The 115,343-nt window shown below is 33.9% G+C and carries 104 protein-coding genes and 1 tRNA gene (1 of these 105 running past the window's edge); 58 read left to right on the plus strand and 47 right to left on the minus strand.

Going from position 1 to position 115,343, the window contains the following annotated elements:
- From ACOOWA_RS16770 to pyk, 7 genes are all read left to right on the plus strand, one after another.
- Window positions 1-929, plus strand: a 929-nt coding sequence (locus tag ACOOWA_RS16770) for a TIGR02594 family protein (protein ID WP_421376955.1), incomplete at its 5' end; no start/stop codon positions are given.
- A 7-nt stretch (window positions 930-936) separates the two neighbouring features.
- Complete coding sequence (locus ACOOWA_RS16775; protein WP_421376956.1) at window positions 937-1,389, plus strand: hypothetical protein; 453 nt, start codon at window positions 937-939, stop codon at window positions 1,387-1,389.
- Between the two features lie 570 nt (window positions 1,390-1,959).
- Window positions 1,960-2,199, plus strand: a complete 240-nt coding sequence (locus tag ACOOWA_RS16780) for an acyl carrier protein (protein WP_002976354.1) — start codon at window positions 1,960-1,962, stop codon at window positions 2,197-2,199.
- A 31-nt stretch (window positions 2,200-2,230) separates the two neighbouring features.
- On the plus strand, window positions 2,231-3,475 hold the full coding sequence (fabF, locus tag ACOOWA_RS16785; RefSeq protein WP_421376957.1) for a beta-ketoacyl-ACP synthase II: 1,245 nt from the start codon (window positions 2,231-2,233) through the stop codon (window positions 3,473-3,475).
- Between the two features lie 10 nt (window positions 3,476-3,485).
- The gene (gene rnc / locus ACOOWA_RS16790) at window positions 3,486-4,250 is read left to right on the plus strand and encodes a ribonuclease III (RefSeq protein ID WP_421376959.1); all 765 of its coding nucleotides are present in this window, start codon (window positions 3,486-3,488) and stop codon (window positions 4,248-4,250) included.
- Window positions 4,228-4,701 carry an IPExxxVDY family protein gene (locus tag ACOOWA_RS16795; protein WP_421376960.1) on the plus strand — a complete coding sequence of 158 codons (474 nt, stop codon included), beginning with the start codon at window positions 4,228-4,230 and terminating at the stop codon, window positions 4,699-4,701. Before rnc ends, ACOOWA_RS16795 begins: the two co-directional genes overlap by 23 nt.
- Window positions 4,694-6,139 (plus strand): pyruvate kinase, encoded by a 1,446-nt coding sequence (pyk, locus tag ACOOWA_RS16800; protein ID WP_421376961.1) that lies wholly within the window; start codon window positions 4,694-4,696, stop codon window positions 6,137-6,139. The genes ACOOWA_RS16795 and pyk overlap by 8 nt, the downstream gene beginning before the upstream one ends.
- 60 nt (window positions 6,140-6,199) lie before the next feature.
- Here the strand turns inward: pyk and ACOOWA_RS16805 are convergent, their stop codons facing one another.
- The 3 genes from ACOOWA_RS16805 to hutI form a co-directional block, all read right to left on the minus strand.
- Window positions 6,200-7,492 carry an aldehyde dehydrogenase family protein gene (locus ACOOWA_RS16805; RefSeq protein WP_421376962.1) on the minus strand — a complete coding sequence of 431 codons (1,293 nt, stop codon included), beginning with the start codon at window positions 7,490-7,492 and terminating at the stop codon, window positions 6,200-6,202.
- A 269-nt stretch (window positions 7,493-7,761) separates the two neighbouring features.
- A complete protein-coding gene (hutG, locus tag ACOOWA_RS16810; protein WP_421376964.1) occupies window positions 7,762-8,682 on the minus strand; it encodes a formimidoylglutamase in 921 nt (306 codons plus the stop codon).
- Window positions 8,683-9,093: 411 nt separating this feature from the next.
- Window positions 9,094-10,323 carry an imidazolonepropionase gene (gene hutI / locus ACOOWA_RS16815; RefSeq protein ID WP_421376966.1) on the minus strand — a complete coding sequence of 410 codons (1,230 nt, stop codon included), beginning with the start codon at window positions 10,321-10,323 and terminating at the stop codon, window positions 9,094-9,096.
- Window positions 10,324-10,580: 257 nt separating this feature from the next.
- Here hutI and ruvB point away from each other — a divergent pair, with 257 nt between their 5' ends.
- Genes ruvB through coaE form a run of 3 tightly spaced genes read left to right on the plus strand, consistent with a single transcriptional unit; the run spans window position 10,581 to window position 13,150 of the window.
- Window positions 10,581-11,603: a Holliday junction branch migration DNA helicase RuvB gene (gene ruvB, locus ACOOWA_RS16820; RefSeq protein WP_421376967.1), complete on the plus strand. Its 1,023-nt coding sequence runs from the start codon at window positions 10,581-10,583 to the stop codon at window positions 11,601-11,603.
- A 36-nt stretch (window positions 11,604-11,639) separates the two neighbouring features.
- Window positions 11,640-12,506 (plus strand): MBL fold metallo-hydrolase, encoded by an 867-nt coding sequence (locus ACOOWA_RS16825; RefSeq protein ID WP_421376968.1) that lies wholly within the window; start codon window positions 11,640-11,642, stop codon window positions 12,504-12,506.
- Between the two features lie 8 nt (window positions 12,507-12,514).
- On the plus strand, window positions 12,515-13,150 hold the full coding sequence (gene coaE, locus ACOOWA_RS16830; protein WP_421377150.1) for a dephospho-CoA kinase: 636 nt from the start codon (window positions 12,515-12,517) through the stop codon (window positions 13,148-13,150).
- 116 nt (window positions 13,151-13,266) lie between these two features.
- Here the strand turns inward: coaE and ACOOWA_RS16835 are convergent, their stop codons facing one another.
- The 15 genes from ACOOWA_RS16835 to lpxB all read right to left on the minus strand — a co-directional run bounded on the left by ACOOWA_RS16835 (window position 13,267) and on the right by lpxB (window position 39,170).
- The gene (locus ACOOWA_RS16835; RefSeq protein WP_421376970.1) at window positions 13,267-17,229 is read right to left on the minus strand and encodes a fibronectin type III domain-containing protein; all 3,963 of its coding nucleotides are present in this window, start codon (window positions 17,227-17,229) and stop codon (window positions 13,267-13,269) included.
- A gap of 389 nt (window positions 17,230-17,618) precedes the next feature.
- The gene (locus ACOOWA_RS16840) at window positions 17,619-20,624 is read right to left on the minus strand and encodes a reprolysin-like metallopeptidase (protein WP_421376971.1); all 3,006 of its coding nucleotides are present in this window, start codon (window positions 20,622-20,624) and stop codon (window positions 17,619-17,621) included.
- Window positions 20,625-20,777: 153 nt separating this feature from the next.
- Window positions 20,778-23,702, minus strand: a complete 2,925-nt coding sequence (locus ACOOWA_RS16845) for a reprolysin-like metallopeptidase (protein WP_421376973.1) — start codon at window positions 23,700-23,702, stop codon at window positions 20,778-20,780.
- A 383-nt stretch (window positions 23,703-24,085) separates the two neighbouring features.
- The gene (locus ACOOWA_RS16850) at window positions 24,086-24,748 is read right to left on the minus strand and encodes a DUF6048 family protein (RefSeq protein ID WP_421376974.1); all 663 of its coding nucleotides are present in this window, start codon (window positions 24,746-24,748) and stop codon (window positions 24,086-24,088) included.
- Window positions 24,714-25,184, minus strand: coding sequence for a DUF6452 family protein (locus ACOOWA_RS16855; protein ID WP_421376975.1), 471 nt, complete (start codon window positions 25,182-25,184; stop codon window positions 24,714-24,716). Before ACOOWA_RS16855 ends, ACOOWA_RS16850 begins: the two co-directional genes overlap by 35 nt.
- A 5-nt stretch (window positions 25,185-25,189) precedes the next feature.
- Window positions 25,190-27,676, minus strand: coding sequence for a zinc-dependent metalloprotease (locus ACOOWA_RS16860; RefSeq protein WP_421376977.1), 2,487 nt, complete (start codon window positions 27,674-27,676; stop codon window positions 25,190-25,192).
- A 36-nt stretch (window positions 27,677-27,712) separates the two neighbouring features.
- Window positions 27,713-29,119: a 23S rRNA (uracil(1939)-C(5))-methyltransferase RlmD gene (gene rlmD / locus ACOOWA_RS16865; protein WP_421376979.1), complete on the minus strand. Its 1,407-nt coding sequence runs from the start codon at window positions 29,117-29,119 to the stop codon at window positions 27,713-27,715.
- A gap of 167 nt (window positions 29,120-29,286) precedes the next feature.
- A complete protein-coding gene (locus ACOOWA_RS16870; protein WP_421376980.1) occupies window positions 29,287-30,867 on the minus strand; it encodes a TlpA family protein disulfide reductase in 1,581 nt (526 codons plus the stop codon).
- A 136-nt stretch (window positions 30,868-31,003) separates the two neighbouring features.
- Entirely contained in the window at window positions 31,004-31,771 is a 768-nt protein-coding gene (locus ACOOWA_RS16875; RefSeq protein ID WP_267266974.1) for a succinate dehydrogenase/fumarate reductase iron-sulfur subunit, read from the minus strand.
- 3 nt (window positions 31,772-31,774) lie between these two features.
- The gene (locus ACOOWA_RS16880; protein WP_421376981.1) at window positions 31,775-32,215 is read right to left on the minus strand and encodes a hypothetical protein; all 441 of its coding nucleotides are present in this window, start codon (window positions 32,213-32,215) and stop codon (window positions 31,775-31,777) included.
- A complete protein-coding gene (locus ACOOWA_RS16885) occupies window positions 32,208-33,395 on the minus strand; it encodes an AAA family ATPase (RefSeq protein WP_421376982.1) in 1,188 nt (395 codons plus the stop codon). Before ACOOWA_RS16885 ends, ACOOWA_RS16880 begins: the two co-directional genes overlap by 8 nt.
- Complete coding sequence (locus tag ACOOWA_RS16890) at window positions 33,396-35,408, minus strand: fumarate reductase/succinate dehydrogenase flavoprotein subunit (RefSeq protein ID WP_421376983.1); 2,013 nt, start codon at window positions 35,406-35,408, stop codon at window positions 33,396-33,398.
- A 15-nt stretch (window positions 35,409-35,423) separates the two neighbouring features.
- The gene (locus tag ACOOWA_RS16895; protein WP_421376984.1) at window positions 35,424-36,086 is read right to left on the minus strand and encodes a succinate dehydrogenase cytochrome b subunit; all 663 of its coding nucleotides are present in this window, start codon (window positions 36,084-36,086) and stop codon (window positions 35,424-35,426) included.
- 144 nt (window positions 36,087-36,230) lie between these two features.
- A complete protein-coding gene (locus ACOOWA_RS16900; protein WP_421376985.1) occupies window positions 36,231-38,006 on the minus strand; it encodes a ComEC/Rec2 family competence protein in 1,776 nt (591 codons plus the stop codon).
- 54 nt (window positions 38,007-38,060) lie between these two features.
- Window positions 38,061-39,170, minus strand: a complete 1,110-nt coding sequence (gene lpxB, locus ACOOWA_RS16905; RefSeq protein ID WP_421377152.1) for a lipid-A-disaccharide synthase — start codon at window positions 39,168-39,170, stop codon at window positions 38,061-38,063.
- A 103-nt stretch (window positions 39,171-39,273) separates the two neighbouring features.
- On the opposite strand from lpxB, the gene ACOOWA_RS16910 reads away from it, so the two are divergent.
- The 10 genes from ACOOWA_RS16910 to ACOOWA_RS16955 all read left to right on the plus strand — a co-directional run bounded on the left by ACOOWA_RS16910 (window position 39,274) and on the right by ACOOWA_RS16955 (window position 49,440).
- The gene (locus tag ACOOWA_RS16910) at window positions 39,274-39,783 is read left to right on the plus strand and encodes a DUF2480 family protein (protein WP_421376987.1); all 510 of its coding nucleotides are present in this window, start codon (window positions 39,274-39,276) and stop codon (window positions 39,781-39,783) included.
- The gene (locus tag ACOOWA_RS16915) at window positions 39,783-41,036 is read left to right on the plus strand and encodes a protein O-mannosyl-transferase family (protein ID WP_421376989.1); all 1,254 of its coding nucleotides are present in this window, start codon (window positions 39,783-39,785) and stop codon (window positions 41,034-41,036) included. Before ACOOWA_RS16910 ends, ACOOWA_RS16915 begins: the two co-directional genes overlap by 1 nt.
- Window positions 41,037-41,102: 66 nt before the next feature.
- Window positions 41,103-41,759 (plus strand): DUF937 domain-containing protein, encoded by a 657-nt coding sequence (locus ACOOWA_RS16920; protein WP_421376990.1) that lies wholly within the window; start codon window positions 41,103-41,105, stop codon window positions 41,757-41,759.
- Between the two features lie 420 nt (window positions 41,760-42,179).
- The gene (locus ACOOWA_RS16925; protein WP_421377154.1) at window positions 42,180-42,491 is read left to right on the plus strand and encodes a DUF2975 domain-containing protein; all 312 of its coding nucleotides are present in this window, start codon (window positions 42,180-42,182) and stop codon (window positions 42,489-42,491) included.
- 3 nt (window positions 42,492-42,494) lie between these two features.
- A complete protein-coding gene (locus tag ACOOWA_RS16930) occupies window positions 42,495-42,707 on the plus strand; it encodes a helix-turn-helix domain-containing protein (protein WP_421376992.1) in 213 nt (70 codons plus the stop codon).
- 220 nt (window positions 42,708-42,927) lie between these two features.
- Window positions 42,928-43,362, plus strand: a complete 435-nt coding sequence (locus ACOOWA_RS16935) for an ankyrin repeat domain-containing protein (RefSeq protein ID WP_421376993.1) — start codon at window positions 42,928-42,930, stop codon at window positions 43,360-43,362.
- A 137-nt stretch (window positions 43,363-43,499) separates the two neighbouring features.
- The gene (gene aspS, locus ACOOWA_RS16940) at window positions 43,500-45,254 is read left to right on the plus strand and encodes an aspartate--tRNA ligase (protein ID WP_421376994.1); all 1,755 of its coding nucleotides are present in this window, start codon (window positions 43,500-43,502) and stop codon (window positions 45,252-45,254) included.
- Between the two features lie 207 nt (window positions 45,255-45,461).
- Entirely contained in the window at window positions 45,462-47,636 is a 2,175-nt protein-coding gene (gene recQ, locus ACOOWA_RS16945; RefSeq protein WP_421376995.1) for a DNA helicase RecQ, read from the plus strand.
- Between the two features lie 128 nt (window positions 47,637-47,764).
- Window positions 47,765-48,835, plus strand: coding sequence for a hypothetical protein (locus tag ACOOWA_RS16950; protein ID WP_421376997.1), 1,071 nt, complete (start codon window positions 47,765-47,767; stop codon window positions 48,833-48,835).
- Window positions 48,836-48,894: 59 nt separating this feature from the next.
- Entirely contained in the window at window positions 48,895-49,440 is a 546-nt protein-coding gene (locus ACOOWA_RS16955) for a hypothetical protein (protein ID WP_421376999.1), read from the plus strand.
- A gap of 79 nt (window positions 49,441-49,519) precedes the next feature.
- Here the strand turns inward: ACOOWA_RS16955 and ACOOWA_RS16960 are convergent, their stop codons facing one another.
- Window positions 49,520-50,293: a hypothetical protein gene (locus tag ACOOWA_RS16960; protein WP_421377000.1), complete on the minus strand. Its 774-nt coding sequence runs from the start codon at window positions 50,291-50,293 to the stop codon at window positions 49,520-49,522.
- An 81-nt stretch (window positions 50,294-50,374) separates the two neighbouring features.
- On the opposite strand from ACOOWA_RS16960, the gene ACOOWA_RS16965 reads away from it, so the two are divergent.
- Entirely contained in the window at window positions 50,375-51,160 is a 786-nt protein-coding gene (locus tag ACOOWA_RS16965) for a Ku protein (protein ID WP_421377001.1), read from the plus strand.
- Window positions 51,160-53,697: a DNA ligase D gene (gene ligD / locus ACOOWA_RS16970; protein ID WP_421377003.1), complete on the plus strand. Its 2,538-nt coding sequence runs from the start codon at window positions 51,160-51,162 to the stop codon at window positions 53,695-53,697. Before ACOOWA_RS16965 ends, ligD begins: the two co-directional genes overlap by 1 nt.
- A gap of 145 nt (window positions 53,698-53,842) precedes the next feature.
- On the opposite strand, the gene ACOOWA_RS16975 is transcribed toward ligD, so the two are convergent.
- From ACOOWA_RS16975 to nusB, 4 genes are all read right to left on the minus strand, one after another.
- Window positions 53,843-54,568 carry an SDR family NAD(P)-dependent oxidoreductase gene (locus ACOOWA_RS16975; RefSeq protein WP_421377004.1) on the minus strand — a complete coding sequence of 242 codons (726 nt, stop codon included), beginning with the start codon at window positions 54,566-54,568 and terminating at the stop codon, window positions 53,843-53,845.
- A gap of 264 nt (window positions 54,569-54,832) precedes the next feature.
- A complete protein-coding gene (gene yajC, locus ACOOWA_RS16980) occupies window positions 54,833-55,183 on the minus strand; it encodes a preprotein translocase subunit YajC (protein WP_421377006.1) in 351 nt (116 codons plus the stop codon).
- An 11-nt stretch (window positions 55,184-55,194) separates the two neighbouring features.
- Window positions 55,195-55,713: a DUF1573 domain-containing protein gene (locus tag ACOOWA_RS16985; protein ID WP_421377007.1), complete on the minus strand. Its 519-nt coding sequence runs from the start codon at window positions 55,711-55,713 to the stop codon at window positions 55,195-55,197.
- A 12-nt stretch (window positions 55,714-55,725) separates the two neighbouring features.
- Entirely contained in the window at window positions 55,726-56,631 is a 906-nt protein-coding gene (gene nusB, locus ACOOWA_RS16990) for a transcription antitermination factor NusB (protein WP_421377009.1), read from the minus strand.
- A gap of 90 nt (window positions 56,632-56,721) precedes the next feature.
- Here nusB and ACOOWA_RS16995 point away from each other — a divergent pair, with 90 nt between their 5' ends.
- Entirely contained in the window at window positions 56,722-58,383 is a 1,662-nt protein-coding gene (locus tag ACOOWA_RS16995) for an ABC transporter ATP-binding protein (protein ID WP_421377010.1), read from the plus strand.
- A gap of 99 nt (window positions 58,384-58,482) precedes the next feature.
- Complete coding sequence (locus ACOOWA_RS17000; protein WP_029295477.1) at window positions 58,483-58,818, plus strand: DUF3276 family protein; 336 nt, start codon at window positions 58,483-58,485, stop codon at window positions 58,816-58,818.
- A 141-nt stretch (window positions 58,819-58,959) separates the two neighbouring features.
- Here the strand turns inward: ACOOWA_RS17000 and ACOOWA_RS17005 are convergent.
- The 11 genes from ACOOWA_RS17005 to ACOOWA_RS17055 all read right to left on the minus strand — a co-directional run bounded on the left by ACOOWA_RS17005 (window position 58,960) and on the right by ACOOWA_RS17055 (window position 69,693).
- Window positions 58,960-59,035 (minus strand) — tRNA-His (locus ACOOWA_RS17005).
- Between the two features lie 35 nt (window positions 59,036-59,070).
- The gene (bshB1, locus tag ACOOWA_RS17010) at window positions 59,071-59,790 is read right to left on the minus strand and encodes a bacillithiol biosynthesis deacetylase BshB1 (protein ID WP_421377012.1); all 720 of its coding nucleotides are present in this window, start codon (window positions 59,788-59,790) and stop codon (window positions 59,071-59,073) included.
- Window positions 59,791-59,920: 130 nt separating this feature from the next.
- Entirely contained in the window at window positions 59,921-61,567 is a 1,647-nt protein-coding gene (locus ACOOWA_RS17015; protein WP_421377014.1) for a tetratricopeptide repeat protein, read from the minus strand.
- A 102-nt stretch (window positions 61,568-61,669) separates the two neighbouring features.
- The gene (locus ACOOWA_RS17020; protein ID WP_421377016.1) at window positions 61,670-62,542 is read right to left on the minus strand and encodes a PstS family phosphate ABC transporter substrate-binding protein; all 873 of its coding nucleotides are present in this window, start codon (window positions 62,540-62,542) and stop codon (window positions 61,670-61,672) included.
- Window positions 62,532-62,720 carry a C4-dicarboxylate ABC transporter gene (locus tag ACOOWA_RS17025; RefSeq protein WP_421377017.1) on the minus strand — a complete coding sequence of 63 codons (189 nt, stop codon included), beginning with the start codon at window positions 62,718-62,720 and terminating at the stop codon, window positions 62,532-62,534. The genes ACOOWA_RS17020 and ACOOWA_RS17025 overlap by 11 nt, the downstream gene beginning before the upstream one ends.
- A 73-nt stretch (window positions 62,721-62,793) precedes the next feature.
- On the minus strand, window positions 62,794-63,636 hold the full coding sequence (locus ACOOWA_RS17030; protein ID WP_421377019.1) for an energy transducer TonB: 843 nt from the start codon (window positions 63,634-63,636) through the stop codon (window positions 62,794-62,796).
- Between the two features lie 42 nt (window positions 63,637-63,678).
- Window positions 63,679-64,221 carry an ExbD/TolR family protein gene (locus ACOOWA_RS17035; protein ID WP_421377020.1) on the minus strand — a complete coding sequence of 181 codons (543 nt, stop codon included), beginning with the start codon at window positions 64,219-64,221 and terminating at the stop codon, window positions 63,679-63,681.
- 12 nt (window positions 64,222-64,233) lie between these two features.
- The gene (locus ACOOWA_RS17040; RefSeq protein ID WP_421377022.1) at window positions 64,234-64,842 is read right to left on the minus strand and encodes an ExbD/TolR family protein; all 609 of its coding nucleotides are present in this window, start codon (window positions 64,840-64,842) and stop codon (window positions 64,234-64,236) included.
- A gap of 59 nt (window positions 64,843-64,901) precedes the next feature.
- On the minus strand, window positions 64,902-65,765 hold the full coding sequence (locus ACOOWA_RS17045) for a MotA/TolQ/ExbB proton channel family protein (protein WP_074232066.1): 864 nt from the start codon (window positions 65,763-65,765) through the stop codon (window positions 64,902-64,904).
- A gap of 238 nt (window positions 65,766-66,003) precedes the next feature.
- On the minus strand, window positions 66,004-69,042 hold the full coding sequence (locus ACOOWA_RS17050; protein ID WP_421377023.1) for a leucine--tRNA ligase: 3,039 nt from the start codon (window positions 69,040-69,042) through the stop codon (window positions 66,004-66,006).
- A 183-nt stretch (window positions 69,043-69,225) separates the two neighbouring features.
- Window positions 69,226-69,693 (minus strand): lipocalin family protein, encoded by a 468-nt coding sequence (locus ACOOWA_RS17055; RefSeq protein ID WP_421377024.1) that lies wholly within the window; start codon window positions 69,691-69,693, stop codon window positions 69,226-69,228.
- A 144-nt stretch (window positions 69,694-69,837) separates the two neighbouring features.
- On the opposite strand from ACOOWA_RS17055, the gene ACOOWA_RS17060 reads away from it, so the two are divergent.
- Window positions 69,838-70,590, plus strand: a complete 753-nt coding sequence (locus ACOOWA_RS17060) for a glycosyltransferase family 2 protein (RefSeq protein WP_421377156.1) — start codon at window positions 69,838-69,840, stop codon at window positions 70,588-70,590.
- Entirely contained in the window at window positions 70,590-71,216 is a 627-nt protein-coding gene (locus tag ACOOWA_RS17065; RefSeq protein ID WP_421377025.1) for a deoxyuridine 5'-triphosphate nucleotidohydrolase, read from the plus strand. The genes ACOOWA_RS17060 and ACOOWA_RS17065 overlap by 1 nt, the downstream gene beginning before the upstream one ends.
- Here the strand turns inward: ACOOWA_RS17065 and ACOOWA_RS17070 are convergent.
- The 6 genes from ACOOWA_RS17070 to ACOOWA_RS17095 form a co-directional block, all read right to left on the minus strand.
- On the minus strand, window positions 71,208-72,443 hold the full coding sequence (locus ACOOWA_RS17070; RefSeq protein WP_421377026.1) for a 3-deoxy-D-manno-octulosonic acid transferase: 1,236 nt from the start codon (window positions 72,441-72,443) through the stop codon (window positions 71,208-71,210). The two genes, ACOOWA_RS17065 and ACOOWA_RS17070, sit on opposite strands and share 9 nt — an antisense overlap.
- Window positions 72,443-72,958 carry a hypothetical protein gene (locus ACOOWA_RS17075; RefSeq protein WP_421377027.1) on the minus strand — a complete coding sequence of 172 codons (516 nt, stop codon included), beginning with the start codon at window positions 72,956-72,958 and terminating at the stop codon, window positions 72,443-72,445. The genes ACOOWA_RS17070 and ACOOWA_RS17075 overlap by 1 nt, the downstream gene beginning before the upstream one ends.
- A gap of 27 nt (window positions 72,959-72,985) precedes the next feature.
- Window positions 72,986-73,453 carry a DUF1648 domain-containing protein gene (locus ACOOWA_RS17080; RefSeq protein WP_421377029.1) on the minus strand — a complete coding sequence of 156 codons (468 nt, stop codon included), beginning with the start codon at window positions 73,451-73,453 and terminating at the stop codon, window positions 72,986-72,988.
- A 6-nt stretch (window positions 73,454-73,459) separates the two neighbouring features.
- The gene (locus tag ACOOWA_RS17085; protein WP_421377031.1) at window positions 73,460-74,176 is read right to left on the minus strand and encodes an NlpC/P60 family protein; all 717 of its coding nucleotides are present in this window, start codon (window positions 74,174-74,176) and stop codon (window positions 73,460-73,462) included.
- Between the two features lie 71 nt (window positions 74,177-74,247).
- Entirely contained in the window at window positions 74,248-74,895 is a 648-nt protein-coding gene (locus ACOOWA_RS17090; protein WP_421377033.1) for an O-methyltransferase, read from the minus strand.
- A gap of 378 nt (window positions 74,896-75,273) precedes the next feature.
- Window positions 75,274-76,107 carry an OmpA family protein gene (locus ACOOWA_RS17095; protein ID WP_421377034.1) on the minus strand — a complete coding sequence of 278 codons (834 nt, stop codon included), beginning with the start codon at window positions 76,105-76,107 and terminating at the stop codon, window positions 75,274-75,276.
- Window positions 76,108-76,157: 50 nt separating this feature from the next.
- Here ACOOWA_RS17095 and tilS point away from each other — a divergent pair, with 50 nt between their 5' ends.
- From tilS to ACOOWA_RS17170, 15 genes are all read left to right on the plus strand, one after another.
- Window positions 76,158-77,510: a tRNA lysidine(34) synthetase TilS gene (tilS, locus tag ACOOWA_RS17100; RefSeq protein ID WP_421377035.1), complete on the plus strand. Its 1,353-nt coding sequence runs from the start codon at window positions 76,158-76,160 to the stop codon at window positions 77,508-77,510.
- Entirely contained in the window at window positions 77,507-78,061 is a 555-nt protein-coding gene (locus ACOOWA_RS17105; protein WP_421377037.1) for an RNA polymerase sigma factor, read from the plus strand. The genes tilS and ACOOWA_RS17105 overlap by 4 nt, the downstream gene beginning before the upstream one ends.
- Window positions 78,062-78,159: 98 nt before the next feature.
- Window positions 78,160-79,122, plus strand: coding sequence for a redoxin domain-containing protein (locus ACOOWA_RS17110; RefSeq protein WP_421377038.1), 963 nt, complete (start codon window positions 78,160-78,162; stop codon window positions 79,120-79,122).
- Between the two features lie 10 nt (window positions 79,123-79,132).
- On the plus strand, window positions 79,133-79,582 hold the full coding sequence (locus ACOOWA_RS17115; RefSeq protein WP_421377039.1) for a YHS domain-containing (seleno)protein: 450 nt from the start codon (window positions 79,133-79,135) through the stop codon (window positions 79,580-79,582).
- 23 nt (window positions 79,583-79,605) lie between these two features.
- On the plus strand, window positions 79,606-80,520 hold the full coding sequence (locus tag ACOOWA_RS17120) for a hypothetical protein (protein ID WP_421377040.1): 915 nt from the start codon (window positions 79,606-79,608) through the stop codon (window positions 80,518-80,520).
- Between the two features lie 45 nt (window positions 80,521-80,565).
- Window positions 80,566-80,994, plus strand: a complete 429-nt coding sequence (locus ACOOWA_RS17125) for a DM13 domain-containing protein (RefSeq protein ID WP_421377041.1) — start codon at window positions 80,566-80,568, stop codon at window positions 80,992-80,994.
- Between the two features lie 6 nt (window positions 80,995-81,000).
- A complete protein-coding gene (locus ACOOWA_RS17130) occupies window positions 81,001-81,366 on the plus strand; it encodes a DoxX family protein (RefSeq protein ID WP_421377042.1) in 366 nt (121 codons plus the stop codon).
- Window positions 81,363-81,872 carry a DinB family protein gene (locus ACOOWA_RS17135; protein WP_421377043.1) on the plus strand — a complete coding sequence of 170 codons (510 nt, stop codon included), beginning with the start codon at window positions 81,363-81,365 and terminating at the stop codon, window positions 81,870-81,872. Before ACOOWA_RS17130 ends, ACOOWA_RS17135 begins: the two co-directional genes overlap by 4 nt.
- Window positions 81,873-82,583, plus strand: coding sequence for an NRDE family protein (locus ACOOWA_RS17140; protein ID WP_421377044.1), 711 nt, complete (start codon window positions 81,873-81,875; stop codon window positions 82,581-82,583). It abuts the gene before it with no gap.
- Window positions 82,558-83,610, plus strand: a complete 1,053-nt coding sequence (locus ACOOWA_RS17145) for a D-alanine--D-alanine ligase (RefSeq protein WP_421377046.1) — start codon at window positions 82,558-82,560, stop codon at window positions 83,608-83,610. Before ACOOWA_RS17140 ends, ACOOWA_RS17145 begins: the two co-directional genes overlap by 26 nt.
- Window positions 83,611-83,661: 51 nt before the next feature.
- Entirely contained in the window at window positions 83,662-85,740 is a 2,079-nt protein-coding gene (locus ACOOWA_RS17150) for a cytochrome c biogenesis protein CcdA (protein WP_421377047.1), read from the plus strand.
- Window positions 85,741-85,948: 208 nt separating this feature from the next.
- Window positions 85,949-86,464 (plus strand): ExbD/TolR family protein, encoded by a 516-nt coding sequence (locus tag ACOOWA_RS17155; protein WP_421377048.1) that lies wholly within the window; start codon window positions 85,949-85,951, stop codon window positions 86,462-86,464.
- 61 nt (window positions 86,465-86,525) lie between these two features.
- On the plus strand, window positions 86,526-87,047 hold the full coding sequence (locus ACOOWA_RS17160; protein ID WP_421377050.1) for a hypothetical protein: 522 nt from the start codon (window positions 86,526-86,528) through the stop codon (window positions 87,045-87,047).
- Window positions 87,048-87,058: 11 nt separating this feature from the next.
- Window positions 87,059-87,841, plus strand: a complete 783-nt coding sequence (locus ACOOWA_RS17165; RefSeq protein WP_421377051.1) for an alpha/beta fold hydrolase — start codon at window positions 87,059-87,061, stop codon at window positions 87,839-87,841.
- 76 nt (window positions 87,842-87,917) lie between these two features.
- Window positions 87,918-88,709: a patatin-like phospholipase family protein gene (locus tag ACOOWA_RS17170; RefSeq protein ID WP_421377053.1), complete on the plus strand. Its 792-nt coding sequence runs from the start codon at window positions 87,918-87,920 to the stop codon at window positions 88,707-88,709.
- 33 nt (window positions 88,710-88,742) lie between these two features.
- Here the strand turns inward: ACOOWA_RS17170 and ACOOWA_RS17175 are convergent, their stop codons facing one another.
- Complete coding sequence (locus ACOOWA_RS17175) at window positions 88,743-89,747, minus strand: DHH family phosphoesterase (RefSeq protein ID WP_421377054.1); 1,005 nt, start codon at window positions 89,745-89,747, stop codon at window positions 88,743-88,745.
- A 207-nt stretch (window positions 89,748-89,954) separates the two neighbouring features.
- Between ACOOWA_RS17175 and rpmH the strand changes: the two genes are divergently transcribed.
- Window positions 89,955-90,113, plus strand: a complete 159-nt coding sequence (gene rpmH / locus ACOOWA_RS17180) for a 50S ribosomal protein L34 (RefSeq protein WP_034679005.1) — start codon at window positions 89,955-89,957, stop codon at window positions 90,111-90,113.
- Window positions 90,114-90,267: 154 nt separating this feature from the next.
- Entirely contained in the window at window positions 90,268-90,978 is a 711-nt protein-coding gene (locus ACOOWA_RS17185) for a cell division ATP-binding protein FtsE (RefSeq protein ID WP_421377056.1), read from the plus strand.
- A gap of 27 nt (window positions 90,979-91,005) precedes the next feature.
- Here ACOOWA_RS17185 and ACOOWA_RS17190 read toward each other — a convergent pair whose 3' ends face one another.
- The 3 genes from ACOOWA_RS17190 to ACOOWA_RS17200 are packed head-to-tail and all read right to left on the minus strand — an operon-like array spanning window position 91,006 to window position 93,750.
- Complete coding sequence (locus ACOOWA_RS17190; protein WP_421377058.1) at window positions 91,006-91,710, minus strand: tRNA1(Val) (adenine(37)-N6)-methyltransferase; 705 nt, start codon at window positions 91,708-91,710, stop codon at window positions 91,006-91,008.
- Complete coding sequence (locus ACOOWA_RS17195) at window positions 91,710-93,164, minus strand: sensor histidine kinase (protein WP_421377060.1); 1,455 nt, start codon at window positions 93,162-93,164, stop codon at window positions 91,710-91,712. Before ACOOWA_RS17195 ends, ACOOWA_RS17190 begins: the two co-directional genes overlap by 1 nt.
- Window positions 93,154-93,750 (minus strand): riboflavin synthase, encoded by a 597-nt coding sequence (locus ACOOWA_RS17200; protein ID WP_421377062.1) that lies wholly within the window; start codon window positions 93,748-93,750, stop codon window positions 93,154-93,156. The genes ACOOWA_RS17195 and ACOOWA_RS17200 overlap by 11 nt, the downstream gene beginning before the upstream one ends.
- A gap of 49 nt (window positions 93,751-93,799) precedes the next feature.
- Between ACOOWA_RS17200 and pdxA the strand changes: the two genes are divergently transcribed.
- From pdxA to ACOOWA_RS17240, 8 genes are all read left to right on the plus strand, one after another.
- Window positions 93,800-94,891, plus strand: a complete 1,092-nt coding sequence (gene pdxA, locus ACOOWA_RS17205) for a 4-hydroxythreonine-4-phosphate dehydrogenase PdxA (RefSeq protein ID WP_421377064.1) — start codon at window positions 93,800-93,802, stop codon at window positions 94,889-94,891.
- An 84-nt stretch (window positions 94,892-94,975) separates the two neighbouring features.
- Window positions 94,976-95,500 carry a YceD family protein gene (locus tag ACOOWA_RS17210; RefSeq protein ID WP_421377065.1) on the plus strand — a complete coding sequence of 175 codons (525 nt, stop codon included), beginning with the start codon at window positions 94,976-94,978 and terminating at the stop codon, window positions 95,498-95,500.
- 59 nt (window positions 95,501-95,559) lie between these two features.
- Entirely contained in the window at window positions 95,560-95,763 is a 204-nt protein-coding gene (gene rpmF, locus ACOOWA_RS17215; RefSeq protein ID WP_034678990.1) for a 50S ribosomal protein L32, read from the plus strand.
- A gap of 127 nt (window positions 95,764-95,890) precedes the next feature.
- Window positions 95,891-96,373, plus strand: coding sequence for an acetyl-CoA carboxylase biotin carboxyl carrier protein (gene accB / locus ACOOWA_RS17220; RefSeq protein ID WP_421377067.1), 483 nt, complete (start codon window positions 95,891-95,893; stop codon window positions 96,371-96,373).
- 83 nt (window positions 96,374-96,456) lie between these two features.
- Window positions 96,457-97,812 (plus strand): acetyl-CoA carboxylase biotin carboxylase subunit, encoded by a 1,356-nt coding sequence (gene accC, locus ACOOWA_RS17225; RefSeq protein ID WP_421377068.1) that lies wholly within the window; start codon window positions 96,457-96,459, stop codon window positions 97,810-97,812.
- 245 nt (window positions 97,813-98,057) lie between these two features.
- Window positions 98,058-99,305: an ornithine--oxo-acid transaminase gene (gene rocD / locus ACOOWA_RS17230; protein WP_421377069.1), complete on the plus strand. Its 1,248-nt coding sequence runs from the start codon at window positions 98,058-98,060 to the stop codon at window positions 99,303-99,305.
- A 136-nt stretch (window positions 99,306-99,441) separates the two neighbouring features.
- Window positions 99,442-100,197 (plus strand): glycosyltransferase family 2 protein, encoded by a 756-nt coding sequence (locus tag ACOOWA_RS17235; protein ID WP_421377071.1) that lies wholly within the window; start codon window positions 99,442-99,444, stop codon window positions 100,195-100,197.
- A 3-nt stretch (window positions 100,198-100,200) separates the two neighbouring features.
- Complete coding sequence (locus ACOOWA_RS17240; RefSeq protein ID WP_421377073.1) at window positions 100,201-100,941, plus strand: polysaccharide deacetylase family protein; 741 nt, start codon at window positions 100,201-100,203, stop codon at window positions 100,939-100,941.
- Here the strand turns inward: ACOOWA_RS17240 and ACOOWA_RS17245 are convergent.
- Window positions 100,938-102,017, minus strand: coding sequence for a glycosyltransferase family 4 protein (locus ACOOWA_RS17245; protein ID WP_421377075.1), 1,080 nt, complete (start codon window positions 102,015-102,017; stop codon window positions 100,938-100,940). The genes ACOOWA_RS17240 and ACOOWA_RS17245 overlap by 4 nt on opposite strands.
- A 62-nt stretch (window positions 102,018-102,079) precedes the next feature.
- Here ACOOWA_RS17245 and ACOOWA_RS17250 point away from each other — a divergent pair, with 62 nt between their 5' ends.
- The gene (locus ACOOWA_RS17250; protein WP_421377076.1) at window positions 102,080-103,054 is read left to right on the plus strand and encodes a glycosyltransferase family protein; all 975 of its coding nucleotides are present in this window, start codon (window positions 102,080-102,082) and stop codon (window positions 103,052-103,054) included.
- Window positions 103,054-104,031, plus strand: a complete 978-nt coding sequence (locus ACOOWA_RS17255) for a glycosyltransferase family 2 protein (protein ID WP_421377078.1) — start codon at window positions 103,054-103,056, stop codon at window positions 104,029-104,031. The genes ACOOWA_RS17250 and ACOOWA_RS17255 overlap by 1 nt, the downstream gene beginning before the upstream one ends.
- 417 nt (window positions 104,032-104,448) lie before the next feature.
- Here ACOOWA_RS17255 and ACOOWA_RS17260 read toward each other — a convergent pair whose 3' ends face one another.
- Complete coding sequence (locus tag ACOOWA_RS17260) at window positions 104,449-104,793, minus strand: phosphomannose isomerase type II C-terminal cupin domain (protein WP_421377158.1); 345 nt, start codon at window positions 104,791-104,793, stop codon at window positions 104,449-104,451.
- Window positions 104,794-104,913: 120 nt separating this feature from the next.
- On the opposite strand from ACOOWA_RS17260, the gene gltX reads away from it, so the two are divergent.
- On the plus strand, window positions 104,914-106,422 hold the full coding sequence (gene gltX, locus ACOOWA_RS17265) for a glutamate--tRNA ligase (RefSeq protein ID WP_421377079.1): 1,509 nt from the start codon (window positions 104,914-104,916) through the stop codon (window positions 106,420-106,422).
- Between the two features lie 47 nt (window positions 106,423-106,469).
- The gene (locus tag ACOOWA_RS17270) at window positions 106,470-107,426 is read left to right on the plus strand and encodes an acetyl-CoA carboxylase carboxyltransferase subunit alpha (RefSeq protein ID WP_421377080.1); all 957 of its coding nucleotides are present in this window, start codon (window positions 106,470-106,472) and stop codon (window positions 107,424-107,426) included.
- Window positions 107,427-107,484: 58 nt separating this feature from the next.
- Here the strand turns inward: ACOOWA_RS17270 and ACOOWA_RS17275 are convergent, their stop codons facing one another.
- Complete coding sequence (locus ACOOWA_RS17275) at window positions 107,485-108,183, minus strand: DUF6759 domain-containing protein (RefSeq protein ID WP_421377081.1); 699 nt, start codon at window positions 108,181-108,183, stop codon at window positions 107,485-107,487.
- Between the two features lie 147 nt (window positions 108,184-108,330).
- Here ACOOWA_RS17275 and tsf point away from each other — a divergent pair, with 147 nt between their 5' ends.
- The 3 genes from tsf to ACOOWA_RS17290 form a co-directional block, all read left to right on the plus strand.
- On the plus strand, window positions 108,331-109,155 hold the full coding sequence (gene tsf, locus ACOOWA_RS17280; RefSeq protein WP_421377083.1) for a translation elongation factor Ts: 825 nt from the start codon (window positions 108,331-108,333) through the stop codon (window positions 109,153-109,155).
- Window positions 109,156-109,354: 199 nt separating this feature from the next.
- On the plus strand, window positions 109,355-113,257 hold the full coding sequence (locus tag ACOOWA_RS17285) for a gliding motility-associated C-terminal domain-containing protein (RefSeq protein ID WP_421377084.1): 3,903 nt from the start codon (window positions 109,355-109,357) through the stop codon (window positions 113,255-113,257).
- A 79-nt stretch (window positions 113,258-113,336) separates the two neighbouring features.
- A protein-coding gene (locus tag ACOOWA_RS17290) for a gliding motility-associated C-terminal domain-containing protein (protein ID WP_421377085.1) crosses the window boundary here: on the plus strand, window positions 113,337-115,343 show its 5' portion. 810 nt of this gene lie beyond the right edge of the window; the window shows 2,007 of its 2,817 coding nt (coding positions 1-2,007); it begins with the start codon at window positions 113,337-113,339; its stop codon lies off the right edge, out of view.

Genomic DNA, 115,343 nt, shown 5'->3' on the forward strand with positions numbered 1-115,343 from the left:
CAACTGCCTACGTCAATCCATATAAGTTTAATGCCAAAGAATTAGACAGCGAAACAGGTCTTTATTATTATGGAGCAAGATATTACAACCCAAGGATAAGTGTGTGGTATGGAGTAGATCCGTTGGCGGAACAAATGTCAAACTGGAGTCCATATGTTTATGCATTTCAAAATCCAGTCAATTTTACAGATCCAACAGGTATGAAGCCAAATGATTGGGTTGAACAAAAAAATGGAAATATTTATTGGGATAAAAAAGCTACTTCTCAAGCTACTACAAAAAAAGATGAGATTTATAGAGGAAAAACATACCAACGAGAAAGAATATGGAGTAATATTAATGTTAGAGGAGATATTGAAAATGGCTTAATGACCGAAAATTATAATTCTAATGGGAAAATGACATATACAAACCAAACTCCTTGGATAGATAAAGCATTTGAAGAAATGAGTAAAAATATTTCTGAGACAGGCAGCAATCCGGAAATAACAAAATACTGGGCGTACACACAAATGCCTGAAGCAGCGGCAAAAGGAGATGAATGGGCTAAAAGTGTTCTAAGTGAAGATCAAACCCCTTGGTGTGCAGCGTTTATAAACTATAATTTAGGAACATCCGGCGTTGAAGGTACAAAATCAGCATTAGCCTACTCATTTAAAAAATATGGTCAGGATTTAGCTAATGGTACACCAGCTTATGGCTCTATAGCAGTAATGAATTACTCACATGTAGGATTTGTTGTTGGCGATAACAAAGATGGAAGAATAATACTATTAGGAGGAAATCAAGGAGACGCAGTTAATTTAAGCCCCAATTATAAGTCTTCTGTGATAAAGTATGTCTATCCTAGTGGAAAAACACCTTCATCTCTGCGCTTACCTCAATATAACCTAAAAGGACGTTCTCTTACAAGTGCAACATCAAGATAATTATAATATGAAAAGTTTAATTATATTTTTAACAATGGGTTTACTTAATTGTATGGGCAATTCAACTACTATGAATAACACGACAAATAAAATAACGCCTTCTAAAAAAGACAGTGCAATATATCTGAATAATAACTTTAAAATTATTATTTACTCTCAAAATAACATGGTAGAAAAATTTAAATTATACAAAATAGAAAAAAAATTCATAGTTGAAGGAAAGCCAGAACTTGTTATTATCGATGGAGAAATTCCCGAAGGTACAAATAGGATTGATTATAATAATCCGGATGATTACAAAGGTTTTACCTGTGACAGTACCTATCAATTTATTTCTAAAAATCTAAAAATATCCTTTGCTATTGAAAAGAAAACAAAAAAAAGGATGGATTTAAATATTTATGACTCTCATGAAAAAGCATTAAAAGACGGCAGTTATACTTTGATAAATCAAAAGTAAATATTAAGAGTAACACTTCACTACCACACGAAAGCCATTCGTGTGGTAGTTTTTGTATACATGAAAATCAATAGAAACCGCATCATTTGTTACGAATTGTTAGAATATTGTAAAAATATCTTTCTACAGCTATTATCTTAATTCCAGTGAAAAAAGACTTGTATCAATTTCAGATGATTAAACTAAACATCTTCAATTTTTGTATAATTCCTCACAAATAGTAATAAATGGATGAAAATGACTGGTTTGTCGTTCCACAATAATCAATAAAGCAGTTTAGATTTCTACAAAATGACAAAGTGAATGCTAATTTTAACTTTATAATTATAAAACGGATTTAATATTTTTATTATTAAAATGTAAAAAGGCTCTAAAGTATTTAGCAAATATTCTACAACATTACAATTTATATATCCAAAAATTAAGCTCAATATAAAGCACTGATTACGAAAAGACTACCTGTAAATAGAAGAAATTATCATTATTGAGACCACAAAAAAGATTAAAAAAATGTTTTATCGTAAAGAATTTTATATATTTGCACCATCTAACAATAAAAAAAAATTTACTATGTCAGACATTGCATCAAGAGTAAAAGCTATCATCGCTGATAAGCTTGACGTTGAAGAAACAGAAGTAACTCCTGAGGCTAGCTTCACAAATGATTTAGGAGCAGACTCATTAGATACAGTTGAGTTAATCATGGAATTTGAAAAAGAATTTAACATTCAAATCCCTGATGACCAAGCTGAAAAAATTACTACTGTAGGGCACGCTATTGCTTATATAGAAGAAGTAGTAAATAAATAATATTCTTCAACAAAGAAAATTTTAAAAGTTTATGGAATTAAAAAGAGTAGTTGTAACTGGTTTTGGCGCAATAACACCGGTAGGTAATAATGCGAATGAATACTGGGAAAGCCTTGTAAAAGGCAAGAGCGGAGCCGCTCCTATTACTCTTTTTGATGCCACAAACTTCAAAACAAGATTCGCTTGCGAGGTGAAAAATTTCAATCCATTAGACCATTTCGACAAGAAAGAGGCAAAAAAAATGGATAGAAACACCCAGCTTGGGCTGGTTGCTGCACGAGAAGCAGTAAGTCATTCAAAAATCATGGAAGATAATGTTGATAAAAACAGAGTCGGAGTGATTTGGGGATCAGGAATTGGCGGTTTAGAAACTTTCGAAACCGAAGTTCTGGGTTGGGCAAATACAGATATCCCAAGATTTAACCCATTCTTTATTCCAAAGATGATTGCGGATATTACACCGGGGCATATTTCTATCGAATATGGCTTTCATGGTCCCAATTATACTACAGTTTCTGCTTGTGCTTCATCAGCAAATGCATTAATCGATTCTAAAATGCTCATTCAGTTAGGTAAAGCAGACGTTATTGTTTGCGGAGGCTCTGAAGCAGCCGTTACGGCAAGTGGTGTTGGCGGATTTAATGCAATGATGGCACTTTCTACAAGAAACGAAGATCCTACAACCGCATCAAGACCTTTCGACAAAGACAGAGACGGATTTGTTTTAGGTGAAGGAGCTGGCTGTATTATCCTTGAAGAATACGAACACGCTGTGAAGCGTGGTGCAACAATTTATGCAGAGTTATTAGGTGGCGGTATGAGTGCAGATGCACATCACATGACAGCACCACATCCTGAAGGTTTAGGAGCTTATTTAGTAATGAAAAACTGTCTGGAAGATGCAGGATTAACTACTAATGATGTAGACCATATCAATATGCATGGTACGTCTACTCCATTAGGAGATATTGCAGAATCTAGCGCAATTTCAAAATTATTGGGTGAGCACGCTTACGATATTCAGATTAATTCTACCAAATCAATGACAGGTCACCTTCTGGGCGCAGCCGGAGTTATTGAAGCAATTGCTGCTATAGGAACTATTATTCATGGTATTGTTCCTCCTACAATCAATCATTTTACTGATGATGAAAACATCGACAGCAGACTAAATTTCACATTTAATACCGCTGCAAAAAAAGATGTAAAAGTTGCCATGAGTAATACTTTTGGGTTTGGTGGGCACAATGCTTGTGTTCTGTTTAAGAAAATCTAATTATTACTGAATGGAGTTACAGAAATACTTTTCTAAATTCCTTCTCAAAAAAAGAAAAAGACAACTTACGGAAAGAGACTATTTCCTGAGTACAGAACTAAATAGAATTTTAGGTACTGAGGTTCAGAATGTCAACTTTTACCGTGAAGCTTTTTCAATTAAAACCTCTTCTAAAAATCAGGAAAGCAATTACGAAAGGCTTGAATTTTTAGGAGACTCTGTTTTGGGTACAATTGTTTCGTGCCATTTGTTTCAAACTTATCCTAAAGCTAATGAAGGATATATGACGCAGATGAAATCAAAAATTGTAAATAGGAAAAATCTGAATAAATTAGGAGAAGATTTAAAGCTTACCGGTCTTTTACAAAAAAATAATCATGCTGTCGCTTTAGGAGAAAACATTTCCGGAAATCTCTTTGAAGCTCTTGTTGGTGCAGTTTATTTAGACTTCCAGTATGATACCTGCAAAAGAATAGTTTTGGAGAGGCTGCTTACGCCAACAGAAATCAATAAGCTTGAAAATAAAATTGTAAGCTACAAAGGTCTTTTGCTGGAATGGAGCCAGAAAAAGAAACTGAATATAAAATACGAAACCTGTGAAGAAATTCAGGTGAATAAATCGATCGTGTTCCGATGTCATGTCTGGCTGGGAACGGAGAAAATTGCAAACGCCACAGAAACTTCGAAGAAAAAAGCAGAAGAGAAAGCTGCACAAAGAGCATTTTATATTTTAAACAAAAAAGAAAATATACTTGGAAATCCAAAAACTTTATGATCTTGATGATATAGAATTTGAAGATATTGCCATTGCTTTGGTAAGATTAGTCAAACATATACCGGATCATGAGTTTTTTTTTAAAATCAATCAAAAAAACGATTTAACATTTTCAAGAATAAAAGATCTCGTTTACCACGGGATTTATTATGATTTTTTTTTCCCAAGGTTTGAAGCTTATCATAAGCATACTAAAACCTGTTTTACCTTTATCTCCAACAAATGTTCGGAAAGTAATCAAAAAAAATTACAAACTGAACTCTTCACAGAAGAAGAAAATATTAAGTTTTTATTAAATAATCATCCAGATGTAGAATATATTCTTCATAGTTCGGAACAATTTCCTGATTTTTCCGTAATTTTGCTGGCTGAAAATCTTGCGTTTCCGATTCAAGATTACAATCTAAGTTCTGAAGAAGAACTTTATCAAATAATACAGTATTATGAATAAGTATTTAAAGAAGACAAAAATTATCGCAACACTTGGGCCTGCTTCATCTTCGAAGGAGGTAATGTTAGGATTAATGAGAGCGGGTGTTGACGTTTTTAGAATCAATTTTTCACACGCAGACTACGATTTAGTTCGTTCCAATATAGAAATCATCAGAGATCTTAATAAAGAATATGGTTACTCAGTAAGTATTTTAGGAGATTTACAAGGTCCGAAATTGAGAGTTGGAGTTGTAAAAGAAGGCTCTTACCTTAATCCCGGAGACATTCTTACGTTTACCAACGAAAAAATTGAAGGAGATTCTACAAAAGTTTACATGACGTATCAGCAGTTTCCTCAAGATGTGAAAGTAGGTGAAAGAATCCTTATTGATGACGGTAAACTAATGCTGGAAGTTCTTGAAACCAATCAGATAGATACCGTAAAAGCAAAAACTATTCAGGGTGGACCGTTGAGTTCTAAAAAAGGAGTAAATCTTCCTAATACGAATGTTTCGCTTCCTGCTTTAACAGAAAAAGATATTCAGGATGCCAACTTCATGTTGGATATGGAAGTGGATTGGATTGCACTTTCATTCGTTCGTCATGCACAGGATATTATTGATTTGAAAGAATTAATTGCCAAACATCCAAACGGTAAGTTTAAAACACCAATCATCGCTAAAATTGAAAAGCCTGAAGGTGTAAAAAATATCGATCAAATCTTATTAGAATGTGATGGTTTGATGGTTGCACGTGGCGACCTTGGTGTTGAGGTTCCAATGGAAGAAGTTCCGGCAATTCAGAAAAACCTGGTTGAAAGAGCAAGATTCTTCTCAAAGCCTGTAATTATTGCTACTCAGATGATGGAAACAATGATTACCAGTCTAACGCCAACGAGAGCTGAAGTAAATGACGTTGCCAACTCTGTATTGGATGGAGCTGATGCAGTAATGCTTTCAGGAGAAACTTCTGTCGGCAGATATCCTGTTCAGGTAGTTGAGAATATGGCGAAGATTGTAAAAAATATCGAAATGACAAGTTTTTACCAAAATAAAAACGAACCCATCGAAAAAGATTACAACTGTATCGACGAAAGATTCATTACCAATAGAGTATGTCTTGCTGCAGTAAGAATTGCAAAAAGTACCAACGTTTCAGCAATTATTACTTTGACGAGTTCAGGTTACACTGCTTTCCAGTTATCGGCTCACAGACCAAATTCTCACATTATTGTTTACAGTGGAAACAAGAGAGTTATCACAATGCTGAATCTTCTTTGGGGAGTTCGTGCTTATTATTATGATATGAACAAACCGACTGATGAAACGATTATTCAGGTAAATATGTTAACGCACAATCACGGTTATATTGAAAGTGGAGATTTCGTCATCAACATCAACGCAACACCATCTTACGAAGGTGGAAAAACAAATACTTTGAGATTAACGACGATTTAATCATTGTCTTTGATATAAATAAAAACTCCCGATTCAAAATTAAATCGGGAGTTTTTATTTTTATTTTCCTAAAATTGTTTTCGCTGTGACAAACTCTTTTAAAGCCAATAAAGAAAGCTCTGTTCCATATCCTGAAGACTTTGTTCCTCCGAATGGAAAACGTGGATCAGAACTCGTCATTCGGTTGATATTGACTGTTCCTGACTCTAAGTTTTCAATAAAAAACTGTTGACGCTTTTTATCTTTCGTCCAAACTGAATTAGACAAGCCAAAAGGAATATCATTTGCAATTTTTAAAGCATCATCATCATTTTGAGCAATTAAAATCATTCCTAAAGGACCAAACAACTCTTCCTGTAAAATAGGATTTTCCTCTTCTACTCTGATTAGTCCCGGATTAAATTCATTATCGGAAATTCTTTCTAACGGAATAATTGCTTCTGCTCCATGATCTAAAGCTTTCTGATATTGTTTTTCCAGATCATCTGCCAAATCAGGTCTTGCCATTCCTCCCAATTTTGTTTCTTTCAAATTAGGATTTCCAGGAACATATTTTTTATATTCTTCAATAAATTTTGGTAGAAAATCAAACTCAATATCTCTTTGAATAATAAATCTTTTTGCAGCAACACAGGTTTGTCCGCAATTCTGAAGTCTTGCCAAAGCTCCCACTTTTGCAGCTTCATCCAGATCAGCATCATCCAGAACGATGAAAGCATCACTTCCACCCAATTCAAGCAAAGATTTTTTGATATTTTTTCCGGCAGTTGCAGCCACTTCTGCTCCTGCTTTTTCGCTTCCGGTCAGACTTACCCCTTTTATGATTTTATGTTCTAAAACTTCTGTTACTTCTTGATGACCAATTTCAAGATTTTGAAAGACTCCTTCCGGAAAACCTGCGTCGACAAAAACTTTTTCAATCGCATTCCCGCTTCCGAAACAAATCGATGCATGTTTCAAGACTACCGTATTTCCTGATAAAATTGCAGGAGTCGCAAATCTTAAAACCTGCCAGAAAGGAAAATTCCACGGCATTACTCCTAGAATTACACCTTTTGGAACATAGTGAATTTCTGAAATGCTAAATTCAGATTCTATCTTTTCGGGACTTAAAACATTTTTGGCTTCTGCATAATAATTCATCATTAAAGCACATTTCTCAACTTCAGAAACAGCCTGAGAAATGGGTTTATTCATTTCATTGGTAATGATTTCGCCAAAAAATTCAGACTGAGATTTAAAAATTTCCGCAGCTTTTGCAATGAGTTTCTGCTTTTCTTCGAAAGGAACTTTTTTCCATTCCTGAAAAGCCTGATCAGCTTTTAACAGCTTGTTTTCTATTAAATTTTCCATGTTAGATTTTCCATTTTTAAAGATTCAGAACAAATCTTCTGCTTTTGGATAAAGCATTTGTAAGGCAACAAATTCTGTTCCTTATACTCTATAATATTACTGATAAATTCTATGATTTTTATTTATTTAGGCTAAAAGTTGTCATTTCTTAATTGGAAAATTAATCCTTGATTCAAGTTAAAATTCTCATGCGGGTTTATGTGATCTAGCAGATTTTCTGATATGTTAAACCTGCATAATCTGCTCAATCAGCGAGAGACAAATTCTTACTAGATCATAAACCATTCATTGGCAAGACTTGCCGCTAATCTTGCAGTTCTTTGCTGAATATCAAACTGAGGATTAACTTCTGCAATATCCAATGCAACAAGTTTTTCATTTCTCAGAATATGTCTGTACAAATGCATGAAAGCAGCGTCAGCAAAAATTCCGTTATAGGCTGAAGCTGAAACTCCCGGAGCAATCGAAGCATTGAAAACATCCATACAAATCGTCATATAAAGCACATCAACAGATTCTGCAAGTTCATTTACTCTTTCATAAACTGACGGAAGATTTTCGAAGAACAGTTCATCCGCCAAAATATATTTCATCCCAAACTGATGTGCAGTATCAAAAAGTTTCAACGTATTAGAATTTCTCTGGATACCAATATGCAATGAATTGATTTCACCTTCCTGAGCAATTTGCCAAAATCCGGTACCAGAACTTGCTCCTACTCCATTTTCAGGCTGTCTGTTATCAAAATGGGCGTCAAAATTAATGATACCTATTTTCTGTTCAGGAAAAGCAGTTCGCACTCCACGGTAATGACCAAATGTGACTTCATGACCGCCGCCAAGAACAATAGATTTCCCACCTTTCAACAAAACTTTTGAAACATTTTTTGCCAATTCATTCTGTGAATTTTCAAGATTTCCGTCTTCACAATTTAAATTTCCGAAATCGAGAAGAGAAAATTCTGGGCGAACTACCGGAAAATTGGATATATTTTTCCGAATAATATCCGGCGCATCTTTTGCACCCTGCCTTCCTTTATTTCTGCGAACCCCCTCATCAACGGCAAAACCGTGTAAAACGAAATCGTTAGTTGAAATTAAATCATAGTTTGATTCTTCTTTTACTCTTTGAAATATTCTGTGATAAAGCAATTCTTCACCATCTAATCTTCCCTGCCAAATATTATTCATTTATTGATAATTTTACATCTGTTTTGCTGAAAACATATAAACTTACTATTGAAAAAAGTAGTTATAAAATTCCACTTCATATATTAACATTTCTATTAACATGCTTTCAACTTAATAATTTGAAAATATTACTTAATTAAAGTTTGTAATGTTTAAAAACACCTTATGTGCATCTATAAATTTGTTTTACTACAGTAAGTGAAATATCTTTGTTTACTTTTAAAAAAGCTTTTTTGATTTAAATTCTTTGTTTTACTTTGCTATAAAATAAACGCAAGGTTAAACAAAAGAAACTCAAAAACCATGCTGAAATAAATTAAAACAAGGGCGCTTCGCTTATCAAAGAAATGCAAGTTTTTGATTTTCAGCTTATTTAATATTTTCCCATAAATGCGCAACAGGTAAAAACATCTATTTTAATATTTTTTCACCATTAATATAAACACTTTCTGCATTCAACCTTCCCTGATTATACAGAATATTTTGGAAATTGTTTGTTTTATACGTTACAAAATCGGCTTTCAAGCCTTCTCTTAAACTTCCTCTGTCATTCAAATTTAATGCAAAAGCTGCACGAAATGTCATTCCTGCTAAAACTTCTGCGGTTGTTAGTTTTTCAAAAGTTGCCAAAATTGAAGCTTGGGTAATTAAATTTCCCATCGGAGCTGAACCTGGATTCCAGTCACTTGCGATGGCTAAAATCGCTCCTGCATCCAATAATTTTCTTGCCGGAGTAAATTTTTCACCTAAACCTAAACTTGCGCCCGGTAAAGCGGTTGCAACAGTATCTGATTTTGCTAAAAACTCAATATCTTCATCAATTGTTGCTTCAAGATGATCTGCTGATTTCGCACCTACTTCCACTGCGATTCTAGAACTTCCTGCCGTAAATTGATCTGCATGAACGGTAATTTCAAAACCTAACTCTTTAGTTTTAAGTAAAAACTCTTTACTTTCATCAGGTTGAAAAGCCGATTTTTCAATAAAAATATCGACACGCTCTGCTAAGTTCTCTTCTTTTACTATTGGTAAAATTTCGGTTAAGATATAGTGTAGATATTCTTCGTTTGTTCCTTCAAAATCCCGTGGTTTTAAATGTGCGGAAAGACAGGTCGCAACCAGGGTTGCTTTTGTCTGTGCCTGAGCTTTTTTAATGATTCTAAGCATTTTCAGTTCATTTTCTAGATCTAAACCGTAGCCGCTTTTTACTTCGATGGTTGTAATTCCGAGAGCTATTAAAAAATCTATTCTTTCCAATAATGTTTCCAATAATTCTTCTTCCGAAGCATGTCTTGTATGTAGAACAGAACTCCAGATTCCTCCACCACTTTCAGCAATTTCCAGATAAGTTTTCCCTGCATTTCGCATGGCAAAATCATTAGCACGGTTTCCGCCGAAACAAATATGGGTGTGAGAATCTACGAAAGCAGGAAGAACTATTTGTTCGCCATCAATAGTTTCAATTTCAATATTTTTATTTTCTGCTTTTAAATTTTCAAACTGACCAACTTTTTGAATTTTATCATTTTGAATTAAAATTCCGCCATCAACAATAATTTCGAGTTGCTCATCAGAAAGTTTTCCTCTTAACGGAAGATTGGCAAGGGTTACGACTTGCTTGAAAGGACCAATTAATTTCATTTATTTAGTTTAAAGCTAAAGTTTCGATCAATGATTGATTTACTTTGCTTAGATACTTTCAGCATGACAAAAAATCTGCATAAATTTTGTCATCCCGTACGAATCTCAGCTTAGAATTATTAAAAAAATTTTATTTTGTTTTTTTCTCTCTCAAAAATACTCAAAATATCTCTTCTGCTCAAATCTTAATTTTTCATCAAATCAACCTTACTCTTAACCTCAATTTTCCTATCTTTACGGTAAATGAAACCGAATTAATGCCAGATTTTTTACATCCAGACAAAGACAATTTTTCCAACGAGGAACTCATGCAGGAAGAGAAAATTCGTCCGCAGAGCTTTAAGGATTTTGCAGGGCAGAGAAAAACTTTAGAGAATCTTGAAGTTTTCGTTACTGCTGCGAAAAAGCGTGGCGGTGCGCTTGATCATGTCCTTTTGCATGGCCCGCCCGGTTTGGGAAAAACAACTTTAGCCAATATTATTGCCAATGAACTGGGAGTAGGCTGTAAAATAACTTCCGGTCCTGTTTTAGATAAACCCGGAAGTCTAGCCGGTTTACTAACCAATCTTGAGGAAAATGATGTTCTTTTTATTGATGAAATTCACAGGCTTTCGCCAATTGTGGAAGAATACCTGTACTCGGCGATGGAAGATTATAAGATCGACATTATGCTGGAAACCGGCCCAAATGCAAGAAGCGTTCAGATTGGTTTAAATCCTTTTACTTTAGTCGGAGCAACAACACGAAGCGGAATGCTGACAAAACCTATGCTGGCAAGATTCGGAATTCAAAGCAGACTGGAATACTACACGATTGAATTGTTATCGATGATTATCATCCGAAGTGCAAGAGTTTTGGGTGTAAAAATCTATGAAGATGCAGCCATTGAAATTGCAAGGAGAAGCCGTGGAACACCCAGAATTGCGAATGCACTTTTAAGAAGAGTCCGTGATTTTGCCGAAATTAAAGGAAATGGGGAAATTGAAATTGAGATTACAAAATATGCTTTGAATTCATTAAATGTAGACGAATTTGGTCTGGATGAAATGGATAATAAAATCATGCGGGTGATGATTGAAAATTTCAAAGGAAAACCTGTCGGAATTTCAGCTTTGGCAACTTCCATCGCAGAAAACCCTGAAACTTTGGAGGAGGTTTATGAACCTTTTTTGATTCAGGAAGGATTTATTATCAGAACTCCAAGAGGTAGAGAAGTGACTGATAAAGCTTATAAACATCTGAATATATCGAGACCTAAAAATACGGGGGAATTGTTTTAATTTTATCTTTAAACTAAATGTAAAACATAATAATATATGAAACTATATCCAATACAGTGCGGAAAATTTAAGCTCGACGGCGGAGCAATGTTCGGAGTCGTCCCAAAGAGTTTGTGGGAAAAAACCAATCCTGCAGACGAAAGAAATTTAATCGAACTCGGAACAAGATCTTTACTGGTTGAAGACGGAAAAAAATTAATTTTAATTGACTGCGGTCTTGGTAATAAGCAGGATGATAAGTTTTTCGGTCATTATTCGCTTTGGGGAGATGATAATTTAGATAAAAATTTAAAGAAATATGGTTTTGTAAAAGAAGATATTACTGATGTTTTCTTAACCCATCTCCATTTCGATCATTGCGGCGGCGCTATTGAATGGAATGACGACAGATCCGGATACAGACCTGCATTTAAAAATGCACAATTCTGGACGAACGAGAATCACTGGCAATGGGCAACTGAGCCTAATGCAAGAGAAAAAGCAAGCTTTTTAAAGGAAAATATTCTTCCGATTCAAGAGAGCGGACAATTGAACTTTTTACCGTTACCGTCAAATGGAAATTATGGTTTTGCTCCGGACTTGAAAATGGATGTTATTTTTGTTGACGGTCATACAGAAAAACAAATGTTACCTGTCATTCAATATCAGGAAAAGACGATTGTTTTTGCAGCAGATTTAATTCCGACAGCCGGGCATATTCCACAAGTGTACGTAATGGGCTATGATACAAGACCTTTATTAACGCTTGAAGAAAAAGCTAAGTTCTTAAAACAGTGTGTTGAAAATGATTATCTCTTGTTTTTTGAGCATGATGCACATCACGAACTGGCAAGTTTAAAAATGACCGAAAAAGGAGTTCGTCTTGATGAAACGTTTACTTTCAATGATGTTTTTGGATATTAATTTTTATGATGGAAGAATTACATCCAGAGGCTAAAAAGACAGAGCCCGATCCCATATCGACACCAAAAATAATTGGTCTAACCGGTGGAATTGGCTCAGGAAAAACTACTGTTGCAAAATTTATTGAAGAATTCGGTTTTCCGGTATATTATTCCGATGACAGAGCGAAAGAAATTGTAAATGACAACGATGAACTGAAAATAAAGATTAAAGAACTTTTAGGTGATTCTGCATATGATCAAAGTGGGCTTTACAATAGAAAATTTGTTGCCGAAAAAGTTTTTAACGACAAAAATCTGCTTCAAAGCTTAAATGAAATTATTCATCCTGCAGTTCGCATTGATTTCGATAATTGGGTTAAAAAGCAGACAAAATATCTGGTTTTTAAAGAGACTGCCTTACTGTTTGAATTAAAGCTTAATCAACAGTGTTATCATTCAGTTTTGGTGACTGCAGAGGATAACATCAGAATAAAAAGAGTGATGGATCGTGACGGAAAAACCTATCGGGAAGTGCAATCTGTCATGGAAAAACAGATGCCCGAAAAGGATAAAATTAAGTTGGCAGATTGTGTAATTTATAACAATACCAATCTTGACGATTTAAAAGAACAAACTGAAAAAGTAATTTTTGAAATAGAATAAAATACTCCCGTTGAAATGTCAGCGGGAGTATTTTATTCTATGTTACTATACCATCATTTAACACAAAAAAATAAAGCTCTCATTTCTGAGAGCTTATTCTATTTATTCAAAATTGATTATTCTTTAATGAATTTCTTCTGAGCTGTGCCCTGAACATCATCAATATCGATTGTATATACACCGTTAATCAATCTGCTTACGTCAATCTTATTATTTAAGATAACTCCGCTTGAGATTACCTGACCAGCAGCGCTATAAATTTTATAGTTTGCTTTTTTGCTGATATTTTTCACATTCAATATCGATTTAACCGGGTTCGGGTAAATCATTATATCTGTTTGATTAAGTGCATTTGCAACAGGAAGTTTAGATATTCTTACTGTATAATCTTCAACTTCGCCGTTAGCAAAATTTGTACAGTTTACAGGAATACCATCTTTAGCCATTGCAACTCTCATGACAACATATTTATAATCTGTCATACTTACAAAAGCATCTGCCGGCACACTGAAAGTAGCACTAGCTGTTGTATTTTCATTAGGACCATCAGCAAGGATTCTTTCATTTAAATCGAAAGTTCCATTTCTGTTAAAGTCAATCCAAACTGCAACGCCACCTTTAGATCCTGAACTTAATTTTTTATCAACAATAATCTGATTACCAGTAGATCCCTGGATCATTTCAATGAATTTTGCAGATATACCTGTAAAGTCAGAGTATCCTAAACCTGTTACCACGTCATTAATCATTTGTGGTTTTCCTGTTGGCTTCACAGTTACTTTTGAAATAGATTCACTAACTGCACTTGCACCTGACATCTGACAATATACTACTGTAGGAGTTGTAAAATAGTAAGGAGCAGTGTAAGTACCTGGTGTACCATTACAAACATTCACTACCTTCATTTCATATTTTGTTAATTCCAATAATCCAGTTATTGTATATGTATTTATACTTACCGGAACGTTTGTCCAGCTCGGAATACCTACTTTTCTATAACTTAAAATATAAGTAGCACCCGGGAAAGGATCCCAAACTACCACTGCAGTTGTAGGAGCAAGCTGAGTAATAGTTAATCCCGGAGGAGGCATGGAACAAATTCTTTCTGTTGTAAATACTACCGGAGTAGAGTAAGGATTAACAGTAGTTGTTCCAACACAAATATTTGCAACTCTTACTTCATATTTTGTATAAGGATCTAAATTCTGTAATAAATATGATGTTCCCGTTACCGGTGTATAACCCGGAGCAGCTACAGGTAGCCACTGAACATCACCAACTTTTCTGTACTGAAGTGCAAATGTAGCATTTGGTACAGCACTCCAGTTTACCATTGCAGAAGTAGAAGTTATTTGATTAACCGTTACTGATGGTGGAGTTGGATCACATAATGTACTGAATACCGTTACCGGAGATGGAGTACCATAAGTTGTACCACAAATTGATGTAACCTGTACTTCATAAATTTTAGATGGCAACAGAACATTATTGATCGTATATGTCGCAGTAGGCGCATTAATAATCGTAGAAGTATTTGCAGGAGGCCAACCAGTTGTACCTTGCTCTCTCCACTGAACAATATAGTTTAAATTATCCGGTATCGGAGTCCAAGAAACTGTTGCTGAAGAGTTTGTAATTCCTGAAATAGTCACATTATTTGGTGCCGTTGTAGAACAAGGTTTAATAATGTATGTAAAATCTACATAGTTACCGTAAGGTGCAGAGCCACATGGAGTCATTGTACCAATATATGATGCAGCAAATCTTGCTCTGTAAGATCCTGAAGGATGACCTACTGATGTTATAGTACCAGTAGCATTACCTGTTAAATAGTTCCCTGAAAAATATACTTGTTCAGTCGTAGTATCAAAAACCAAATCATTATTCCAATCTATCCAGATATAATAATAATAACTGCTAGTTCCTACATTCATACTAAAATTCACAACACCGCCAGGAACTACAGAGAAATTTGTAGCAGAATTATTCACATATGCTGAATAAGAATTGGCTGTATAATTCAGATTTGTAATTCCGCCTGTTGTTGAAATTGTTTTTAGATAGTAAGACGTAGAAGATGAACCACCTGAAGGCACACAATATCCTGTAAAGACAGATATTGGATCTGAAAAATCACTGATGTCTGTAGCACTACATTTAGCTTTAATCCAAATATAATAAGTAGTATTTGCAGCAAGACCTGTAATTGCCTGAGTAGGACCTGTAACGCCTGTGAATTGAGGAGTTGCAGGAGGAGTCGTTGTTGTACTGTAATAAACATCATATCCATTTGCAGGAGGAGTAGCAGGAACTGTCCATTGTACTGTTGCACCAGATGTAGAGGCAGTTAAAATAGACACTCCTTGAGGTTCTATACAACTAGGAGCCAGTCTTAGTTTAAAGTCGTCAACACCTAAATACCAAGGTGCAAATGTGGACGAAACATTTAATCCAAAATTATAGTTTCCAGATGCAGTTGGTGTATAGTATATTTTGTATTGCTTGTAAGCAGCTGTACCTTGAGTTGCAGTAATAAAAGTACCAAGGTTTGTCGCCCCTGTCATATTTTGTGCTGTATTCACAAGTACATTACCAGTGTATCCAACTAAGTTACTAGAAGTACCACCTGTATGATAATAGAATGAAAATTCATACGTAGTACCTGCTGTTAAGGCAAAGCTAGGAGTCCAAAGTTGGCTTGGATTTGTGTTACCATATTGAATTCTCATGTAATTCGGTGCCGATCTTGGTCCTGGCGAAGTCGTTGATGCAGCTGCATTTGAAGAGGTCCAAGCAGAAGTACCTGTAACCTGTGCCCAACAAGACGGAACTAACCCTGCACCAAGAGGTGTTAAGGTGTCGAAATTCTCAGTCCACTGTAAAGTGGTGATTGCAGTACATACTGTTCTGAAGTTTCTTTCCGTACAAGATGCAGATGAACCTCCCGCATTGTAAGAATTTACTTTGTAAAAATATTGTGTACTATTTGCAAGCGGAGTAGGCAAAGTATATGATGTAACGTTTCCTACATCAAGATTATTAATAGTCTGAGTACCGCCTGTTGTAGTACCCATAGTCAGTCTATATCCTGTAGCACCTGTTACTGCTGCCCAAGTAATAGTTGGCGTAAGAGATACTCCTACAGCTCCTGCAGCAGGTGCAGATACAGCAGGACAAGGAATAGTTTGTGTTGTAAAACTTCTCACTGAACAAACCGCTGACGGATTAGTTGCATTATATGAACTTACAGTGTAATAATACTGCGTATTATATTGCAATCCTGATGCAGCGGGAATTGTAAATGTTGTAACATTTCCAAGATCTTGATTATTGATAATATTGGTACCGCCAGATGTGGTACCCACTGATAATCTATAGCCTGTAGCACCACTCACTGCATTCCATGTGATTGCTGGTGTTAAACTAACACCAGTTGCAGCAGCAGCTGGAGCTGTTACTGTAGGACAAGCCGGAATTGCACTAGGCGTTAAACCTAAAATAGTCGTAACTGAATTGTAACCATTTCTTCCTCCTGCAGTTGGTGGAGTTGCAGGGTTAGGGTTTGTAGTATCATTTCTGTAATAAATAGATCTATCGGTTGCTGTATTATATACATACATTGCCTCAGCAAACCCATTTGAATCATAATTTGCCGAAGTTTCTCTGGCAGCGATTACCAGATTATCTACGTTATTATAAGCGAATGGAGTTGGTAATGTAATTTCAACAACACCTGCATTATTGGTAACAGTTCCTGTAAATACTTGAGTTAATCCAGCTACAGGTATCCAATCTGTATTTGATGTGAATGATGTTTTGGTAGTATGCCCTAAATATACAACCCAACTTGACGAATTCGTAAGGGTGGATGATGCATTTAAGTAAAACTTCAACCCAGTAATATTCCCAGCGGCGGCAGCATTAATTTCAGTTTTAGGAAAAATTTGCTGTACATAAGAATACCCATAATAAGTACTAATTGGAGCAATCCCCGTAGTAGTACTTCCAACACCCAGATTTATCTGGGCATTTACACATGTGACTATAAATAATAGACACGAGAATAAAAATTTCTTCATAAATAGTAAATTAAGAATCTAATGAAGTATTAAAACGACTTTCAAAGTTATCAATAAGTTTTTCTGAGAAACTATTGACTGTATTTATTTCCATAATCAAATTTCCTTTTTGGGGAAGCAGATGAAATAACAATTGCGTATAAACAGCATTATAATTGTTTTTTATAAAACCTAGTGCTTGTAATATATGAAATTGCAGTAAAGATGTAAAGAATTTCTTCATAGGCTAAATTATTTTATATTAAATACAAATCTAATGATTTTTTATAATTAAAATATATATTCGGATATATTTTTTACAATTACTTCATCAAAAGCGAACTTATGATTTCAAATAAAAAAAATCCTCAAGTAAAACTTGAGGATTCATTAGTATATAAAAGAATTTATTATTTCTTAATAAATTTTACATTTTCAGATACACCTTTATCACTTATGCTAATGATATAGGTACCTTTTACCAATTCAGAAACTCTAACCTGGTTATTATTGATTTCACCAGCTTTTATAATTTGTCCTACAGCATTATGAATTTCAAATTTAGCCTTGTTAGAAACTTTTGTTATATTCAAAACATCAGTTGCTGGGTTTGGATAAACCTGAATACCCGTTTTCACTGAACCAGATTCATTAGTAGCTAGATTTGTTACAACTACAATGTTATAATCTTCAACTTCACCATAGCTAAAAGTACCACAACCTGCAAATGTATTACCTAAAGAAAGACCTGCATTTGATGCCCCTGCGTAATACAATATCACTCTCATTCTAAGAGGCTGGTTAGTAACAGCCGTTGAAGGGATTGTAAAATTACCACTTATCGGACCAGTTGGAAGTGCTACAGGATAATTATAAACTCTTTCAGAAGCTTCAAAAACCCCATTATTATTATAATCAATAAACACAAGTGCTGTATCATAATCAGGATTTGCAATCGTCATAGTAAATGTATACTGTGTATTTAAAGCCAGGGTTGGCTGAAGAGCAGTATTTGTGGTATAATTTGTATAACCAGATGGCCCACTAGAATTTGAAAGTAATACATTATTCCCATTATTGATGGTAACATTTGATATATATTCAAATTGTGGAGAATTTGTTGCAGAAATTGTGCAATAAGTTACTGTAAGTGTTGAAAAAATCACACTCGCAGAGAAAGGTCCCTGAGTTCCACACACAGATGCAACCTGTACTTCATAAGTAGAATTTGCAGTTAAACCTGGTAAATTCACGGTATTTGTAGTGGAAGTAGTTTGCTGCCATGTATTATCAGTGGTTTTTTTATACTGTATTACATATGAAGTAGCACCAGTTACAGGAGCCCAATTTACAGTAGCTGCAGAAGACGTAATTCCTGTTACGTTAACACCACTTACTGCACTTCCGCAAGCTACCTGATTTACAACCATCATTTTCTTCAAAGTATAAAATACGTTTCCAATAGATGAAACTCTAAGAGCTACAAACTGACCATTTAATGACACAGGCATACTAATGTTTTCTGTACCATCATTTGCTGTACTTGCAGAAAGAACAGTCCAGTTAGCACCATTATCTACGGAATAATCAATTTTTACATTAGGCGAATTATATGCACCAGATGCAGTATTTGCAACATCCCATGTAATTGTATTTACTGCATTTGAATATAGGTATGATGAGGTGTTGCTGATTTTGAATGGCCCATCTGCTCCTACAGTAATTGTTTGCTCAGCATATTGAGTTTGTTGTTGGTTCGAAAATGGACTGTTATCTCTCACCGTTACAGCAAACTTAGAACTTCTTGCAACCTGTGATGTAGATTCCCATGTATCTAGAGAGTTATCTAATACTCCTGCTAAAACAGAAGAAAATTTCGGGAAATATCTCGTAGGACTTGTTGTAGGAGTAAATGATCTGAATGAAGCTCCGTAAGTTGTAGTACCTAAATTTGTCTTATTTATAGTTTGCGCACTCGTCATTCCGCTATCCACCTGCTCCCAAGTATATGTCATAGGATCATTTTCCTGATCAGTTACGGAAGCCGTTAAAACAAATGCAGTTCCTTTTGGAATTGTATAAGCTGGTAATGCAGCAATAACAGGAGGGAAATTATTGGTACTTGTTTCGATGTCACAAGTTTTAGTTGTTAAATTTGTCTGAACCTGTCTAATTGTAACATTATGGAAGTATGGATCTGAATGCGCCTGAACATCAGTAGCAGCACCAGTGATTCCTGCATAGCCCATAATAGTAGAGCCAGACCCTGGTTCAACATTTACCCCTGATCCTTCTATAGCTTGCGAGAATGTATGATTACCCCCTAGTTGGTGGCCAATTTCATGCGCGACATAATCTATATCAAATGTGTCTCCTGAAGGATTTCCATCTCCAGGTGAGGTAAATCCTGACCCTTTTTGTTTAGAAAGAGATGTAGCTGGAGTTCCTGTTGGATCAATACAAACACATCCTATGCAACCGGCATTTCCGCCACCACCAGAATCTCCAAATAAATGACCTATATCATAATTTGCACTTCCTACATTTACACTCAGTGTTTGTTGAAGTTGTACATTCCAACCATTTGCATTATTTGAATTCGCTGCTGCTGTTCCAATTGCAGGATCAGAATAAGGATCTGTAGTTCCGTTTAAGTAAATGACATTCGGAAAGTTTTGTAAATTTAAATGCAGCGCAAAATCTTTCTCAAAAACACCATTTACTCTCGTTAAAGTAGCATTTACCTGAGCCAATGCACCAGCAACAGTACCTCCAAATTTTTGAGCATATTCACCTGTAACAGAAACTACCAATCGCATAGTACGGTATTTCTTGTCTGATGATTTTAAAAAATCTGTAGATTGATTAGTAAATGACTTGCCTTTCTCAAGAAGAGCTTCAATGTCCTGTTTAGCTGAAGGATTTTCATCCGTACTACAAATAAAGCTTTTCCCAGCAGTAGGTTTTGATTTTGGATGAACCGTGTAAACTGTTTTATCAGATGCTGATGGTTCAATAAATTCATAATCGCCTCCTCGGATAATCATAGCTTGAAAATCATTTGGAGATACGGAAAATCTTAAATATTTTGTAGGATCATCAATACCAACACCTACATAAGAACCTAGCTGATATTGATCGGCCAATTCTTTAACTACAACGGGAAAACTGTATACGGCGAATCTTTCCATTTTACCCTTTAGAGTAGGTAATAAAATTTCTATTGCCTTTGCATTAGATCCCGTTTCATTCGCATTCTTAAGTTGGTTTCTGATCATATTGATATCCAACTTATACTGTGGCTGTATAGAAGAAGGTTCTATTACAGAACTTCTCTTTGCTGTAGCAGGCGTCCACTGAGCCAGTGCAGAGCCACCAATTAAGCTACAAAATAAAACAGTAATGAGTTTTTTCATAAAGATGAATTATTATAATCTCCAAATATATAACTTTTACCAATGGTATTTTTATAAAAAAAGCAAATTTTATATTAAAATGAAAAAAAAGAATTGCAAAAAGAAGAGGCCTCAGAATAATCAGAGGCCTCTTTTGTAGAAATTTAAGAAATATTATTTCTTTATAAATTTAATGCTTTGAGATAAATCTTTATCATTTATTGTAATGATATAAGTACCTCTCGTTAATTCAGAAACTCTGACTTGATTGTTGTTAATTTCACCAGCTTTTACAATTTGTCCTACAGTATTATGAATCTCAAATTTAGCTTTGTTTGAAACTTTTGTTATATTTAAAACATCTGTTGCAGGGTTCGGATAAATTTGAATGCCCATTTCTTTCACAACTTCAGAAGTACTTAATACTTGAAGGATATTTATAGGATAATCTTCTATTTCACCATATGCATAAGCATTACAACCACTTGTTGGTTGGCTATCATATGTTAACATCACTCTCATAACCAAATTTTGTCCCGTGAAAGCATTTGCAGGAACAGAAAATGTTCCGCTTACCGGATTTATTGTACTCGGAGCACTAGACATAATCATTTCAGAATCGGTAAAGTTACCATCTCTATTAAAATCAATCCAAGCTGCTACACCTTCATTATAATTTTGTCCTGTCCATTGTTTAGATATACTTATAGCATTGTTCATAGAACCTTGAGAAAGAGTAATAACTTTTGAAGGGTCATTTACATAGCTTGTATATGTAGAAGCTGAGGAAGGATTAGATATAGCTGATCCTCCATTTGGCGTAACACTTACATTAGAAATATATTCGTCATCAGAACTTCCTGTTACATTCACACATGTTAAATAGGATAATGTACTAAAATTTATACTTGATGAGTAAGCACCTATTGTAGATCCACAAACGTTTGCCACCTGAACCTCATACTGACTACTTTCATCTAAACCACTGATATAGTATGCATTGGTACTTACAGCTACCGTAGTCCAAGTTGTTGATCCAACTTTTCTGTATCTTAAAGAATAAGTAGCTCCCTGCAAAGCATTCCAGCTAATATTGGCAGAAAATCTTGTTAATCCAGACACAGTCACGCCAGTAGCAGCAGATGATGAACATGTTGTAGACAAAGCAGCAACTGTAGCATTTCCGATTGCATAAAAAACGTTACCAATTGCACTTACTCTAATTTTCACATTTGAGCCTGTCGCTAGAGAAGAAAAAGAATAGCCTTCTGCTCCGTCGTTTGGAGTTGAAGGACTTATTACAACCCAAGAATTACCATTATTTGTAGTATACTCAATTTTTACATTTTGAACATTGTAACCATTACCGTTAGTTCCTACAACATCCCAAGTTATAGCTCCTGCAGAATTATTATAGACAGTACTTGAAGTAACCATAAAAGGACCTTCATTCCCTACATCAATTTTTTGCAATGCTGAACTGGTTTGTTGCTGTGTACTTGTAGGGTTATTATCTCTTGCAGTAAACATAAAGTTAGTTCCTCTTGCCACTGTTGATACAGCTTCCCAATCTGCTAACGAAATTAAACTACCTCCTAAAACTGTAGCTAGCTTAGGAAAATATCTTGTTGGACTACCAGAAGGAAGTATTGATCTGAATAATGGTCCCGTAGGAGTATCCCCATTGATAACTGTAACTGGAATCTGAGAATCATCATATTGCTCCCACGTATAAGTCATAGGGTTTCCTTCTGGATCTGTTGCATTACCCGTAAGGACAAAAGCAGTACTTTTAGGTATCAAATAATTTGTAAAAGGAGTGATAACCGGAGGATTATTTGCAACTGTTGTTTCAACATCACAAGTTTTTGAAATCAAATTATTTTGAATTTGAATAAGACTTGCAACATGAAAATAAGGATCAGAATTTGACTGTACATCAGCATTAGTAATTCCTGCATAACCCATAATCGTAGATCCAGAACCAGGCTCCATATTAACCCCAGAACCTTCTAAATTATGTGTAAATGTATGATTTGCACCCAATTGATGACCCATTTCATGAGCTACATAATCAATATCAAATGTATCTCCTTGGGGAATTGCATTTGCTGGTGATGTGTAACCTGAGCCTTTTTGTTTAGAAGTAGAAGAGGTTGGGTTTACACAAATACATCCAATACAACCTGCATTTCCACCACCACCACTTTTACCAAACAAGTGGCCTATATCATAGTTATCATTTCCTACATTTGCGGTAAGAGTCTGCTGTAATTGTACGTTCCAGTTTGCCATTCCCGCTGCTGTTGCATTAGAATAAGGATCTGTAGCAGCGTTTAAATAAATAATATTAGGGAAATTTTGCAAAATAAGATGCAAGGCCATATCTTTTTCAAATACACCGTTTACTCTTGTTAAGGTAGCATTTATAGCAGTAAGTGCACCCGCTACAGTTCCTCCAAAATAAGCAGTATATTCTCCTGTAACAGACATTGCCAATCTTAAAGTTCTATATTTCTTATCTGATGATTTTGCAAAATCAGAAGGATTACTACTGAAAGATTTTTTTGAGTTGTAAAGTTGAGCAATCTGTTGCTTTGATAAAATATCTTCATCCATTGAACATAAAAATCCTTTCGATCCTACATCGGTAGTTTTAGGATGAACTCCATATAGTGTTTTAGATTCATCAGCGGGTTCAATAAATTCATATTGTCCATTTTTAATAATCATTGACTGAAAATCATTTGGAGCAACTGAAAATCTCACATGCTTTGCAGGATCATCAATACCCACACCGACATATGAACCAAGCTGATATTGATCAGCCAATTCTTTTACAACAACTGGAAAACTGTACACAGCAAATTTTTCGATTTTCCCCTCCAAAGTTGGAAGAGAAATTTCTACAGATTTTGAATTTGCTCCCATTTCCTGAGCAAGACTCAATTGATTCCTAATGGCATTGATATCTAACTTATAAAAGCTTCGAATATTAGAAGCCACATTTAACTTCTTTTCATAACTCGCTGGAGTCCATTGTGCAAAAGCAACTCCTCCAATCAAACTACAAAATAAAGCAGTAATGAGTTTTTTCATATAATTGAACTATTTTTTAATTGACAAATATATGTGTTTAAATTTATTAATATTCCTAAAAATCATACAGATATGTTAAAAATTAAAACATGGCAAAATCTATTTATAAATTAATCTCAATTTTCCAGCTAATCATAAGTCATATTTCATTAAAAAGTATTTGTGGAAATATCATATATTAACCTGGTTTGGTTTTAGCAAAAAAATTTAGGATATAAAAACTCTAAAAGAGCCATCACTATAGAACTTCGCAAAATGAGTACTGCAATTTTAATCGTTTTTGCAGGAAGTTTCGATAAGCTTTTAAAACATAAAAATGGCCGGGATTTCTTCCGGCCATGATTAGTTAAAACCTGCTCTTTTTTATTTTAAACATATCTGTCTTAAAACTTATATGCTATATTCCAGGCAAAGCCCATTGTGAATTTATTGGAGCTTTTTCCAAAACCGGGAACGATCATCGGAACTACATCGTCCTGTTTTCCGGCAACAACCAAATATCTTGGCTGCATATTTACATCAATGTAGAAATTAGATTCAAATAATTGTACTCTTCCGCCTAAAGTGCCTTCCAGCCAGAATGAAGACTGTGAAGACGATGGCATAGAGACAGAAGAACTGTTTCCGGCAAATCCTCTTACCGGAATTGCCATATATTCCTGAGTATAAAATGCACCTGCAACTTTTCCGCCTCCGTAAAATCCGTTAAAATCATTTTCACGGTCTCTTGCCAACATGTAAAAACCACCAATTTTCATGAAAGGTCCGTTTGCAGCAGCATCGTATCCGTTTTTTTGGTAAATATTTTTATCAAAACCAGCCTCTATAATTCCGTGGAAATTGTCTTTAATTCTTGAGGAGATAAATCCCTGAAACATTTGTCGGTCTGAGAAAAATGAAACCCCTCCATTGAGAAGGTCTACTCCGACCATAAAGTTGGGTTCGTATTTCCATTTTGGCTTCACGGCTTCTTCTTTTTCCTGTGCAGAGAAGATCAGCAAACCGAAAACACTAAAAATTAAAGAATAAATTAGTTTTGTTTTCATTTTCTATAAAATTTTGACCTTGTTCCACACTTTTTAAAGAGTTTGGAGCTGATAATACTGAGTTTACATTTTCGTAATTTCTTTTAACGCCGCATCCGGGAGACACATATATAGATTTTGTCGTATAATTTACCCGAACTCTTGTAGAATCTTCCTGAGTGGTAGTTTTTACATAAAGGTCGGTAAAAGGAGAATCATCTACACGCAATGGAACAAATACAGAATCCACTGCAGTTTTCCATCCCAGATCTATCGTATTGGTTCCAAGATCAGCATACACTCTTATAGAATCCAGCACTGTAATCTTATCCTGTTTTTTAAACATAATTTTTATTCTCGGTGTACCTTCACCGCTGTCACAAATATCATCATCTCCTCCACAAGAAAAAAGTGATGATAGTGCGAAAATGAATAGAATGAATCTTAAATATTTCATACTTTTTATTTTGGATCTAAAGCCTTCTCAATACGGAAAACCAAATCTTCATAATGATATTTATTAACCAAATCGTTTGAAACTGTTTTGGCAGCAAGATCTTTTTTAATGGTGTTTAAATTTCCTCTTACGATTGCGGATACATCAGATTTATCAGAATTTTTAGTATCAATTAATTTAATTAAATTCTCTACATAATTTCTCTGAAGATTTCTTCCGTACATATCTGCATTGTCTTTTTTAATAATTGAATTATTCAGATCTGAGAAAAATTCGACCAAAGAATATGAATTCTGATCAACTGCTTCCGACTCATATAAGCTCTGAAGAACAAACGGGCTTAAAACTCTTCCTAAAACTCCATTCTGAATTTCTTCAATCGTTTTTACCGGTGCTTTTCCTGTTTTCTCAAAAATATCTTTTTTAAGCAGCCATTGAGGTGTTGTGAAAATATTTTCATTTAAAAACTGCATCGCTTCTTTCTGATCTTTTTTTGCGACAACTTCGTAAACCGAACCAGACTGTTCTGCCGTTTTCGGAGTTTCCATTTGTCCGCCAATATATTTTGAAACGTGACCTAAATACCTTCTGAACTGCGTCGTTACCTGATCGTACATTAAATCAAGATTTTTATAATCTTCGTTTGGTGTTTTCGTCCAGTCGTTCAGATTATCTACAATTCTTTTCAGGTTTTTAATTCCATATGTACTTGCAATCATAGCATTATCACCTACCTGCTCACTCTGAGATCTCGGATCTAACGGATTTGATTCTGTACCAAACCAAAGTCTTTCATTTTTAAGGTTTTTGATGACCCATTTATTCAGAAATTCTTTTTCTGCATCCGGAGTTTTAAACTGATTAAATCTTTTATACCCCCACTCGATTGCCCAATCGTCGTAATCACCAATTCTTGGGAAAATTCCCGAATCGCCAATATTATCTTCGGGCTGCGCTACATAATTAAATCTTGCATAATCCATAATCGAAGGAGTATGACCGTTTTTCTCCAGCCATTTTTTATCTCTTAATTTTTCCACAGGAACCGTAGAACTCGAACCATAATTGTGTCTTAATCCTAAAGTATGCCCAACTTCATGTGAAGAAACGAAACGAATTAATTCACCCATTAATTTCTCATCAAACTCCATTTTTCTGGCTCTTGGATCATTAGGTGAAGCCTGTACAAAATACCAGTTTCTCAATAACAACATCACATTATGATACCAGTTGATGTGACTTTCTAAAATCTCACCTGTTCTGGGATCAGCAATGGATGGTCCTGAAGCATTGGGTACATCAGACGGTTTATAAACAATCGCAGAAAATCTTGCGTCTTCCAGACTCCATTCTGTATCAACTTTTGGATCAGGTATTTTTGCTACGATTGCATTTTTAAATCCAGCTTTTTCAAAAGCTTTTTGCCAGTCATTCACTCCTTGCATTAAGTAAGGAACCCATTTTTTTGGAGTTGCAGGATCAATATAAAATACAATTGGTTTTGCTGGTTCCACCAATTCACCTTTGTTATATTTTTCTAAATCCTGAGGTTTTGGTTCAAGACGCCATCTTTTCACCAAAGATATTCTTTTTACACCTTGAGGATCTAAATCAAAATCGGTATAAGCCACCGTAAAGTATCCAACTCTGGGATCAAAGTATCTTGCCTGCATTTTGTTTTCAGGAAGAAGAACAAAAGAAGAGTTAATTTCTACCGTATAATTTCCGCTGATTTTTGGTGCAGGCCTTCCCGGAACAGCCGGAGTTACAGGTGCTCCTAAAGTTCTTGCGAACGTTTTAGTGGTATTAATTTCAATATTGGTCGGGAATGATTTCACAAAATTCACAAAAGACATATCTTTCTGGAAAGTCCCTACTCTGTAAGAATCTTTAGACCAAACAGAAAATGAAGTCAGTTCGTTATCAGAATTTAAAACATCTGTAACTTCAATCACAGAAGAGTTTTTCTTTACCCCGTAAGCTTTTACATCAAAAGATTTAATGATCGACTGCACGTTATTTCTCGTCACCGAATTATACATCTGCGATGTAGAATCTTTAGCGTAATCAACATGAGAAATAGAACGAAGCAAAATTTTATCTTTCGGACCTTTTTCAAAAGCAATTACCTGCTGCCCGATCTGATCTCCGGCATACCCTGAAGTTCCGGAACGCATTCCAGCCGCTGCTTTCGTTAATCTTGTCACCAAAAGAAATTCCTTTTTCAGCATAGAATCAGGGATTTCAAAATAATATTTATCGTCAACTTTATGAACCGTAAAAACACCCTGATCCGAAACCGCTTTATCAGTAATGATTTCTTTAAAAGGCTTTATCAGGCTTTTCTTTTTATCATCTTTTTTTACAACAGCAGTATCTTTTTTTACCACAGCCGCTGAATCTTTATCTTTCTCCTGAGAAAATAAATTTTGCTGAGCGAACAATAGTGCACCAACCAAGAAAAAAGTTTTACAGTTCTTTATCATATTCATTAAACTTTTGATTTTATATTTTCAAATTTAATTAAATTATTTTTTAATCAGTAACGCAATATTTTCAACATGATGCGTTTGCGGGAACATATCTACCGGTAAAATTTTCACCAAAGTGTAATGATCTTTCATCAAAGCCAAATCTCTTGCCTGCGTTGCAGAATTACAGCTTACATAAACTACTTTTTCAGGAGCTAATTTTAAAATCTGCTCAACCACTTTTTGGTGCATACCGTCTCTTGGTGGATCGGTAATTAAAACATCAGCTTTTGGATGGTTTTCTAAAAACTCATCATTAAAGACATTTTTCATATCTCCGCAATAGAAAGTCGTGTTCGTAAGACCGTTCAATTCAGCGTGTTCGATAGCCGCATCAATTGCTTCCTGTACAGATTCAATTCCGATGACGTGTTTAGCATTTCTTGCAACATACTGTGCAATCGTTCCTGTTCCTGTGTATAAATCGTAAACGACTTCATCACCTTTTAAGTCGGCAAATTCAAGAGTTTTTCTATATAATTCTAAAGCTTGTTTATAATTTGTCTGGAAAAACGATTTCGGACCGATTTTAAATTTTAAACCATCCATTTCTTCCATTAAAAATCCTTCTCCAAAATAAACATTGACATTCAAATCATAAATTGAATCATTTTGTTTTGGATTAATCGCAAAAACCAACGTTTTGATTTGCGGGAATTGCTCCAACAAGAAGTCAAAAAGCTGAGTTCGGTTTTCTTTTTCTTCTCTGTAAAGCTGGAATAAAACCATCCATTCTCCTTTAGAATTTTGTCTCATCATCAAAGTTCTCAAAAAACCTTTCTGACTTTTCACATCGAAAAAATCTAAACCTTTATTTTCAGCGAATTTTTTAACTGCCAAACGAATTGCATTCGAAGGATCTTCCTGTAAGTAGCATTCTTTTAAATCTAAAATCTTGCTCCACATTCCCGGAATATGAAAACCAAGCGCATCTCTGCTTCCAAAATTTTCTTCAGAACTGATTTCATACTGAGAAAGCCATCTTGCGTTTGAAAAAGAGAACTCCATTTTATTTCTGTAGAAATATTGCTCTTCTGCACCCAAAATCGGAACGGTTTCAAAATCTTCAATTCCGCCAATTCTTTTGATATTGTTATAAACTTCTTCCTGTTTAAAATCAAGTTGCTTTTCATAGCTCATATTCTGCCATTTGCATCCACCGCAAGTTCCGAAGTGAATACATTTTGGCTCCACTCTAAAAGGTGATTTTTCAACAATTTCTTTTACTTCAGCCTCAAAATATTTTGATTTTGATTTTTTTACTCTTGCATTCACAACATCTCCGGGAATAGCTCCCGAAATCAACACCGTTTTTCCTTCTTCAGTTTTTCCGATAGCTACGCCTTTTGCTCCTGCTGCAAAAAGTTTTATATTTTCAAGAATTACGTCTTTCTTCTTTCTCATAACAATTCACTTTGACGGAAAATAGCTTCCTACTCTACATTCCGTCCAATTTTTCTATTTTTTCTAATAAATTCCCTGAAACCTTTCAGTTTCAAATCTGTCTGCAAAAATACAATAAAAAAAACCTTATCCGAAGACAAGGTTTTCTTTATATTTTATTTAAGTTTTTATTTTTTTGCTTCTACAGGAGCCGTTTCAGTTTGCGGAGCTTGCTGTAATGCTGAAGGATCAAGCTGCAACTGAGCTTGAGGATTCACTTTTGGGGCAGATAAACCTGTTTGCTTATCCAAAACGGTAATCAAATCCTGATCTCCAAGGTTGTTGAATGATCTGCTTGCAATTTTACCGTTTTTATCAACGATTACAAAGCTTGGCAATTTGAAACCATAAACACCATATTTTTTAGCAATATCTGAGTTTAAACCTCCGTCACCATAAACATTTGTTCCTGGAATTCCTTTTAATAAAGCATTGCTTGTTTTTGTAAACTGATCTTTAGTATCATCAAGATTTACGAATACAAAATTCATTTTAGACTTGTAGAAATTTACAACTTCTTTCAAAACAGGAACCGTTCCTTCAGCGATGTAAGGATTCCAAGATGCATAAAATACCATCATGTAAGGTTTTCCTTTGTTCTCGCTTAATTTGTAAGCTGAACCGTCTTGTTTTACCAAAGAAGCTTCCGGAGCATCATCACCAACTTTAAATCCGTTGATTGCAAACTGCATTTTTTTCAAATCTGCTTTAATGGTAGCATCTTTGATATCTTCTTCGATGATTTTTTTGATTTTATCAGTAGTCGCAGCCGGAGTTTGCGGATGAATATCAGACTGAGCCATTACAAAAGCCAGTAAATAATCTTTTTCAGTCTGAGAAACTTCTTTCTGACCTTTTAAATATTCACTAAATAATTCTGAAGTCGTAATATCTGTTTTACCCTGCGCTTTTGCCTGAGCGAAAGTCTGGAAGCCTGAACTCATTTTTGTTAAAAGATATTGTCTGTAAAACGGACTCATCTTTATCATTGCATCTTTATTCTCCTGAAGTTTGGTTTCATAATCTGTGAAAACTTTTCCCAATTTGAATGAAGGATTATTACCCGACATTTGCTTTTTAGTCATTTCATAATTTACCATTAAATTAAGAATTGCCACTTTAGCATCCGTTTTTTTCCATTCTACTACCTCTTTTCCAGGATTGAATTTTTTGATGTTTTCTTCAATATTTTTATTAATATCAGCTTCAATTTTCTGCATTCCTTTTACATACTTCGCTTCATCACCCGAAGCCAATTCCTGAATATTAAGAGTCTGACCGTAAGTCATCAAGAATTTCTGACAAGCCTGAAAGAAATCATTGTCAGCTTTACCATCACCTGTAACTACATATTCATTCGGGAATGTAGCAGAATTACCAGAAATATTTATAGACTGACCTCCTTTAAGGAAAATCAAATTTTGCTTTCCTGCATAATTGATAACATACATTCCATTTTTTGGAGCTTCAAAACTTCCTGAGAAATTTCCGTCCTTATCAATACCAATATTTACCAAAGGCAATGTAGCAACACCTGAAGCTTCAGCAAAATCAATTCTCTCTAATGGAGAACCACCTGCAATTTTTCCTTTTACTTCAACTTTTTTTGAACAAGACACTGCGAATATTGCAATGACAAACATCAAAAGATATTTTTTAATCATTTTCGTATTATAATTTTTTTTGAATGATTGAATTTCAGATTTCATTTTGTTTATAAATAATTTAGCAAAAATAAGTTTTTCCACTCAACTAGATATAATCTTTAAACTTATTTTATGAAACATTTAACTAAAAATCGCCTTCTTTGAAGAAGACGATTTTTATGATTTATTTTAAAACAGATTATCCTCTGTCTGCATAAGCAGCCATATACTCTCTGTTCATTCTTGCGATATTTTCAAGAGAAATTCCTTTAGGACATTCTACTTCACAAGCTCCTGTATTTGAACAGTTTCCGAATCCTTCATCATCCATCGCTTTCACCATGTTCAGAACTCTTCTTTTTGCTTCTACTCTACCTTGAGGTAACAATGCGTACTGAGAAACCTTAGCTCCCACGAATAGCATGGCAGAACCATTTTTACAAGTAGCTACACAAGCTCCACAACCAATACAAGCTGCAGCATCCATTGCTTTATCTGCATCTTCTTTAGGAACCGGAATTGCGTTGGCATCAAGCGTATTTCCAGAAGTGTTGACCGAGATAAATCCACCTGCAGCCATTACTCTGTCAAACGCACTTCTGTCTACCATTAAATCTTTGATGACAGGGAATGCCGCACTTCTCCAAGGTTCAATAACGATCGTTTCACCGTCTTTGAACATTCTCATATGAAGCTGACACGTTGTAATTCCTGTATCCGGACCATGCGCTCTACCGTTGATGTAAAGAGAACACATTCCGCAAATTCCTTCACGACAGTCGTGATCAAAAGCGATTGGTTCTTTTCCTTCGTTGATAAGATTTTCGTTCAGAATATCCAGCATCTCCAAGAATGAAGAATCTGTAGATACATCTGATATTTTGTAGGTCTCGAACTGACCTTTAGTTTTCGTATTTTTTTGTCTCCAAATTTTCAGAGTCAAGTGTAATCCTTTTTTCGCACTCATAATTTATATATTTTCAGTGTGGATATTTTGTTTAATAATTGGTTCTTTTTGTAAAAGTCGTACTAAATCTTTGTAGTCTTTTCTTTGTTTAACTAAATTAGGTTTCGAAAATTTTGTAACGATTATACTGCCTTTGAAATTCAAATTTTTGAAACAATTTTTAGTATCTTCAATTGTTGATTTTAACTGAAATATACCTTGTTTCACATCGCTGCCTTTTAGTTCTACATATATGATTTCGGTATCAGTTAATACTGCAAAATCACATTTTGTTTCTTGTTGTTTTGATTTGTAGACACAATCTTCAAAATCAATAATGTTAAACTTCTTTTGCCTTTTATTTTCAACTAACAACCTAGAAGTTCCACCTTTTTTATCCTTTAGTGTTTTCCTCTTATCTGAAAATTCAGAATAGCACTTTTCTAAATCTTCACATTTAATCATTATCAATATCTTTCGTTTTACTTATTTCAATTGCCAATAATTTATCAAAAGTATCATTTATTATTTCCGAAACACCATCTAAAGCATCTATATTAATTAATCCCTCTTCTTTATCAATTAAGCTCGTAGATTTACCGTATGACAATAAATAAACTTCAACATCTTTAGAATTCAACCAATATTTTTCATTTACAACTTCTGTAACTTCATTTTCAGCTTTAAATTCAGTGGCAACTTTATACGCATACATTAAATTATTTATAGAACTTAATATATAAGGAGAATGTGTAGGCAATAAAAACTGATGGTTGAAGTTATTCATAGATTCTACAAAGAACTCTACTAAATCTTTTTGTGCTTTTGGAAAAAGATTAATTTCAGGTTCTTCTGTAATAAAAGTTTTACTCTTTTTTCTATTATTATAATGCTTGATAACTAAGATAATAGGAATTAATGATTGATAGCCACTTGCACTCTTACTTAAAGAATAATATTCATTCTCATTTTCTTTTCTAATCTTTCCATCTCCATTTAAATTTTTAAAGTAAATATTTAAGGGATCTATCTTAACTTCTTCTCCAATAAATGATTTTGAAATTTGGTCTAACTTAGCAAATTGGACAAAAAGAGAATCAGATAAATTTTGAATTGAATTTTTCCCTAGAGAAAATATGGACTGTAAACCTCTTTCAGTTGGTATAAAAAATGGATTTGATAATACAGAAGCAATTCTTTCTTGGTAGAAATAAATCGGAATGTTTAAGTTAAATTGTTTTTTTTGAATATTATTATACTCATTTATTAACTCTTCAAATTGAGATGTTTTTGGAGTTAATTCTAAATTAAAATAAGGCTTTTTACTAAATTCTTTATCTATCCAAGGATCAAAATCACCATATTTCGATTTACATATTAAATCGTAATGCTCAGAAAAATATTCAATATGTGAATTTTCTTTAACATATTCAAAAATACCCCAATTTTCTAATCCAATTGAAAAATAACTATCATTATTTTCAAACCGATCAACGATATATGAAAAATATCTGCAAACTGCTAAAACCTTAGCAACAGTACTTTTCCCTGTTGCTTGCTCACCAATAAGAATAGTCATCTTACCCAAATTTAAATCAACAGATTTTATGGGACCAAAATTTTTTATGACTAACCGTTCCTGCATTTATTTGTAACTTCTCGCTTTAACTTCGATGTTCTCGTAAATAAGATCTTCTTTATGCAGAACTTCATTCTTAATATCATCACCTTGATATTCCCAAGCTCCTACATATTTAAAGTTCACATCGTCTCTTTCAGCTTCACCTTCCGGAGTCGCATGATCTTCTCTGAAATGTCCTCCGCAAGATTCATTTCTGTGTAGTGCATCAATTGCCATTAACTGTCCAAGTTCGATGAAATCTGCTACTCTGAACGCTTTTTCAAGCTCTGTGTTCATCCCTTCAGTTTCACCCATTACTTTTACATTTTGCCAGAAATCTTTTTTCAATTCGTCGATTTCTGCAATAGCCTGTCTTAAACCTTCAGGAGTTCTTCCCATTCCGACCTTATTCCACATAATGTGTCCTAATTTTTTGTGGAAATGATCTACTGAATGTGTTCCTTTATTATTAACAAAGAAGTTTACTTTGTCTTTGATTTCTTTTTCAGCCGCATCAAATTCAGCAGAATTGGTAGGAATTTCTCCTGTTCTGATGTCTGCAGAAAGATAATCAGCAATTGTGTAAGGAAGAACGAAATATCCGTCTGCCAAACCTTGCATTAATGCAGAAGCTCCCAATCTGTTGGCTCCGTGATCTGAGAAGTTTGCTTCTCCAACAACGAAACATCCAGGAATTGTAGACTGCAAATTATAATCAACCCAAACACCACCCATTGTGTAGTGAACGGCAGGATAAATTTTCATTGGAGTTTTGTAAGGATCATCCGCAGTAATTTTTTCATACATTACGAATAAGTTACCATACTTTTCTTCAATCCAGGCTTTTCCTAAGTCGTAGATTTGTAGTTCTGTAGGATTCTGAATATGTTTTTCGATGGCAGATTCTTTACCTTTTTTCATGATTTCTGTAGAGAAATCTAAGTAAACACCTTCTTTAGTATCATTATTTTCGATTCCGAAGCCAGCATCACATCTTTCTTTACCCGCTCTTGACGCAACGTCACGAGGAACCAAGTTTCCGAATGCAGGATATCTTCTTTCTAAATAGTAATCTCTATCTTCTTCTTTAATATTTTCAGGTCTGAGCTTCCCTTCTCTGATTGCTACTGAATCTTTAATATCTTTAGGAACCCAGATTCTTCCAGAGTTTCTTAATGATTCAGACATCAAAGTCAGTTTAGATTGTTGTGTTCCGTGAACAGGAATACAAGTCGGGTGAATCTGAACATAACAAGGATTTGCGAAGTAAGCTCCTTTTTTGTGAATCTTCCAGGCTGCAGAAACGTTTGATCCCATTGCGTTCGTTGAAAGGAAATATACGTTTCCGTAACCTCCTGAAGCAATAACGACTGCGTGAGCTGAGTGTCTTTCGATTTCACCTGTCACTAAGTTTCTTGCGATGATTCCTCTTGCTTTTCCATCAACGATTACCAATTCAAGCATTTCGTGACGGTTGTACATTTTTACTCTTCCTTTACCGATTTGACGGCTTAATGAAGAATATGCACCTAATAACAACTGTTGACCAGTTTGTCCTTTTGCGTAGAAAGTTCTTTTAACCTGAACTCCACCGAATGAACGGTTATCTAATTGTCCGCCATAATCTCTCCCGAAAGGAACTCCTTGAGAAACACATTGGTCGATAATATTTGCAGAAACTTCAGCTAATCTGTAAACGTTTGCTTCTCTCGCTCTATAATCTCCACCTTTAATCGTGTCATAAAATAGTCTGTAAGTAGAGTCACCGTCTCCCTGATAATTTTTAGCTGCGTTGATCCCTCCCTGAGCTGCAATTGAGTGCGCTCTTCTTGGAGAATCCTGGTAGCAGAATGCTTTTACATTATATCCTTGTTCAGCCAGTGTAGCTGCAGCAGAACCACCTGCCAAACCTGTACCAACAACAATAATATCAATTTTATCTCTGTTGTTTGGTGCAACAAGGTTCATATGGTCTTTATGATTTTTCCATTTGTCTTTTAACGGACCTGCAGGAATTTTTGAATCTAATTTACTCATAATTAGTATGTGATATTATTGAGTTACGTAATGAAAAATTGCAATAAAAATAAAGCCCGCAGGAATCAGGATTGAATACCAATTTCCGAAAGCTTTGATTACCGGAGTGTACTTTGGGTGTCTCGCTCCAATTGATTGGAATGAAGACTGGAAACCATGCGCTAAGTGTAAACCTAAAAGCACAAAAGCAATCACATAAAGAACTACTCTCCAGATATCGTGAAATTTGTGGTGTAATTCTGCGAAGTATCTTGTTTCATCCGGAATATTTCCCTGGATGTATTTGTAGTTCATTTCCGGAAAATAAAAATCATAGAAGTGAAGAACAAGAAACGCAAGAATTACCGCTCCTGAAATAATCATGTTTCTAGACATCCATGTAGAATTTGCTGCACCATTATTGTTTGCATATTTTACAGGACGTGCTTTGTTGTTTTTAATTTCTAAAACAAAACCCATCACAAAGTGAAAGATCACAGCAAACATAAGAATCGGCTGCATCAAATACTGCACCGCAGGATTATATCCCATAAAATGTGACGCCTCATTAAAAACGTCTTCACTGAAAACAGACATCATATTGGTAGACATGTGCATTACCAAGAAGATCAGCAGAAACATTGCCGAAAGTGCCATTGCATACTTCCTACCTATTGTAGAACTTGTTAAACTTGCCATATTAAGCTCAAATTTGAATTTCCACAAAATTAGGAAATGTTAACAATACTAAAAGTGAGAAATCTCACTATTAGACAGTTTGTAATGTTTCTAAATAAGATTTTTAACGGTATTTATTTCAAGAGAAACCTACAAAACCTGAGATTACTTTAATTGATAAATCTTGTCTTCAAACTTCACTATTTTTGCAGAACTCGGAATATTTTTAATTACGAAATTATTTATTCTCCGTGAAGACAAATAAGGATTAATAACATATTGTCGAATTTTATTTTTGTCTTTCTCAGAAGTCACCCAAAATTCTACTTTATGTCCTTTTTTGATTGAGATAATTGTCTCTTTTTTATAATGATGGATAAGAAATTCATCTCTCTTATTTTCAAATACATTGAATGAAATTCTAATAATTAAAAATACGAAAACGACCATCGTTAAATTTGATATGCTTTTCAGGCTGAATTTATCCAAAACAAATTTCAGAAAATAAACGATCCCAAACAGAGCAAAAACCTCAGCTAAATGTAAAGGAATATTTTCAAAAAAGACAAAATCAAAGCCCGCAAACCAATGAATGATTTTCAATAAGATTTGAATTAAAAAATCATAAATAGTATTGATAAATTCAAAATCTAAATTGAACCCGATTAATGCGGTCATCACAAACGAAAAAACAATAATCAACTCTGAAAAAGGAACGATAAAGAAATTTGCCAAAACAGAAATCAAAGAAAACTGGTGAAAATAATACAAAACCAATGGCAAAGTCATCAATTGTGCAGAAATAGAAATGGAAACTGTATTGTAAATAATTTTTTTGAAATAATTATCCTGCCTCGGAAGATATTTTAAAATTGGTTGATTCAGCCAATAAATTCCCAAAACGGCAAGAAAACTCAACTGAAAACCGACATCGAAAATCTGCTGAGTGTCAATCATTAAAATAATCATCGCAGAAAGTGCCACCGAATGCAATAAATCTGGTTTTCTTTGAAGCAAAACATATATAAAATACACAGAAATCATAATGCATGAGCGTACTACAGAATTTCCGAATCCGATGAAAACAGCAAAAATCCAGATTAAGAGCAAACTGGTAATGATTGCATATTTTTTAAATTTAACCGGCGAAAACCTCATCATTAAAAAATAAAACATCCCGAAAATAACGACAATATGCGTTCCTGAAATCGCCAGAAAATGCACCAAACCGGAACGGTTAAAATCCTGAACGGTTTCAGAATCTATTTCTGTGCGGTCTGCGAGAATAATTCCTTTTAAAAATTCACGACTGCGAAAATTCATCGTAGAATGATCGATTTCCTGTAAAGTTTCTAATCGCTTTTGCTTAGTTTTTTCAGAAAAACTTAAATCGTTTCTTGTTGCAGAAGAAATTTCTCCATTGACGAAACACTGGTAATGAATATTTTTTCGCTGTAAATATTTAGAATAATCAAACTGAAAATCGTGCTCTGGAGATTTGGGTTGAAGAACGTAAGCTTTTGCTTTGTAATAATGAGCGAAATCTAATTCCTTTTGATCCTTTTCTACGATTACGATCGCATTAAAAGACTGATTTTCAACCTCAGCGAAAACTTCATACTTTTTATATTTTTCGTTTGAATTTAATTTTTTTGAAACTTTAAAAATTATGGTTTCATTGGTTTTTAAATTAAATTTTTCTTTACTCAATTGATTGTAAAAATGAAACGAAATTCCTAATCCGAAAAATAAACTTACGAGAAAAACATTTCTAAGCTTGAATAAAATCCTTTTTTTCTGAAAAAGTAATCCAAAGACAAGAAGAGAAAATAGTAAAATCAGATAAATAGAATACAGTTCAAAAGAAAACTGATCCTGAAAGAAAATTCCAAGGATAAAAGAAATGACAAGAATCAAGAGAGGTTGTCTGTCCAAAATCATTTGTGTTTGTACAGACTAAGTTAGAAAATTTTTGAATGCGAAAATTAAATTATGCTACTTTTTTAGATTTAAAATAATATCGGCTGCATTTTCACTCGCTCCTTTTCCGCCTAATTTTTCTCTAAGTAATTTAAAATCTTGAAGCATTTCACTTCTTTTTTCACCATCAATAATGAAATTTAATTCTTTGACAAGATTTTTTGTATTGAGCTTGCTTTGAATTAACTCTTTCACCACTTCCCTATCCATAATCAAATTTACCAAAGAAATATATTTGATATTTTTCACCAGTCTTTTGGCAATAGCGTAAGAAATTTTGCTTCCGCGATAACAGACCACTTCGGGAATATTCAGCAAAGCAGTTTCTAAAGTTGCCGTTCCAGAAGTGACCAAAGCGGCTTTTGAACATCTCAGCAAATCATAGGTTTTGTTGGACACAAAATGCACATTTTCATCAACATACTTTTGATAAAAATCTTTATCTAAACTTGGTGCGCCCGCAATCACAAACTGATAATTTTCAAAATGCGGACGAACTGAAAGCATGATTTCAAGCATTTTTTCGACTTCCTGTTTTCTGGAACCCGGCAAAAGTGCAATGATTTCTTTTTCGTTTAAACCATTTTCAGATTTAAAATTTTCAATATTAATTTCCTGAAGTGATGATATTGCATCTAACAGAGGATGACCTACAAAATGAGACTTCACGCCGTGTTTTTGATAAAAATCTTCCTCAAATGGCAAAATTACCATCATTTCATCTACATATTTTTTGATGATTTCTACGCGACCTTCTTTCCAGGCCCAAAGTTGAGGAGAAATATAATAGATTACTTTAATGCCCAATTCTTTGGCGAATTTTGCAATTCTCAGATTGAAACCGGGATAATCAACCAAAATCAGAACATCGGGTTTATTATTTTTGATGTCTTCTTTGCAGATTTTTATATTATTTAAAATCGTTCTCAGATTCATCGCCACTTCAAGAAACCCCATAAAAGCCAGATCGCGGTAATGTTTTACCAAAGTTCCGCCTTGTTTCTGCATGAGATCTCCACCCCAAAATCTGAATTCTGCGTTGGAATCTTTTTCTCTTAAAGCTTTCATTAAATTGCTTCCGTGCAAATCTCCGGAAGCTTCACCTGCGATGATATAATACTTCATAAACGATGAGTAATGATTGACGATTGATTTTCTGAATTTCAAATATCAAAATTCAGATTTCAAATTTGAAATAAGTAATTTTGCGTCAAAGATAATGATAAAAATGTCAGAAGAATTTGAAATAAAAAATAAAGTAGCCGCAAGTGGATTAATCAATTTCGACCTTACCGATCTGGTTCCGAAAGGTGCAAGAAAAGGAATTGACTTGAAAGATTTTCTATTTATGGAAATGGTTTTGAAAGAAAAAGATTTCCGTGAAAAAGTGGCTGCAATTAATGTAGAAGATTATAGAGATTCTTATGTTTATGTCTATAATTCTGCAGATGCAATTGTTCCGCTCTGGGCCTATTTTTTAATTACTGCAAAATTGACCGACGTTACCAGGAAAATCGTTTACGGAAATTCAGAAAATTTAGAAATAATTCTGATGCATGATGCCATTACCAATCACGATTTTTCTGAAATGAATGGCAAAAGAGTGTTAGTAAAAGGCTGTTCAGACAAACTGATTCCGGAAAATGCTTATGTAGAACTGGTAGAAAAAATTCAGCCTATTGTAAAATCTCTGATGTTCGGTGAAGCCTGTTCTAATGTTCCGATTCTGAAAAATTAATGCTGAGTTTTGAAAAACTATCGCCAGTTATTCTTTTTGGGGCATTTCTTATAATTTATATTCTAGGAAGTTTCTCTAAAATACCATTTGGAGACTGTATAGGATTTGCTTTGTTGACTGAAAAAGGACAATTCATTGATTCTACATCTACTTATGCGCATTTTCTGTACAGCAATACTTTAGTTTTAATTAAAAAAATATTCCCGTTTATTAAAAGCAGTGAAGTGGCAAGATTGGTAACTATTCTTTCTGCAGCTTTGTGCATTCCTATAGTTTACAAAACCTCTTTATTACTTACAAAAAACAATTTGGTGTCTATTATTTCTTCCATTGTTTTCGGATTTGGCTTCTCGTTTTGGAAAAATACTGAGATCATAGAAATCTATACTTTTAATCTTCTTTTTATTGCCCTTTTTTTTTATTATACTTTACATGCTTTAATTAATGATAAGGAAAAACTGTATATTATTTCTTCCGTAATTTTAGGGATAAGTCTGTACAGCCACATTCAAAATATATTAATTTATCCTGCATTTGCTGTATTGGTATTTATTAAATCTTCAAGCAAAACAAAGTTTATTTCATTGGCTATTTTGGGAACTTTATTTCTTTCGCTTTTTATTTTTCCTTTAAAAAATAACGAACCGTTATCAGTTGTATATTCTTCTGGTGTAGTTTCAGAAAAAATTACAGATACGAATATTCTTAAAAGCTTCATCCTAAGTTTGGGATATTTATTTTATAATTTTTGGTATTTTATTATTTTTTCAATACCCGGAATGATGATACTTTTTAAAAGAGCGAAGACTATTTTCTTCTTTCTTATCGGCTCTGCAGCTCCAATATTTATTTTTTCTACCGTTTTTGGAGTTTCAGACAATTATGTATACTTTATTCCATTCAATTTTATTATTGCATTATTTATCAGTGTAGGTTTAAATAATATTTTTTCATTAAAAATAAAAAAACTGATTGCCCTTTCTTCATTAATGATTCCCTTATTTTATTTCGTTACTAATAAAGTGTTGAGTAAATCTGAATTTACAGAAAGTTTTGCCCAATCAAAATCTTACAAAGGTGGGTTGCGTTATTATCTTTTACCGTGGATGAATGACAATGTCGGGATATTGGAATTTACCATCGATAAAAAAAAATCTCCAGATCCTATGGATTGGATGACAAAATGTGCTGAAGAATACATTGAATTATTAAAAGATAAAAACTATACAGATCAGGAAATCAAAAAATTATAATTTTTACACATTGATACTATTTTTTTGATAACTTTGATTTTATTAACAAGCTAAAATAAACACAAAATGAGTTTAATCGACTTACTTACAGGAAACACCGGAAATCAGGTTGCAGAACAGGCTGAAAGCAAATTCGGAATCAGCAAAAATCAAATTATCGCACTTTTGGCAGTGGCTACTCCGCTTGTCATTTCTTATCTTAGAAACAAATCTCAGGATGCTGATGAAGCAGAAGCTTTGAACAACGCATTAGATAAAGACCATGACGGAAGTATCTTAGATGATGCTTCACAACTTGAAACAAGACAAAATGAGGGCGGATCTATCCTTTCGCATATTTTTGGAAGCGAAAAAAACACTGTTGAAAATCAATTATCTCAGAATACAGGAATTTCAATTGATAAAATCGGACCCATCTTGGCGATGCTTGCTCCTGTAATTATGGGTTATATCGGAAAAGAAAAGCAACAAAACAATGTTGGAGCAGGAGGTCTTGGAGATCTTTTAGGCGGAATTTTGGGTGGTGCTCAAAATCAGGCTCAGCAAGAACAGTCGAATCCTCTGAACGATATTCTTGGAAGTGTTTTAGGAGGTGGACAATCGCAATCTTCCGGAAATCCTTTAAACGATATTTTAGGAAGCGTTCTTGGCGGAAGCGGACAACAAAAACAACAAGGCGGTGGTTTAGGAGATATTCTAGGCGGACTTTTTGGAGGAAAGTAGTTTTTTAAACACATAATAATAAGATGTACCGGAGATTTTTTCTTCGGTATTTTTTATATCTAAATTTAAAATATTTTAAAATTTTAATAATTAATTATCGTAAAACAATAATTAATTATATCTTTGCAATAATAAAACATTAAAGCAATGAAATTACTTGGACCAAAATCTATCTCTACAGGACTATCTTACTTATTCCTCTCACTGTTTATCTTTTTGTTAATACACTCCTTTTACATGAGCTTTTTATTCGGAGTTGGCTACTACAACTACAATTACTCTGAGAGTCTATTATCCGATGTCATTGAAATAGGAAAATCAAAAGAAAATTATTCGCCTAAATTTGAGGTTTATTTTATCTTTAAATATCCATTTTCTAATCAACAAATGATGATGGGATTTTTCACAAAACAAACTGTAATGTTCCATTCGTTTCAAAATATATTCTTCTGTCTATTTTTTTTCTATTTGTATAAAATCTTTAATCATCTAACAAATCATAATCTTTTTACTGAAAAAATAATACATTATCTAAAAATATTTTCCATTATTAATATTCTATACGCTCCACTATATTTTTTCATTTGGGTATATCTTTTTAATGCCAGTTTAGATAGCTCTATGATTATTACGTGCTTAATTTTCTTCTTTTTAGGAATTACAATGTATTTCACTTCTGCATTCTTCAAAAAAGGTTATCAATTACAGTCTGAAAACGATCTAACAATTTAAATTATGCCAATCATTATTAACGTAGACGTCATGTTGGCGAAAAGAAAAATGCAGTCTCAGGAACTTGCAGAAAAAATAGGAATTACACAGGCCAATCTTTCCATTTTAAAAACCGGAAAAGCAAAAGCCTTAAAAATTTCAACATTGGAAGCAATTTGCAAAGCACTCGATTGTCAGCCTGGAGATCTCTTAGAGTATCTGCCCGAAAATAGTTAATCAGACTTTTTAATTTATAAAAAATAATCTAACAGACTTTTTAAACTTCCATATAATATGTAAAATTCTACATTGTGTTTTTGCAAAATTCTTATTTACCAATTTCTTGAAAATTTATTTACTGAATTTCAAAAAAAGCAACCAAATAGATTAATAATTAACAACATATATTAAAAAAATTATTTAGCTTTGTATATTATATCAGATAAAATTAAGATTTATGAAAAAAATAATTAGTACTTCTTTACTATTCGGAATTGCTATTTTTAGCAATGGATTGTTTGCACAGGAACTTTCTAATGAGAAGATGAAAGTTTTCCAGACGGACAAAATAGAAGACATAAAAAGAGTTTTCAAGCAAGAAGATTTTATTAAATGTTTTGACATCAAAGGAGTTTCTTACAATATGTTTTCTTTAAGCGCAAGATATGAAAGAGTAAATGTAATCAACTATTTACTTGCAAATAACATAAGCGTGAACAAGTCTTGCAGTGATGTTACTCCACTCATGTATGCAGCAATGTATGGATATACAGATACCGTGAAACTTTTCTTAAAAAACGGCGCCAAAAAAGAAACAAAAGATCGTAATGGCAAAACAGCAAAAGATTATGCTTTAGAAAACAAGCATTCTGATACAGCTGCAATTCTTTAAAAAATTTTTACAATATTATATTTAAACTTCCTTAGGGGAGTTTTTTTATTTTAAAACCTTCAAAAATCATATCTTTGCCAACGGAAAATTCAAAGTTCTAATTTGAACTTTATACATTGAACTTTAAACAAATAATTATGTTTCGATCGCACACAAACGGAGAATTATCTCTCAAAAATCTTAATGAAGAAGTTACACTTTCAGGATGGGTACAAACCATTCGTGATAAAGGATTTATGATTTGGATAGATCTTCGGGATCGTTACGGAATTACACAATTGGTTTTCGACCAAGACCGTTCTACAGCGGAATTGATGGAAAATGCAAAAAAACTGGGACGTGAATTTGTGATTCAGGTTTCAGGAAAAGTAATCGAAAGAGTAAGTAAAAATCCCAATATTCCGACTGGAGAAATTGAAATTTTAGTTGAAAAATTTACTGTATTAAATGAATCTCAACTTCCTCCTTTCACGATTGAAGACGAAACCGATGGTGGCGAAGAACTGAGAATGAAATACCGTTACCTTGATATCAGAAGAGCTCCCGTAAGAGACAAACTGATTTTCCGCCACAAAATGGCGCAGAAAGTGAGAAATTATTTATCAGACGAAGGTTTTATCGAAGTTGAAACTCCGGTTTTAATTAAATCTACTCCGGAAGGCGCAAGAGATTTCGTGGTTCCAAGCAGAATGAATCCGGGACAGTTTTATGCACTTCCTCAATCTCCGCAAACTTTCAAACAATTACTGATGGTTGGCGGAATGGACAGATATTTCCAAATCGTAAAATGTTTTCGTGATGAAGATTTGAGAGCCGACAGACAGCCTGAATTTACACAAATCGATTGCGAAATGGCATTCGTAGAACAAGAAGACATTATGAATGTTTTCGAAGGAATGACCAAAACTTTACTGAAAGACATTACAGAAAAAGATTTTGAAAATTTCCCGAGAATGACTTTCGCCGATGCAATGCAAAAATATGGAAACGATAAACCAGATATCCGTTTCGGAATGGAATTCGTAGAGCTGAATGATTTAGCAAAAGGAAAAGATTTTAAAATATTCGACGATTCTGAATTAGTAGTAGGAATTAATGTTGAAGGAATTGCAGACTACACCAGAAAACAAATCGATGAATTGATTGATTGGGTAAAACGCCCTCAAATTGGTGCAACCGGAATGGTCTGGATTAAATTCCAAAATGATGGTGTTGTAACTTCTTCTGTCAATAAATTTTACAACGAAGAAGATTTAAAGAAAATCACAGAAAAATTCGGTGCAAAAGCAGGAGATTTAATGTTTGTAATGAGCGGAAATGCAGACAAAGTAAGAACGCAACTTTCGGCTTTAAGAATGGAACTTGGAAACCGTCTTGGTTTAAGAAAAGGAGACGAATTTGCGCCACTTTGGGTGGTAGATTTCCCGTTACTGGAATTCGACGAAGAAAGCGGGCGTTACCACGCCATGCACCATCCTTTCACCTCTCCGAAAACCGAAGATTTTCACTTGTTGGAAACTGACCCAGGAAAAGCAAGAGCCAATGCATACGATTTGGTTTTAAACGGAAACGAAATTGGCGGTGGTTCTATCAGAATTTTCGATAAAGATTTACAATCAAGAATGTTTGACTTGTTAGGATTCTCAAAAGAAGAAGCAGAAGCCCAATTCGGATTTTTAATGAACGCTTTCAAATATGGTGCTCCGCCTCACGGTGGTTTAGCTTTTGGCTTTGACCGCTTGGTTGCCATTTTAGACGGAAATGAAGTGATCAGAGATTACATCGCCTTCCCGAAAAATAATTCCGGACGAGATGTAATGATTGATGCGCCAAGTAAAATTGCGGATGAGCAACTAGATGAGCTGGAATTGAAATTGAATTTAAAAGCATAAATTAAAAGCGGAGATTTTTCTTCGCTTTTTTTTATGTTGAATATGACAAAACAAGAGTTTATTAATTTCGTAGAAAATATAAATCATCAATTTTTTACCTTTGACATTGGGTTTTATTTTTTTAAAACAAATGAATCATTTCTTCAGATTCAAAATAAAAACTAATTAATAATTTCCTATTTTTACTCAAACACAAATTTTGAAAAAATGAAAACTCCATTACAAGTTCTCCAACAATATTTCGGCTACGACAGTTTCCGCCTTGAGCAATCGAATGCGGTTGAAAACGTAATTGCGAAAAAAGATACATTTGTTCTGATGCCAACTGGTGGAGGAAAATCCATTTGTTATCAGGTTCCTGCATTGGTTTTAAATGGAACTGCGATTGTAATTTCTCCGCTCATTGCTTTGATGAAAGATCAGGTTGATGCGTTGCGCATCAACGGAATTTCTGCGTCATACATCAATTCTTCGATGAGTTCTTTTGAGCAAAATGACACTTTAAACCAGTTAAAAAATGGCAAACTCAAACTTTTGTACGTTGCTCCCGAAAAACTGAGTTCGGAAAACGGTGCGTTTTTAGAAATGCTGAAAGAAGTCAATATTTCTCTGTTTGCCGTTGATGAGGCGCATTGCGTTTCGCATTGGGGTCACGATTTTCGTCCGGATTATTTGTTTTTAAATGGCATTAAAAATCAATTTCCAGATGTTCCGGTTATTGCTTTAACGGCGAGTGCAGACGAAATTACAAGAAAAGACATCTGTAAACAACTGAATCTGCAAAATCCGCTGGTTCTAATTTCGTCTTTTGACAGAGCCAACATCAAATATTTTGTTCAGCCAAAACAATCTGTGCTTGAAAATATCATTCAATACCTGAATGAACACCCGACAGATTCCGGGATTATCTACTGTTTATCAAGAAAAGGGACAGAGGAAATGTCGAATAAATTACGGGAAAACGGCATCAATTCGGCCTTTTATCACGCCGGGCTTTTATCTGCGGAAAGAGCAAAGGTTCAGGAAGATTTTTTGAAAGACAAAATTCGGGTAATAGTTGCTACGATTGCTTTTGGAATGGGAATCGACAAGAGTAATGTACGTTTTGTGATGCACGCAGATTTGCCGAAAAACATTGAAAGTTATTATCAGGAAACCGGAAGAGCGGGAAGAGACGGTTTGACGAGTGAAGCGATTTTGTTTTATTCCTATGCGGATGTCATCAAATTAAAAAAATTTGCAATGATAGAAGGCAACGAAGAACAATCTGATCTGATGTTGCAAAAACTACAGCAGATGTCAGATTTTGCCGAAATGCAAAAATGTCGACGACAATATTTAATGGAATATTTTGGCGAAAAACACGGTGGAAATTGCAATTCCTGCGATTATTGCCTGAGTGAATTTGAAGCTTGGGATGCAACTACTGATTCTCAAAAATTATTAAGTGCTATTTTCAGGCTAAAAGAACGTTACGGTAAAAACTTAATTATTGATTTTCTCCGAGGTTCAAAAGGTGTGAAAATTACAGATTATATGCGTAGTTTGCCAACGTATGGAATCGGAATTAATCACGGTAAAAATTATTGGCAAAATTTAATCAGACAATTGCTCAACAATGGTTTTCTAAGTGAATCGAATGATGAATTTTCTGTTTTAAAATTAAATGAAGAGAGTAAGCTGGTTTTATTCAAAGGCAAAAAAGTTGAGTTCAAAAAAGTAAAAGAACACGCCAAAGCTGTTGTCGTCGAGGAAATGGAGAACGATTACTCAACGCATGACTTTGATTCCAATCAAGATTTGTTTGCAGAATTGAGAACTTTGAGACGGGAAATCGCCGAGCGTGAAAATGTTCCGCCTTATGTTATTTTCTCGGATGCGACGTTACTGGAGTTATCAACTTTCATACCCAATTCAAAAGAAGAATTGAATCATATTAGTGGTTTCGGCGCTTTTAAAATTGAAAAATATGGAGATTTGTTTCTTCCTACAATAGTTGAGTTTTGTAAAATCCATAATTTGAGCAGTAAAATTACATTTAAAAAACCTAAAAAGAATATGGTTGCGAAAAGTACAAATAAATACGAAGCGGGAACTTTTACCACCACTTTTCAAATGTTCAAGGCAGGAAATAGTATCGAAGAAATTGCTGAAAATAGAAATCTGGCTATCAATACCATTCAAAATCATTTAGTAAATTTTGTAACCGTGGGAACTATCAAACCAAGCGAATTGATGGATATGAGCAAAGCAGAAACAATTATCGAAATTGCAAAAAACCAGAAACTGCCATCTTTGAAAGCCATAAAAGAAGAATTGTGTGACGGTTTTTCTTATTTTGAAATTAATGTTGCTATTGCCTATTACAAATCATATCAATAAAATTTATACTTTCTGGCTATCTCAAAAGTTACAGAAATTTCTATTCAATAAAAAGCAGGTTTTTTACATGAAAAACGAATATTGATCTAAATATATTTAAATTAGTGCTCAGAATTATTTGTTTTCTCATGAAAAAGTTAATACCAAAACTATATTATATTTTTATTCTTCTGAGTATTTTTACTTCAGCTCAGGATTATACTTCCGAAAATGAAAAATTGAAGGGAAATATAAAATCCATCTATTTATATATCATTGAATATGGTAACAAAGAAAATCCTGTTGAATTTAAAACTTTCGACACAAAAGGAAGACTTCTTGTTGCAAAGAAATATAATGACGGATATTTGAGACGCGAAGAGCGAAACGAATACAAACCTAATCAAATTATTACTACGCTCTGTGAATCTTGCGGTGATAATTTCGACAGCTATTTTTCTAAATTTTCAATCAAAGAAAATCAAAAATACCCGTATTCTGATTATCTAACGAACGATCCCAGTGTAAAAAATAAAACCTATAAAACTGTTGATAAAAAAGGTAATGTTGTTTTAGAAAAATATTTTACCTCAGAAGGATATCTCACTTCTATAGCAAAATCTACTTTTAATGCGAATTCTCAACTCCTTTCAAGAGAAAGTTTTGACGATGAAAACAAATTGCTTTCAAACATTAAAAATATTTACAATAAAAGTAATTTGAAAACCGAAGAAATAAGTAAAAGTGAAAACCGCCCTGAATCAAAGACAAGTTATTTTTACGATAATCTAGGAAGAATAAAACTTGAAAAACAAAACTATAACAATAGCTTCTACGAAACTTCATATGAATATTTTAAAGAAAAAGACAGTGCAAAAATTTTGAGATATTCTGCAAGTCCACCAAAAGATAAAAAACTGTATCAGATTGAAAAAACATACCCAAAACTAAAAGGCAAAGTAATAGAAAAACAGAATGTTTCTGACAATAAAGCCGGATACAAAACAGTTTATGAATATGATGAAAACCAAAAGTTATCCGCACAGAAATATTACGATGATAAAAATGAACTCATAAGGGAGTTGCATTATACTTATGATAAAAACGGAAACTGGAATGAGATCAATATTTCTGAAATGGTAAACGTAATTTACAATAAGGATGCACCTAAAAAGGAGAATCAAAAAAAGAAATACATCAGAAAGATTGAATATTATTGATTGTAAGGTAATTTTACCTTTAGAAATTAAATATTTTTCTGCTTTTATAAATTTAAACTATGAACCAAGAAATCCTAATCTACAACACTCCAACCTCTGAAGAAATTTTAAAACAGATCAATCAATATGAATTTAAAAGATTATGGAAGGATAATCTTAAAAATAACAGTAAAAATCTATTTTATGGAATTCTATTTACATTAGTGGGAACTCTAATTATTCTTGCAGAAGGCTATCGTTTCGCAGGGTTCTTTTTCGGGTTTTCATTAGCTGCATTTTCGTATTATTTCTCTTATTATTCCTCATACAAAAAAGCAAAAAAAAGACATGAGGAAATCATTGAAAAAGAAATTTACAATCTCAAAACAAATTCAAAAGATGTAATCTGGGAATATACTCCTAGTCATTTTTCTTTTAAAAGTTACAAAGCAGAATACAGTTTTATCTGGAGCGAAATTACCTATTGCATCTTAGACGACAAATATCTTTACATTACAGCTTCATCGTTTCTGAACTTCATTTTAGAAAAAGCTAATATTGATAAAGAAAACCTTGACAAAACAATTATTTATCTTGAAAATAAAGCAAAATTTGAAGAAATTTAATTTTGTTTTATCACTAAAAACATAAAAAACCGGAGAAATATTTCTCCGGTTTTTATATGAAACTTTACTGTAAAACTGGTTACAAATATCCGTTTTGTACCAACCAAGCCGTAATTCTTTTTAAAGTAAGAGCATTCGGGTCTACCGCAGACGAAAGAAATTTCACATTATCTTTTTGAGGAATAGAAACCACTTTTCGCACATTATCTTTCGCACTAAACAGTTCAAAATTTTGCGCATTATTACCACCTGCAAAATTCACTTTAGCAACCAAAATTCCTCCCGGAATAAAAAATTCATAAAAATCCTGTCCGTTTCTGCTTCCTGTGGAAGTAAAAAAACCGATTTGTTCACCACCCTGTTCGATTGCCTTAGTTTCTTTTAATTCAATCGGCCAATTTTTGTTACGCGAGACTAAAGTATAATTCACAGCAGTTCGTGGTGAAACACCTTTTGAGGCTATAAGTTCAGTAATTTTAGCTTCATTTAGGCTGTTTCCCTCAACAACCCCGCCTTTTCCTATAAGATTTACAAAACCTTTTTCCATACCTAAAGTTGATAATTTGAAAATTCCAACCTGATTGGTCGGTAAAAAAGTAAAACGATAATACATTGTTGTATTGTCATTTTTATCACCCTCAAACTCGGTACTCAAAACTGCAATTACTAATTTTTCTCCTTCCATCGAATACAGATTGAAGTTTTTGGTCAAGCCTAAATTTTGTTTCTGCACTTCAACTTTTCCTATTTTCTGACCATCGACAGTAATAATATTATTCTTGTAATCAACCTTTTGCGCAGAAAGGAAAATATTGATTCCGATCACACATAAAACCGTAAAAATTGTTTTCATTTAAAATTATTTAATTGCGTTGAAATTACAAATAATTTTTCACGGCACAATGATTGCAGATTTTCAGCAAATCAAATTACAATGAAAGCAATCTGGAACGGTGCCATCGGCTTTGGATTAGTCAATATTCCTGTGAAAATTTATTCTGCGACAGAAACAAGTAAGCTTGATCTTGATATGCTGGATAAATCTGATTTTTCTAATATCAAATTCAAAAGAGTTAATGAAAAAACAGGTAAGGAAGTGAAATGGGCAAATATTGTAAAAGGCTTTCTCATAGATGACAAATATGTTGTTCTTGATGAAGATGATTACGCTGCGGCAAGTCCCGAAAAATCTAAAATTCTGTCTATTGAGCATTTTGTGAAAGAGGCAGAAGTAGATTCTGTTTATTTTGAAACTCCTTATTTTCTGGAACCTCAAAAGAATGGAGAAAATGCTTACAGACTTTTAATTAAGGCTCTTCAGCAGACAAAAATGGTCGGAATAGGAACTTTTGTACTTCGTGACAGTGAAGCAATAGGGATGATTCGTCCTTATAATGATGAAATACTGGTTTTGAACCGTCTTAGATTTGATCAGGAAATCAGAGATTACAAAGATTTGAAAATTCCTGCTAAAAAAGCTCCGAAACCTTCTGAACTGAAAATGGCAAAAAATCTCATCGAGCAGCTTTCAGAACCATTTGACCCTAAATTTTACAAAAACGATTATTCTGCGGAACTTTTAAAAATTATCAAGAAAAAAGCCAAAGGAAAATCTGTGAAGCTTAAAAAAACTGAACCTGCAAAACAAGGTAAAGTAATCGATCTGATGGCACAGCTAAAAGCCAGCCTACAAACTCCTAAATCTAAAAACGCATCATAATGGCCCTTAAAGATTACAATAAAAAACGGAAATTTGATGCGACAAGCGAACCAAAAGGTAAAACAAAGAAAAGTGACGAAAAACTTATTTTTGTTATTCAAAGACATGCTGCATCAAGATTACATTATGATTTCAGATTAGAAATGGAAGGTGTTTTAAAAAGCTGGGCAGTTCCCAAAGGTCCGTCCCTAAATCCTGAAGACAAACGATTAGCGATGATGGTAGAAGATCATCCTTATGATTATAAAGATTTTGAAGGGAATATTCCTGAAGGAAATTATGGCGCCGGACAAGTTGAGGTTTGGGACAGCGGAACGTATGAACCTTTAGATGAAACCTCTAAACTTTCAGATGAAAAAGAATTGCTGAAAGAATTGAAAGCAGGCTCACTAAAATTTATTCTTCACGGAAAAAAATTAAAGGGTGAATTCGCTTTGGTTAAAATGAAAAATGCCGAAAACAACGCCTGGCTTCTCATCAAACATAAAGATAAATTTGCAAAAGATGAATATGATGCCGAAGAAAATACCGCAAAAAATTCTCAGGTCACCAAATTTTTAGAGGAAAAAAAAAAGCCCAAAAAGCAGCAAAAAGAGGTCATAACTTCTGAAACAAAACCAGTATTTCGACGTTTCAATTCCTTAGTGGACGAAAAGAAACTGGAGAATTATATTAAACCAATGCTAGCAAAATTGCATGACAAACCCTTTGATGATGAAGACTGGGTTTTCGAAATTAAATGGGACGGTTATCGAGCTATTGCCGATCTAAGCAAAAAACAACCTTTATTTTATTCCCGAAACGGGATTTCTTTCTTATCTAAATTTAATAAAATTGCCGTTGATTTCGAAAATCAAAAACACAAAATGATTCTCGATGGAGAAATTGTTGCTTACGACGAAAATGGAAAACCAAGTTTTCAATTCTTACAACAAATTGGCGAAAACTCAGATTTAGCTTTAACCTATCAGGTTTTTGATCTGTTGTGGCTAAATGGTCATTCTACCGAAGAACTTCCTCTAATTCAACGCAAAGAGCTGCTGAAAGATGCTCTAATTGAAACCGATGTGATCAAATACTGTGACCATATTCCGGAGAAAGGTATTGATTTTTTTGAACAGATGAAGAAGATGCAACTGGAAGGAATGATTGCTAAAAAATCGGACAGCGTTTACAATGAAAACAGCCGAAGCTCAGATTGGCTCAAAATAAAATTCACCAATACAGAAGAAGCAATTATTTGCGGATTTACAGAACCACGAGGCTCAAGAGAAGGTTTTGGCGCATTAATTCTTGGAAAACACATTGACGGAAAACTGATTTATGCTGGTCATACAGGAACTGGTTTTAATAAAGATTTAATTAATGAAATTCACGAAAGACTCTTAAAACTGGTCACAAAAACGTCACCGTTTGAAAATGTACCTAAAACAAATATGCCGGTTACATGGACGAAAGCAGAATTGGTTTGCGAAATAAAATTCTCAGAAATTACAAAAGACGGCATTTTCAGACATCCTGTTTTCGTGGCAATTCGGGAAGATAAAAATCCTGAAGATCTTAATCAAAAAACTAAAGAAATGAAAGCTAAAACTTCACCCAAAAAAGCAGTTTCAGATGAAAAAGATCCTGAAATAATCTTAAACAGACGGAAAATTAAGTTGACTAATCAGGATAAAATATACTTTCCCAAAGATGGAGTGACTAAAGGCGAAGTGATCGACTATTATCAATCTGTTTCAAAATACATTCTGCCTCATTTAAAAAACCGTCCGCTTTCTCTAAATCGTTTTCCGAACGGCATTGAAGAAATGGGTTTTTACCAGAAAGATGCAGGAAAAAACACTCCGGAATGGATAAAAACAACGAAAGTTTATTCAGAATCAACCGACAAAAACATCGATTATATTTACTGTAACGACAAAGCCACTTTAGCGTATCTGAATAATTTAGGCTGCATAGACCTCAATCCCTGGAATTCTTCACTTCCCGATTTAGAGAATCCTGATTTTTTGGTTTTAGATCTCGATCCATCAAAGAAAAACTCGTTTGATGATGTAATCGAAACCGCTTTGCAGATAAATGAAGTTTTAAAATCAATAAAAATTAAAGGCTATTGCAAAACTTCCGGGAGTACAGGAATCCATATCTATATTCCGATGGGCGGAAAATATAATTTTGACCAGGTGAAAGATTTCGCCCACATTCTCATGAAGCAGGTAAATGAAAAGTTACCAAAACTGACAACTTTAGAAAGAAGCTTACAAAAACGTGACGACAAAAAAATCTATCTCGATTATCTTCAGAACCGTTCCGGACAAACTCTGGCAAGCGTGTACAGCATTCGCCCAAAAGAAAGTGCATCTGTTTCAATGCCTTTGGAATGGGAAGAATTAAAAAAAGGATTAAAGCCTACAGATTATACTATTCATAACGCACTGGAAAGAATTATAGAAAAAGGAGATTTATTTAAGCCTGTTTTGGGAAAGGGAATTGACATGATGAAAGCACTGGAATTGTTGGAAGGAATGAATTGATGTTTGTAAATAATAACAATTTTTTGCGTTATGTTTGTCATTCTGAAAGAATCTTAAGCACAAATTATTACAGATTACTTCTCTAATGCCATTCTGAGATCCCTACGGGATGACAAACTAACCGCTGATTTACTAAAAACAATAATCACGGCAACTTTGCGACCAAACTTTCCGGCAAAATTTTTAAAATCAGATAAATTATTTTCCATTTAAAATTGGGAACAATCGTGAAAGAATTTCCTGCGTTGACGATATGTCTTGCTACATAATCCGGTTTCATAATCAACGATTCATTCAATTGTAATCCTTCATTTATTTTAGTTCTGATATATCCAATTACCAAAGCATTGACTTTAACGTTTCTGGGAGCTAGTTCCTGTCTTAAACCTGCTAAATAGGTTGTAAAAGCCGCTTTTGTACTTCCGTAAACAAAATTACTTTTTCGTCCACGAACTCCGGAAAGGGATGACAATCCGATAATTCTTTCTAAATTTTGATTGCTTTCATCCGTTGCAATAATATTCAGGATAGAAACTGCTCCCATATAATTGACGAGCATCATTTGTTGAGTTCCTTTAAAATCATTTAAAGCTTTTTCATTATCAACTAAAAAACCTGCGGCATAAACAACGATATGAGGTTTTGCTGGAAGTTCGTCGTAAAATTTTTGATGAGAATTAAAATCAACTGAATCGAAAGATAAAACCGTCATTTTTGAGCTGAAATTATTTTCCTGAACAAATTCTTCTAAAGATTTTGTATCTCGGGAAGCAGCAATTACGGAAAACCCTTTTTCAATATATTGTTTGATAGCTTCTTTGGCAACATCAGAATTAGCACCTAAAATGAGAATGATTTTGTTTTGATTCATGGGACAAAGATATTTTATTTTAAATTTTAAACACAAATTCCACTAATATTTTCACGAATAAACACAACGACTAAACGGTTTGTCATTTGGACGAAGGAGAAGTCTTTTAAAAGTTTTAGTTAAGTGGTTAAGATTATTAAGATAGATTCTTCACTCTGCTTTGCTACGTTTTGAATGACACAGTGTAAAATGATTACATGAAAAAAAATCGGCGCGGTAAGCAAAGCTTACCGCGCCGAAACACAATATTATTAAAACTAAAAATTATTTCTTTTCAGTTTCTGTAACTTCTTTTTTATCAGCAACAGCTTTGTCGCCAAATCTAGTCGCTGTAAATTCTCTTGATATTGCTGCTTTCTCAAATTTCAATTTTCCGGAAAGTGTTTCAATAACTACTCCATCCTCCTGAATCTGAGCAATTCTTCCGTGAAGACCAGAAGTAAGCACTACTCTGCTTCCCACTTTAAGCTCTTCCTGAAATTTTTTCTCCTGCTTCTGCTTTCTCATTTGTGGTCTGATCATCAGGAAATAAAATCCTATAACCATTACTCCCATCATCATCAACATGGTGGTAGAATTTCCCTGAGGTGCTGCCTGTAAAAATAGTGTTAACATACAATATTTAATTATGGTTGAATATTGGCATTGAACGTCAATTTTACCGGAGCATTTTCTACGTTAGCAAAAACGTCTGCATATTTATTTACAGCACCGTCAAAGTTTGAAGAATCAAAGCTTAAAGTAATTTTTCCTTTTTTACCCGGCATAATTGGGTCTTTCGTGAATTCAGGAGCAGTACATCCGCATCCAGGTTTTACTTCAGAGATAATTAACGGGTTTGTACCTGTATTGGTCACTTCATAAACGTGGTTTACTTTTGATCCTTTTTTGATATTTCCAAAATCGAAATTGCTTTCAGATAATGCAATTGTAGTTGTAGGCTGATTAGATTTTACAGGAGCTGCAACTTCACCACCTGCCGCAGCCGGAGTTACAGGCGCAACTGCAGAATCACCTGAAGGAGCATTGGTAGAATCTACACCAGCAATTGCAGAGTTTTCTGTTGTTTTATTTTCTTCTTTTTTACAAGAAACCAATCCGAAGCCAATAATAGACAAAGCGATAATTGATAACGTCTTTTTCATATTAAATTATATTTATATTCTATTTAAATCTTTACAATATTTATCTAAGATTCCGTTAATGAAAATATTTGATCTTTCAGTAGCAAATACTTTAGCAATCTCGATATATTCATTAATAATAACTCTTGAAGGTGTAAAAGGAAAATTATCAAGTTCAGCAATAGCAGTCGTTAAAATCACTTTATCCATCAATCCTACTCTTTCCAGATCCCAGTTTTCTAAACGCTCAGAAAGTTTTTTCTCATTTGCTTCCCAGTTATTTAATGTATATCTCAACAATTGGCTGGCGAAAGTTTTATCTTCTTCATCTTTAATCATTTTAATTAAAGTTCTGCTTTCTTCATCTTCTTTTAAGAAACCGATCGTTTTCTGAACCATTGAATTGGCAATATGAATATCATCCGACCAGGTAAGCTCTCTATCACCTATATAATCATGGAAATCATCATTTTCAGCAATATATCTTAAAAATAATTTACCAATAAATTTTTGATCTTCCTCGAAAGAATACCCTTCTTCTTTCATAAAATCCTGATAACGCTTTCCTGCAGTCATTCGTTGGAAAGTTTTCACCAACATATCGTCATGTAAATCCCATTTCAAATCTTTATGCTGACCGGAAAAGAATAATCTTTCAGGGTTTTCTTCAAGCTTTTTTAAAACCTGATTATTGATAAATTTTTGATTGGGGTTGACATCCGAATCTGTTTTGAAGTATTTGTTTTTACCAATTTCCATCTGATTTTCTGCAAGATCTTTCAGACCTACTAAAAAATTTAACTGGAAAATATAGAGATTATATATTTTCTCTATCCCACTAAACATGTTTTTTTCCAAAACATCAAATTTAATAGGATTTTGGTAGTACGAATATACACTTTCTACTACTTTTTCACGGATTTGTCTTCTTCCTAACATTCAAAGAGCTTTTTATGGGTGCAAAGATATGAAATTTAAAATTTATGAAATTCTCAGTCTCCTTCAATTTTTGTAATTTTGTGAAAGTTTATGAAAGCACTGAAAACTCTGAACCCTTACTTTTGGAAGCACAAAATATTATTGTTTTGGGGGTTACTATTCATTATCGCCAGTAATTTTTTCAATATATATAAAGTACAGTTCGTTGGTAAATCTGTTGACGAACTGACAAAACATGGAAATCTTGGTTTTAATAAACAGGTTTTGATTTACGTTGCCATTATTGTCGGTTGTTCACTTCTTACAGGATTCTTCACTTTTATGATGCGACAAACGATCATTGTAGCTTCAAGAAGAATTGAATACGAACTTAAAAATAAAATTTACAGACATTACCAGGAATTATCGCTGACAGATTACAAACAAACGACCATCGGAGATCTAATGAACCGGTTAAGTGAGGATATTGTAGCGGTAAGAATGTATTTGGGACCCGGCGTAATGTATGTTGTCAACCTGCTTGTGCTTTTGTTGATAACGAGTGTTTATATGCTAAAAACTGACGTTTCAATGACAGTCTGGACGCTCTTGCCACTTCCTGTTCTATCTTTTATTATATTTAAAGTAAGCTCGATTATCAATAAAAAATCAAAAGTAATGCAGAAAAGTCAGTCTGCCATTTCCACTTTTGTACAGGACAGTTTTTCGGGAATCAGAGTTGTGAAATATTTTGCAAAGGAAAAGTACATCCAGAAAAATTACGGCATCAAAGTTACTGATTATCAAAACAAAGCTTTAGATTTAGCAAAAACAGAAGCCTATTTCTTTACGATTATTTTATTCGTGATAGGTTTATTAAATGTTGCTGTGATTTTAATTGGCGGACAAAAATATATTGCAGGAGAATTGACGGTCGGTAAAATTGCTGATTTCTTCATGTATATCAATATTTTGATCTGGCCATTTTCAATGGTGGGTTGGGTTACTTCAATCAATCAAAGAGCGGAAGCTTCGATGCAGAGAATTAATGAATTTATGGATAAACAGTCTGAAATTTATAATAAAAACTTTGAAAATTATCCTATTAAAGGCGATATAGAGTTCAAAAACGTTTCTTACATATATCCAAATACAGGAATTAAAGCGTTAGAAAATTTAAGCTTTAAAATAGAAGCCGGAAAATCTTTGGCCATCATGGGAAAAACCGGAAGCGGAAAATCAACAATCGCTTTACTACTTTGCAGACAGATCGATCCTACGGAAGGCGAAATTTTAATTGACGGTAAGAATTTAAAAGAACATAATTTAGAAAACTATAGAAATTTTATTGGATATATTCCGCAGGAAAGCTATTTATTTTCGGATACAATTGAGCATAATATTGGTTTCTCAATCGACAATCCAACTCACGAAAAAGTAGTGGAATATTCTAAAATTGCAGACGTTCACAAAAATATTATTGACTTTAAGGATCAGTATAAAACCCTCGTCGGCGAACGTGGAGTAATGCTTTCGGGAGGCCAGAAACAGAGAATCTGTATCGCAAGAGCCCTAATTAAGAACCCAAATATTATTATTTTTGATGATTCACTTTCTGCATTAGATACAGAAACCGAACAAAATATTCTTGAAAATATTGATGATAAAATAGATAATGCAACTTCTATAATTATCACACACAGAGAGTCTAGCGCTCAAAGAGCTGATAAAATTCTTAATCTTAACGAAATTACCAATTCTGCAACTGCGTAGCCAAAACATTTTGAATTGTTAAATAAATCATAAAAAAAACTTTGTGATTAAAAGAAATATTTTATATTTGTTCTTAACAAGATTAAAAAATATCTAATAATGAGTGAATACAAGGAACGCCATGAAAATGAAATTTTCACTAAGGTGCTAAAAGCGGGGAGAAGAACTTATTTCTTTGATGTGCGCGAGACGAAAGCAGGAGATTATTATCTTACAATTACCGAAAGCAAAAAGAATTTCGGAGAGAATGGAGAGGCCACATTCGAGAAGCATAAAATTTATCTTTACAAAGAAGATTTTAAGAGTTTTCAGGAGATGTTTAATGAGTCCACAGATTTCATCATTAATGAAAAGGGTGAGGATGTTATTTCAGAAAAGCATGATAAAGATTTCAAAAGCAGAACGTATACCATCGATTCTGACGATGAAGTTTAACTAAAAGAATTTCTAAAAACACAAGCATCTTGAGAAAAAGGATGCTTTTTTTGTGCCTGAATTTTTATAAATCTAAATAATTTTCATCAATATTTTTGCATAAAAAAACACATTTTCAATGAAGAAAATGTGTTCAAATGTGGGTGAATGAGGGGTCTCGAACCCCCGACCTCCGGAACCACAATCCGGCGCTCTAACCAACTGAGCTACAATCACCGTTTTGGTGGTGCAAATATAAGAAAGAATATTTAATTACAAAACAATTCCTTCAAAATTTTTCAAAGCGAGCAGCTTTTCTGTTGTAAACCCTTCTGCATAGGCAACTCCAGACAATCGGCCCAGGTCTTGAGCGCGATACGTTAAGCTTTCATAAAAGTCTTTTGAAGTGATTGGTGTTTCAGGTTCTGTAGATTTTGGATCGTAAAACTGAGTTTTAAAAGCCATACAGGCTTCCAATTTTTTCCCTAAATATTCTGAAATATCAATTACAAATTCCGGCACAATATTTTTCCACTGGATGTAATGGAAAATCTGCTTTGGCCGCCAAATTTCCTGAGCTTCTCCATCTGAAACGGTCTCAATTTTTCTTAGTCCAGATAAAAAGCACGCATCAGACACTAATTTCGCAGCTTTTGCATGGTCTGGATGTCTGTCATCAATTGCATTGGCTAAAACGATTTCCGGACGGTATTTGCGGACCATTTTTACAATCTCCATCTGATATTCTTCAGAATTAACCAAAAAACCATCTTTCAGTCCCAAATTTTCTCTTACAGCAACTCCCAGAATTTTTGCAGCTTCTGTAGCTTCTTCTTTTCTTGTAAGGTCAGTTCCGCGAGTTCCCAGTTCGCCTTTAGTTAAGTCTATAATAACGCAGGTTTTTCCTTCCGAAATCAATTTAGCAATTGTTCCTCCACATCCTAATTCTACATCATCAGGATGAGCTCCAAAAGCAAGTATATCTGTTTTCATTTATTTTAACTTTGTAATCACTCATATTACAATGAGCATAGTTTTAATTTTTTCAAAGGTAACATTTAAAACAAAAACTTCCCAAACATTACGAATGGGAAGTTTTTATACTTATGATTTAAATTTCAGATTATTTATTAATTTCTCCATTTAGTTTCACAGCATCCTGATAAGTAGGATCCAACTGTAAAGATTTTGCAACATAGTCTTTAGCTTTAGCCACATCTTTATCTTTTTCAAGATAAGCTACTGCAAAATATGCGTATGCAAGAGTTTGTTTATTGGCTTCAACATCTGCCGGTTTTACTGTTGATATAAATTTCTCATAAGCAATTTTTGCTGCATCATTATTACCAGCTTGCTGATAAGCATAACCCTGACTGTAATAAGCAGGAGCCCAATCCGGAAGCAGACCGCTCATTTTCTGCCATGTAACGATAGCTCCATTCCAGTTTTTAGCATCCTGGTAAGCATTTGCTAATTTATATAATGCATCAGAATCTTGAGGATTTGCTGCAACTTGTTTTTTCAAAGCTTCGATTGCGGGGCTGGTTGGTCCTGCATCTACAGAAGCCTGAGAAGCACCTCCACCATTAATTTTGGCTAATTCCATATCCCATTTCAAAGTCTCATCTTTAGCTCCTTTTGCGATCGCAATTTTTTGTTGAGATTCTGCTTGTAATGCTGATTTTTTAGCGGCGTCAGTTTCAGTTTTAGCTAAACCTGCAGCAATTAATCCCATTAAACCTTGATCAGCCGGCTGAATTCTTGATTTTTCTGCCTGAGACACAAAAGTATCCATATTTTGCTTGGCTTCTGCATATTTTCCATCTGCATAATCTACATAAGCTCTTAATTTAAATTTGATAGGATCGTTGATTTTATCAAAAATTTTATCTAAGATAGCTTTAGAATTTGCATAATCTTCGTTAGTAAAATACAATTTAGCAATCTCTAATTGAGTGTATGGATCTTCATCAGCATATTTTGTATAGTTGATCAAATCCTGAGTCGCTTTTGCATTTTCCTGATATTTAATATTGTAAGCCGCTAAAGCTTTATACGCCGGAGCATATGTTGCATCTGTAGAAATTGCTTTTTCAATACTAGTTTTAGCCTGTTGCCACTGTTGAGCAGCCATCCACAAAGTACCTATTCTTGTGTGAACAGACGCTTTATTTTTAGCTAAAGGCAAGGCTTTATCATAAGCAGACATTGCATCTCCAGGAACTCTTTTTAATCTGTAAGCATCACCTAAAGTATAATAGTAATATGCAGGAACTTCTTTTTTAGAAGCTCTTTCAATTGCTTTATTCAAAAACTGAATTGCTAAATCTGGAGAGTTATTTTTCTCGAATAAAGTTAAAGCTTCTGCAGCTCTATATTGAACTTCAGCGTCTTTTTCTCTTGAATCAGCAATCTTCTGAATTTCAGCAATTGCAGATTTGTCACCTTTGCCTAATTTCACGGTTGCCAAACCTATCTGGTTTAAATAACTTTTCTTATCAGCAGCCAAACCTTTATTGAAGTTTTCTGTTGCTGAAACAAAATCTGGCTCTGCCTGTCTTAAGAAAGTATTTCCTAAGTAAAAATAGTTTTCTGCTGTAGGCTCTTTTGAAATCATTGCAGAAAAATTGGTTTTTGCAGCAGCAAATTTATCGCTATCAATACTGTTTATACCATCTTGCAATGTTTGAGCAAAAGCAAAATTGGTAAAAAATACCACTGATGCTCCTAAAGCAATCTTCTTAACATTCATAATCATTATATCTTTCATTATTATTTAAACTTTTCTATTTTAAAAAACCGAATTATAATTACACAATTTTCAGACCAAAATAACATATTTAAATTGTATAAAAGCTAATATTAAGATTTTTTAACGCATTTGAACTTCGCGCCTATAGATATTATAAGGCTGCAATCCTTCTTTTTCAACAATCATCTGCCCCAATTGAGTACACGAGTATCTAATAAAACCATTAGCAATGTTAAAATTACCTTCGTTTGTTAAGAAATAAAGAACTCTTGTAAATGGATATTTCATTTCTCTTAAACCATCAAAATCCGGAGAATAAGATTTTCCTTTGTCTGTGACAGGAAGAATTTTTATCATTTCCCTAAGTTTCTGCGCTTCTTTATCATAAGGTCTGCTAATTGTATTCAGACCGATTACACCAATTTTGTTTGGATATTTATTTAATTCCTCAATAACATTAATGCTCCCCGGAATAATAGAAAATTTAAGATCCTTTGGTTGTTTTTTAAGCTTCTGTGCTACAAAATTCAAATTACTGGAATTGGTACCATCGAAAACAAAATTCTTTTCATCAGACTGTAAGCCTGAAGAAATTTCTTCCATCGTAATACCTGATTTCTCGGAATTTTTTGGAACAAAGAATACAACAGCATCTGCAGCAAATCTTGCCGGAATGATTTTCATATCAACTTTTTCTTCGTAAGCCTTAACTTCTTCAGGAGATAATTCTTTAGACATCACAGAAATTCTCACCTTATCATTCAATAAATCAAGAAAGCCCAAATCTTCTTTATTGGTAACCACTTTGATTTTAGTTTCCGGATAGCTGATCATATATCCTTCTGCCAAAGCTTCTGTTACACTTTTAAAAGACTCATCTGTTGAAATTGTCATTTCTCCCTTATTGTAAGAAACTTTTGATTCTGTTTTTTTAGAACAACCAAGAATAAATAAAAGAGATAAAATGAGCAGTGAACCAGTACTATTCTTCATCTTCTTCAGTGCTTCTAAATTTAGAAATAGCTCTCCAGATTCTGAAAATTCCGTACAGAATTAACACAGTACCTAATGAATAAGCATAGACAGGCTCGAGGAATTTATAAATCATCATTACGATTCCTAAAACAACATAACAGATTCCTGCAACAAGAGATAACCAATTGAACATCATACAACAAAAATATTAAAAAAAATAAAAAGAGAAGCATAAGCTTCTCTTTTTTAATTATTATTTAAAATAAATATTAACCTTCAAAATTCATTGTTAAAGGTAGTCTGAAACGGTAACGAACAGATTGACCATTGATTTTTGCAGGAGTCCATTTATTTTTAATAGACTTAATTGTTCTAACAGCTTCTGAATTAAAGTCAGAATTTTTACCGTTAGCTTTTACATCAGTAATAGATCCATCTCTTTCCACAACGAAAGTGATTTCAGTTTTTACAGTACCTTCATCACCATTCATTGCTGAACCATCAAAGTTACCAGAAACTTTATTTCTGAATGCATTAATCCCTCCCGGGAATTCCGCAGTCTGCTCAACCTCGCTGTATACTTGCGTATCGCTCACCTGGGGTTTTACTTCTGCTGTAGAAGCTTTAGTACCTGTAGATGGTGGCGGTGGAGGTGGCGTATAAGCCGGAGCTTTTACCCCCTCCTGAGCGACTAAACCAGTTGTAGTTTCTAATTGCTTAGAAATCGGTGGCGGTGGAGTCTCCACTTTCGGAGCTTTCACCGGTTCCGGAACTACGTTTTGGATAATCTCAATTTTCTCTTCTTCCTTTGGAGGCGGAGGTGGAGGTGGTTCTTCTTCTTTTGGCTGCTCAATGATAGGTTCCTCTTCAATGATTTCCATCAATTCTGAGTTTACTTCTTTTGGTGCCTCTGCATTCATATTCTTAATCGTCATATAAATGAAAGGCGACAAAGCAGTTACCAAGAATAATCCTGTACCAATAATAAAAGACTTTGTCAGCAATCTAGGATACTGATGTCTAATATCGTAAGCACCATATTCTTTATTTCTATTTTCAAATACAATCTCGTCTAAAGTAAGATTTTGACCGTAAATATTTTCATCTGCCATTATATTGCAAATTTAAATGTTAAATTACTTTGCAGTAACCAATTAGTTACCTACTTTCTTATCGTAGATCGCTTTTTCATAAGGCTTAAGATCGGTTACACCGTATCTTTCACTCTTCGTAATTGCCATCTCATCAAGAATATCTACAAAGTTCTTATATACTGCATCGTCAGTGGGCTTTATAATTACTGTAAACAGATCTTTCTTTTTAGCCCTTGCTTTTGCTTCCTTTATAACTTCTCTAATACCTTCTCTATCTGAAGAAGTTTCATACATTGTCTGATCATTAAGACCCGCGGGATCTTGCTGATGCCAGAAAATTTTGTTATCCTTACCTAGCAATAAGGTAATTGAATTGGATAAATCAATTTCCGTGGGAGGTGGTTTTTGAGATTCATCTTTCGGTTTTGCCGGAAGACCCAAATCCATCACATTCGGTTTACTAAACGTTGATGTAAACATAAAGAACATCAATAGTAAGAAATTAAGGTCAACCATCGGAGTCATATCGACTCTGGGGTTGTTTTTCTTGGATCGAACTTTGCCACCTTTGGCACTCTTATCCTGTACTTGTACTTCTGCCATTTCTTCTCTCTATTATTCGTTAGGCTTACCTTCTTGTGATGTAATCAACCAAAATTTAAGAAAATCGATATCTCTTAAACCTTCAAATAAACTCTTCACTTTAGGATATTCTGTTGTGACATCACCCTTGATTGCCAATTTGTAATCAGGGTTAACGTTTAAACTTTCTTTTACCCAGTCAGTTAATTGCTTATTTGTACTGTCCATTGGAATCCCTGTAGGACTCTTATAATTTTTCTGCTCATCTTCCGGCATATCCAAATAGCTTCTCAACTGGCTCATAGGAACTCCGATTGCCTGTACTTTTTGGAATGCTGCTTTTTCTTTATCGCTAAAAGTAACGTTGTACTTTTTACCCATATTCTCTAAAAGCTTTAATCTCTCTGTTGCATTTTCTACTGGCTGGAAATAAAATTTTCCGTCCGGAGTAGCATTAATAGTCATTAAACTTGCATCAGGAAGTAACTTCTCTGAGATTGAAGATGGCGGTTTGATCTGCTCCACATCAGGTTTTTTGAACTGAGTGGTCATAATAAAGAACGTAAGTAGTAGGAACGTAACGTCGCACATTGCGGTCATATCCGTAACTACACCATGTCTTTTTGGTTTTATTCTCGCCATTATTAATTATCTAATTATTAAACTTCTTTTTTTGTGTAAAAACACAGACTCACTATTTCTTAGTGAAATTCTGCAAAAGACTGCTGAATGCTCATAGCGATCTCATCGATCTTATAAGTCAATCCGTCAATTTTTGAAGTAAAGAAGTTGTAAAGGATAATCGCTACTGCAGAAGTACCAATACCTAATGCCGTGTTAATCAAGGCTTCAGAAATACCAATTGATAATGCAGCTGCATCCGGAGTACCACCTCCAGCTCCTAAAGCGAAGAATGCTCTAATCATCCCGATTACCGTTCCCAATAGTGCTACTAATGTTGCAACAGTACCTAAAGTAGAAAGAATCATCATGTTTTTCTCTAGCATTGGCATCTCAAGAGTTGTAGCCTCTTCGATAGCTTTATTTAGAGCAACCATTTTCTGTTCTTTGTTAAGAGTTGTATCATGAGCTAAAGCTTTGTAAGTTGTAAGACCTTCTTTTACAACGTTCCCTACAGAACCTTGTTGTCTGTCGCACTCTTCTAAAGCTTCGTCAACTTTATTGCTATTTAATAAACTTCTTACTTTTACTACGAAGTTATCTACGTTACCTGCACCTGAAGCTTTGTTCAAAACAAAATATCTTTCAAATGAGAAAACGATTACCGTAATCATGAATGTTACCAATAAAGGTACAATAATACCTCCCATGTAGATCATTCCCAAAAATCCTTCAGGATGCATCTCTTTACCTTCCACATCAGAAAAAGCAACTGACGCTCCTGCTAATCTTGGATCAGCTTTAAAGTTACCCGGGCTACCCAGTACGAATAACCAAATACAAATTCCTATAACCAATAGGATAGGAATAATTACAGCTGGATTAAGGCCTCCTGCTTTTCTAGCAACTACTTGCTCATCATTTTTTGAAACATTCATTTCCATATTTAACTAAATTATATTGTTTTAAAATTTTAGAATTGTAAAATAAAGGCAAAATTAATTAAAATGCAATAGTATCAAATAACATTTTATCTTTTTTTGATAATGATAATTTGAAACGATTTATATATCGCAATTATATTTAATTATATTATTAATTTTTTTTATTTTCTGAAAATACGTTATAAAATCAAAAATTTAAATACCTTAAATTTTTGATTTTACCAATGTTAAATTTCTTTTAAATTACGATATTAACGATTCTTTTTGGTACAACAATGATTTTTTTAGGGGTTTTACCTTCTAAAAGCACTCCCATTTTTTCATTCTGAAGCACCAAATCTTCTACCTCTTGAGCAGATAATGTTGCCGGAAGGGCAATTTTAAATTTCATTCTACCGTTTACACTTACAGGATATTCAATTTCATCTTCAATTAAATATTCTTCATTCAAAATCGGGAAATTTTCAAACTCAATTGAAGAATTATTTCCCATCAAATTCCATACCTCTTCGCAAATATGTGGTGCGTAAGGGGAAATTATAACGGCTAAAGGTTCTAATATATTGCGTTTATTGCACTTTAATTTCTGCAATTCGTTTACAGCGATCATAAATGAAGATACAGACGTGTTGAAAGAGAAGTTTTCTATGTCGTAAACAACCTTTTTTATTAAAGTATGTAAAACTTTATATTCAGCTTTTGTAGGCTGTTCTTCTGAAATTTCAAATTGATCTTCGTTAAAATAAAGATTCCAGAATTTTTTCAGGAAACCGTAAACTCCACTTAGACCTTGCGTGTTCCAAGGTTTCGATTGCTCTAAAGGACCTAAGAACATTTCATACAGTCTTAAACCGTCTGCACCGTATTCTTCACAAATATCATCAGGATTTACAACATTGTATTTAGATTTAGACATTTTTTCTACTTCACGACCTGTGATGTATTTTCCGTCTTTAACTTCCTCCCCTTCAAAAATAACCTCTCCTGATTCAGTAATAAAAATAGCCTGCTTGAATTCCTTTCTCCATTCTCTAAGTTTTTCAATATCTAATTCATCACTTCCTCCTTTTAAAAGAGATATATCAACATGTAGTGGAACTGGTTTCTCCGTACTAATGTGCTGTAATCCAAATTTTTGAATAATTGTATTAGTTGCAGTAATATAAATATCAAATAACTTTCTTTTCTCAATTGATTCATCAGGATTACCTCCTAACGCTTCAGCTATTTTTTTTGAAATAAAAATAGGTCTATCTACTGATAATGAGTTGGAATTTCCCGCTTTAGCAGCAGCTCTATACACAAACGCACTCATCCCCAAAATCATCCCCTGATTGATCAACTTTTGGAAAGGCTCATCATTATTAATATATCCTCTGTCTTTTAAAAACATATTCCAAAAGCGGGAATACAATAAGTGACCGGTTGCATGCTCACTACCTCCAATATATAAATCTACTTGCCCCCAATAATCTGAAAGTTCTTTATTAGCAAAAACCTCATCATTATTAGGATCCATATATCTTAAGAAATACCAAGAACTTCCCGCCCAACCCGGCATTGTAGATAATTCTAACGGAAAAATACTTTTCTCATCAATTAAATCGGTATCCACAATTTTTTGGTTGGCTTCGTCCCAAGCAAAAGTTTTTGCATTTCCTAATGGTGGATCACCATCTTCTGTTGGTAAATATTTTTCAACTTCAGGAAGTTCCAGAGGCAATGCAGAAGTCGGCAACGTATAAGGCATTCCATCCTTATAATAGATAGGAACTGGCTCTCCCCAATAACGCTGTCTTGAGAAAATTGCATCACGTTGTCTGTAATTTGTTGTTCCGTGACCGATTCCTTTGTTTTCGATTTCAGAAATTATTTTTGTTTTTGCTTCATTATATTTTAAACCGTTTAAGAAATCAGAATTCACACAAACGGAATCTTTAGAATCAAAAGATTTCTCCTGAATATCTTCTTCAGTTTCTACAACTTTTTTAATTTTTAAATTAAATTTCTTTGCAAACCGGTGATCACGCTCATCATGCGCAGGAACAGCCATAACAGCTCCCGTTCCGTACCCCATCAAAACATAATCTGAAATATAGATCGGCATTTTTTCTCCGCTGAACGGATTGACTGCATAACTTCCTGTGAAAGCACCTGAAACGTTTTTCACGTCAGACATTCTGTCTCTTTCAGTTTTTTTGGAAGTTTCTTCAATATAATTTTCTACTTCTGTTTTCTGAGCTTCTGTGGTAATGGTTTCCACTAAAGGATTTTCAGGAGCTAAAACCATAAAAGTTGCGCCAAAAATCGTGTCAGGTCTTGTGGTGAAAACTTCTATGTAGTTGTTGGTTGTTGGTTTTTGGTTGGTTGTTTCATCACTATCAACCGACAACTGTAAACCATCAACTAAGAATTTCACCTGCGCTCCCTGAGATTTCCCGATCCAGTATTCCTGAGAATCTTTCAACGGCTGTGGCCAGTCCAAAGTTTTCAGACCTTGCAATAATCTTTCAGAATACGCAGAAATTCTCATGCTCCACTGCATCATTTTCTTTTGGAAAACAGGAAACCCTCCTCGTTCAGATTTTCCGTCTTTTACTTCGTCGTTTGCTAAAACTGTTCCCAAAGCAGGACACCAGTTCACCGTAGTTTCTGCTCTATATGCTAAACGATAATTTAATAAAATATCTTCTTTATCAATTTCAGAAGCAGATTTCCATTCTTCTGCCGTGAAATTTAATTCATCGTTTTGATTGGCGTTTAATTCTTCTGTTCCCTTTTCTTCGAAATGTTTAATTAAAGTAGAAATCGATTCTGCTTTATCAGTATTTTTATTATACCAAGAATGGAACAGCTCAATGAAAATCCATTGTGTCCATTTATAATAAGAAGCATCTGAAGTTCTCACTTCCCTGCTCCAGTCGAAAGAAAAACCAATTTTTCTTAACTGCTCTTTGTATCTTGTAATGTTTTGCTCAGTCGTAATTGCAGGATGTTGCCCTGTCTGAATTGCATATTGCTCAGCAGGAAGTCCGAAAGAATCGTAACCAACCGGATGCAGAACATTGAAACCTTGATGTCTTTTATATCTCGCATAAATATCTGATGCAATATATCCAAGCGGATGGCCTACATGAAGCCCTGCTCCGGAAGGATACGGAAACATATCGAGAACATAAAATTTAGGTTTGTCTGTGTTATCGGAAGTTTTGTAGGTTTGATTGTCTTCCCAATATTTCTGCCACTTTTTTTCTATCTGCTGATGATCGTAAAACACTTTATTTATAGATATTAGATGTTATATTTTAGATATTAGATTTTTAAATTCTAATCCTAATTTTCACAAAAATAATGAATTTAAAAGAAATGGAAATTGATTTTGCATTAAATCTAACCTATGATTTAAACAAAAAAAATCTCACCTTGCGATGAGATTGTATATTTTACCCAATACCTTTTATTATTGAGCAATTCTTTTGAAAGTATAGGTTGTAGATTTATAAGTTGTAGGATCGGTAGTATCTTCAATTTTAAGATTCATTGTTGTAGCATCCAATAATACTATTTTACCTTTATCTGCTACTACAGTTCCCTGATATTTGATCTCAATATTTTTTTCTGAAGCACTATAAATGTAAGAAAAATTACGCTGAGAAATTGTAGAACAAGTCGGCGTTGTACCCGCTAAATCTTTGTTGGTTCTTTGTCCCGACATATTTTCATTAAAAACCCATCTTGATTCTTTTTGACAGTCTGTATAAGCAATTTCATCAGAAACACCTGCTCCATTTGCCGGAACTGATGTTCTTACTTCTTTGGTTGGCGACCACGTTCCTACAAGAGGAAATACCTGCTCTGTCGTCTCGTCGTCATTACATCCTGTAAAAGCTAATAATGATAATCCTGCAATAAATGCTAATTTCTTCATAGATCAAATTTTTCAAGGCTTAAAATTATGACTTTTTTTAAAATTCCAATCATTTTTTTTGAATTTTGAACTATAATTTACATTTTCTTAGAAATTCACCGACATTACTCTATTATCAAACCCTTATATTTGCAAAAAAAACACATGCCTGAAGTTTCAATCATTACGCCCTGTTACAATTCTTCTCTTTTTTTGGAAGAAACAATCAGCTCGGTGATGAATCAAACATTTACAGATTGGGAATGGCTCATTACAGACGATCAATCGACCGATAATTCTGCTGAAATCATTCAAAAACATCAGGATTCCAGAATAACATTGATGATTGCAGAAAAAAATGGCGGCGCAGGTCACGCAAGAAATCTTTCTTTAAAACAAGCTACCGGAAGATTTATTACTTTTTTGGATGCAGATGATTTTTGGGAACCGAATTTCATAGAAGAAATGGTTAATTTCATGAAGAAAGAAAATGCAGAAATTGCCTATTCTAATTATGCACGATGTGATGAAAATTTAGTTCCGAAAATTGAAGATTTTAAAGCTGATAAAGAAGTTACTTTTAATAATTTATTAAAAACCTGCAGACTTTCTCTTCTTTCTTCCATGTATGATTCTAAAAGAGTCGGAAAAGAATTTTTTCCGGAAGGAAGTAAAAGAGAAGATCATGTGATGTGGCTGAATTTATTAAAGAAGATTCCTGTAGGAAAACCGCTTCCAAAAACAATGTCAAGATACAGAATGCGGGAAAACAGCATTTCAAGAAAGAAACAAAATATCGTAAAAGATCAGTATCTTGTCTATAAAGACTTCATGGGATTTTCAACATTAAAGTCTTTATATTATACAACAAATTGGGCATTAAACGGGTTTATGAAGTATTCGAAAATATTTAATTAATGGAGTATTCTAAAGAATTTAAAGCAGCCTTAAGTCAACTTTCAACGGTGGAAAAAGACCGACTGATTTTCAGATTATTGAGAAAAGATGAAATTTTGTCTAAAAAATTGTATTTCGAATTAATCGATGAAGAAACCGTTGATCAAAAGCGTGATGCAATGGAGGATTTGATTAAAGAAAGAGTAGAATATGCCTCAAAATACATTAGCAATCAAAAATATTTCATTGTTCTGATCCGTAAAATAAGTGCTCAAATTACAGAACACGTAAAAGTAACCACCGATAAATTCGGAGACATCACTCTAAACCTTTTATTAATTAATGAAATTCTGGAAAGTAACGATAAACTGAGCCGACAAAGATTCAATGATGTTTACAAACTTTACCTTTATCTCATTAATAAAATAGTAAAAGCTTTAACTTTAACTAAAAAACTAGACGAAGATTACTGGATGGAAATTGATGAATACCTTTCAGTAACCCACGATAAAATTACAAACAATATTTATCTTGAAAAACTCTTTATCAACAACGGAATCGATTTCAATTGGTTGAATACCGATAGAATTCCAGACCATTTTGATTTAGTGATAAAAGATATTAAGAATCAGGGATTTTTAAAGTGATAAAATCTTTTCGATGATTAATTTTGAAGAATCGGGTTGTTGAGCAACAAATTTCTCTGCACTTTCAGACATTTCGTTTAATTGTTTTTCGTCTTTAATTAAGTTTAAAACAAATTGAGCTGCTGAATTTTCATCTTCAAAAGATTTTCCTCCTTTTGCAGAAATTAAATTATCTGCTTCCGGATTTTTCTTATACTGATTTCCAAAAATCACGGGAACACCGAAAGTTGCAGCCTCTAAAATATTATGAAGACCAGAATCATGAAAACCTCCTCCTACAATCGCAACATCTGCATAAGAATACAGTTTGGAAAGAATTCCGATGCTGTCAATAATTAAAATATTGGTTGTTGGTTTTTGGTTGTTGGTTGCTAGCAATTCGCTATACAATGCAGAACTGGGGAAAATTTCTTTTAAATGCCCTACTCTTTTTAAATCGTGAGGAGCAATGATCATTTTTAAATCAGAATTATTTTCAGAAATAATTTTTGCGATTTTTTCTTCAGCCTGCCAGGAACTTCCAAAGACAATCACTTTCTTTTCTTCAATAAATTCTTCTACGAAATCGACATCATTATCTCTCAATTTCAACTGTTTTACCCGATCAAATCTTGTATCTCCGGTTACCGAAGAATTTAGTAAGCCAATACTTTTAGCCAGAACGTAAGAATGTTTTGTCTGATGAAAAAACCAGGTAATATTCCCTTTCAGTTGTTTCACAAACCACTTTCCATAACTTGTAAAGAATGACTGACTTTCATAGAACAAAGCAGAAATAACGAAGGTTTTTACATTTTTGCTTTTAAGTTCAGCCAAAAGATTGTACCAATAATCGTACTTCACGGTAAAAAACAATTCGCAATCAAACAGAGAAACAAACTCTTTTACTGTATTTTTTTTATCAAAAGGAAGGTAGCAAATCACATCTGCAATATTGTTTTTCTTCACTACATTTTCGTAACCTGAAGGTGAAAAAAAAGTAATCAGGATTTTATGAGACGGTAAATTATCTTTTAATTTTTCTAAAACAGGAAGTCCCTGTTCGTATTCTCCGAGACTTGCAGCGTGCATCCATAAAACTTTATCAGATGCTGAAAATGCAGATCTTACAATATCTAAAGATTGTTTTCTTCCTTCAACGCCTTTTTTCGTTTTATCGTTAAACAACGACAAAATTTTCATTCCGAAAATGAGAAGATTGATAAATATGGAGTATAAAAAACCCATTAACTCTTCATTAAACCCCTAAAGAATTGAATTCCGCCAAAAATCACAGCTCCGTAAGCAATAAAACCGCCTTTTCCGCTTGAAACAGAAACTAAGGTAACAACAAGACCACCCACAAACCAAAGTCCGCCATAAAGAACATCTTTATTAGCATGTTTTTGTTCCAGAGCCTGTCTTTGAAACATTTGGTCACGTCTTAATTTTTCAAGTTTATGACTTTCTTCATTCGAAATTTCAGAATACGTCGGTAAAGTATTATAATAATCTTTATAATCTGTAACGTTTTTACTTTGAAAAAATTCAGATTCAAGCTGAGAAATAGATTTACCTTGAGCTTCAGAAAATGCCGTAATTAGTTTTTCGATCTCCTCATTAATCTGAATTCCTCTTCTTTTGATTTCAGAATAGGCCAAAATTACAGTTTCTTCCGTGTAATATTGCCAATTAACCAAAATTTCAGAAAGCTGAAATCCTTTCGAACTTGAAATTTGAGCTAATGTTTTTGTTGTTTTCATGTTTAGTTTTAAAAAATTATTTAGTTGTTATTTATAAATATAGGCGGTAATAATTGCAGTCATTACACTTACAAAAATCACAGGTATGAATAATAGAATATGAACTCTCGCTTTCGAATCAGTGTTAAAACTATATCTGAAAATATAATCCTGAATATTTAAAAACATAAGCAAAACCAGGAACAAAAGCCATTTCATCATAAGAATCATAATGAAATACTGATTTTCATAATTTGCTTTTGTAAGTTCTATAGGAAAATTTCCGCTTTCAGGATTTTGAGTAATAAAAAAGAAAGCGACATAGAAAATACTTGATAAAACTGGCAATAAAAAAGCCATTTTCTTCTTACCAAAATGATCAGGTTTTCCTTCAAAATCAAAATGCGTCGGAATTTTCTCAGGAAGTTTTTTATACATTCTGAAAGTATAGATCCATAAAAACAGAACCAACAACAAATTCAGTATATCTAAAATTATCAAAACTGTACTTCCCATAAAAATTTAAAGAACGCTTTTAATAACTCTCAGCTTGTGAGTGTGCTTGTTTAATTCTTTATTGAAAATTCCGCTGGAATCTAACGTGTCAATTCTTACTTTTCCCGAAGCGTGAATGATTTTCTGGTTTTCAAGCATAATTCCGACGTGGATAATTTTACCTTCAGAATTTTCAAAATAAGCCAAATCTCCGGGTTGGCTTTCTTCCACAAAACTTAAAACTTCGCCAACTTCTGCCTGCTGATAAGTATCTCGAGGCATTTTTATATTATGAATTTTATATACAAGCTGAACAAAACCTGAGCAGTCAACCGCAAAAAAACTTTTACCGCCCCACAAATAAGGAATATTCAGGAATTCTTTCGCCGTTAAAGCAATACTTTCACGTACATCATGGCTTCTTCTCGATGCAACCGCAGGAAATTCAACTTCAGAACCCATTGAAAGCAATGTTTTACCATCAAGAGTCATTACTGAAGAGAAATCTTCTGTAATTAAAGTAACTTTTCGGTTGGCAAGATATTCTTCTGTGACAGGTTTGATTTGCTTAGTGTCCATCCAGCCTTCATAACCGTCGTAATGCATTTTAATTTTCGTCCAGTTTTTATTGACTTCCAAAATATCTGCACTTTCACCATACAAAATTTCGGTCACAATTTCTGCTCTGTCCGAATTTTCAGCACGAACAGGCGCAACAGTTACGATACAAATTCCTTTATTCATTTATATTTTAATTAAAAAGGTTAAGGTTTAGGCTCAGGTTGTGAAAATCTTAACCTTAACTTAGCCTTATTTTACTTTCTGCGAAGAAAATTTACTCCGTCCCGCAAAGGTAAAATAAGATTTTCAAAATCTTCATCTTTTGCTATCAAATCGTTTAGTTCTTTGATAATCTGAGTAGATCTTTGCTTAGGATTTTCTTCTAAAACTTTTCCGTACCAAAGCACATTATCAAATAAAATTACAGAACCCGATTTTGTTTTTGGCTTAATTAATCTGAAATATTCAGCATAATTTTCTTTATCGGCATCAATAAAAACTAAATCGAAAACCTCATCGGTGTTTCTTAAAAATTCTTTTGCATCCTGAATTTTAAAATCAATCTGATCAGAATATTCACTTTCAGAAAAATATTTCCCTGGTAAATAAGCTAAATCTTCATTCACATCAATTGTAGTAATTTTTCCTTCAGAAGATAAACCTTCCGCAAGACAAAGGGTTGCATATCCTGTGAAAGTTCCGATTTCCAAAATATTTTTAGGATTGAGCATTTTAGAAATAATCGTTAAAAGCCTCCCTTGCTGATAACCGGAAATCATGTGCGGCTGAGTTGTTTTCTGAAAAGTTTCCTTTCTTAATTTTTTAAGAATTTCAGGCTCGGATGAAGCATGATTTTCTAAATACCTATCCATTTCAGGATTTTTTTCTTCAAAAAAGCTCATTATTTTTTTATTTGCTCAAATTTAATTAAAATATATCGGTGTGTTTAAGGAAAATTAAAACTCCGCTAAAAAATACCGTAAAAACACGGATTGCCGAGATCACCGTTCTCCGTTAACTTTGCAACACTGCAACGAAACAGACAGGAGGTAAAAATACTATATGAAGATGGTGAAAATAAAGTTATTATCAGCGAAAGGAACTCAGAAAAACACAAAATCCAATCCTTCCGCACAACACAAAATCCTAAAAAGAAAACGCAGTAATTTCTTAAATCAAATTATATTGCTCCTTAAAAAAGAAGATGTAGTCTGACAAAAACACAATAAAAAATTCCGATAATTGCTTATCGGAATTTTTATTTCTGTTAAAATCAGAAATTATTTCTTAGGAGTAATATCCATTAATTTCATGAATTCATCAAGCTTAGGCATAATGATGATTTCAGTTCTTCTGTTTTCAGCTCTTCCTGTAACGCTCATGTTTGTCGCTTTAGGATTGTACTCAGAACGACCACCCGCTGTAATTCTTGCAGGATCTACACCAAACTGACTTTGCAATACTTTAGCAATCGCTGTACCTCTCAATGCAGAAAGATCCCAGTTATCTCTTGGCAAGTTTGCAGAGCTTAATGGTGCATTATCTGTATTACCTTCTATCAATACAGAATATTTATCGTAGTCATTGATTACTTTGGCTACTTTACCCAAAACTTCCTGAGCTGCAGGCAAAACATTGTAATCACCGGTTTTGTACAATAATTTATCTGATAATGAAATCATTACCACCCCTTTAAGAACTTTCACCTGAACATCCTGATCTGTCACATTATCCAAAGATCTTTTCAGTTTGTTTGATAAAGCTAAATTTAAACTGTCGTTTTTAGCATTTGAAGCGATAAGCTGCTTTATATAAGAGTTTGAAGAATTGATTTCTCCAACCAATTTATCAATATTTGCAGAGCTTTTCCCTGAATTTGAAAGACAAGCATCCAACGATGATTTCAAAGCATCATGCTGGCTTTTTAACAAGTTGTTTTCTGCAGTTAACGTAGAATTCTGACCTTTCAGCTCCTGAATTTCACGTTGTCTTTCACCAATATTTTCGATACACTGTTTGTAATTGCCACTTAGGGCATCATACTGCTTCTTACTTACGCAAGATGTCATTCCCAACACCACTGCCGAAGCCATCAAAATTTTAAAAATCTTCATAAATAAACTTTTTAAACGATTTCAAAGGTAACAAAATTCATTTTAATAATATGGTTTATCTTTGTACAAAAGAAATTCTGAGCATGATTCTTTCACCATTCGCTTTTGAAAAACAGCTTCAAAATCTTGTAAAAACTTCCGACAATAAAACTTATCTTTTAGCAGTAAGCGGAGGCGCAGATTCTATGGTTTTAGCGTTCCTGTTTAATAAGTTACGAGATTTGGGATATAAATTTCAGGTTGCGCATATCAATTATAAACTTCGTGGTGAAGATTCAGATTCGGATCAAAAAGTGGTAGAAGATTTCTGCAAAAAAAATAATATTAAATTTCATTTATATAAAGTTTCTGAGAAAGATGAAAAGCCAGAAAATTCTATTCAGCTTTGGGCAAGAGAACTTCGTTACAGATTTTTCAAAGAGATTCAAGCGCAGGAAAATTTAGATTTTTTAGTAACAGCTCATCACCTGAATGACCAACTGGAAACTTTTATTATCAATCTTTCAAAAGCTTCCGGAATTAATGGTTTAAGCGGAATTCCGGCGAATGAAAATAATATTCTCCGACCATTATTACAATTTTCAAAAGAGGAAATTTACCGATTTGCTGAAGAAAACAAAATTGATTTCCGTGAAGATCTTTCCAATAAAAAAAATGATTATTTAAGGAATAAAATCAGAAATGAAATCGTTCCGAAACTTTCAGAAACCAACGATCATTTTTTGGAAAACTTTGGAAGAAGTGTTTTATATTTGAATCAAACGAAAGATTTTGTCAATCATCAAATCGATGAAATTGAAAAAAAACTTTTAATTAAATCTCAAGAAAACATTACTTTAAATAGAGAAAAGCTGAGCCAAGAAACAGAATTTGTTCAATTTGAAATTTTAAAAAAATACGGATTTAATCAAACCGGAGAAATTCAGAAAATCTTTACCGCAGAAACAGGAAGTTTGTTTTATTCAAAAGAATTTAAGCTTATCGTAAATTATAATGAGCTGATTTTACAAAATAAAAGAAAACCTGATAAAAATAATAAAGATGAATTGCTTCTGATGGTAAATTTTGATTTTTCTGAAAACCAGATTGCTGTTAATTTCAAAAATATCATTGAAATTGAGCAAATCAATAAAAGTTTTAACTGGGAATTTGATGCAGAAAAACTTCGCTTTCCATTGCGATTGCGAAGACAGAGAGACGGTGACGAATTTTTCCCTGCGGGATTCTCAGGAAAAAAGAAAGTTTCTAAGTTTTTTAGGGACGAAAAAATATCTATTTTAGCAAGACAGGAAATCTGGCTCCTTTCCGACAGTGAAAATTCTGTTTTGGGAATTATTCCTTTCAGGCAGGATCGAAGATTTATGGTAACGAAAAACACAAAGAAAGTTCTTACTATTAGATGAACAAAAGAACAACAAACGCTTTAGCGATTGAAGATTTCCAGAAAGACAACAATGTTGCCTTCGGTGTTCTGTACCAAAAATATTTTGGCTACACCCGTAAGTTTGTTCTTGGAAACAAAGGAAATCTGGAAGATGCGGAAGATGTTTTTCAGGATGCTTTGATTATTCTGTACGAAAAACTGTACGATGACGATTTTAAAGCCTACACCTGTCTTGCCAATTACGTCACCGGAATTTCTAAGAACCTTTGGCTGAAAAAACTGCGCAACCGAAACTTTTTTGTAGAAATGCACGAGAGCTATTATTTTGAAAATAAAGAAGAAATCAACCAAGCGATAGAAAATGAGAGAGATTATTATGATAAGCTTAATGACTATATCAATAAAATTTCTTCACATTGCCAAACCCTGATCCACGATATTTTTATGAAGAATAAAAACATGGATGAAATACAGGACAAATACAAATATTCCAGCAAGCACAATGCGCAAAATCAGAAGCATAAATGTGTGGAACAAATCCGGAAAATTAAAAAAGAGGAGAAATTTTAATACTGATTATCAGTTGTTTAGATAGAATTTAAAAAAAATCACTGTTCGTCGGGTGATTTTTTTTGTTTTTGGGAACTTCTAAGTAAATACTTTATCTTATGTTCACAAAAATAATTTATACGCTCTTTTTTTTAGTTGCCATTTCGTTTTCCGCACAAGACAAAAACGGAATCAATTTTCAAACTAAAAATTTAGAAGAAGCCAAAAAACTGGCAAAACAGGAAAATAAACTCATCTTCATCGATTTGTACACCACTTGGTGCGGTCCGTGTAAGCTGATGAAAAAGAATACGTTCCCGAATCCTGAACTGGGGGAATTTTTCAATAAAAATTTCATCAGCCTTTATATAGATGCCGAAAAAGAAGGAACAGAGCTTGCCAAAAAATTCAAAATTGTTAATTATCCTTCCTTTCTTTTCTTAGACCAAAACGGCGAACTGGTGCAGTACGAATATGGCTATTACAACGCTACACAATTTCTGAATGTAGGACAATCAGTTTTTGCAAAGAAATCCACAAATAAAGACACACCAACATTAGACGAAGTAAAAGGTAAAATGGTGGGTGAAACCATCCCGAATTTTATGGCGAAAGACCAGTTTGAGAAAACATTTTCTCTATCTCAGGAAAAAAAGAAAACAGTATTGGTTTTCATTCGTGGACAATGGTGTCCATATTGTAACAAATACATTGAAAGCCTTCAAAATCTTGCTCCCGAATTACAGTCGAAAAACGCAAGACTGGTCGTCATTTCTCCCGAAAAACCTGAATTTATAGAGAAAACCATCAGCAAAACTAAAACTACATATTCTGTTTTGTATGATGAAAACTACAGAATTGCAGAACTTTTTGATGTGCTTTATATGCCCGAGAAAAAAACGATTGATTTCTATGAGAAACATCTTGGAGACGATTTCAAGAAAAGTCGTTCCGATGATTCTTCAAGATTACCTGTTTCCGCCACCTATATTTTAGATGAAAATCAAAAAATAATCTGGAGACATTTCAATCCTGATTATAAAGAAAGAGCTTCATTAGAAGACATTTTAAAACAGCTTTAATTAAAAAATTATGAAAAACACAATCACGTTCATCCTCGTTTTTCTGCTTCCATTTTTTGCATTTTGCCAAAAAGCAGAAGATCGAAATTTAGAAAACAAGCTTGCAATTCAGGGATATGATCCTGTTTCGTATATCGAACAGAAAAAAGCAGTGAAAGGGAAAAAAGAACTGGCAGTCAATGTAAACGGAGCCATCTATTATACTTCTTCGGAAAAGAATAAAGAACTTCTTCAAAAGAATCCTTCTAAATATGAACCTGTTTACGGCGGTTGGTGCGCTTTTGCGATGGGAGATTATGGCGAAAAAGTAGAAATAAATCCCAACACTTTTAAAATCATTGACGGAAAAACCTACCTGTTTTACAACAAATTTTTCAACAACACCTTGACTTCGTGGAACAAGAACGAGGCAAAACTGAAAAAAAGTGCAGACCAGAACTGGAACAAATTGACCAATTAATCCTCATCAAAAAAATTAAAATTATGAAAACATTTAAAACTTTCCTGGGAACAGTATTTTTATTGCTTTTACAAAGCAATCATTTAATTGCGCAAGGATGTAGTGATGTCGGATTTTGTACGGTTAGCAGTTTTCAGCCGAATAACAACGACAGCATCAAAACTTACCATAATCAGATTAAAACGGGGATTTTCTTTGGCAAAGCAGATAACTCAATTTCTGTTTTCGGAAATTATGTGGAATACAACAGACAAATCAATAATAAATTTGGTATTGATGCAAAACTGACCACTTTAGCGCAAAGCGGCAATGAGGTTTCCACTTTTGGACTTTCTGATTTGTTTTTGAATGCCAATTATAAAGCGAATGAAAAATTAAAGTTTACGTTGGGTACAAAGATTCCTCTTTCAGGCGCGGGAAACTCGAAGGACAATATACCATTGCCAATGGATTATCAGTCCAGCTTAGGAACGCTGGATTTAATTGTGGGAGTGGGTTACGAAATCAAAAAAATCCAGTTGGTTGCAGCTCTTCAACAGCCATTAACACAGAATGACAATCGTTTTTTAGCATCGCAATATCCCGCAAGTTCACCATTAAGAGGATTTTTATCTACTAATAAATTCCAGAGAAGCGGCGATGTTTTGCTGAGAGTTTCTTATCCTTTAAATATTAATTCCAAACTAAGACTTACGCCAAGTATTTTACCAATCTATCACCTGAAGAATGACCGTTTTACCAATCAAAACAATGTAGAATTAGAGATTAATAATTCAAAAGGACTAACGTTGAACGGAAATGTTTATCTGGATTACGAAATCAACCGCAGGAATGGACTTCAGCTTAATGTGGGTGTTCCTTTTGTTGTGAGAACAGCCAGACCCGACGGATTGACAAGAAGCTTTATTGCCAATTTAGAGTACAAGGTTAAATTTTAATTGATTTAATCAGAAAATTTATAACAAACAAAAACATCAAAAATTATGAAAACAATTATCACCTTTATTTTCGTTTCTCTTCTCTTGGTTTCCTGCATCAGAGAAAGCACCGCAACAGAAGATTTAATGGAAATGGCTCGCGAAAATGCTATGTTAAAATATTCCGGAAACTTTATGCAGGGACCTTACGGAAATAATGTCAACGGAAAAGCCGAAATTTATGAGAAAGACGGAACTTTTACCTTGGTTTTCAATGATGCTTTCACGGTTAGCAACGGTCCGGATTTGTATGTTTATGTAAGTAAAGAACAACAGCCGGCACAATTTATTTCGCTTGGAAAACTGAAATCTGTGAATGGCGGACAAACCTATACTTTCACAAGTACCGTAAACTTTGACGATTACAAATATGCCGTTGTGCATTGCCAACAGTACAACCACTTGTTTTCTCACGCTTTATTGGAGAAAAAATAATGAGATATGAAAAACTATATCAATTGGGCATTACGATTAATTCCCGCCATTATTTTACTGCAGACTTTGTTCTTCAAATTTACGGCTCATCCGGATTCTGTTGCCATTTTTTCCCAACTTCACGCTGAACCTTTTGGAAGAATTTTTTCCGGAGTTTTGGAACTGATTACAGCAGTTCTGATTCTGAATCCGAAAACCACATTTTGGGGCGCAATATTGGGATTTTTTACAATGTTGGGAGCAATTGCATCGCACATTTTTATTCTGGGAATCGAAACCAACAACGATGGCGGAAAACTATTTTTCCTTGCCGTAACCGTTCTTGTTTTCTGTGTGATTCTTTTGGTTAAATTAAAAAAAACTAAAGTATGAAAAGACACGAATCGGTCTATGCCATCTTACAAGAGATTCTAACCGAACAACAGAACTTGCTGAGGAAAATTTCGGCAAAAATGTACACGCAAAATATTCCTTCTCTCGACGGTTCTACAATTGGTGGTCATACGAGACATATTATTGAGTTTTTAGAAATTTTACTGAATTCTTATCATACAAATCAGATTAATTATGATGAAAGACAAAGAAATCTGGAATTAGAAAAGAATCCTGAAAAGGCAGTAAAGACTATTTCTGAAATACTTTCCGGTATTAATCTGCCCAACAAAAATTTGATAATGCATCAGACTGTGGGAAATATCTCTTTGGAAATTCCTACGAATTTCTTTCGGGAACTTTTGTATAATATTGAGCATTGTATTCATCATCAGGCGTTGATAAAAGTAGCTTTTAACGAAATTAAAATGAGTCATTTGCTCAACAAAAATTTCGGAATTGCACCTTCAACCGTTCAATACCGAGAAACTCAAAATCTAAATTAAATGTGTACTGTAACTTATTTTCCGCTTAAAAATAAAATTGTTCTGACTTCCAACCGGGACGAAAAACCGAATCGTTCCGCACAGGAAATCCATCGTGAAAAAGGTGTTTTTTATCCGAAAGATGCCACTAAAAACGGAACTTGGTTTGCGGTCTCAGAAAATGAAAATGTCATTATTTTATTAAACGGTGCTTTTGAAAATCATCCTGTAAAAACAAATTACCGGAAAAGCCGTGGACTGATTGTTTTGGATTTGATAGCGGAAGAAGATATTTTCAAGTCAATAGAATTCATTGATTTGGAAAACATTGAACCTTTCACACTGGTGATTTTTCAGGAAAACCAATTGGCAGAATTTCGCTGGGACGGAACTGAAAAACATTTTAAAAGATTAGATGCTCATCTTCCGTACATCTGGTCTTCCGCAACTTTGTACGATGCAAAAGCACAGGAAAAAAGAAAGGAAATTTTCAAAGAATTTCTGCAAATCGAGCCTATTTCCGAAGAAGATATTTTAGATTTCCACCATCAGAAAACCGATGATCTGGAAAACGGAATTACCATCAAAAGACAAAATACGATACAAACCATCAGTACGACACAGCTCGTTATTTCCGATGAAATGACACTGAAACATTACGACCGACTGAACCCAGATTCAAAACCCGAAAAAATTTCCCTCAAAAATGAAACTCAAACATCGCCTTCATAAAATTGCACATTGGGAATACTGGTCTACTTTTTCCATTTACCTGCCGCTTTTTCCGGTTTGGCTGTACTGTGCCTATAAAGCAAGAACGCTGTTGTTTTTTCACGGTGCGAATCCTTCCATCAAATATGGCGGAATGGCAATGGAAAGCAAAAAAGAAATCTATGATTTGATTCCCGAAAACTGGATTCCCAAAACTGTTTTTGTTTCTTCAGACCATTCTTTTCAGGGAATTTTATCTGAATTAAAATCACAAACAATCAACTTTCCCGTTATTGTAAAACCCAATATCGGATTGAAAGGTTTGGGCGTTGCTGAACTTAAAAATTCAGATGAATTGGAAAATTATCAGAATAATAATGACTGTGATTTTCTGATTCAGGAAAAAATGAATTATCAGAATGAAGTCGGGATTTTTTACCATAGATTTCCGGACGAGAAAAAAGGAAAAATCACAGGAATGGTTAAAAAAGAATTTCTTTCCGTAAAAGGAAACGGCAAAAAAGCGTTGAGAGAATTGGTGATGGAAAATCCCAGAAGTGCATTCCAGATCAAAGCAATAGAACAGAAAATGGAAAGTGAAATGAGTGAAATAGTTCCCGAAAACGAAGAAATTATTCTCATTCCGTTTGGAAGTCATACGAGAGGCGCAAAATTCATTGACATTTCAACTGAAGTTACGGAAAAATTAGAACAAAAAATAGATGAAATCTGCACCAAAGTGAATGGTTTTTACTTCGGAAGATTGGATGTCATGTTTGAAAATTTGGAGCTCCTACAAGAAGGAAAAAATTTTAAAATTATAGAAATCAACGGTTCTAAAAGTGAGCCTACTCATATGTACGACCCAAAACATTCCCTGTTTTTTGCGTGGAAAGAAATCACAAAACATTGGAAAATAATGGCTGAAATCAGTAGGAAAAATCACGAAAAAGGTTTTCCATATTTGGACGTCAAAGAGGGATTTTTAGCATTGAAAAATAATCTGGCTATTGAAAAAAAACTGAGGAAGATTTCTTCAGTTGATTAATCTGCAAAAAACAGTTACTTTTGTATGATAGTATTTACATAAAATAAAAAAATGAAATCTTCATCAATTTATAAAATTTCGTTTCTCCTTTTCTTCTTTATCACTTTTGGATTTTCGGCACAAATCAAAAATCCCGTAAAATTCAAATTCGCCGTCAATGATCTTGGCAATAATCAGTACGAAGCCGTTCTGAATGCAACGCTTGAAAGCGGATGGCACATTTATTCAAGAGATATTCCTGCAGATACCGGAATTCCTACAGACTATGTTGTTTCGGGGAAGAATATTGAACTGATTGGAAAATTTCAGGAAATCGGGAAAAAGCATGAAGAATTTTCTGAAGCTTTTGGCGGTACGATTATTTACTATTCCAATTCTGCTGGTTTCAAGCAAAAATTTAAATTAAAAGACCCGGCAAAAGCAGGAGATGTAGTTGCCGAAATCACGTATCAGACTTGTGATGACAGAGTTTGTCTGGCTCCAAATACTTTAGAATTTAATAAAAAAATCACTCCAACCGGAGCGACGGAAGAAGTTGCAACCGATGGAAAAACAGAACCGGCAAAAGATTCTGTAAAAACTACCGAAACAATTGTAGAAAACACTGCCACTGGAAAAACAACAATTGTTGACACTCCTAAACTCGATCCTAAACAATTGAAAATTGCAACCATCGACATTGCAAATCCTTTGACAGATTGCGGAACCGGTTCTTCAAAAATCGCCGAAAATTACTGGACCTATCTTTTATTAGGTTTCATTGGTGGTTTAATCGCTTTGTTAACACCATGTGTTTTCCCGATGATTCCGTTAACGGTTTCTTTCTTTACAAAAGGAAATAAAAACCCGGCAAAAGGAAAAAGAGATGCCTTAATTTATGGTTTTTTTATTTTTTTAATCTTTGTTTTATTAAGCGTTCCTTTCCACTTAATTGATGGAATTGCCGGAAATATTTTCAATGAAATTTCAACCAATGTTTGGCTGAATATTGTTTTCTTCATCATCTTTATTTTCTTCGCAGGAAGTTTCTTCGGATATTACGATATTACATTACCAAGCTCAATTGCCAACAAATCTTCAAAAGCGGAAGAAGCAGGCGGAATGATTGGTATATTCTTTATGGCTTTAACTTTAGTCATTGTTTCTTTCTCTTGTACCGGACCCATTTTGGGAAGTTTATTAGGAAGTGCGATTACAGGTTCGGCAAACGTTCCGATGTTGTTGACATTTGCTTTAGGCGGTTTCGGATTGGCATGGGCGATTGTTTTCGGATTATTGGCATTATTCCCGCAAGCTTTACAAAGTCTTCCAAAATCTGGAGGTTGGATGAATACCGTGAAAGTTGTTTTAGGTTTTGTGGAATTGGCTTTAGCTTTAAAATTCTTGTCAAAAGCAGATTTGGTTTCTAAAACTTTCTTAATTAAAAGAGAACTTTTCATCACAATCTGGATTGTTATAGCGATTGGATTGGTTATCTATTTATTTGGATTGATAAGATTTCCGCATGACGATAAAAAACCGAAAATTTCTTTAGGAAGAAAAGTTCTTGGAGTTTTGGGAATTGGTTTCGTGGTGTATTTAATTCAGGGATTAATACCTGCCGAAAGACCGAAACTACAATTGCTGAGCGGAATTTTACCTCCGTTAAACGTAAGTTATTTCCACGATGAAAAAGACGGAATTTTAGGAATGCATCCTGAGCATGATTTCTTTGCGGCTATTGAAATAGCTAAAAAAGAAAATAAAGCCATTTTGATTGACTTCACAGGCTATGGTTGCGAAAACTGCCGTAAAATGGAAGAATTTGTATGGAGTGAACCGGATATCTTACCAATTCTTCAGAACGATGTCGTACTCGCCTCTCTTTACGTAGATGACAAAGAAGAACTTCCTGAAGATCAAAAAACAAAAATTGATTTAGGAGACGGGCAAGTAAAAAAAGTAAAAACAATTGGTGACAGATGGAGTTTATTCCAAACCGCTAATTTCAATAATAATTCGCAACCGCATTATGTTCTTTTAACTCCCGATGGAAAAGTGATTAATACACCAGTTTCCGGATATATGGAAAAAGAAAAATTTAAAAAGTTCCTGGAATGTGGGGTCAATTATTTTAAGAATAATAAATAAGATTGTCTATTGTAAATTTCAGCCTTATCAATTCATTTTGGTAAGGCTTTTTTAATTAAAACATACATCAACAATCAAAACAAGATAAAATTTTAACAATTTAACATCAAAATGAAAATTTAGGTATAAACTTTGCATTGAATCAATTTAAAATGAAATAAAATTTCATTGATTCTCAAAATTTGTTCAACATTTAAAAAACTGAATTATGGCTGAAGTTATTACCCAAGAAAAATCCGGAGGAAAGCAAAAAAAGAAAAACGTAAAAATTGACATGACTCCGATGGTCGATCTGAATTTTTTATTACTGATGTTTTTCATGTTTACATCAAGTTTCTCAAAACCTAATGTGATGGATTTGGGTTTGCCTGGAAAAGGTACTGATGGACCGATTTCTCAAATAGGAGATAAAAATCAAATTACTTTCATCATCGGAGAAAACAACAGAGTTTTCTACCACCAAAGCAATGCGAAAGATTTAACAGAAACCGGTCTAAAAGAAACGGATTACAATGGTGTAAATATTTCTAAAATCATTTCTAACGCTTACGAAAAAGCTCCGAAAAAAGATATTTTCACCATCATTGTAAAGCCAACCGATGATGCGAATTACAAAAATTTTGTAGATATGATGGATAATATTTCAATCTCCAAAAAAGATCGATACGGCATAAGCGACATCAAACCCTGGGAAAAGAAAGTTTACGAAAACGTAATAAAATAAACCGAAGAGCATTTTTATAATGCTCTTTTTTTATATAAATTTGAGCATAAATTTTCAAACCATGATGAAAAATATTTTAATTTTAGCAGGAATTGGTATTCTAAGTTTTTCATGCTCAAAAAAAGAAACTACAGAAGTTAACAATAAAGTTGACAGTACAAAAATCGTAGACTCTATTAATATTGTAAGAACAAGACTGAACGACAGTATTAAATCTCAAAATCGTTTTAAAGATTTCAGTGGCAGTCACAAATTTATTTATCAGAATGACAGTTCACCTAAATATTCAGGATCTGTAAATTTTACAAAAATTGAAGGAGAAAGAGATAATTATAATGTTTCAGGAAGTATAAAATCAGGAAATAACTCAGTAACTATTAAAGGTTTCACACAGGTAATTTCACCAAAACACATGAATTTTACCGGTGAGATCACTCAAAAAATTCCGGAAAACGACAACGGAAAACCGTACACCAGGAAAGGTACCAAAACTTTCATGTCTAAAGATGGCGGAAAAACCTACAGACTTCAGGATATGGTAAATGGTTCAGGATTTGTAGATTATATCGACATTCAATACTAAATTTTAAAGTTATGCTCAATTTTGAAAAAAAAGGCGAAGGAAAAGAAACGTTGGTTCTGCTTCATGGTTTTATGGAGAATATTTCAATATGGAGCGACCTTGAAAAAAAACTTTCCGAAGATTTTACACTTTTAAAAATAGATCTTCCGGGACACGGAAAATCTGATATTCTTTCGGAAGTTCACACCATGGAAATGATGGCAGAAGAAGTAAAGAAAGTTCTGGATCATCAAAATTTAGATAAAATACATTTGCTTGGTCATTCGATGGGCGGTTATGTTTCATTAGCTTTTGCCGAAAAATTTCCTGAACCTTTAAAGAGTTTAACTTTATTTTTCTCAACTTATTTTCCGGATGACGCAGAGAAAAAAGAACAGCGTATAAAAAGCTACAGAATTATAAAAGATGCTTTTCCACATTATGCAAAAGCCGGAATTCCGAATTTATTCAATCCCAACGAAAGAGATGTTTTGGAAGGAAAGATAGAAACTGCTTTAGAAGTTGCGCTTTCTACCAATAATCTCGGAGCTTTAGCCTGTGTAAAAGGAATGGTGGAAAGAACTGACAAAAAACATATTTTAGAAACTTTAGAATGTAAAATTTTAGTTCTTGCAGGAAAACATGACAATGCCGTGAAAACCGAAAAGACCATCAACAATCTTCCGGACCGTACCAATATAAAATCTTACGTTCTTGATTGCGGACATAATGGTCATTGGGAAAAACCTGCAATCTGTGCCGAAATAATCAATACCGAACTTCTACATCACTTACCTAAAAAACTGCTTCTATAATTTTAAAATCAATACAAAACAGAATTAATAAGGTTTTCAAATAAATCATGTATCTTAGTAAGGCTTAAATTTTTCAATGGGTTTATTCTCTTTCACAAAAAAGAAACCGATTATAGGACTTACTCTTTCCGGCGGCGGAATGCGTGGAATTGCCCACATTGCCGTTCTTAAAGCTCTGGAAGAATATGATCTGAAACCCGATATTATTTCAGGAACAAGCGCAGGATCAATCGTTGGAGCGTTTTATTCTTTTGGGAAAACACCTAATGAAATGATGAAAATTGTACAGGAGACCACTTTTTTTTCACGTTCATATCTCAAACTTTCCAAAAACGGAATTTTCAGTTCTAAATTTATCCTGAAACTTTTTAATGATCATTTCCCTGAAGACGATTTTAAAATTTTAAAAATCCCACTCTACGTTGCAGCTACAGAAATGACTCACGGGATTGTAGATTTCTTTTCCGAAGGCCAGCTTTTCGGACCACTTTTAGCCTCTTCAAGCGTACCTTTTGTATTGCCTCCCGTAAAAATTGGCGAAAAAATCTATGTTGACGGTGGAGTTTTAGACAATCTACCCATTGAGCCGATCATTGATAAATGTGATTTTTTAATTGGCTCACACGTCAACTCTATCAGTTATGACGGATTGGAAAATATGAGTTTAATGAAAGAATTTGACCGGATTTTACACTTAGCGATTGCTAAATCCGTCTATTCTAAAGCGACTCAATGTGACATTTTTTTAGACCCTCCAAAAATGACGAAGTTCAGTTTATTCAACAAAAAATTTCTTGATGTGATGTTTCAGGAAGTTTATGAATATACGTGTAATAACCTTGAGGAAAGAGGTTACAGAAAGTTATAAATTTTGAATTATTAATTATGAGTTTCTAACTAACTACAAATTTTCCTCAGCAATTCTGTTTTTAAAAGTTTCGATTGTAACGGGTAAAGATTCCATAGATTTTCCGCCGGCTGCATTAATGTGCCCTCCTCCACTGAAATATTTTCTTGAAAACTGATTGACATCTACATCATCCTTACTTCTGAAAGAAATTTTAATAAAATCTTCATAAAGATCTTCCATAAAGAACGCCGCCATTCTTACGCCGACAATACTCAGTCCGTAATTTACAAAACCTTCTGTATCGCCTTTCTGGAAACCATACTCCTGAAGTTCTTCTCTTGTTAAATATAAGACCGCAACTTTTCCTTCATTTACAACTTCTATTCTTCCTAAAATTAAAGCTAATAAATGCATACGTGAAACCGTATTCGTGTCCCAAGTATTGGAAGTAATCACAGAAGGATCTGCACCATTTTCAATCAAGTTAGCAACAATTCTATGCGTGGTTGCACTTGTAGAACGGAAACGGAAACCTCCTGTATCAGTCATAATTCCTGTATAAAGACATTCTGCAATATCTTTGTTTACCAGCTTTTCATCACCCATTGCTTCGATAAAATGATAAACCATCTGACAAGTCGCCGGAATAATAGTATCTGAATACACAAAATCGAAATCTTCAGGCTGTTGATGATGATCGATAAGAATTTTCTTTGCTTTTGCTCTCATCAACCAGTCTCCTAAAAGTCCGATTCTTGCCGGAGAATTAAAATCAAGACAGAAAATTACATCTGCTTCATTAATAATATCAAAAGCAATCTTTCTTTTGTATTCACCGATGATATTTTTCTTTGCTTCAGGCATCCATTTCAGAAATTTCGGAAAATCGTTGGGAACAACAACTTCAGCTTCCAGACCTTTAGCTTTCAGATAATGTTTTAAGCCTAAACTTGAGCCAATAGCGTCTCCATCCGGATTGTAATGGGTAATAATTACAATTTTATTTTCCGGAACAAGAAGTGAATTGATTTCTAAAAGCTCTGCAGGTGTAAACATTTTCTTTAAATTTGAGTCTCCAAAGATAAAGGTTTTAAACGGAATGAATATTAAATATAAGATTACAGACCAACAGTTTTTCTGAAATGATGAAAAAATGATATTAAAAATATTTCAAAAAAAGAAAGATATGTTTGCAACTAATAAAAAAATCTATATCTTTGCAACCTGAAAATTAATAGATAATTACGACTTAAACATATAGTAATGAGTAAAAGAACATTCCAACCATCAGAAAGAAAGAAAAGAAACAAGCACGGTTTCAGAGAAAGAATGTCTACGCCAAACGGAAGAAGAGTTTTGGCAGCGAGAAGAGCTAAAGGCAGAAAAAGCCTTACTGTAAGTTCTGCAAGAGCTAAAAGATAATTCTTTAGTTACAATATACAGATTATGCTTGAAAAGTACTTTTTCAGGCATTTTTTGTTGTTAAAGTATATTAATTTTTAGGTTTATAAAGTTTCTTTTTTTATTTTTAAAATCTGAAAAATTGCTTTCTGAAAAGCCTCTTAAAAATCAAATTATGCCACATACAAATATCTCGGGAGACAGCATTGTAAGTCTGCAAAATGCAAAGATTGCTCAAAAAAACTTTACGGTACTTTCTGATGTCAACCTTAATATTAAAAAAGGAAGATTCTGCTACTTAATCGGGAAGACAGGTTCCGGAAAAAGCTCATTGCTTAAAACTCTTTATGGACACATCCCCTTAGTTGCAGGACAGGCAAAAGTGGTTGGTTTTGATTTGGCTAAATTAAAAGCTTCAGAAATTCCCAATTTGAGGAGAAAGCTGGGAATTGTTTTTCAGGATTTTCAATTGTTATCTGACAGAACGGTTGAAAAAAATCTAAAATTCGTTCTTGAAGCAACCGGATGGAGCGACAAACACAAAATAGACGAGCGCATCAACGAAGTTCTTTCAAGTGTAAACATGAAAGGAAAAAAACATAAAATGCCGCACGAACTTTCAGGTGGAGAGCAGCAACGTATCGCAATTGCAAGAGCACTTCTTAATCATCCTGATCTAATTTTAGCCGATGAGCCGACCGGAAATTTAGATCCTGAAACTTCCAATGAAATTATGACTCTTCTTAAAAAAGTTGCCGAAGACAATCATGCAGCGGTTGTAATGGCAACGCACGATTATCACATGATACAAAATTTTCCTGGAGAAGCAATAAGATGTGAGGACGGGAAGGTTTCTGTGCTTGATACTGCAGAATTATTTGAATAAAAAATTCAGAGATTTTGACACTTCTAATTAAGATCTAATTTCTTTAAATACATGAAACTCTTTAGTGAGTTCAAGATATTGGTCCGAGTATTGTCTCGGACTTTTTTCTATAATAAATTCTGATTCTTCTAAAGGTTTTTCAATTAAAGAAAATTCCAGAATTAATCTTTTTGTTTTTGAGTTTTTTATTCCTTTAATATTGATTTTCCGAATTAAGAACAATTGATTTTGAGAAGCCAATTCAATAAAATTTTCACCAATTTCAAAAGGAATAATTACTGATAAAATCCCGTTCTTAGAAAGTAATTTTGAAGATTTTGAAATCAATTGCTGGAAATTTAGTTCTATTGTTTGCCGCGCCAATTTATCTTTTTCAGAGCTCGATTCTTCAAAATAAGGAGGATTAGAAACAATTAAATCAAATTTTTCATCTGTGTCAAAATTTTTAAAATCCTGATGAATATTTTTTAATCTTAGTTTAAAAAGAGATTGGTTAAAATTTAAACGAGTAAGATCTGCTGCTTCTTTGTTAATGTCAATTCCTAAAAATTTGGCAGAAGCATTTCTCTGAGCCAACATTAAAGAAATTAAACCTGTCCCTGTCCCCATTTCTAGCACTTTCTCCGCATTAGAAATATTCGCTAAAGCACCCAACAAAACACCATCCGTCCCAACACGGAAAACATTTTTTGACTGTTGAATTTCAAATTGTTTAAACTTAAAAGATTTCACTATAAACTTGTCGGTAAAGTAATTGTAAAAGTAGATCCCTTGCCAACTTCAGATTTCACAGAAATTTCACCTTTGTAATCTTCAACCATTTTTCGTACCATTGATAAGCCAAGTCCCATTCCGCTGTTTTTGGATGTGAAATTAGGCTCAAAAATTCTTTCATACATATCTTCCGGAATTCCGACTCCATTATCCTGAACTGAAATAATTACTCTTCTCTGATGTTGTTCGATATCTACATTTACCAAAAGATTTCTGCTGTCACTTTGTGCCTGTTTCGCATTGGTGACAAGATTTGTAATGATTCGTGAAAGAAAAACACGATCCATCGTGATCATAATGTTGCTTTTATTGGCATGAACGAATATCTGATCATCGTTAAATACCCTCAAAATATCATCAATTTCACTGTTCAGATTAATGACCTCGTTATTTTTCTCAGGAAGTTTTGCAAATTCAGAAAACGCAGAAGCCACCGTTGCAATGACATCAATCTGATCAACCATTGTTTTGCTCATCTGCTTCACCCGTTCAGTGACATTGGGGTCGTTTGGATCAAATTTTCTTTCAAAATTCTGAATCGTCAGTTTCATCGGCGTTAAAGGGTTTTTGACTTCGTGAGCAACTTGTTTTGCCATTTCACGCCAAGCTTCTTCAGAAGCTTTAAACCGAAGCCTTTCTTTTTGATCCTGAATCTGAAGGATCATCCTGTTATACGCTCTTGCCAAAGCATTCAATTCATCATTTTTATAATATTTGATTGGTCGCATTTCATTCTCAAATAGAGTGATTCGCGTGATCATATCCGAAAATTTAGTGATGTTTTTCGCTAAATTATTTGAGGTAACCCAACTCAGCCAAATACTGAAAATAATGATGATGAGATCTACCAGAAGAATGTAAATTACATATTTATGCAGAACATCCATGTATGCAGATTCATTGTGATAGAGAGGAATATAGATAATTCCGATTGGCTCCCAATTGTTATTTTTAAGCACCAAATAAGATGAAGTATATACGGCATCTTTATCTGCATCATACCCTCGAATATCATACCGGGTCTCTTTTGAAAGAATACTGTTGACTATTTTAATCGGAATCTTCTTTCGATTGATGAGACCTTTTTCTTTATTCGAAAGAAGGTAATTTCCTTTTAAATCATAAATAATAATGTCGTGCTGATTGATATCTGCAATTTCAAAAATTTTATTGCTTAAAACTTTCTGCAGATCATCTGTTTGTACAGATGTACGGCTCAAAGCATAATCGAAATAAGCCATGACCGCATTTGTTTTCACCTGCATATCAATCTTACTCTGCTGAAGCGCATTATTCCGTAAAACAAAATAAGGCACAAGAGATGATGCAGCGACACTTAAAAGACATATCAGCAAGAAACCGAAAAATACACGGTTTCTTAAGCTATATCCTTTATATTTATTAATTGCCATTCTGCCTGTTAACTAATTTTGAAATGTATTTTCCGATAATATCAAATTCCAGATTGACTTTTTCGCCTACCTGAAGAGAATTCATATTGGTAAATTCCCACGTATAAGGAATAATAGCTACCGAAAATTGAAAATCTTCACTCTTAGCTACCGTTAAACTAATTCCATTTACTGTGATTGAACCTTGAGGAACTGTAACAAAATTACCTTCTGAATTATATTTTACAGTAACAAAATAACTGCCATCTTTGTTTTCGATGCTTACAATTTCACCGGTTTTATCTACGTGACCTTGTACAATGTGCCCGTCAAGCCTTCCGTTCATCATCATACAACGCTCCAGATTGACAACGCTTCCTTCTTTCCAATTTCCCAGATTTGTTTTTTCTAATGTTTCATTAATTGCCGTAACAACATATTGATCGCCTATAATCTCAACGACTGTTAAGCAACAACCGTTGTGAGCTAGACTTTGGTCTATTTTTAATTCGTTTGTGAAAGGGCAACTTAGTGTAAAGTCTATATTCGTTCCGTTCTCATGTATTTTTTCAATAACTCCTACTGCTTCAATAATTCCTGTGAACATATTATTTTTTGCTAAATTTGTAAAATTATAATCTTCAAAGATAATCAAAATGAGCCCAAAAAACCATAAAGTACGAGTAGGAATTTCAATTGGCGACTTCAACGGCATTGGTCCGGAAATCATCATGAAATCTCTGAAAGACAAAACCATTACAGATTTTTTTACTCCTGTTATTTTTGGTTCGGGCAAACTTTTTACTTATCAGAAGAATCTTTTTAAATTAAATTTAAATTTCAACTACATTACAGAAGCTTCACAAGCACAAAACGGGAAACTGAACATGGTAAATCTTGTGAAAGAAAATTCTAACGTAGAATTGGGAAAGCCAACCGAAGAATCTACGAAAATGGCAATCGATTCTCTTGAAGCAGCAACCGAAGCTTTGATAAAAGGAGAAATTGATGTTTTGGTAACTGCACCGATCAACAAGGACGAAATGATGAAAATGGGCTTCAAACACGCAGGTCACACCGGTTATTTTGAAGAAAAGTTTAATAAAAAAGGTTTGATGTTTCTGGTAACAGAAGATTTAAAAGTTGCTGTTTCTACACATCATATTCCTTTGTCACAAGTAGCGGAAAATATTTCTAAAGAAAAAATTAAGAAGCAAATCCGAGCTTTAAACCAGACTTTAATTGAAGATTTTGCGGTTAGAAGACCGAAAATTGCTGTTTTAGGATTAAATCCACATTCTGGCGACGGGGGAGTTATCGGAAATGAAGAAATTGAAATTATTTCACCCGCTATAAAAGAACTTTCAGACAGCGGATTTCTTACTTTCGGACCTTTTCCGGCAGATAGTTATTTCCAACCGGGAAAATATAAAAACTATGATGCCGTTTTAGCAATGTATCACGATCAGGGATTGGCGCCTTTTAAAACTCTAGCTTATGAAGAAGGAGTGAATTATACCGCTGCACTTCCTTTCATCAGAACATCTCCGGATCACGGGGTTGCTTATGATATTGCGGGAAAAAATATTGCAGACGAACAGAGTTTTGTGGAGGCCATTTTTACAGCAATTAAAATCTTTAACAACAGAAATGATTATAAAGATTTGATGAGCAATCGTCTACAGCCAAAAAGAATGCCTTCAGATAACGGAGTCGATGAAGATTTACCGGTAGAAAATGAAATGTAAAATTTATAAACAGATTAAAAATTAATTTGTTACGGATTTTATTTGTAATATTAAAAAAAATGCATATTTTTGCACACTCATTTTATGGACAAGTTAAGAAACTACGATGTAAGCTTTTCCGGATTAAAAACCGGCAAACACGAGTTCAAGTTTGAGATAGATAAAGAGTTCTTTCAATTATTTGACACTGAACAGGAATTTACAGAACCTAAAATTGCAGTAGATGTTTTGCTTGATAAACACACTACTTTTTTAGAATTTGAAATTAAAGTAGATGGTACAGTAGAATTGGTTTGTGATATTACAAACGAAAATTTCACTCATCCCATCGAAAACCAAATCGGTATTTTGGTGAAGTTTGGCGAAGAATACGATGACAGCGAAGAAGATGTGATCACCATTCCTACCAACGACCATGCTTTCAATGTAGCTCATCTGATCTACGAAAATGTGGCGCTCTCCATACCAATGAAGAAAATATCACCCAATATAAGTGATGAAGATTTGGAAATTCTTGAAAAATTCAGTCCAAAAGAAATACAAAAAGAGGAAGAACAGCAAAGCGATCCAAGATGGGACGCTCTAAAAAATTTAAAGAATAAAAATTAAATAGTTTAATGATGGGATGAGGAATCTCATCGATCATCAATTAAAAAAGTTATTACAAAATGGCACATCCAAAGAGAAGACAGTCGTCTACAAGAAGAGATAAGAGAAGAACTCATTACAAAGCCGTAGTTCCTCAATTAGCAAAAGATGCTACAACAGGTGAAATGCACCTTTACCACAGAGCTCACTGGCATGAAGGAAAACTTTATTACAGAGGTAAAGTAGTATTGGAAAAAGAAGTAGCAACTACTGAAGAAAACTAAGAGTCGATTTTCCTCGAAAAACACTCGTTTTTATACAGAAACCGCCCTATTTTCATAAAATTTGGCGGTTTTTTGTTGTTTTTTAGGTTTTTTTGGTATCTTTGGCTCAAAATCAAATATCAAATTTATGGACATTAAAGACATACAAAATCTTATTAAGTTTGTATCTAAAGCTGAAGTTTCTGAAGTAAAATACAAAACAAAAGATTTCGAAATTACTATTAAAACTCCACTTGGAGGTAATGAAGTAAGCTATGTTGCTCAACCTGCAATGTATCAGCAAGCTCCTCAACAAGTTGCTCCGGGTCATGCTCCTGCTGCGGTTTCTGCATCTCCGGAAAAGACTGAAGCTGCTTCTGATGATAGTAAATTTGTGACTATTAAATCTCCTATGATTGGAACTTTCTACAGAAAACCATCTCCGGACAAAGATGTTTTTGTAAATGTAGGTGACGAAGTTTCTGTTGGAAAAGTGGTTTGCGTAATCGAAGCAATGAAATTATTCAACCAAATCGACTCTGAAGTAAGCGGTAAAATTGTTAAGATTTTAGTTGATGATGCTACTCCGGTAGAATATGACCAACCATTATTCTTAGTAGATCCATCTTAATTATAATTGATTAATGATGATTGATAATTGATGACAAAATCAATTTCAAATTTTCAAATTTTCAAATTTTAAATCAAATTAAGATGTTCAAAAAAATATTAATTGCCAATCGTGGCGAAATTGCAATGCGTATTTTACGTACTTGTAAAGAAATGGGAATCAAAACGGTTGCAGTATACTCTACTGCAGATAAAGACAGTCTTCACGTAAGATTTGCTGACGAAGCTGTTTGTATTGGTCCTGCGATGAGTAAAGATTCATACTTAAAAATTCCTAATATTATTGCTGCTGCAGAAATTACCAATGCAGATGCAATTCACCCGGGTTACGGTTTCTTATCTGAAAATGCCAATTTCTCAAGAATCTGTCAGAAAAACGGTATCAAATTTATTGGTGCAAGTCCTGAGCAAATCGAGAGAATGGGAGATAAAGCCAACGCTAAAGCAACCATGAAAGCAGCAAACGTGCCTTGTGTACCTGGTTCTGAAGGTTTAATTGAATCTTACGAACATGCTGTAAAAACTGCTGAAGAAACAGGTTATCCTGTAATGATTAAAGCTACTGCCGGTGGTGGTGGAAAAGGAATGAGAGCTGTCTGGAAAGCCGAAGATCTTAAAGAACACTGGGAATCTGCCATTCAGGAAGCGGTTGCTGCATTCGGAAACGGAGGTATGTATATGGAAAAACTGATTGAAGAACCAAGACACATTGAAATTCAGGTTGCGGGAGACCAGTTTGGTAAAGCTTGTCACCTTTCTGAAAGAGATTGCTCCGTTCAAAGAAGGAATCAAAAATTGACAGAAGAAACTCCATCTCCTTTCATGACGGATGAACTTCGTGAGAAAATGGGTGAAGCTGCTGTAAAAGCTGCTGAATTTATCGGTTATGAAGGTGTAGGAACAATCGAATTTTTGGTTGACAAGCACAGAAATTTCTATTTCATGGAAATGAATACGAGAATTCAGGTTGAACACCCGATTACTGAACAAGTAATCGATTATGACCTGATCAGAGAGCAAATTCTTTTAGCTGCAGGAACTCCAATTTCTGGAATTAATCATTATCCGAAATTACATTCAATTGAATGCAGAATCAATGCGGAAGATCCTTATGCTGACTTCAGACCGTCACCAGGGAAAATTACAGGATTAAATATTCCCGGAGGACACGGAATCAGAGTTGATACGCACGTTTATTCAGGATATACAATACCTTCCAACTATGATTCAATGATTGCAAAGCTAATCACTACGGCACAAACCCGTGAAGAAGCAATTGCAAAAATGAAGCGAGCTTTGGAAGAGTTCTATGTTGAAGGCGTAAAAACTACCATTCCTTTCCACAGACAGTTGATGGAAGATGAAGCTTATCTTTCAGGAAACTACACGACAAAATTCATGGAGAGTTTTGTAATGGATAGAAAGTATGATAATAATTAAGATTATTTTGATATAAATTACTGAAACCGTCTCACTTCGAGGCGTTTTTTTTTGATTTAAAATTTACCAAACCTTTTATTCGAACAGAAAAAAGATATAAAAACCAAAACTCTGCTGAAGTTTACTAAATATCTTCCGGATTCCTTACCAAATCTTCAAACCTCTTCTGAATCTTAATTTTAAACAGAAATAATTTTGTTTAACTAAGTTATTTATAATGGCTAAATTTGTAAAAATCAAAATTTATGTCAACAGTTACAGCAAAGAACTCGCAATACTTTATCGAACTTGAAGAAAAGCACGGCGCACACAACTATCATCCTCTTCCGGTAGTTTTGGATAAAGGTGAAGGTGTTTTTGTCTGGGATGTTGAAGGTAAGAAATACTACGATTTTCTTTCCGCTTATTCTGCTGTAAATCAAGGTCATTCACACCCTAAAATTGTTGATGCGTTAATTAATCAGGCTAAAAAACTGGCTCTAACTTCAAGAGCATTTTACAATTCGAGTTTAGGGGAATACGAGAAAAAAATCACTACTCTTTTTGGTTTTGATAAGGTTTTACCGATGAATTCTGGAGCTGAAGCAGTAGAAACGGCCGTAAAATTAGCAAGAAAATGGAGTTACGAAGTAAAAGGAATTTCCGAAAATGCAGCTAAAATTATTGTTTGTGAAAATAATTTTCACGGAAGAACCACAACCATTGTTTCTTTCTCAAATGATCCTGATGCAAACAAAAATTACGGACCTTTCACACCAGGATTTGTGAAAATTCCATACAATGATCTTGATGCTTTAGAAAACGTTCTTAAAAATGACGCCCAAAATATTGCTGCATTTTTGGTTGAACCGATTCAAGGGGAAGCCGGAGTTTATGTTCCGGACGAAAATTTCCTTAAAAATGCTTCAGAACTTTGCAGAAAACATAATGTATTGTTTATTGCAGACGAAGTTCAGACAGGAATTGCAAGAACAGGGAAATTAATTGCTTGTCATCACGAAAATGTACAACCTGATATTTTGATTTTAGGTAAAGCACTTTCTGGCGGAATGTATCCTGTTTCCGCAGTTTTGGCAAATGATGAAATTATGAACGTCATTAAACCGGGACAACATGGTTCTACTTTTGGTGGAAATCCGATTGCCTGTGCAGTTGCTATTGCTGCTTTAGACGTTGTGGAAGAAGAAAAACTCTCTGAAAGAGCTGAAGAATTAGGAAAACTATTCAGAAGTGAAATTGAAAAAGTAATTGAGAAATCAGATTTGATTACAAAAGTTCGTGGGAAAGGTTTACTGAACGCAATTTTAATTAATGATACACCAGAAAGTTCTACCGCATGGAATCTTTGTTTACAGTTAAAAGAAAACGGCTTACTGGCAAAACCAACTCACGGAAACATCATCAGATTAGCACCGCCTTTGGTCATTACAGAAGAACAATTATTAGATTGCGTAAGCATAATTGAAAAGACAATTTTAGAATATAAAAATTAGATTTTTTACCATATTTAAAAAATTAATAACACTCAAAATCAGGGTGTTATTTTTTCATCAATAAAAACAGTGCAGCTTTACAAAGATTTTCGAATTTCGAAATAAACAGTATTTTTGTACTGACAACAACACAGCAATGAAACTTTCCGTAGCAATTATCACCTTTAATGAAGAAAGAATAATCGAAAAAAATCTGAATACAGTACATGATTTAGCCGATGAAATCATCATTGTAGACAGTTTTTCTAAAGACTGTACAGGAGAAATCTGCTCAAAATTCCCAAAAGTAAAATTCATTCAGCAGAAATTTTTAGGTTTTGGAAAACAGAAGAATTTTGCTATTGAAAAATGTCAGTCAGAGTGGATTTTATTTTTAGATTCAGATGAAATTCCTGATGAAGAACTGAAAAATTCTATTCGAAAAACTATTTCTGAAGCCCGATCAGAGTTTAATGTTTACGATGTTGAGTTTAATAATATTTTTTTAGGGGAAACTTTAAAATATGGAGGTTGGGGAAACATCAAAAGAGAAAGACTTTTCAAAAAAGGTTACGGAAAATATTCCGAAGACATCGTTCATGAAGAATTTATAACATCTGAACCTAAAGGAAAATTAAAAGGAAAAATCAATCATTACACATACAAAGATATTTATCATCATATCGAAAAATCTAACAAATACACTTCGATGATGGCTGAAAAAATGTACAAAAACGGCAAGAAATCTAATTTATTTAAAATTTTATTTAAACCTCTTTTTCAATTCTTCAAGTCTTATTTTTTACGTCTAGGCTTTCTGGATGGATTGGTTGGATATTATGCCGCTGCAACCGCCGCATTCTACACTTTTCTAAAATATAAAAAACTTCACGAAATTCATAAATTCAAATAAGCCATGATTCAATTTCTAAAAATGATTTTTGGCTTTTCTAAGAAGGAAAGCATCAGAATTTTGATGTATCACCAAGTTTTACCTCAATCGATTGCTCCAAAAAATAACTTAATTGTAACCGTCGAAAATCTTGATCAACAGTTAAATTATATCAAAAATAATTTCAAAACTGTATTTTTTAAAGATTTAGAAAAGGAAAAATCTACTGAAAATAAAATCATCCTGACTTTTGATGACGGATATTACAACAATTTGCAATATCTGCTTCCTCTGCTGGAAAAATATCAATTGAAAGCTACTATTTTTATTCCGACCGAATATATTGAGAAAAACGAAAATAGCGCAGAGAAAGTCTACATGAATTTTGATGAAATAAAATCGCTTAATCCAAACTTAATTGAAATCGCTTTACACAGTCATTCTCATCGTAATTTCTCGCAGTTATCAATCGAAGAAGCAGAAACAGATTTGCTGAAAAACGTTGATATTTTAGAAAAAAATAAAATAAATTTCACAAAAGTTCTTGCTTATCCTTACGGGAAATTTCCTAAAGAAAAACATAAGAAAAAAGACTTTTTCACACTCCTTGAAAAAAACGGAATTGCTTCTGCAATGCGAATAGGAAATAATGTTGATTTTTTTCCTTTTAAAAATAAATTTGAAGTAAACCGAATTGATATCAAGTATAGCGACAGTTTAAAAACATTCAAATGGAAGTTGAAATTCGGTAAAACTAAATTTTAATCTAATAATTCTTCGTAGAGTTTTTCGTAGGATTCTGCCATTTGTTGATAACTAAATTTCGCAGCTCTTTCTTTTAATTTTACTTTATAGCTTTCTTTATCTGCGTTAAATTTTTCGATCCCATCGTCATATGTTTTTTTCATGTGTTCGGGTGAGAAACCATTAAAATAAAATGCTAAATCTCCGCCAATTTCTGGAAGACTGGTTAAATTACTTAGAAAAATTGGTTTTCCAAAATACATAGCTTCAACTGGAGGAATGCCAAAACCTTCTGCCAACGACGGATGACAATAAGATTCGCAATGCTGAAGGAGAAAATATTTTTCGTTGTTTTCAACATTTTCTAAAAGATGAACCCGTTTTTCTAAACCTAAATCTTTAGCTTTCTGCAAAAATTTCTCTTTATAATCAGATTTTGCCGAAGAAGTTATTAAAACTAAATCACGGTCATTTTCCGAAATTAAATTCAATAATGCGTCCTGGTTTTTTTTCGGAAAGAGAACTCCGATATTGAGGATAAACTTTCTGTTCAGAAATGCATAGTTTTTATCTGAAACAAATTTTTGATTTTCAGGAAAAACCAATCCGTTGTAAATTACTTCAACTTTAATATCATTTTCCAATTTAAATAAATGTTTATTTTTCAGAAAATCATCTTTTACAAACTCTGAAATACAAACAACTGCATCTGCGTTTCCTATATTTTTCTGAACCCGTTTCTTAGATTTCTCAATTTTTCCGGCAGAACTTTTATCATGAAGAAAATTTAGATCATGAAGTGTAACGATTTTTTTTTGATTTGATTTTTTAGAATGAAAATAATCAGAAAGTTGATGGGTAACGTGAATTAAGTCAAAACCGGAAGTATTTACCTTAAGTTTTTTCTGCCAGAATTTCCAATTGATTATTTTGAAGTTTTTTTTTATTTCCGGAATATTTTTTTGTGGGCCATACAACGTATAATTGAAATGGCATACTTTTTCGTTTAACCCTTTTATAAGGGAAATACACACGTTAGCAATTCCAGATCTAGGATATTTAAGTCGTTCAACGTCGATAAGAATTTTCTTTTTCATTAAAAACCGGGGCTTTTCTCCAAAAATATAAATTTAAACTTTAAAATCTTTACTTTTGCTTTATGAAAATTTGTTTGATCAGTTTTGATTTTTGGCATTATGATGAGCATATCGTCAATAAACTGAAAGAAAAGGGTATTGAAGCGTACCACATCAATATCGGAGCTTTTACGCACAAAAATTTTGGAGCCAGAGTGACAAACGCAATGAGCAAAGTTTTCATCGGTAAAAACTTAAAACAAGAAAAAAGACAGGATTTCATCATAGATTCTCTTAAAAAAATCGGAAAACAGGATCAGATTTTAGTTATTAATCCTGAAAATATTGAAGAACGTGTGCACGAATTCATCAGAAAGCAAACCGACCGAAATATTGCTTATCTGTACGACAGCATGTCAAGAAATCCTGCAGATCATATTTTACATTATTTTGATACCGTTTTTTCTTTTGATGCTGAAGATGTAGAGGAACATGGTTTTAAGAAAATTACCAATTATAATTATCTTGAATATTGTCCTGCAGAAAAGCAAAATCCTAAGCTTGATCTTTTTTACATCACTTCTTACGACAAAGACAGAATTGAAAGATTAAATTTGATTATCAACCAGATACAACATTTAAATATTAAATTCAAAACTATTATTGCCGGAAAAAAAGGCTGGAAAAATCAAATTATACAGTTGGTTGATCAAAAAAACATTAATGTTTTGAAATTCAGAAGAACCAATATTCCGCACCATTCTTTGCCAAAGCTGTACAAAAACACAAAAGTAATTTTAGATCTACAGCGACAAAATCAAATGGGCTTAAGTTTTCGTATTTTTGAAGCGATGGCATTGGAAAAAAAATTCATTACAGATAATCAAAACATTAAAAATTACGATTTTTATAATCCAGAAAATATTTTGGTTCTAAAAGAAGATTTCAGTAATATTGAAAAGTCTTTTTTTGAAACTGAATACCAAAAACTTCCGCACGAAATTTATTATAAATACACACTTGATAATTGGGTAAATATTATTTTTAATCTTAACTAATGACAAAAATTTCTGTTGCACTTTGTACTTATAACGGTGAAAAATTTATTCATCAACAGATTGATTCTATTCTTAATCAAACACTAAAAGTAGATGAAATAGTAATCTGCGATGATGGCTCTAAAGATAATACATCGAATATCTTATTAGAATATCAAAATAAATTACCTGGTGTTTTCAAAATTTATAATAATGAACAAAATCTTCGAAGCGTAAAAAACTTTGAAAAAGCAATCTCATTATGTACTGGAGATATTATTTTTCTGAGTGACCAAGATGACAAATGGCAAACAGACAAAGTTGAAACAATGCTAAATTATTTTCTGAAAAATCCTCAAATTTCTGTACTTGCCACCAATGGATTTGCGTTAGATGGTGATGATAATACTATTGAAAGATATTCACTTTGGGACGTTCCAAGGTTTCTCAGAGAGAAAAAAATTAATGTAGATTATTTCAAAATAATTTCCAACGTCTCTAATATTGCGACTGGTGCTAGTATGGCAATAAGAAAAGAATATTTAGAAAAAATTTTGCCTTTTCCTATATTAGAAAATTTTCATCATGATGAATGGATTGCATTAGTAGCTTCATCTGAAAAAAAATTTGAATTGCTTAACGAAAAATTATTTTATTACAGGGAACATTCTGGCCAACAAGTTGGAGGGGTTTTTTTTGATAAAACTCCTGAAGAAAAAAAAAATTTAGTGAAGTTTTTTGATCTAAGTCTTAGCCAACAAGATTTTTCGTCATTTAAAAAATTAATAAAAAAATTCTCTCAATCTTATAAAAAATCAAAAAGCTTACTCTCGAAAGTTAGTGATAAACACAAGCTTCACTTCATTGAAAAAAATCTTTCGGTTATAGAGAATGAATATTGGCATGCAAAAAAAATTATGTCTAAAGAATATCCTTTAAGAACTTTTTTGCTTAATATTACAGATAAAATTTTCAACAAAAGACAACTTGATAAATAACTTGAAATTAACAAAAGACAATCTTATTTCTATTATTGTACCTTCCAGAGAGGTTTTTAGAAAAAATTAAGAAAAAAATAAATATCCTGATCTGATTTTATTTCATCAGGAAAATAAATGTTAGTCTGTTGCTCGAAATAAAGGAGTTGAAATAGCAATAGGTAAGTATATTCTTTTTGTAAATTGTAATGACAAAATTGAAAGAAACTTTCTGAAAAAGATATATAACCCACTTAAGTCAAATCTAGAAATTAAAATTTGTTATATTAAGTGTTTATTTTTTGAAAAAGAAAACTCATTCATTTTGTCATTTCGGAGGAATCTAAACTAATTCAGAATTTTAAGATTTCTCCGGAGTAACAAACAAATTCTTAAAACTAAATTATTACCAATTACGGACATTCATTTCTTTTTTATTTATTGTCTATCGTACTCATCCTCTAACCTCACAATATCATCCTCCCCAAAATAAGTTCCCGTCTGTACTTCGATGAAAATTACCGGCTTTTCTGAAAGATTCATGATTCTGTGTTTTGCTCCTAATGGAATGAAAATGCTTTCGCCGTAAGACAGTTTTATCTCTTTATCATCCAAAACAACGGTTGCATCACCTTCGATAATTGTCCATTGTTCCTGTCTTTTGTGATGGTATTGGTAAGAGAGTTTCTGTCCCGGATTTACTTCAATTCTTTTCAGTTTATAATGAGCTTCATCTGCCAAAACATAATATTTCCCCCAAGGTCTTTCGCCGATTTCTAGCATAGTCTGTAATTTCAAAATTTTTTACAAATGTAAATAATATCATTAAAATCCCAATATCAAAAATAGTAAACCACCTTAAAAACATATAATTTGAGTAAATTTGCAAAAATTTTATTTAAAATGGAGAAAGTAAGAGTCCGTTTTGCTCCAAGTCCTACAGGACCTTTGCATTTGGGAGGCGTAAGAACCGCATTATATGATTATCTTTTTGCTAAAAATCAGGGTGGCGAGTTTGTATTGAGAATTGAAGATACAGATACCGCAAGATACGTTGAAGGTGCAGAAGATTACATCGAAGAAGCCTTAGAATGGTGCGGAATAGTTCCCGATGAAAGCCCAAAAAAAGGTGGAAAATTTGCTCCATACAGACAATCGGAGAGAAGAGATATTTACGATAAATATACGGAGCAGATTCTTAAAACAGACTACGCATATATTGCTTTTGATACTGCGGAAGAATTAGACACCATCCGTGCGGAATATGAAGCTAAAGGCGAAGTTTTTTCTTATGATAATAAAACCAGAAACCGTTTAAGAAACAGTCTTGCGCTTTCTGAAGAGGAAGTTCAAAAGCTATTAGACGAAAAAACGCCTTACGTGGTAAGATTTAAAATGCCGGTTGACAGAACTTTAGGTCTTGTTGACATTATCAGAGGAAATTCTGCTGTGAATACTGACGTTTTAGATGATAAAGTTTTGGTGAAGAATGACGGGATGCCTACTTATCATTTTGCCAACATAATCGATGATCACGAGATGGAAATCACTCATGTTATTCGTGGGGAAGAATGGTTGCCTTCTTTAGGTTTACATATTTTATTATATGAAGCGATGGGTTGGGAAGCGCCTCAGTTTGCTCACCTTTCTTTAATTTTAAAACCGGAAGGAAAAGGAAAATTAAGCAAGAGAGACGGTGATAAATTTGGATTTCCCGTATTTCCTTTAAATTTTACAGATCCTGCAACCGGAAATATTTCTAAAGGTTACAGAGAAAGCGGATATCTTCCTGAAGCTTTCATCAATATGGTAGCACTTTTAGGCTGGTCTCCTGCAGATGACAAAGAAATATTGTCTTTAGAAGAAATGACAAAAGAATTTGATCTCAATAAAGTTCATAAAGCCGGAGCTAGATTCAGTAAAGAAAAATCTGAGTGGTTTAATCATCAGTATATCCAGAAAACTTCGGATGAAGATTTAATGAATATTTTAAAAAATTCAGATTTAAATTTAAATATCGAAGATGAAAAGTTGTTGAAAATCATCTATTTGATGAAAGAAAGAGCAACGTTCCCGAAAGACATTTATGAAAACGGAAAGTTTTTCTTCGAAGCACCAACTTCTTACGATGAAAAAGCTTCAAAAAAAGCATGGAATGACGAAACTTCAAATCTTTTGACTGAGTTTGCTGAAAGCTTTAATTTATTAAATGATTTCACTTCTGAGAAGATTAAGGAAAATTTACACGAATTTGCTGAAAGAAAAGGCTTAGGTATGGGAAAAGTAATGATGCCTTTACGTTTAGCTTTAGTGGGAGAATTGAAAGGGCCAGACGTTCCGGATATTTTAGAACTCATTGGTAAAGAGGAAAGTACTGCAAGAATAAACAATGCAGTGAATAATTTTAAATAGATTTATCATATTTTTCATACATTTGAAAGATTTAATTTACTTCAAGAATGGAATATTTAAGTTTCGAACTTCCTATAAAAGAGCTGATGGATCAGTATCAAACCTGTTCATTGGTAGGAGAAGAAAGTGGTGTTGATGTAAAATTAGCATGCAGCCAGATCGAAGACAAGATCAGAGATACAAAAAAAGAAATCTACGGAAATCTTACACCTTGGCAAAGAGTACAGCTGTCGCGTCATCCGGATCGCCCTTATACATTAGATTATATTAATGGAATGGTTGACAAGGGAAGTTTTCTTGAACTTCATGGTGACAGAAATTTTGCTGATGATCCTGCATTAATCGGTGGTTTAGCTACTTTAGACGGACAAAGAATCATGATTCTTGGAACTCAAAAAGGAAGAACTACAAAAGAAAGACAGCACAGAAGATTCGGAATGCCGAATCCTGAAGGATACAGAAAAGCTTTAAGATTGATGAAGCTTGCCGAAAAATTTAAAATTCCTGTAGTAACATTAGTTGATACTCCGGGAGCTTACCCGGGTCTGGAAGCTGAAGAAAGAGGACAAGGTGAGGCGATTGCAAGAAATATTTTCGAAATGACCATGCTTAAAACTCCTATTTTCACGTACATTATTGGCGAAGGAGCGAGTGGCGGTGCATTGGGAATTGGTGTCGGTAACAAAGTTTATATGTTGGAAAACACCTGGTACACGGTAATTGCACCGGAAAGCTGTTCTTCAATTCTTTGGAGAAACTGGGATCATAAAGAAGATGCTGCCAATGCTTTAAATCTTACTCCAAACGATGCTTTAAGAGAAAAATTCATCGACGGAATTGTAGAAGAACCACTTGGTGGCGCGCATTACAATCCGGAAGTTGCTTATTTAAATTTAAAAGCTTCAATTTTACAAAATATTAAAGCTTTCTCTAAATTTACTGGTAAGGAATTAGAGACTCACAGACAAGACAAGTTTATTGCGATGGGGCAATTTAAAGGATAATAAAAAAGCGGTTAAGAAATAATTCTTAACCGCTTTTTTTATCTTATCTAACACAAATTTAGTCGGCAACATTCAGTGCAATTTCAATATCTCGTGTCACTTTTTTAAGAGAAGAATATTTTGCATCACATACAGAAGTTGTTAAAACATACTCCCCTTTTTCTACCATTACAAAATTCTGTCCATTGGCAGGAACATCAAGATTATAGTATTTTTTTCCACTGATTTTTACAATCAATCTGCATTTAGATTTATTTTTGATATTAATGTAAGCTTCATTATCATTAGGATCAGTATTAAAAAGATGAGTAAGGTAAGAAGCTGTTTTTTTTGCTTCAGCGCTTGGTTCAGATTTTTTACCTGAACTTCCCACCGCAGCATAATTTACCGTACGTGTAGGAGTTGCAGCTTTAGCAGTTGAAGCTAAATCTTTTCCTTTATTAAGCTCATTATTGCTTACTATTTTTTCAATTTTATCTTTACTTATTGGTCTTATGGTAGGTTTTGCTTCTACAGAATTATCTGCCATGATGATATCCATTAACTTTCTTTTTAATGCATCATTTTTTTGATGTCCTGGATTTTGCTTAATAAAACCTGCGATGATTCTTGCTTCAGCAGTACTTTCTGCTTCTTCCAGTGTGTAGATGATAACCGTTTCTTTTTCTGCAACGACTTTGGCTTTGGCTTTTTTCTTCTTTTGAGCGAACCCTACACTGAAAATAGATAGGAATATAATGAGAAATAATTTTTTCATGTAGCAGAAACCTTTAAAAATTTATTAAATAAATACTATAACGTGAAAAGTCATTTTTTAGTTTATCATTAAAATCATTATCTTTGCACATCTTTAAAATAAACTATTAAAGTTAATCATAATTTTAAATAAAAAATAATAAATATTATGTCTTATTCACCAGCTGCTGCAGACGTAGCAAAATTGAGAAACCAAACAGGTGCAGGTATGATGGACTGCAAGAAAGCTTTAGTGGAAGCAGAAGGAGACTTCGAAAAAGCAGTTGATATCCTTAGAAAAAAAGGACAAAAGGTTGCAGCTAACAGAGCCGACAGAGATTCTTCTGAAGGTGCAGTAATCGCTAGAGTAAATGAAGATAACACTTTAGGTGTTGTAATTTCTCTAAACTGCGAGACTGACTTTGTTGCTAAAAACGAAGCGTTCATCGAGCTAGCTTACGAAATTGCTGAAATGGCTATTTTTGCTGCTACCAAAGAAGAATTATTGGCTACAGATTTCCACGGAATGACTGTTGCTGAGAAATTAATCGAGCAAACTGGAGTTATCGGTGAGAAAATCGAGATCGGTGCATTCGAAAGAATTACAGGGCCTTTCTTAGGAGCTTACATCCACGCCGGAAACAAAATTGCTGCAATCACTGCACTTTCTGCTAAAGTAGACGGAGCTGACGAAGCTGCTAAATCTGTTTCTATGCAAGCTGCTGCTATGAACCCAATTGCTCTTGACGAAACTGCTGTTTCTCAGGAAACTATCGACAAAGAATTGGAGATCGAAAGACACAAACTTACTGAAGAAGGTAAGCCAGCAAACATTATCGACAATATCCTGAAAGGTAAAATGCAGAGATTCTACAAAGACAACACTTTAGTACACCAAGATTTCATCAAAGACAGCTCTATTTCTGTTGCTGACTATGTAAAATCTGTAAACGGAGATCTTAAAGTAACAGGATTTATCAGAGTTAGCTTATAATAACTTTTTTAAATTTAAAATAGTAATCCCGATGAAAAAATCATCGGGATTTTTCTTGTTTAAGCCTTTTATGATATTAATAAAGTATGAAGTTAATTTTTGAAAATTCATAAGTATATTAAATTATAATTAAATGTTAAAAATATTACGTAAAAAATTGATTATTAATATGTAAATTTGTCGCCCCTAAAACTGAGGCATGAAAAAACTTCTACTTATTATTTGCACATTTTGGTGTTTAATCATTAATGCTCAACTTGATACTGAACATTGGTTTGCACCGATGTCTGCCAAAGCCGGAACAGGAGGATTAGAAGGATATTTATATCTATCTACGAACGAAACCACTCCTTTTGCCGTTCAGATTTATAACAACAACACGTTGTATTCTACAGTTCAGGTTAGTAAAAACAATCCTGCACAGGTCATTATCCCCAACAACTTTTTGATTGCTTCCTCGCAATCTCAACTTTTTACACCCAATAATATGGGCTTAAATGTAAAAGGTCCCAAAAAATTCTTTGCCAACTACAGATTTTCGATGACCAATCATGCTGAAATTTTAACTTCGAAAGGTGCAGCAGGTTTAGGAACTACATTTTACGCAGGAGTTGCCCCCATTACAGGATCACAAGATTATATGAGTGCAACCATCGGAGTTACCGCAACTGAAGACAATACCGTTGTAACGATTTCAGGTTACAATCCTGCCATTACTTTTTCAGACGGAGTTTCTTCACCGACAAGAACTTTCACTCTTAATAAAGGAAAATCTTATATTCTGGATGTAGTAAGCTCATGGTCAACTGAAAACAAGACAGGATTGGTAGGTGCTAAAATTGTTGCAACAAAAGCAATTTCTGTAACCAACGGAAACTTTAATGGAGCTTATACCACTCAAAATCTTACCAATAATGATATTCTGATGGATCAGGCTGTACCTGTGGATCGTTTAGGAAAAGATTTCGTAGTTGTAAAAGGAAACGGAACGGTAACTTCTGAAATGGAAACCGCTTTGATTATTGCTACAGAAAATAACACGCAAATTACATTTAACGGAACCGGAGCTGCAATAACGCTCAATGAAGGACAATACTATCAGGTTCCAAGTGCAAGATATCAAAATCAGGGTAACGGTCATTACAACATGAATATTTCTGCCACTAAAAATGTTTATGTGTATCAATTGCTTTCCGGTGCAACCAACGGAAATGAATATGCTTCAGGAGGAATGAACTTCATACCGCCATTGAGCTGTTTTATGCCTAATAAAATTGACGAAATTGGTTATATCAATCAAATTGGAGGTCAGACTTTTGCAACAAGATTAAATATTATCACGCAAACCGGCGCAACAGTAACCATAAACGGTGGCGCAATTGCAGCCGGAAACGGGCCATATCCTGTATCGGGAAATCCGAACTGGGTGAGCTACTCTATTCAAAATGTGACCGGAAATATTACATTGAATTCAACAAAAGCAATGACTGCGGGAATCGCTGCAGGAAGTGGTGCTGTAGGATACGGTGGTTATTTTTCAGGCTTTTCTTCTGTACCGGCAATCTCGAAAACTGGTGACTGTTATGCGGGAATTCAGCTTCAGGTAGACAACAATTATGATACTTACCAATGGTTTTTAAACGGAATTGCCATTACCGGAGCGACAACTTATTTTATCAATCCTGAACTGTACGGAGCAGGAGCATATACTTGCTCGGTAACCAAAAACAACTGTGAAACAAAATTGACGACGATTTATAATTACACAGTATGCCCGCCAATTTCAACAACAACTTTTACCATCGGATCTTGTAATACAAAAGTAATCACTCCGGTATTTACAAATTCTACACAGACCATCGTTCCTTCATTGACGGCAATTATTGCTCAGCCAACCAACGGAACAGCAACCATAAATCCAACCACAGGACAAATTACCTACACGCCAAACGCAACGACCGTAAATACGACAGATCAGTTTATTTATTATATTCAGGGAAACGGAAATCCTTTCGCTTTTGAATATTTTAAAATCATCATTAATACAGATGTTCTTCAGGTAAATAATGCTTCAATAAGCATCTGCAACAGTACTTCAGGAAATGGAACTTATAATTTAACGACAGCAAATGTAACTTCGGCTGTTGGAACTACAGTTACCTATTTTACCAATTCAAATTTAACGGGTCAAATTACTGATCCTACCAATTATTCAGGACCTGCAGGAATTGTTTATGCCAATGTAACTTCAGCTTACGGATGTTCCAAAGTTGCACAGATTACATTAGTAATGAATCCATCTCCAAACATCAATACAAGTGCTTATAATGCAGAGTTTTGTGATGATAATTCTACAGGAGTCATTAATATTAATTTTGCAACGGTTACTCCTCAGATTGTCACTAATTCAGCAAGTTTTACTGTAAAATATTATTTAAATCAAACAGACGCAACCGCAGGAAACACTAATACACTTCCAACAAACTGGAGTTATAGTGCAAACACAACGGTTTATGTAAGAGTAGAAAGTACAAACGGATGTCTTCCAGCTTTTGGACAAATTAATTTTGTAATTAAAAACAAAGTTCCTTTATTGACTTCTACTCATGTATTGGAAATTTGTGACACAGACATGAACGGTTCTGAAACTGTCAATTTAAATAATTATAAAAATATTTTCACCACAGATCCTGCAACCAGCGTTACTTTCCACAGCAGTTTGGTAGATGCACAGTCCGGAGCAAACGCGATCTCTGCAACACAAACCATCAACAACGGAACGACCGGAACTTTTTATTTAAGATTTACTAATGCGACGCAATGTTTTAATACAGCCAATTTAGCGATCAAAGTAAATGCTGTTCCGAATATCAATATTGCGAATTTCAACGGAAATCTTTGTGATGATAATTTTGACGGAATTGTGAATGTAAATTTTGCTACTGTAACTCCGCAGATTGTAACCAATTCGGCAAATTTCACCGTAAGATATTATTTAAGTCAAACCGATGCAAATGCAGGAAATGCCAATACACTTCCAACCAACTGGACATACACCTCAGCAACAACAGTCTACATAAGAGTTGACGGCACAAGCCCAACTTGCCCGACTGCTTTTGGACAAATTAATTTTGCTGTAGGGAATAAACTTACTCTTTTAACGACCAATGTAACGACACAAGTTTGTGATAATGATTTAGATGGCTCTCAAAATGTAAATCTTGGTGACTATAAAAACCAATTTACAGCAGATCCGTCGGTTACACTTACTTTTTATTCTACTTTGGCTAATGCACAAGCAGGAACTAATGCGATACCTGCAACTCAAATTATTACAGCTTCAGCAACTTTCTACATTAGATTTACAAGCAATAATGCTTGTCCAAATATCGGAACTTTAACAATCAGCTTAAGATCCCCGAAAAAATCTGACACCTTAAAAGATCAGACTATTTGTGAAAACGCAAAAGCCATTCTTAATGCAGGAGACGGCTTTACATCTTATCTATGGAACACAGGAGCTACCACTTCATCAATCACTGTTGGTGTTGGAACCTATTTTGTAGATTTAGGATTTAACGGATGCGTTTACAGACAAACAGTAACCGTAACAGCCGCCCAAGCTCCGACAATTACAAGTATTGTCGTTACGGGAACAAGTGCCACGATTAATGTGAGCGGAGGAACTGCGCCATATCAATATTCATTAAATGGCTCAGATTACCAGAGTTCAAATGTATTCTCAGGATTAACGAGAGGTCCGTATAAAGTTTATGTTTTAGGCAAAGACAGATGCCAACCTGTGATTAAAGATTTCTTGATTTTAAATTTAATCAATACCATTACCCCAAATGGAGACGGAAGAAATGATGTTTTAGATTATTCTGACTTAAAAATTAAAGAACAGGTGAATATTGAGGTTGTTGACAGATATGGTGCAGCAGTTTATAAATCATCTTCAAACAATTATAAATGGGACGGAAAAATGGGCGGAAGAAATTTATCGACAGGAACATATTGGTACATTATAAGATGGATAGAACCCGATACAAAATTGCCAGTTTCTCATTCAGGATGGCTTTTAATTAAAAATAGAGAATAGATTTTAAATTTTATTTATGATTTATTAATAATATATTAAATAAAATTTTAATTTTGTAGAAATCCTAATTCCATAATTTATGAAAAGATTTCTACTCAGTTTAGTATTGGTTATTTTAACTTATACTCATGCTTTTGGACAGAGAGATACAGAGCATTGGTTTGCTCCTTATTTTGATGATGTGCCATCATCAACTACTCAATCTATCTATTTTTCGACTGATTCTGTAACTCCTTTTGTGGTAAGTATTTATAATAACAATGCATTTATAGGTTCTGTAACGATAAGTAAAAATTCTCCACAGGCTTTTAGTGTTCAGACGCAATATATTATTACAAGTACTGCAAGCAGGGCATTTACTCCTACCACAATGGGAATTTATACCAAAGCTGACAAACCATATTATGCGAATTTAAGGATCTACTCAATAAGCCATGGTGAAATCATAACATCAAAAGGAAAAGCTGGAATAGGAACAAAGTTTTATGCAGCGGCAACACCAGTAACTGCAAATCAGTCTATCTGTAATTTCACTACAGGAGTTTTAGCTACTGAAGATAATACTTCTGTAACTGTATCTGGTTACAACAGTGGTGTAACTTTCACCAACAACACAGGTGCGACTCCTGCAAGTGTCACATTTGTGCTTAATAAAGGTCAATCTTATCTTTTAACAGGCAGAGCAAACCTTGGCGCCAATGCGAATGGTTTTATCGGTGCAAAAATAGAATCTACCAAGCCGGTTTCCGTTACGAATGGTAACTCAAACGGTCAATATGCCACTGTAAGTGCCTCAGATGGATCAGACATTTTAATGGATCAAGCTGTTCCCGTAGACAGATTAGGAAGTGAATTTGCCATTATTAAAGGAAATGGTAACATCGGCAGAACAATGGAAGGCGCAATTGTTATCGGAACGGAAAACAATACTGAGATTTTCATCAATGGAGTTGGTACTTCTATTGCCACAATTAACGAAGGGCAATACTATCAAATACCGGAAAGTTATTTCATTGAACAATCAGGAGCAAGTGGTCATTACAATATGCATATCAGAACCTCAAAAAATGTTTATGTATATCAAACATTAGCGGGACAAGCATCAAGTAACGCAACCGGAGGGTACAATTACATTCCTCCATTAAACTGTTTTCTGCCTAGAAAAATTGAAGAAATAGGATTAATAAATCAATTTCCGGCCGGAACTACTACAAACGTTAAACTAAACATTCTTACCGAAACAGGTGCTACTGTTTTGGTCAATTCAATTCCTATACCAGCTGCCAATGGCCCGTTCCCTATTACAGGAACAACAGCATGGGTATCTTATTCTATCCCGGGAATTACGGGTAATGTTACGGTAACTTCCACAAAAGCAGTTACAGCAGGTGTATCTGGCGGATATGGTACTGCAGCAGGATTTGGAGGATATTTTGCAGGATTTTCGTCAGTTCCTGTTATTGCAAAAAAGACAGGAGAATGTGCTCCGGGAATAATATTGGAAGTTGATGAAAGCTTTGAAACTTATCAATGGTTCTTAAACGGTGTAGCTATTACGGGTGCTACAAGCTATACATACTCACCATTAGTGGCAGGAAATTATACGGTAAGAGTTACAATGGGAACGTGTCCTGCTGTTACTACACCTATTTATAAAGTTTATTCTTGCCTAAATCAAACCGTAAAAACTTTGGAAGCCTGTGCAAAGAAAACAATTCAACCTACATTTACCGCTTCTACACAAACACCTGTACCGAGTACAGTAACCATCATTACTGCTCCTACATACGGCACAGCAACAGTAAACGCTAATGGTACAATAACTTACATTCCACAATCAGGATATTTAGGAAATGACATTATTGTTTATAAATTTTGTGGAAATGCTCCAGAGTTCGTAGATTGTGAACAGGTTACCCTTACTATTACCATGGTGCCTTTTGTGGGTACAGATGTTACTCTGTATTCATGCCAGTATGATACCGATTTATATGCGGTATTTGATTTAACGACTGCTGTCGTTACAAATTTCAGCAATGTGACTAAAAAGTATTACAGAACATTATCTGATCTTAATTCTGAAACT

Source organism: Chryseobacterium sp. GP-SGM7, assembly GCF_049166575.1.
Lineage (GTDB): Bacteria > Bacteroidota > Bacteroidia > Flavobacteriales > Weeksellaceae > Chryseobacterium.

Bases quoted from the DNA above. Each gene is read 5' to 3' on its own strand.
- ACOOWA_RS17045 (WP_074232066.1), bottom strand. From the start codon at position 65,765: ATGGAAATGAATGTTTCAAAAAATGATGAGCAAGTAGTTGCTAGAAAA.
- ACOOWA_RS17060 (WP_421377156.1), top strand. From the start codon at position 69,838: ATGCCTGAAGTTTCAATCATTACGCCCTGTTACAATTCTTCTCTTTTT.
- ACOOWA_RS16870 (WP_421376980.1), bottom strand. From the start codon at position 30,867: ATGAAATCTGAAATTCAATCATTCAAAAAAAATTATAATACGAAAATG.
- yajC (WP_421377006.1), bottom strand. From the start codon at position 55,183: ATGTTAACACTATTTTTACAGGCAGCACCTCAGGGAAATTCTACCACC.
- ligD (WP_421377003.1), top strand. From the start codon at position 51,160: ATGGCCCTTAAAGATTACAATAAAAAACGGAAATTTGATGCGACAAGC.
- ruvB (WP_421376967.1), top strand. From the start codon at position 10,581: ATGCCAGATTTTTTACATCCAGACAAAGACAATTTTTCCAACGAGGAA.
- ACOOWA_RS17185 (WP_421377056.1), top strand. From the start codon at position 90,268: ATGCCACATACAAATATCTCGGGAGACAGCATTGTAAGTCTGCAAAAT.
- ACOOWA_RS17210 (WP_421377065.1), top strand. From the start codon at position 94,976: ATGGACAAGTTAAGAAACTACGATGTAAGCTTTTCCGGATTAAAAACC.
- ACOOWA_RS16880 (WP_421376981.1), bottom strand. From the start codon at position 32,215: ATGATTAAATGTGAAGATTTAGAAAAGTGCTATTCTGAATTTTCAGAT.
- ACOOWA_RS17245 (WP_421377075.1), bottom strand. From the start codon at position 102,017: ATGAAAAAGAAAATTCTTATCGACGTTGAACGACTTAAATATCCTAGA.
- ACOOWA_RS16775 (WP_421376956.1), top strand. From the start codon at position 937: ATGAAAAGTTTAATTATATTTTTAACAATGGGTTTACTTAATTGTATG.
- hutG (WP_421376964.1), bottom strand. From the start codon at position 8,682: ATGAATAATATTTGGCAGGGAAGATTAGATGGTGAAGAATTGCTTTAT.
- ACOOWA_RS17020 (WP_421377016.1), bottom strand. From the start codon at position 62,542: ATGAAGAATAGTACTGGTTCACTGCTCATTTTATCTCTTTTATTTATT.
- ACOOWA_RS17080 (WP_421377029.1), bottom strand. From the start codon at position 73,453: ATGGGAAGTACAGTTTTGATAATTTTAGATATACTGAATTTGTTGTTG.
- pdxA (WP_421377064.1), top strand. From the start codon at position 93,800: ATGAGCCCAAAAAACCATAAAGTACGAGTAGGAATTTCAATTGGCGAC.
- ACOOWA_RS16900 (WP_421376985.1), bottom strand. From the start codon at position 38,006: ATGATTTTGGACAGACAACCTCTCTTGATTCTTGTCATTTCTTTTATC.
- accB (WP_421377067.1), top strand. From the start codon at position 95,891: ATGGACATTAAAGACATACAAAATCTTATTAAGTTTGTATCTAAAGCT.
- ACOOWA_RS16935 (WP_421376993.1), top strand. From the start codon at position 42,928: ATGAAAAAAATAATTAGTACTTCTTTACTATTCGGAATTGCTATTTTT.
- ACOOWA_RS17085 (WP_421377031.1), bottom strand. From the start codon at position 74,176: ATGAATAAAGGAATTTGTATCGTAACTGTTGCGCCTGTTCGTGCTGAA.
- ACOOWA_RS16995 (WP_421377010.1), top strand. From the start codon at position 56,722: ATGAAAGCACTGAAAACTCTGAACCCTTACTTTTGGAAGCACAAAATA.
- ACOOWA_RS17170 (WP_421377053.1), top strand. From the start codon at position 87,918: ATGGGTTTATTCTCTTTCACAAAAAAGAAACCGATTATAGGACTTACT.
- rlmD (WP_421376979.1), bottom strand. From the start codon at position 29,119: ATGAGAAAGAAGAAAGACGTAATTCTTGAAAATATAAAACTTTTTGCA.
- ACOOWA_RS17285 (WP_421377084.1), top strand. From the start codon at position 109,355: ATGAAAAAACTTCTACTTATTATTTGCACATTTTGGTGTTTAATCATT.
- ACOOWA_RS16885 (WP_421376982.1), bottom strand. From the start codon at position 33,395: ATGCAGGAACGGTTAGTCATAAAAAATTTTGGTCCCATAAAATCTGTT.
- pyk (WP_421376961.1), top strand. From the start codon at position 4,694: ATGAATAAGTATTTAAAGAAGACAAAAATTATCGCAACACTTGGGCCT.
- ACOOWA_RS17155 (WP_421377048.1), top strand. From the start codon at position 85,949: ATGGCTGAAGTTATTACCCAAGAAAAATCCGGAGGAAAGCAAAAAAAG.
- aspS (WP_421376994.1), top strand. From the start codon at position 43,500: ATGTTTCGATCGCACACAAACGGAGAATTATCTCTCAAAAATCTTAAT.
- ACOOWA_RS17130 (WP_421377042.1), top strand. From the start codon at position 81,001: ATGAAAAACTATATCAATTGGGCATTACGATTAATTCCCGCCATTATT.
- ACOOWA_RS17160 (WP_421377050.1), top strand. From the start codon at position 86,526: ATGATGAAAAATATTTTAATTTTAGCAGGAATTGGTATTCTAAGTTTT.
- ACOOWA_RS16890 (WP_421376983.1), bottom strand. From the start codon at position 35,408: ATGAGTAAATTAGATTCAAAAATTCCTGCAGGTCCGTTAAAAGACAAA.
- bshB1 (WP_421377012.1), bottom strand. From the start codon at position 59,790: ATGAAAACAGATATACTTGCTTTTGGAGCTCATCCTGATGATGTAGAA.
- ACOOWA_RS17025 (WP_421377017.1), bottom strand. From the start codon at position 62,720: ATGATGTTCAATTGGTTATCTCTTGTTGCAGGAATCTGTTATGTTGTT.
- ACOOWA_RS16780 (WP_002976354.1), top strand. From the start codon at position 1,960: ATGTCAGACATTGCATCAAGAGTAAAAGCTATCATCGCTGATAAGCTT.
- lpxB (WP_421377152.1), bottom strand. From the start codon at position 39,170: ATGAAGTATTATATCATCGCAGGTGAAGCTTCCGGAGATTTGCACGGA.
- ACOOWA_RS17235 (WP_421377071.1), top strand. From the start codon at position 99,442: ATGAAACTTTCCGTAGCAATTATCACCTTTAATGAAGAAAGAATAATC.
- ACOOWA_RS16920 (WP_421376990.1), top strand. From the start codon at position 41,103: ATGAGTTTAATCGACTTACTTACAGGAAACACCGGAAATCAGGTTGCA.
- ACOOWA_RS16910 (WP_421376987.1), top strand. From the start codon at position 39,274: ATGTCAGAAGAATTTGAAATAAAAAATAAAGTAGCCGCAAGTGGATTA.
- rpmF (WP_034678990.1), top strand. From the start codon at position 95,560: ATGGCACATCCAAAGAGAAGACAGTCGTCTACAAGAAGAGATAAGAGA.
- ACOOWA_RS17040 (WP_421377022.1), bottom strand. From the start codon at position 64,842: ATGGCGAGAATAAAACCAAAAAGACATGGTGTAGTTACGGATATGACC.
- ACOOWA_RS17105 (WP_421377037.1), top strand. From the start codon at position 77,507: ATGAACAAAAGAACAACAAACGCTTTAGCGATTGAAGATTTCCAGAAA.
- ACOOWA_RS16875 (WP_267266974.1), bottom strand. From the start codon at position 31,771: ATGAGTGCGAAAAAAGGATTACACTTGACTCTGAAAATTTGGAGACAA.
- ACOOWA_RS17120 (WP_421377040.1), top strand. From the start codon at position 79,606: ATGAAAACATTTAAAACTTTCCTGGGAACAGTATTTTTATTGCTTTTA.
- ACOOWA_RS17195 (WP_421377060.1), bottom strand. From the start codon at position 93,164: ATGGCAATTAATAAATATAAAGGATATAGCTTAAGAAACCGTGTATTT.
- ACOOWA_RS16925 (WP_421377154.1), top strand. From the start codon at position 42,180: ATGTTCCATTCGTTTCAAAATATATTCTTCTGTCTATTTTTTTTCTAT.
- coaE (WP_421377150.1), top strand. From the start codon at position 12,515: ATGGAAGAATTACATCCAGAGGCTAAAAAGACAGAGCCCGATCCCATA.
- ACOOWA_RS17030 (WP_421377019.1), bottom strand. From the start codon at position 63,636: ATGGCAGATGAAAATATTTACGGTCAAAATCTTACTTTAGACGAGATT.
- ACOOWA_RS17240 (WP_421377073.1), top strand. From the start codon at position 100,201: ATGATTCAATTTCTAAAAATGATTTTTGGCTTTTCTAAGAAGGAAAGC.
- ACOOWA_RS17055 (WP_421377024.1), bottom strand. From the start codon at position 69,693: ATGAAGAAATTAGCATTTATTGCAGGATTATCATTATTAGCTTTTACA.
- ACOOWA_RS17035 (WP_421377020.1), bottom strand. From the start codon at position 64,221: ATGGCAGAAGTACAAGTACAGGATAAGAGTGCCAAAGGTGGCAAAGTT.
- ACOOWA_RS17150 (WP_421377047.1), top strand. From the start codon at position 83,662: ATGAAATCTTCATCAATTTATAAAATTTCGTTTCTCCTTTTCTTCTTT.
- ACOOWA_RS16960 (WP_421377000.1), bottom strand. From the start codon at position 50,293: ATGAAAACAATTTTTACGGTTTTATGTGTGATCGGAATCAATATTTTC.
- ACOOWA_RS16965 (WP_421377001.1), top strand. From the start codon at position 50,375: ATGAAAGCAATCTGGAACGGTGCCATCGGCTTTGGATTAGTCAATATT.
- ACOOWA_RS16840 (WP_421376971.1), bottom strand. From the start codon at position 20,624: ATGAAAAAACTCATTACTGTTTTATTTTGTAGCTTAATTGGTGGCTCT.
- ACOOWA_RS16805 (WP_421376962.1), bottom strand. From the start codon at position 7,492: ATGGAAAATTTAATAGAAAACAAGCTGTTAAAAGCTGATCAGGCTTTT.
- ACOOWA_RS16955 (WP_421376999.1), top strand. From the start codon at position 48,895: ATGAACCAAGAAATCCTAATCTACAACACTCCAACCTCTGAAGAAATT.
- ACOOWA_RS16860 (WP_421376977.1), bottom strand. From the start codon at position 27,676: ATGAATATGATAAAGAACTGTAAAACTTTTTTCTTGGTTGGTGCACTA.
- ACOOWA_RS17260 (WP_421377158.1), bottom strand. From the start codon at position 104,793: ATGCTAGAAATCGGCGAAAGACCTTGGGGGAAATATTATGTTTTGGCA.
- accC (WP_421377068.1), top strand. From the start codon at position 96,457: ATGTTCAAAAAAATATTAATTGCCAATCGTGGCGAAATTGCAATGCGT.
- ACOOWA_RS16950 (WP_421376997.1), top strand. From the start codon at position 47,765: ATGAAAAAGTTAATACCAAAACTATATTATATTTTTATTCTTCTGAGT.
- gltX (WP_421377079.1), top strand. From the start codon at position 104,914: ATGGAGAAAGTAAGAGTCCGTTTTGCTCCAAGTCCTACAGGACCTTTG.
- ACOOWA_RS17270 (WP_421377080.1), top strand. From the start codon at position 106,470: ATGGAATATTTAAGTTTCGAACTTCCTATAAAAGAGCTGATGGATCAG.
- ACOOWA_RS17165 (WP_421377051.1), top strand. From the start codon at position 87,059: ATGCTCAATTTTGAAAAAAAAGGCGAAGGAAAAGAAACGTTGGTTCTG.
- recQ (WP_421376995.1), top strand. From the start codon at position 45,462: ATGAAAACTCCATTACAAGTTCTCCAACAATATTTCGGCTACGACAGT.
- ACOOWA_RS16975 (WP_421377004.1), bottom strand. From the start codon at position 54,568: ATGAATCAAAACAAAATCATTCTCATTTTAGGTGCTAATTCTGATGTT.
- ACOOWA_RS17275 (WP_421377081.1), bottom strand. From the start codon at position 108,183: ATGAAAAAATTATTTCTCATTATATTCCTATCTATTTTCAGTGTAGGG.
- ACOOWA_RS17110 (WP_421377038.1), top strand. From the start codon at position 78,160: ATGTTCACAAAAATAATTTATACGCTCTTTTTTTTAGTTGCCATTTCG.
- ACOOWA_RS16985 (WP_421377007.1), bottom strand. From the start codon at position 55,713: ATGAAAAAGACGTTATCAATTATCGCTTTGTCTATTATTGGCTTCGGA.
- ACOOWA_RS17095 (WP_421377034.1), bottom strand. From the start codon at position 76,107: ATGAAGATTTTTAAAATTTTGATGGCTTCGGCAGTGGTGTTGGGAATG.
- ACOOWA_RS17140 (WP_421377044.1), top strand. From the start codon at position 81,873: ATGTGTACTGTAACTTATTTTCCGCTTAAAAATAAAATTGTTCTGACT.
- ACOOWA_RS16915 (WP_421376989.1), top strand. From the start codon at position 39,783: ATGCTGAGTTTTGAAAAACTATCGCCAGTTATTCTTTTTGGGGCATTT.
- ACOOWA_RS16835 (WP_421376970.1), bottom strand. From the start codon at position 17,229: ATGAAGAAATTTTTATTCTCGTGTCTATTATTTATAGTCACATGTGTA.
- ACOOWA_RS16825 (WP_421376968.1), top strand. From the start codon at position 11,640: ATGAAACTATATCCAATACAGTGCGGAAAATTTAAGCTCGACGGCGGA.
- ACOOWA_RS16855 (WP_421376975.1), bottom strand. From the start codon at position 25,184: ATGAAATATTTAAGATTCATTCTATTCATTTTCGCACTATCATCACTT.
- ACOOWA_RS16845 (WP_421376973.1), bottom strand. From the start codon at position 23,702: ATGAAAAAACTCATTACTGCTTTATTTTGTAGTTTGATTGGAGGAGTT.
- nusB (WP_421377009.1), bottom strand. From the start codon at position 56,631: ATGTTAGGAAGAAGACAAATCCGTGAAAAAGTAGTAGAAAGTGTATAT.
- hutI (WP_421376966.1), bottom strand. From the start codon at position 10,323: ATGAAATTAATTGGTCCTTTCAAGCAAGTCGTAACCCTTGCCAATCTT.
- ACOOWA_RS17200 (WP_421377062.1), bottom strand. From the start codon at position 93,750: ATGTTCACAGGAATTATTGAAGCAGTAGGAGTTATTGAAAAAATACAT.
- ACOOWA_RS17090 (WP_421377033.1), bottom strand. From the start codon at position 74,895: ATGAGCTTTTTTGAAGAAAAAAATCCTGAAATGGATAGGTATTTAGAA.
- rnc (WP_421376959.1), top strand. From the start codon at position 3,486: ATGGAGTTACAGAAATACTTTTCTAAATTCCTTCTCAAAAAAAGAAAA.
- rpmH (WP_034679005.1), top strand. From the start codon at position 89,955: ATGAGTAAAAGAACATTCCAACCATCAGAAAGAAAGAAAAGAAACAAG.
- ACOOWA_RS17000 (WP_029295477.1), top strand. From the start codon at position 58,483: ATGAGTGAATACAAGGAACGCCATGAAAATGAAATTTTCACTAAGGTG.
- ACOOWA_RS17070 (WP_421377026.1), bottom strand. From the start codon at position 72,443: ATGGGTTTTTTATACTCCATATTTATCAATCTTCTCATTTTCGGAATG.
- ACOOWA_RS17145 (WP_421377046.1), top strand. From the start codon at position 82,558: ATGAAACTCAAACATCGCCTTCATAAAATTGCACATTGGGAATACTGG.
- ACOOWA_RS16850 (WP_421376974.1), bottom strand. From the start codon at position 24,748: ATGAAAACAAAACTAATTTATTCTTTAATTTTTAGTGTTTTCGGTTTG.
- ACOOWA_RS17250 (WP_421377076.1), top strand. From the start codon at position 102,080: ATGAAAATTTGTTTGATCAGTTTTGATTTTTGGCATTATGATGAGCAT.
- ACOOWA_RS17125 (WP_421377041.1), top strand. From the start codon at position 80,566: ATGAAAACAATTATCACCTTTATTTTCGTTTCTCTTCTCTTGGTTTCC.
- ACOOWA_RS17135 (WP_421377043.1), top strand. From the start codon at position 81,363: ATGAAAAGACACGAATCGGTCTATGCCATCTTACAAGAGATTCTAACC.
- rocD (WP_421377069.1), top strand. From the start codon at position 98,058: ATGTCAACAGTTACAGCAAAGAACTCGCAATACTTTATCGAACTTGAA.
- tilS (WP_421377035.1), top strand. From the start codon at position 76,158: ATGGTTTATCTTTGTACAAAAGAAATTCTGAGCATGATTCTTTCACCA.
- ACOOWA_RS17115 (WP_421377039.1), top strand. From the start codon at position 79,133: ATGAAAAACACAATCACGTTCATCCTCGTTTTTCTGCTTCCATTTTTT.
- ACOOWA_RS17015 (WP_421377014.1), bottom strand. From the start codon at position 61,567: ATGAAAGATATAATGATTATGAATGTTAAGAAGATTGCTTTAGGAGCA.
- ACOOWA_RS17075 (WP_421377027.1), bottom strand. From the start codon at position 72,958: ATGAAAACAACAAAAACATTAGCTCAAATTTCAAGTTCGAAAGGATTT.
- tsf (WP_421377083.1), top strand. From the start codon at position 108,331: ATGTCTTATTCACCAGCTGCTGCAGACGTAGCAAAATTGAGAAACCAA.
- ACOOWA_RS16895 (WP_421376984.1), bottom strand. From the start codon at position 36,086: ATGGCAAGTTTAACAAGTTCTACAATAGGTAGGAAGTATGCAATGGCA.
- ACOOWA_RS17255 (WP_421377078.1), top strand. From the start codon at position 103,054: ATGACAAAAATTTCTGTTGCACTTTGTACTTATAACGGTGAAAAATTT.
- ACOOWA_RS16930 (WP_421376992.1), top strand. From the start codon at position 42,495: ATGCCAATCATTATTAACGTAGACGTCATGTTGGCGAAAAGAAAAATG.
- ACOOWA_RS17065 (WP_421377025.1), top strand. From the start codon at position 70,590: ATGGAGTATTCTAAAGAATTTAAAGCAGCCTTAAGTCAACTTTCAACG.
- fabF (WP_421376957.1), top strand. From the start codon at position 2,231: ATGGAATTAAAAAGAGTAGTTGTAACTGGTTTTGGCGCAATAACACCG.
- ACOOWA_RS17175 (WP_421377054.1), bottom strand. From the start codon at position 89,747: ATGTTTACACCTGCAGAGCTTTTAGAAATCAATTCACTTCTTGTTCCG.